Source organism: Streptomyces canus, from assembly GCF_030816965.1.
GTDB classification, from domain to species: Bacteria; Actinomycetota; Actinomycetes; order Streptomycetales; family Streptomycetaceae; genus Streptomyces; species Streptomyces canus_E.
This window is the reverse complement of sequence record NZ_JAUSYQ010000002.1, coordinates 2,104,249-2,216,577: the sequence shown is the minus strand read 5'-3', so window position 1 is coordinate 2,216,577 and position 112,329 is coordinate 2,104,249. Positions and strand designations below refer to the sequence as shown.

The following is a 112,329-nucleotide window of genomic DNA, read 5'->3' as shown; positions in this document are numbered from 1 at the left end:
TGCTCGGGTACGACCTTGTCCGGGTCCAGGTCGACGGTGTCGCCGGTGATGGACTTCACCGCGCCCCGGAGCTGTTCCTCGGTGACCTGGACGACCTGTGAGGGCAGGCAGCCGGCGTGGGCGAAGGCCAGAACGGCGGTCTCGTCGCCGATGAACAGGACGGTGCTGGTGCGCTCCTGCGTGGAGTCGCCCTGGGTGCGGCAGGAGGTGCAGTCGTAGCTGCCGGGGGCGTTCTCTCCGGCGAGCAGCCGGTCGGCTTCTTCGTCGCCGATCTCGGCGCGAACCTCGTCGCTGACGTCGAGCATGCGCGGCACGGGTGACTCCCTCGGGAAGCGGTGCCCGGGTGGGTCCCGGGCTCATGAAGAAGACAACGGGCGATCTGTGGCGGCGGTCACGCCTCAGGGCGAACGGAATCGAACCATCAATCGCGCAAGGTCACCTCGGGTGCGGAATCGGGTACTCAGTGTCAAGTCGTTGGAAGCTCAAGGAAGTTGGCTGCGTTAAGTGGGTCACAGGTCGACTGGGTGACTGGTCGACAAATCAGGAAATCAGCGAATGAAGTGGGTGGCGGAAAAGTTGCCGATACCTGTGGCACCGGGCAACCGGCCTGCAACGAGCACCGCTCGGGCTGCCGACCGCGGTCGGCAACTCCGCGGCGGCGGACGGCGGAGTGTGGGACCGCATCACCCGGTGCGAGAGCGATGGGAACTGGCAGGCCACCGAGGCGCAGCGGATCGCGGTGGTCACCAAGGTGCAGCGCGTCCGCCGCCCGGCACGGGACCACCTGGCAGAAGGTCTACGCCGCCAACCAGGCTGTCATCGGCGCCGATCCCCACCTGATCGTGCCCGGGCAGCGCCTCGAAATCTGAGAGCTCTCCCCTGTCACGGGCCCCTGGGCGCGTGGGTGCGGCCGGGGCGGTCAGCCCCGCCCCGGCCGCAGCTCCGCCGCCTCTCCGCTGAACGCGACCACACCCCGCCGCAGTTCGTACACGATCACCGTCCGGCCGTGCAGTGCGGGTGGGAGCCGTTGCTCGGCCACCACCACACACGCGTCCAGCGCGGCCAGGAGTTCGTACGTGCGGGCCGCGACCGTGGGGGACATGCCTTGCGCAGGTTCGTCGACGAGGACCACGCGTGCGCGTGCCAGGAGGGCTCGGGAGAGCGCGAGCATGCGTTGTTCGCCGCCGGAGAGGGTGCCGACGCGGCGGGGGAGCAGGCGGGCGAGCTGGGGGTAGGCGTCCAGGGCCAGGTCGTGGGTGGGGGCGGCCAGTTCGAGGTTCTCGCGGACCGTGAGGGAGCCGAACACCGACTGGCGTTCGGGGACCAGGCACAGACCGCGGCGGGCCCGCTCGTACGCCGGTACGCGGGTCACGTCGGTGCCGTCCCACACCACGCTGCCGTCGGTGAGCGGCACGGTTCCGGCCAGGGCGCGCAGAGTCGTCGTACGGCCGGAGCCGTTGCGGCCCAGCAGGACGGTGAGGCCGGGGCCCGGGGCGGTGAGGGTGATGCCGTGCAGGGCCTCCAGGGGGCCGTAGCGCACGCGCGCGTGGCGTAGCGAGATGGCCGTGACGGCTGTCATACGGCGGTCTCCCGGGCGTCGAGTGTGTCCAGCACGTGGGCCGGAGGGCCGGAGGCGATGATGCGGCCCGCGCTCATGACGTGCACGACGTGCGCGAGGTCGGCGACCAGGTCGAGGTCGTGTTCGACGACGAGGAGGGCGGTGCCGTCGGCTGCGAGGGCCCTGAGGATGCGGGCCAGGGCGGTCACCTCGGCGGTGTCGAGACCGGCGGCGGGTTCGTCGAGGAGGAGGACGCTCGGGGTGCCGGCGAGGGCTCTGGCGAGTTCCACCCGACGGAGGGTGCCGGTGGGGAGGCCGGCCGCGGGGGCGTCGCGCAGGGGGCCGTCGAGGGCGAACAGTCTCAGGGCGCGGTCCACTGCGGCCGGGTCGGTTGTCCTGCCCTGCTCGGCGCCGACTCGGACGTTCTCTGCCACGGTCAATGTGGGGAAGACCGCGAGTTGTTGGAAGGTGCGGGCGATACCCAGGCGGGTGCGGGCGTGGGCGGGGAGGCGCGTGATGTCGCGGTTCCCGTAGTGGACTCGGCCGTGGGAGGGGCGGACCGTTCCTGCCAGGCAGTGGAAGAGCGTGGTCTTTCCGGCGCCGTTGGGGCCGATGATCGCGGTGATACTGCCGGGTGGGACGGTGAGGTCGACTCCGTCGAGGGCGGTGAGGCCGTCGTAGCGGGCCTGGAGCTTGCGCGTGGTGAGGATCGGGGGCGGAGCGCCGTCGGCGGCGTGCGGCGCGGGGAGTCGGCTCCGGCGGGACCGGCCTTGTTCGGCACCGTCGGGATCCGCTCGGCGGTGCGTGCCGGGTCGGGCGCTGCCCGGATCCGCCGTCAAGGTGTTCGCCGTGGCGGCGGGGAGAGCGGTGCTCGCCTCCTGGCCGTGCATCGCGTCGGCGCCCGATGCCGCGGTCGGGGGCGCCGCGGCCCGCAGCGCCCGTTGCAGTCGTCTCCGTGTCCGGAGGCCCGTCGCCGTCAGCCTCGCCCCCCGCCGTGGCCGCAGCCTCCGCACCGCCTCGTACGGCCCCCCGGGGAACCGCCCCATCAGCACGGCCAGTACCCCGACCAGCGCCGCCGCCACCCCTCCCCGTGCCCCCGCGTCCAGGCCGACCAGGAGGGCCGCCGCGGTCAGGGCGCCCAGGGTGCTGTCGGCGCCCAGGACGACCACCGCCGCGAACCAGAGGAGGCCGCGGACGGGGTCGTAGGCGGTGGGATCGAAGGCGCGCAGGCCCATGCCGAGCATTCCGCCGCCCAGGGCGGCCAGGGCGGCGCCCGCCACGAAGGCGAGGAGCTTCAGGGCGGGGACCTGGACGCCTGCCGCCGAGGCCCCTGACTCGTGGTCGCGCATGGCGGCCAGCGCCCTGCCCGTACGCCCTCTGCGCAACGCGTGGGCCGTCAGGAGGGCGAGCGTGAGCAGGGCCAGCTCCAGGACGTAGTACGCGCGGTCGCCCTCGAAGCCCGCCGGGCGGCCCAGGGACAGACCGGACGTGGCGTACGGCTGGGCGAGGACGAAGCGGCTCACACCGACGCCGACCGCGAAGGTCGCGAGGGCCAGCGCCAGCCCCCGGCGGGTGATCGCCGGCCAGCCGGTCAGGAGGCCCAGGGGTGCCACCAGGACCACCGCCAGCGCCAGCGCCGCCAGTTCCGGCAGCCGGGGAAGTGCCGGGAAGCGGCCCGCCGCCAGCAGGGCTGTGAACAGGGCGCCCAGGCCCGCGTAGGCCGCTTGCCCGAGGGAGATCTGGCCGCCCCTGCCCGTCACGACCACCAGGGAGAGCAGGACGACGCCCAGCGCCGGGACCTGGACCGAGGTGTGCAGGTCCGAGCCCGCGAAACCCAGCGGGATCAGGAAGAGGATCACCGCGACGATCCATGCGCCCTGAGGCGTCGGCACGCGCGCGGTGGCCGTCCGGGGCAGCGCGTCCCGGGTGCCGATGCGGGGGAGCGCCAGGCACGCGACGAGGAGAGCTACGACGAACAGGTTCGCCCCCACCGCCTGGAGCAACGGTTCGCCCCGGCCCGAGGGGTGCAGTCGGGTCAGCTGGCTCTGGACCACCCCGATGCCCAGCGCCACGACCACGGCCACCGGCAGGCTGCGCATCCGCGCGGCCACCGCCACCGCCACCACCTCCATGACGAGCAGAGGCAGCCCGTACGGGTCCAGACGGACGAAGGGGGCCAGCAGAACGCCCGTCAGGCCCGCGGTGAACGCCCCGAACGCCCAGCCGGCCGCCGCCACCCGGTCGGCGTCGATCCCGCCGAGCACGGCCAACCCGCGGTCGTCCACGACGGCCCGCAGCTCCCGTCCGAAGCGCGTCCGGCGGATCACCGCGCTCACGCCCGCCGCCAGGACCAGGACGACCGCCAGCTGCCCCCAGGGATCCGCGGACACCAGCTCCGGAGCGTCGTCCCGTGCTCCCTGGCCCCACAGCAGCGCGGCCCCGCCCACCAGCAGCACGAAGACCCCGATGGAGGCCACCAGGGTCTGGGCCGGATCGCCGCCCAGGACGGACAGGGGCCGGAAGACGAAACGCTCCAGCACCACGCCCATCACCGGCGCCAGGATCAGCAGGGTCACCACCGCCCCGGCCCACAGCGGCCAGCCCCACTCCACCACGCACTGCCGCAGCGCGTACGCGCACACCATGGCGATCGCCCCGTGCGCGAAGTTCAGCACCCCGGTCGCGCGGTACGTCACGATCAGGCCGACCCCGGTGAGCGCGGCCGCGCTGCCGACCGACAACCCGGCGAGGGTGAGGTCGTAGGTCAGCGACGACATCAGTCGGTTTCCTCGACGGGCTCGCAGATCGGACAGGGGCCCAGCTCTCCGCTCGCCAGGAGCTTCGCGTCCACCGGGACCGACTCGACCTTCCCGGCGACCAACGGGCAGTCCGCGCGGTGCCAGAGCGTGCCACCGGGCACCATCAGCAGGTCCCCGCTGACCGCCAGGGGCGCGTCGGCCGCCGCGACGGACTCCTCGGCCCCGGTGGGCTCCGCGGAGACCAGGAGGCCGTACAGCTCCTCCACACGCGTGGCGGCGAGCGCGCCCCGGCCGTGGGTGAGCAGCACCGCCCCGGCGACGATCAGCGCGGCGCCGGGCACCGTGCAGGAGGCGAGGTACGGCAGCTGCCGCTCGGCGTAACGCTCGCCCGAGACGCCGTACCAGCCGAGGACGCACAGGACCGCGCCCGCGGCGAGCGCGGCCCAGCCGGCCCACAGAACGGGGTGCACGGTCCGCAGTCGGGCTGTCCGCATCTGTGGCTCCCCCATGTCGCGTGCCTGTCCATGTAAGCCAATCGCTTGCACTATGCCTTCTGGAAGCTGACCCTGAAAGCACCGGGCGCACGTGGCCCGGACCGACACCCGGTGGTGAGCCAGATGGTTCTCGGGAGCGACCGCACGTGGGGGAACGGCAGCCGGGGGCTGATGGCGGTGGGGTTCGCCCTCGCCGTGGCCCTCACGGCGTGCAGCGACGACAGCGGCGGCGGCAGCGAGAGCCCGCCGCCGACGCCTTCCGTGGAGCGGACCACACCTTCCGCGGCCCCGTCGCCGAGCGGACCCGCCGACGCGGCCGCCGCCCAGCGGGAGATCAAGGCGAACTGGGAGAAGTTCTTCGACCCGAAGACCTCCACCAGGGACAAACAGGCCGTCCTGGAGAACGGCGACGAGATGGGCCCGGTGCTCCAGGCCTTCAGCGGTGACCAGCGCGGCGGACAGGTGCAGGCGAAGGTCACGAAGGTCGGGTTCACCAAGCCGACCGCGGCCGACGTGACGTACACCCTGATGCTGAACGGCGCCACCGCCCTCCCGGACGCCTCCGGAACGGCGGTCGAACAGGACGGCACCTGGAAGGTGTCGGTCAACACCCTGTGCGCACTGGTGCAGTTGAGCGGCAATGCCACGGCGTCGGCTCTTCCGGGCTGCTGAGGCCGCCCTCGCGGTCCTGCTGCTCATGGTGGGCACGGCGTGCGGCAGTCGGCTGCCGGAGAGCGACTTCGAGCACCGGGAGCGGGCGACCCCCGCCCAGGACGGCACCCCGATCCGGGTCGGCATCGTCACCAGCGCCACCAGCCCGGTCGGCGGCGGCACCTTCACCGGCCCGCGCGACGGCGCCAAGGCGTACTTCGAGCGCCTCAACGCGCGCGGGGGCGTCGACGGCCGCCGGATCGAGGTGCGCGAGTGCGACGACGGCGGCAGCGGGGTCGGCAACAACACCTGTGTCCACCGGCTGATCGACGAGGACAAGGTGGTCGCCCTGGTCGCGACCACCGCCCTCGACTACGCCGCTGCCTCCCGCGTCTCCCACGCGCGCGTGCCCGACATCGGAGGCCAGCCCCTCGGCGCCGCCTACGACACCTGGCCGCACCTCTACGGCATCTACGGCAGCCTCGCGCCTCGGCGCGGCACGACCGGCTGGGGCGGAAAGCAGTACGGCGGCACCGAGGTCTACCGCTATTTCAAGCGCGAGCACGGGGCTCGTACGGCGGCTGTCGTGTCGTACAACCAGGCCGCGTCCGCCGCCTACGCCCGGCTCGTCGAGCAGGGGCTGAAGGCCGAGGGGTACAAGGTCGTCACCGAGCAGGTCGACTTCGCGCTGCCCAACTTCCGTGCCGTGGCGGCCGACCTGAAGGAGCAGGGCGCCGACCTGGTCTTCGACGCCGTCGACAGCCATGGCAACGCCCAGTTGTGCGAGGCGATGGACGCGGCCGGCGTCGAGGTCACCGCCAAGGTCACCAACGTGCAGAACTGGACCTCCACCGTCCCGGACGATTACAAGGACGCCCCGCGCTGCCGCAACGCCCTGTGGGCGACCGGGGCCAGCCGGAACTTCGAGGACGTCGGCAATGCGGCCGTGCGCGAGTTCAGGGACGCCACCAGGAGTCTGAAAACGCATTCCCAGTGGCAGTTGGAGGGCTGGGCGGCCGCGAAGTGGTTCACGAACGCCGCGAAGTCGTGTACGCCACAAGGCGTCACGCGCGGGTGCGTCGACGCCTACATGAACCACAGCCAGGACTACACCGCGGACGGCCTGCTTCTCCCCGTCCGCTTCGAGCGCCTGGTCGAGCCGCCGAAGTCCCGCAGAACCTGTCTCTCGGTGGCCCGCTGGCAGGACGGCCGGGGCTGGGTCTCCCAGAGCGACATGGACCATACGTGCTTCGACGTTCCGCAACTGCCGTATCAGCAGTGAGTCACCGGACGCAGGCAACCAATGGAGGTGCCCGAGGGTCTGACAGAGCACCATGAACCACGGGAGGACCATGCCCGCCGGGCAGGGCGTACAACTGCGCGCCGACTGTGTCGCCGACTCCGCGGGCGGACTGACCTTCGACGTCACCGCCGGTGGGGCGAGCAGTACGGCCCATCTGGTGCTGCGCCGGCGCGACGGCCACGAGGAAGTGGGACTGCCCCTGGCCCCGGCCGCGGCCGGGCGGCTGCGCGCCGCACTGCCCAGCACCGTCGCCCTGCCAGAGGGCCGCTGGGACGCGTACGCGTGCGTGGCCGACGACGAGCCGCTGCGCCTCGCGCCCGGCGCCACCGACCTGCGTGCGCTCGGCGCCCGCATCCCGAGCGGCACCCGCGGCCACGTCGCCGTCCGTATCCCCTATGCGACCCGGCAGGGCAACCTCACCGTCCGCAGCTGGCTGCGCGCCCCGCACGCCGAAGCGGGCGAACTGCGCGTCGACAGCGCCGGACTGACCGTGCGCGGGCGGCTGTACGGCACCGCCTTCGCCCCCGGTGCCCATGCCGAGGTGCGCGCTCGGCACTCCCCGGGCGCCGCCCGCCGCATCGACGTCGCCGTGGACGAGGCCCGGTTCGGCTTCTCGGTCGGGTACGCGGTACTCGGGCCAGGGGTCTGGGACCTGTGGCTGCGGCCGCTCGGCGAGAGCGGGCCGCGGGTGCGGATCGCGCGTTTGCTGGACGACGTCGCCGACAAGAAGCCCGTGTTCACCTATCCACGCGCACGCGTGGTGACGGCGTACGGCCCGGTGGAGGCCGGGCCGTACTACACGCGGGACAACGACCTGTCGGTGTCCGTCACCGCGTGCCCTTCACCGCAGTGAGCCGAAGAACTGCCTGACGTCACCGGCCAGCAGATCGGGGACCTCCAGGGCCGCGAAGTGGCCGCCGCGGTCGAACTCCGTCCAGCGCACGAGGGTGTTGGCCTGCTCGGCCCAGCGGCGGATCGCCACGTCCTCGCCGAAGTTGGCCACCGCGGTCGGCACGCCGGAGGTCGCCGTCGGGAACCAGTCCGGCACATGGCTGTTCTCGTAGTACATGCGGGCCGCGGAACCGGCCGTGCCGGTCAGCCAGTACAGCATCACGTTGGTGAGCAGGGTGTCCCGGTCGATCGCGTCCTCCGGCAGTGTGGCCGAGGAGTGTGTCCACGCCTGGAACTTCTCCATGATCCACGCCAGTTGACCGACGGGCGAGTCGGTGAGGGCGTAGGAGAGGGTCTGCGGACGGGTCGACTGCACGGCGTTGTAGCCGAAGCCGTCCGTGGTGAACTCGGCGATGCTCGCGAGCCTTCGCCGCTCGCGGTCGGTCAGCCCTTTCTGCGCCTCCTCGTCGACCGGGCCGAGCGGGATGAACCCGACCGAGGCGGCGTTCACATGGACGCCGACGACGGACTCCGGAGCGACCCGGGCGAGCGCGGGGGAGATCAGCGCGCCCAGGTCGCCGCCCTGGGCGCCGTAGCGCTCGTAGCCGAGCCTGCGCATCAGCTCCGCCCACGCGCGGGCGACCCGGTTGACGTTCCAGCCCTTGTCGCGCGTCGGCCCGGAGAAGCCGAAGCCGGGAATGGACGGGATCACCAGATGGAAGTCCTCGCTCAGCGAGCCGATCACACCGAGGAACTCGACGATCGAACCCGGCCAGCCGTGCGTCAGGATCAGCGGGAGCGCGTCCGGCCGGGACGAGCGGACGTGCAGGAAGTGCACCTGGGCGCCGTCGATCTCGGTGACGAACTGCGGGAGCTCGTTGAGGCCGGCCTCGTGCTTGCGCCAGTCGTAGGCACCGCGCCAGTACGCGGCGAGATCGCGGAGATACGGCAGGGAGGCGCCGTACTCCCAGCCGGCGCCCGGGAGCTCGTCCGGCCAGCGGGTGAGGTCCAGGCGGGTGGGCAGGTCATCGAGCTGCGCCTGCGGGATGTCGATCCGGAACGGGCGGATCTCACGGTTCTCTGCGGTCGCGCTGTTGTCTGCCATGAGTCCAAGGTAGAAAGGCTTGCGGACAGCCTCTGTCCGCAATGACTGGCAGATTCGGCATCATGTTGGAGACCTCGGCACGACTTCTGCGCCTGCTCTCGCTTCTCCAGGCCCACCGCGATTGGTCCGGCGCCGACCTGGCCGACCGCCTCGGCGTCACCCCGCGCACCGTGCGCCGGGACGTGGACCGGCTGCGCGAGCTGGGCTATCCCGTCAACGCCAGCCCGGGCACCGGTGGCGGCTACCAGCTGGGCGCGGGCGCCGAGCTGCCGCCGCTGCTCCTGGACGACGACGAGGCCGTCGCGGTCGCCGTCGGCCTGCGCACGGCGGCGGGGCAGGGCATCGAGGGGATCGGGGAGACCTCCGTACGGGCCCTCGCCAAGCTGGAGCAGGTCCTGCCGAGCCGGCTGCGCCGCCGGGTGGGCGCCCTGAACGCCTTCACCGTGCCGATGCTGCGCGGCCCCCAGCCCTCCGCCGTCGACCCGGGCGTCCTCACCGAGCTCGCCAACCTCTGCCGGGACGCCGAACGGCTGCGCTTCGAGTACAGCGACCACGGGGGCGCCTCCAGCCGCCGTACCGTCGAACCGCACCGCCTGGTGTGCAGCGAGCGGCGCTGGTATCTGGTGGCCTGGGACGTCGACCGCGAGGACTGGCGGACCTTCCGGGCCGACCGGATCACCCCCAGGCCGCCGCACGGTCCCCGGTTCACTCCGCGCACCCCGCCCGCCGAGGATCTCGCCGCCTACGTCTCGCGAGGCGTCTCCACGCGCGCGTACGCCTCACACGCGGTCGTGCGACTGCTGGTGCCCAAGGAACGGGCCGCCGAGCGGATCTCGCCGAGTGCCGGGGTGCTGGAGGCGGAGGGGCCCGACAGCTGCCTCCTGCGCACCGGGGCCGCGAGTCTCGACGTGATGGTGATCCACGTGATGATGACGGGCTTCGAGTTCGAGGTGCTGGAGCCAGCCGAGCTGACCGAGGCGATCAGGACGGCTCACGACCGGCTTGCTCGCTCTTTGGCTCGGGCTGCGGAGTCTGGGCCGCGTACTGCGGATGGTGCAGGTCGAACGCCGGGGACTCGGAGCGGATCCGGGGCAGTGTCGTGAAGTTGTGCCGCGGCGGCGGGCAGGAGGTGGCCCACTCCAGGGAACGCCCGTAGCCCCAGGGATCGTCGGTCTCCACCTTCACGCCGTACTTGGCGGTCTTCCAGACGTTGTAGAGGAACGGCAGCGTCGAGGCGCCCAGCAGGAACGCCCCGATCGTCGAGATCGTGTTGAGCGCGGTGAAGCCGTCCGCGGCGAGGTAGTCCGCGTACCGGCGGGGCATGCCCTCCGCGCCCAGCCAGTGCTGCACGAGGAACGTGGTGTGGAAGCCGACGAACAGCGTCCAGAACTGGATCTTGCCGAGCCGCTCGTCGAGCATCTTCCCGGTGAACTTCGGCCACCAGAAGTGCAGCCCGCCGAAGATCGCGAAGACGACCGTGCCGAACACGACGTAGTGGAAGTGCGCCACGACGAAGTAGGTGTCCGAGACATGGAAGTCCAGCGGCGGCGAGGCCAGCAGCACCCCGGTCAGGCCGCCGAACAGGAACGTCACCAGGAAGCCCGTCGCCCACAGCATCGGCGTCTCGAAGGACAGTGAGCCCTTGATCATCGTTCCGGTCCAGTTGAAGAACTTCACGCCCGTCGGGACGGCGATCAGGAAGCTCATGAAGGAGAAGAACGGCAGCAGCACCGCGCCGGTGACGAACATGTGGTGCGCCCACACCACGATCGACAGGCCGGTGATCGACATCGTCGCCGCGACCAGCGTCAGATAGCCGAACATCGGCTTGCGGCTGAAGACCGGGATGATCTCCGTGATGATGCCGAAGAACGGCAGCGCGATGATGTACACCTCGGGATGCCCGAAGAACCAGAACAGGTGCTGCCACAGCAACGCCCCGCCGTTGTCCGCCTCGAAGACCTGCGAGCCGAAGCGCCGGTCCGCCTCCAGGACCAGCAGTGCGGCCGCCAGCACCGGGAACGCCAGCAGGATCAGGATCGACGTGAACAGCGTGTTCCAGGTGAAGATCGGCATACGGAACATGGTCATGCCGGGCGCGCGCATCCCGATGATCGTGGTGATGAAGTTGACCGCGCCGAGGATCGTGCCGAAGCCGGCCAGCGCGAGGCCCATGATCCACAGGTCGGGGCCGACGCCGGGGGAGTGCGCGGAGTTGTTCAGCGGCGCGTAGGCGAACCAGCCGAAGGCGGCCGGACCGGAGGGCACGAGCAGCGAGCCCAGCACGATCAGGCCACCGAACAGGAAGAACCAGTAGGACAGCATGTTCAGCCGCGGGAACGCCACGTCCGGGGCGCCGATCTGCAGCGGCATCAGCTCGTTGGCGAAGCCCGCGAAGCTCGGCGTAGCGAACAGCAGCAGCATGATCGTGCCGTGCATCGTGAACAACTGGTTGTACTGCTGGTTGTCCATGATCTGCAGCCCCGGCCGGGCGAGTTCGGCCCGCATCAGCAGGGCCATGACGCCGCCGACCAGGAAGAACACGAACGACGTGATCAGATAGAGGTGCCCGATCTTCTTGTGGTCGGTGGTGGTCAACCAGTCGACGACCACCCGCCCGTGCCCCTTGGTCCGCACGGGTCGTGCCGTCGCGTGCACGGTCTGCGTCCCCATCGCTCGCCCCTTCGCTCGGCTCACGCCATGATGCTCGCGCGGTCGTGCGCGGCGACAGAGGGCGTAAGGGGGTTCTGTGCCGGAACCGTGTATTTCCTATGCGGTGTCAGATTCCGGGGCCCGGTCCGGAATGAGTGGGAAAAAGGGGCCCGGACCGGTTCTCGCACAAGCCTTCTCACGGCTCATTCGGAGAAGTCCTCCGACACGCGGGAATTGCGTTCGAATACCTGCGGAAGAGTGAGGGAAACGCCCGTCCGGGTGACGCAGCGCGAGGGACACGCGGGTCGTGACCCTGTGACGGAAGCGTGACAGGGGGCGTGCGGGATCCGGACTTCCGCGGCCGCCGGGCAGGGCCTAGCGTGGCGGTATGGCACCCATTCCGACACCGCCCGCCGAACCCCAGGACAGCCCGGACACCTACGTCGGCCTCGACTCCGCCTCCGCCGAGCGGATCGCGCGTGAGCGGGGCTGGTCGACGGTCAGGTCACTGCCGCCGGGGGCGATCATCACGATGGAGTACCGCGCGGGCCGGCTGAACTTCGAGGTGAAGGACGGCCGCGTGGCGCGGGCCTGGAAGGGCTGAACCGCATGACGCAGGACCCGGTTCCGTTGCGTGGAACCGGGGCCTGCGTCATGCGCGGGGTGGTCGTGCGTACCGGCCCCGCCCTGTCCGGGGTCGGATCAGCCGCCGGTCACCGGCCGGGTGGCCGGGGAGGGCGTGCCGCGCGCGATCCGGTCCGACTGCGGCGGGCGGCGGCTGCCGGCCGGGGTGACCGGTGTGCGCTCCGAGCGGGTGGTGTGCGGGCCCGGGGCCAGGTAGAGGGGTGACCTGGGGCCACGCGCCGGCGTGGTGGCCGTGCGGGCCGCCGTCTCGTTCTGTGGGGCCGTGAGCGGCTTGAGGCGGGCGGGCGCGGGCGCCGTGACGGGGGTGACCGGGGCGGGGGTCTTCGCACCGCCGCGGGCCCGCCAGCGGTCGCGCAGGTCGAACACGTAGGTCTCGGCACGGGCGATCAGCGGCTCGAACCAGGGCAGCGCGAGCAGGATCAGCAGACCGGCGACCCAGCCCAGCAGGACATCGCTCAGCCAGTGCGTACCGAGGTAGACGGTGGCCATGCCGACGCCCAGCGAGGTCACCGCGGAGATGGCGGAAAGCCAGCGGCGGGCCCTCGGGGTGGAGGCCAGATACGCCAGGATCCCCCAGGTCACCACGGCGTTGGCGGTGTGACCGCTGGGAAATATATCGCCGCCCATGCCCATCTCGTTCGAGCCGATGACGGTCGCGTAGTGCGGTCCGAGTCTTCCCATGCCGTACTTGGCGGCACCGACCGTGATGTTCAGCAGCAGCAGCGAGGCGCCCAGGGTCAGCAGCGGGCGCACGGTGTGCTGCCGCCAGGAACGCCAGCCCAGCCAGGCCGCGACCATCACCGCGGTCGGGCCGCGCTGGCCCAGCACCACGTAGTAGTCGACGAACCAGTGGATGGAGGCCCACTGCTGGTACGGCCGGAAGAACATGACCTGCCAGTCGAGGCGGACCAGCCACGAGGTGGTCACCACGAGCCACACGATCGCCAGGTAGAAGGCCAGGGCGGCGATCACCAGGACGGTCCGGTGCCGGCTCGCCCTGGGCACGCTGAGGTGGGCCGGTCGTTCCGGCTCACGGTCCAGCCTGGCGAACACCCGGTCCAGACGGGTGAGGTTTCGTTCGGTACGCACCCAATCGACGTTACAGCGAGTGAGCTCTGGTACCTGTCGAATCAGCGGCTTTGTGATGACGATGTGATGTGGGATTGCTCTCAGTCGGGGGTTTATCTCCAGGGATTCTGCAAAGGCGCGCGGCTGTGTCCTTCAATTCCTTTGATCATTCCGGGGCCGGGTTTATTGGCCCTTATGAATTAGTTCACCGAATCATGGGACGGAATTATCCGGGTGCTCATCGGTGCCCGGAGTCGATCATGGCGGGCCGGAGCCGTTCAGCCAGAAGGCGCCGTACAGGGCGGACGCGAGGGCGATCACCGTCACGACCCCGGCTGACCTGCGGCTCCTCGAGCGCGCCAGGGCCAGGGCGAGGGGGAGCAACAGGGGGAAGGCGGGCATCAGCAGGCGCGGTTTCGAGCCGAAGTAGCTGGACGCGCACAGGGCGAGCGCCGTGACGACCCCGGCGTACACCAGCAGGGGCAGCGGCTGGCCCTGCCGCACACAGATGACGTACAGCCACACGACCAGCCCCACCCCGACGATCAGCCCCACGCCGGCGAGGGCCGACGGGAACGACGTGAACTTGTCGGCGACGAAGCGGGCGAAGGCGTATCCGCCGTCGAATCCGTTGCGCCACCCCGCCTGCACGTCGAGATAGCCGAGCGGCCCGCCGCCGGTGCGGTGACCGACCCACAGGACATACGCGGCGGCACCGAGAGGGGCGAGGGCCATGCCCGCGGCCTGCGCGGCTGTGGTCGCCCCGGCCGGCGTGACCCGCTCCGACCCGGACGCGGCGCGGTCCCGTCGGGCCCGCAGGGAGGCGGCGATCCCCGCCGCCCACACCGCCGCGACCACCGCGAGGCCCACCGGACGCGTCAGGCCGGCCAGGGAGGCCAGCAGGCCCGCCGTCAGCCAGCGGCCGGTCAGGAGGGCGTACAGCGACCAGGCGGCCAGCGCGGTGAACAGGGACTCGCTGTACGCCATCGACTGGACGATCCCGACGGGCAGGACGGCCCACAGCAGGACTGCGCAGACGCCGGCCCGGCGGCCGTACACGTGATCCGTCACCGCGAAGACGCCCCAGGCCGCGAACAAGGAGGCGAGCAAGGACGTCACGAAGCCCGCGTCGGCGTACGACAGTGGCGTCACCGCGGACAGCAGCCGCTCCAGCCAGGGCAGGAGCGGGAAGAACGCCAGGTTCGAGTGCACGTCGCCGTTCGGCAGCCGTACCTCGTAGCCGTAACCGAGTTCGGCGACCCTCGTGTACCAGAGGGCGTCCCAGCGGGCCGTCAGCAGGGTGTACGCGCTCTTGTCGCGCGCCGCGCTCCACAGGGCCAGGGTGATGAGGCCCAGGGCGCGTACGGCCGCATAGCCGAGCAGCGCCGGGGCGGCTCGGCGCAGGGCCGGGGCGGTTCGGCGCAGGGCCGGTTCGGTGCGCGTTCCAAGATCGGTCACGGGCCCGATTATCGACCGCGCGCCGAACCGGCACGCCCGCCGGGGCGTGGGACCGGATGAGAACGTGGTGTACGCCACACGTGTTCCGCGTGAAGTCTGAGAGGTCCGCCACTGGGCCGACGCGCGAACTCGCGTACGCTGACGTGTCACCCGCCGTTCGCTGCGCGGGCCGGAGACACACCGCTCCTCTCCGGCCGAGATCATGGGGAGTCCCCACCCCGTGTGCCCGCCGAACGCCAGGGAACATCTGGGAGGTACGTACATGTCCGGGACGACCACGGCCGCCGCAGCGCTGCGCCGTCGGGCGGCCGGGGCCGGTGCAAACCGCTGGGTCGTCCTCGTCGTCCTCTGCGTCAGCCTGCTCCTGGTCGCCCTCGACGCGACCGTGCTGCACGTGGCGGTGCCCGCCGTCACCGAGGACCTCAAACCCGGCGCGATAGAGCTGCTCTGGATCGTCGACGTCTATCCCCTCGTCTGCGCCTCGCTGCTGATCCTCTTCGGCACGCTCGGCGACCGTGTGGGCCGCAGAAGGGTCCTCCTCCTCGGCTACGCCCTCTTCGGCGTCGCCTCCGGTGTCGCCGCCCTCGCGGACACCGCCCAGGTGCTGATCCTCGCGCGGGCGCTGCTCGGCGTCGGCGGCGCGATGATCATGCCCGCCACCCTCTCGATCCTTCGCCAGGTCTTCCCCGACCGGCGCGAGCGGGCGCTCGCGATCGGCATCTGGAGCGCGGTCGCCGCCGTCGGCGCGGCCGTCGGACCACTGCTCGGCGGCTTCCTCCTGGAGCACTTCTGGTGGGGGTCGGTCTTCCTCATCAACATCCCGCTGATGCTGGTCAGCCTGCCGGTGGGCCGCCTGCTGCTGCCCGAGTCGAAGGGCGCCGCAAACGGTCCCTGGGACGTCGTCGGCGCGCTGATGGCCGCCGCCGGGCTGTTCGGCCTCGTCCTCGGCGTGAAGCAGCTCGGCGCCGGGGAGCTCGACGTGTTCACCGCGGTACCGCTGGTCGTGGGCGCGGTCCTGCTCGTCGTGTTCGTACGGCGGCAGCGGCGGCTCACGCATCCCCTGGTGGACCTGCGGATGTTCGCGCGCCCGGCGTTCAGCACCTCGGTCGGCTGCATCGTCCTGGCGATGCTCGCCCTCGTCGGGCTCGAACTGATCGCGGCGCAGTATCTCCAACTGGTCCTGGACCTGTCCCCGCTGGAGACCGGTCTGCGGCTGCTGCCGCTGACGATCGCCGCGATGGCGGCGGGGCTGGCCGGAGCGCGTCTGCTGCGGAGATTCGGGCCGCGCCGGATGGTCTGTGCCGGGTTCTGCCTCACGGCCGTGGCCGTACTTCTGCTGACCGCGATGGACGACGCGGACAACACGGGCCTGCTGCTGTCCGGGTTCGTACTGCTCGGGTTCGGTCTGGAGACGACGCTTTTCGGGGCGTACGAGTCGATGCTCAGCGAGGCTCCCCCGGAGCAGGCGGGCGGGGCGGCGGCGATCGGCGAGACCTCGTACCAGCTCGGTGCGGGCATCGGCATAGCGCTGCTCGGCAGTGTGATGAACGCGGCGTACACGCCCGGCCTCTCCGGCGTGCCGGGCGTCCCGGACGCGGCGTCCAGGTCGGCCGGGCACTCCCTGGGCGAGGCCTACGAGGTCGCCGGACACCTGGGTGGACCCGCGGGGGTGGCCCTGCGCCGGGCCGCCCAGGACTCCTTCGTGCACGGGCTGCACGTGACCTTGCTGGTGAGCGCCGGGTTGTTGGTGCTGGGCGCGGTGATGGCGCTGCGGTTGCCGCGGGCGATGCAGTGCGGCGAGTCCCCGGCGGCGGTGGAGCTTCCGTCGCCGCGGGAGGTCGCGGAGTCCCGCGTCTCGGTCTGACGCCAGGCATCTGGACGTGCGGGACGCCGCGTCGTAACGTCAGCCGTGAAGCGTAACTAGCGCTGCTAGTTTTGAGCTGGCTCTCGGAGGATGTGCTCATGGCCCCGTTCGACCCCGCCGACCCGCTCGGTATCGACGACCTGCTGGAGCCGGAGGACCTGGCGATCCGTGGGACCGTGCGGACCTGGGCGGCCGACCGTGTCCTGCCGTATGTCGCGGACTGGTACGAGCAGGGTGAGTTGCCGGGGATCAGGGACCTCGCCCGTGAGCTGGGGGAGATCGGCGCCCTCGGGATGTCCCTGAGCGGCTACGGATGCGCGGGCGCCTCCGCCGTGCAGTACGGGCTCGCCTGTCTGGAGCTGGAGGCCGCCGACTCCGGGATCCGGTCCCTCGTCTCGGTGCAGGGCTCTCTCGCCATGTACGCCATCCACCGGTTCGGCAGCGAGGAGCAGAAGCAGACCTGGCTGCCGCGCATGGCCGCCGGTGAGGTCATCGGCTGCTTCGGGCTCACCGAACCCGATCACGGCTCCGACCCCGGATCCATGCGGACGTACGCCAAGAAGGACGGCACGGACTGGGTGCTGAACGGGCGCAAGATGTGGATCACCAACGGGTCGGTCGCCGGGGTCGCCGTCGTCTGGGCGCAGACCGACGAAGCGATCCGCGGCTTTGTGGTGCCGACCGACACACCGGGCTTCTCGGCGCCCGAGATCAAGCACAAGTGGTCGCTGCGGGCCAGTGTCACCAGTGAGCTCGTCCTCGACGACGTACGGCTGCCCGCCGACGCGGTGCTGCCTGAGGTCGCCGGGCTCAAGGGGCCGCTCAGCTGCCTGTCGCACGCCCGGTACGGGATCGTGTGGGGGGCCATGGGGGCGGCGCGGTCGTGTTTCGAGACCGCCGTCGACTATGCGAAGACGCGGGAGCAGTTCGGGCGGCCGATCGGGGGCTTCCAGCTCACTCAGGCCAAACTCGCCGACATGGCGGTGGAACTGCACAAGGGGATTCTGCTCGCCCACCATCTGGGGCGGCGCATGGACGCCGGCCGCCTGCGTCCCGAGCAGGTCAGCTTCGGCAAGCTCAACAACGTCCGCGAGGCGATCGAGATCTGCCGTACGGCGCGGACGATCCTCGGGGCCAACGGGATCTCCCTCGAATACCCCGTCATGCGGCACGCGACGAACCTCGAGTCGGTGCTGACGTACGAGGGCACCGTGGAGATGCACCAGCTGGTGCTGGGCAAGGCGCTCACCGGACTGGATGCCTTCCGGTAGACCCTGCGCGGGGCAGGGCCGGCGAGCGGCCCTGCCTCAGCTCTGGTTGAAGAAGCCGTCCGTGCGGTGCGCGGCCGGGTCGCCGTTCACGATCTCCGTGTTGGCGGGTGACAGCAGGAACACCCGGGTGGACACGCGCTCGATGGAACCGCGCAGTCCGAAGATCAGCCCGGCCGCGAAGTCGACGACGCGCTTGGCGTCGGAGGCCTCCATCGCGGTGAGGTTCATGATGACGGGGACGCCTTCGCGGAACAGTTCGCCGATCGCGCGGGCGTCCCGGAAGCTGTCCGGGGTCACCGTGCCGATCCGGCGGCCTCTCTCCTCGGCGACGTCCGAAGCCACCTTGACCCGCGGGTCGGTGACCCAGGCATCCCCGGGCTCGGTCCCTTCGGAGTATCCGTCGTCGTCGTAGTAACGCTCGTCATCGTTGTCGTCAACGAGGCCCAGCCAGGCACTCGCTTTGCGCACCGATCCCATGGACGCCTCCTCTCACAGCGGTCTCTCTTGCTTCTGTATCCCTATGGTCATCCATGATGCGGATCGCGCGCCAAGTGGATAGCCGCCGCGCGGGGGGTTTGTGACGCTACTGGTGCACAGCGAATACGTCGAGAGGCCGGGTACCCCAAGGGTCGTGTCCCATACGGCTGCTGACTGTGAGTGAAATATGATTCTTCACGGCGTACGGGTGAGAGGTGGGGCGTACGGGTGAACGGGGCCGACAGCGTGCAGCTCTGACGAAACCTCAGGTCAGAGCGTTACTTCAGTTCGGGTGGGGAGATGCGGGAGGCGGTCGTCGCCGACCCTTCGGTGCCCCATTTCTTGAGGATCCTGGCGTAGGTGCCGTTTTTGATGAGGTCATTCACCGCCGCCTGGAACGCCTTGGCCAGGGGAGTGCCCTTCCTGAAGGCGAAACCCACGTCCAGGCGGTGGTACTCGTTGAGGAACTTCACGCCCTGCTGGTGGGCCACCGCGTAACGCAGGCCGTTGATCGTGGACATCACGATGTCGCTGCGGCCCTGTTGAAGTGAGGACCAGATCGCGCCCTGCTCGTTGTAGGTCTGCACCTTGTAGGGCTTTTTGCAGAGGTGCTTGTTGTCCTCCAGCGTGGCTTCGAACGTCGTGCCCGCGCCGGTCGCCACGTTCAGGCCGCACAGCTGGGTCAGGTCGGTGATCCTGGTGAGCTTGCTGTCGCTGCGGGTGGCGAAGCCCTGGCCGTCGTTGATGTAGGTGACGAAGTCGATCGTCCTGCGGCGCTCGTCGGTCACGCCGAAGTTGCCGACGCCGAGGTCGTACCTGCCGCTGCCGAGGGCCGGCAGGATCGCCTCGAAGCTCGCCTGCTCGGTCTTCAGCCTGATGCCGAGGACCTTGGCGACCGCGTTGGCGAAGTCGACGTCCTGGCCGGCCAGTGTCTTGCCGTCCTCCAGGATCGAGGTGCCCGGCGGCTGGCCGGAGACGCTGACGGCGAGGGTCAGGCTCGTGGTGCCGGGCGGCAGCAGCTTGGCCGCTGCGTCGTTCTTCCTGATCGCGGAGACGACGTCGGTGGTGGGGATCGCCTCGGCCCGGGCCGAGGCCGTGGCGGTGTCGTCCGCTCCCGAGCCGCACGCGGTCAGGAGCAGGGTGCCCGCGGTGATGAGGGCGAAGGGGATGATCAGTCTGTTTCGGGCATGCGTGAGTGGGCGCACGGTGGGGCGGTCTCCTGGAAGCGAGGAACGCGGAGTGAGGGGAGGGCGCGTGTGAAGGCGGGGAGGATGCGCGAAGGCGAGGAAGGAGAACGCGAAAGGCGCCCTGAGGAATCAGGGCGCGCAGTGGGTCAGCTCAACAGGAAGAGGACCACACGCGACCGAAGTCGATGTGGGAGCGCTTGACCAGCCACTGCTGTGGATGCATGGGGTAAGTGGAACAGGCATCCGGTTTGCCGTCAACCGACTTGAGACGTACGGCTCACAGTGTGGACGGCCTTGACAGCGAGGGGAAACGCACCCGTAGTCTCGAAGGGCGGCCCTGCTGAGGGGCTCGGCCGCACCCGTGTGAAGGCACCCGTCCGAGTTCTACCGTCCCCCACTCTCGACTTCGCTCGAGCGGGTGGGGCCCCACTCGCCACGGAGCCCTCGCATGTCCTCCGACACCCTCGCCAAAGCCTCCTCCGCGCCCGGCATACCGGAGTACGCGGATTCCCTGCGGATCGTCCCGCGTCGCCGTCTCGGCCAGTGGGCGGCCGCCGTCGCCGTTCTCGCACTGCTCGGGCTCGCCGTCAACTCCGTCCTGCGCAACGACGCCTTCCAGTGGGACGTCGTCGCGGACTACTTCACCACCGACGCGGTGCTGCGCGGGCTGTGGCTCACGCTCTGGCTGACCGCCGTGGTGATGACGCTCGGCTTCGTGCTGGGCGCGCTGCTCGCGGCGGCCCGGCTTTCCGCCAACCCGGTGCTCAGAAGCGTGAGTTGGGGATACGTCTGGCTGTTCCGGTCGATCCCGATCCTGGTGCAGCTGCTGCTCTGGTTCAACATCGGGGCGCTGTACCCGCGGATCCTCGGGGTGCGAACGGTCGACCTGCTCGGCCCGGTCACCGTCGCGGTCATCGGCCTGACCCTGCACGAGGCCGCCTACGCCGCCGAGGTCGTGCGCGGCGGGATCCTCTCCGTCGACCGCGGGCAGATCGAGGCCGCGCAGGCGCTCGGGCTCAGTCGATGGCGGCGCTGGTGGCGGATCGTGCTGCCGCAGGCGATGCGCTCCATCGTTCCCCCGGCCGGGAACATGCTGATCGGCACCCTCAAGGGCACCTCCATCGTCAGCGTGATCGCCGTGCAGGACCTGCTCTACTCCGTGCAGCTCGTCTACCACCGCACCTACCAGGTCATCCCCCTGCTGATGGTCGCCACCGTCTGGTACACCGTCGTCACCTCGGTGCTCGGCGTCGGCCAGCACTACCTGGAGAAGCACTACGCCCGAGGCTCGGAGCGCACCCGATGAGGCGCTCGCTGGTGATCGTCGGAGCCGGGCCGCGGGGGACCGGTCTGATCGAGCGGATCGCCGCCAACGCCCCCGAGTTGTACGACGGTCGGGGCCTCGACCTGCACCTTGTGGATCCGCACCCGCCCGGCGCCGGACGCATCTGGCGCGAGGCGCAGTCGCCGCTGCTGTGGATGAACTCGCACGCCGAGGACGTCACCATGTTCACCGACGAGACCGTGGACATGGCCGGACCCGTGCGCCCCGGCCCCACGCTGCACGAGTGGGCCGGGATCGACGGCCGCACCTTCGCGGACCGGCAACTCCAGGGCGCATATCTGCGCTGGGTGCATGAGCAGGCGGTGGCCGCGCTGCCGGACGGCGTCGTCGTCCACCACCACCCGAGGCGTGCCGTGCGGATCAGCGGCCCGCGCGAGGGCCGGCAGCAGGTCTGGCTGGAGGGCCGGCCGCGTCCGCTCCTCGCCGACCTCGTCGTTCTGGCCCTCGGCCATCTGGACGCCGAGCTGGACGACGAGCAGAGCGCGTTGGCCGCGTACGCCGAGGAGCACGGCCTCGTCCACCTGCCACCGGACTTCACCGCCGACAGTGACCTGTCCGCGCTCGCGCCCGGCGAACCGGTCCTGGTCCGCGGATTCGGGCTCGCCTTCGTCGACCTGATGGCGCTGCTGACCGAGGGCCGGGGCGGGCGGTACGACGGGGACACCTACGTCCCGTCCGGGCGCGAGCCGGTCCTCTACGTCGGATCACGGCGCGGAGTGCCGTACCACTCGAAGATCGGCTACGACTGGACCGGTGAGCGGCCGCCCTTGCCCCGCTTCCTGGGGCCCGCCGAGATCGACGGGCTGCTTGCCCGCCCGGAGGGCTTCGACTTCAGGCGGGACGTGTGGCCGCTGGTCGTGAAGGAGCTCGGATTCGCGCACTACCACCGGCTGTTCACCGTGCATCCGGAGCGGACCGCGATGTCCTGGACCGACTTCGAGGAGAAGTACGCGGCCGGGAGCGAGACGGACATCCAGGCTCTCGTCGCCTCCGCGGTACCCGACCCCCGTGACCGGCTCGACCTCACCGTGCTCGACCGGCCGCTGGAGGGGGTGCGGTACGCGACGCACGAGGAGTTCCAGGACGGGTTGCGGGAGTATGTCGAGGCCGACCTGAGCCGCCGTCATGACCCCGGACACAGTCCGGACCTGGCCGTGTTCCTCGGGCTGCTCTCCGTCTACGGGCAGCTGGTCCGGCTCGGGGACATCGGTGGATGGTGGCACGGGTTCTTCAGCTATCTGGCCTCCGGGCCGCCCGGACCCCGGCTGCGGCAGCTGCTCGCGCTGTCCCGGGCCGGAGTGCTCAGGTTCATCGGGGCGGACATGGAAGTCCGCGCCGAGGACGGGGTGTTCCGGGCGTCGAGCCCCACCGTGCCGGGCTTCTCGGTCCGGGCGCGGGCGCTGGTCGAGGCGCGGCTGCCCGAGCCGACGGTCCGGCGGGCCCTCGATCCGCTGCTGCGCGAGCTGCACGCAGAGGGGGCCGCCGAGAGCCCGGACGGGCTGCTGCGCGTGGACCGTGCCGACGGGCGGGTCCTGGACCGGTCCGGACGGCCCCACCCACGGCGCTTCGCGCTCGGGCCGCACACCGACGGCCGTACCCCTGGCGCCTTCACCCGGCCGCGCACCGGCGGGCCCGCGTTCCGGCAGAACGACGCGACCGCGCGGGCCGCGCTGCTGTTCCTCGGCGAGCTCGCCGGTCGCGCGGCCGCCTAAGTCACCTGGAAAGCAGGGAAGTTCAGCGATGAGTGTCATGGTCGACATCAGGTCCGTCCACAAGAGCTTCGGGTCACTGGAGGTGCTCAAGGGCATCGACCTCGCCGTGCACACCGGCGAGGTCACCGTGATCCTCGGCCCGTCCGGCTCCGGCAAGTCGACGCTGCTGCGCACCGTCAACCACCTGGAGAAGGTGGACCGGGGCACGATCAGCGTGGACGGCGCGCTGGTCGGATACCGGCGCAGCGGCGACAAGCTGTACGAGCTGCCCGAGCGCGAGGTGCTCAGACAGCGCACGCGGATCGGCTTCGTCTTCCAGAACTTCAACCTGTTCCCGCATCTGACCGTGCTGGACAACGTCGTCGAGGCCCCGGTCTCCGCGCTGAAGCGGCCGCGCAAGGAGGCCGTCGAGGCGGCGCGGCGGCTTCTCGACCGGGTGGGGCTCGCCGACAAGGCCGACGCCCATCCCCGGCAGCTCTCCGGCGGGCAGCAGCAACGGGTCGCCATCGCGCGGGCGTTGGCGCTGGAACCCCGGCTGCTGCTGTTCGACGAACCGACCTCCGCGCTCGACCCCGAACTGGTCGGCGAAGTCCTCGACGTCATCAAGGACCTGGCCCGCCAGGGAACCACGATGATCGTCGTCACCCACGAGATCGGCTTCGCCCGCGAGGTCGCCGACACCGTGGTGTTCATGGACGACGGGCGCATCGTCGAACAGGGTCGACCGGCCGACGTGTTGGACACTCCGCACCACGAACGCACACGGTCCTTTCTCTCGAAGGTGCTGTGATGCTGCACCTGTCCGCCGCGGTCGACCAGCCGTCCGCCTACGACGCCGCCTCCTACCTCACCCTCGCCCGGCTCGCCGAGCGCGGCGGGCTCGACTTCGTGACGCTCGAGGACAACTTCGCCCGGCCCGGTCCCGACGCGCTCACCGTGCTGGCCCGCCTCGCGCCCGCCACCAGCCGGATCGGCCTGGTGCCCACCGTCACGACCACGCATACCGAGCCCTTCCACGTCCAGGCCGCCGTCGCCACCCTCGACTGGATCAGCCGGGGCCGGGCAGGCTGGCGGATCGACGTGTCGGCCACCGAGGGCGAGGCCCGTCTCTTCGGCCGGAGACGACCCCCGTCACCGGCCGACGCACTGTGGCAGGAGGCCGGTGAGGTCGCCGACGCAGCCGCGAAGTTGTGGGACAGCTGCGAGGACGACGCCGAGATCCGGGACGTGCCGACCGGCCGCTTCATCGACCGGGACAAGCTGCACCACGTCGACTTCCGCGGCACGTCCTTCTCCGTCAAGGGCCCCTCGATCGTGCCGCGGTCCCCACAGGGCCACCCGGTCCGCGTGGTCGACGCCACCGACGGTCCCGCCCGCAGGACCGCCGCCCGGTACGCCGACGTGGCGCTCGTCCGCGCCGCGAGTGCCCCGCAGGCTGCCGCTGTGCGGGACCAACTCCGTTCCATGGCAGCGGATTTCGGGCGCCGCCCCGACCAGCTGCGGGTCCTCGCCTGTCTCCTCGTCGACCTCGGCGACGGCGAGCACGCGGCCGAGCCGGGGCACGGCGGGGGCGGCCCCCGGCAGACCCCGCAGGGGCCGCTCTACCGTGGCGGCCCCGTGGACCTCGCGGAACTGGTCGCCACCTGGCACGGCGAGGGCATCGTCGACGGCTTCCACCTCACGCCCGTCGAACCACTGCGCGACCTGGAACGGCTCGTCAACGGCACGGTGGCACTGCTCCAGCACCGCGGACTGTTCCGCACCTTCTACCCGGGCAGTTCGCTCAGGGAGCACTTGGGCCTCGCCAGACCCGCCAACCAGTACGCCACAACGGAGGAGCGTCATGAGCCGTAGGCGGGGTGAAGGTCGCCCACGCCCAGGTCACCGATGCCCGCCGCGAGTTCCACCACCAGCTCTCCACGAAGCTGATCTCCGAGAACCAAGGGATCGCCGTGGAGGACCTGTCGGTGGCCGGACTGGCCCGCAGCAGGCTGGCCAAGAGTGTGCACGACGCCGGATGGTCCTCGTTCATCAGCATGCTGGAGTACAAAGCGGCCCGGTACGGCCGCACCCTGGTCACGATCGGCCGGTTCACACCGACCTCCCAGACCTGCTCCACCTGCGGCGTCAAAGACGGACCCAAACCCCTCAACGTCCGGGAATGGACCTGCACCGCCTGCGGCACCGTCCATGACCGGGACACCAACGCCGCGATCAACGTGAAGACGGCCGCCGGACCGGCGGCATCAGCCTGCGGAGCGCCGGTAAGACCAGGAGCAGTCCCGGCACAGCGCGAAGAAACAGGAAGCCACGGACTCCCGACCGAACCCCGTGCCGCGTAGCGGCACAGCAACAAGTCGAGAAGGCCAGAATCCCCGGGCTTCAGCCCGAGGAGCAAGTCAACGGTTCCGGTTCCTGTACCCCTCGGCGCCGGACGCCGAAGGCCGTACGACGGTCGACTTCAACCGGGCGCTGCTGCCGCCCTGCGCCTTCGCCGACCACTTCATCTGCCCGTTCCCGCCGTCGGGGAACAGCCTGGGTGTCGCCGTCGCCGCGGGGGAGCGCAACCCGGCCCGGTGAGCGGCCGGTTCATCCGGACGGCAAAGGTGTTTCAAAGGTTGACGGCTGAAAGGCGCCCTTGCGCCTACCGGCCGTTCGGCCGAATACTCCCCCTCAGCGCTTGTCAGGGGCACGGCGTGTTCGAAATTCGGACGGCCGGACCGCTGACTGCGCCTCACGGGCCCCGACCCCACGCGGGCCCCCGACTTCCCCTGGGAGGGAACGAAACGTGAGGATCAAGCGCACCACCCCCCGCAGTGGTATCGCGAGACGGACGCGGCTGATCGCCGGTACCACCGGCCTCGTGGCCGCGGCCGCGATCGCGGTCCCCAGCGCGAACGCGACCGCTGCGACCCCGTTCAGCACCGCCGAACTCAAGAGCGCCAGCAGCTCGGTGCTCAAGGCCGACATCCCGGGCACCGCCTGGGCCGTCGACAGCAAGACCAACCGTGTGGTCGTCACCGTCGACAGCACGGTCTCGCAGGCAGAGATCGCCAAGATCAAGGAGCAGGCGGGCAGCAACGCCGACGCGCTCACGATCAAGCGGACCCCGGGCAAGTTCAACAAGCTGATCTCCGGCGGCGACGCCATCTATGCGAGTAGCTGGCGCTGCTCCCTCGGCTTCAACGTCCGCAGCGGCAGCACCTACTACTTCCTGACCGCCGGTCACTGCACCGACGGCGCGGGCACCTGGTGGTCGAACTCCGCGCACACGACCACGCTCGGTTCGACGGCCGGGTCCAGCTTCCCGACCAACGACTACGGCCTCGTCCGCTACTCGTCCAGCTACCCGACGTCGTCGATCTCCGGCACCGTCGGCAGCGTCGACATCACCAGCGCAGCCACCCCGAGCGTGGGCACCACGGTCAACCGCCGCGGCTCCACCACCGGCATCCACAGCGGGCGGGTCACCGCGCTCAACGCGACCGTCAACTACGGCGGCGGTGACGTCGTCTACGGCATGATCCAGACCACGGTCTGCGCCGAGCCCGGCGACTCCGGCGGCCCGCTGTACGGCAGCAACGGCGTCGCCTACGGTCTGACCTCCGGCGGCAGCGGCAACTGCTCCTCCGGCGGCACGACCTTCTTCCAGCCGGTCACCGAGGCCCTGAGCGCTTACGGCGTCAGCGTCTTCTAGGCCCGCAACGACCCGCATCGCGGCCGGCACCCGGTGGACCCCCGTACGTATCTGCGTACGGGGGTTCGCTGTGATCATGACGTGGTCTGTCGCGGTGGTGCGCAGAGCCAGTCCAGTACGGCCGGCAGGGCCTCCAGCGCTCCGAAATGGCCGGTGTCCTGCTGGAGGACCGGGCGGACGCGGGGGATGCGGTCCGCCAGCCACGTGAAGTGGCCGACCGGGGAGAACCTGTCCTGGGCGCCGTGCCACAGCAGCACGGGCCGGATGACGGCCGCCGGGTCGAAGCCCCAGTCGCTGAGCAGGGCGAGGTCGTCGTCGAGCCAGCCGTACGACGAACCGCGCAGCGCCTCCCGGTAGGCGCGCAGCAGCATCTCGCCGACCGCCGGGTCGGAGACGATCCGCCGGTCGGAGTCCGTGAGCCCGTCGCGCAGGGAGACGAGCAGCTGCGCGGGATCGCGGCGGATGTCGGCGGCGCGGGCGGCGAGGTGGCCGGCGAAGGCGAGCGGGTCGGTGAGCGCCCGGGTGAAGTCCTCGACGTGGGACTCGGCCATGCCGTCGAACCAGCTCAGGTCCCGCGCGTCCGGCGGTGCGGGTGACGCCAGCACCGCCGCCCGCCGTACCCGGGAGGGCAGCAGCGCGGCACAGGCAAGGGCGTGCGGGGCGCCGCCGGAGTGGCCGAGCACCGAGAAGCGGCCGAGCCCGAGGGCGCGGGCCAGCTCCGCGACGTCCAGGGCGGCGTCGGCCACGCGGCGTCCGGGCAGACGGTCCGAATCACCGTAGCCGGGGCGGTCGTAGGCGATGAACCGGATGTGCGGGTGCGCGGCGACGACCTCCCGGCGTACGACGCCGAAGCGGCAGCCCGGGGTGTCGTGCAGTAGTACCACCGGTGTGCCGTCCGGGTCGCCGTACTCCTCGACCGTCAGCCGGCGGCCGTCCTGTGTCCTGATGCCGTGGACCACCTGTGTCCTCCGTCTCCCCTTCGTGTACACAGCGGAGTTACCGTCGAAGTACACACCTTGAGCGCCTGGTTCGGACCCTGGGGGTCGCGATGGTCGAGGAGCTGGTGGCGGCGGGCGTGACGCTCGTGTCCGCCGGAGCGGTGTACGTGATGGCGGCCGCGCGGGTCGTCAAGCAGTACGAACGGGGCGTGGTCTTCCGCCTCGGAAAGCTCCGGCCGGAAGTGCGCGGGCCGGGGTTCACGATGATCGTTCCGGGCGTGGACAAGCTCCGGAAGGTCAACATGCAGATCGTGACCATGCCGGTGCCCGGGCAGGAGGGCATCACCCGGGACAACGTCACGGTGCGGGTGGACGCCGTCGTCTACTTCAAGGTGACCTCACCGGCCGAGGCGGTCGTCCGGGTCGAGGACTACCGGTTCGCGGTCGCGCAGATGGCCCAGACCTCGCTACGGTCGATCATCGGCAAGAGCGAGCTGGACGATCTGCTGTCCAACCGCGAAAAGCTCAACCAGGGGCTGGAGTTGATGATCGACAGCCCGGCGGTGGAGTGGGGGGTCACGATCGACCGGGTCGAGATCAAGGACGTCTCGCTGCCCGAGACCATGAAGCGGTCCATGGCCCGGCAGGCCGAGGCGGACCGGGAGCGGCGGGCACGGGTCATCAACGCGGACGCGGAGCTCCAGGCGTCGAAGAAGCTGGCCGAGGCGGCCAAGGAGATGTCCGAGCAGCCTGCCGCGCTGCAACTGCGGTTGCTGCAGACGGTGGTGGCGGTGGCGGCGGAGAAGAACTCGACGCTGGTGCTGCCGTTCCCCGTCGAGCTGCTGCGGTTTCTGGAGAGGGCGCAGCAGGGGGTTGCTGCGCCGACTCCGCAGCAACCGGTGCAGCAACCGGTGGAGCAACCGGTGGAGCAATCACTGCAGGAGCAACGTGCGTCTCTTGAATCCCGGCCGGATCCGGGCTCTGCAGGGGCGAATTCAGGACAGGACTAGACCTCACGGGCTGATGAGGTGTTACTCGCTCGTAGTGTTTGCAGCGCGAACGGCCTGGGGTGACCGTGGACTGTCAAAAATAACGTGGGTGCGCAACCGCGTTCTACGCGCGTCCGGAAGTCACCCTTGTGCGCTCCCTGCGGGGTTCGGAAGAGTAAGGGCTCGTCAACCAGCCTTCCGGCCCGTGAGGTCCCCACAATCTCCCGGGCCGACCCCCCACAGGAGGACGCGAGTTGAAGCATCGACGCATACCCAGGCGCCGGATCGTCGTGGCAGGTGCGGGCATCACCGCGCTGGTCGCCGCGGGAGTCACCTTGCAGACTGCGAACGCCAGCGAGACGCCCGCCTCGCCCGAAGTCAAGACCCTCTCGGCCGTCGCGGCCGGAAAGCTCGCCTCGACGCTCGGGGCGGAACTCGGCGCGGATGCGGCGGGGACGTTCTACGACGCGAAGACCAGGAGTCTCGTGGTGAACGTGCTCGACGAGAGCGCGGCGCGGACCGTCTCGGCGGCCGGGGCCTCGGCCAGAGTCGTCTCGAACTCCCTCGCCGAGCTGAAGAGCGCGCGAACGACGCTCGCCGACGACGCGGCCGTCCCGGGGACGGCCTGGGTGACCGACCCCACGACCAACAAGGTCGTCGTCACCGCCGACCGTACGGTCTCCGCCGCCGAGTGGGCCAAGCTCACGAAGGTGGTCGACGGGCTGGGCTCGGTGGCCGAACTCCAGCGCACCAAGGGGGAGTTCAAGCCCTTCATCGCGGGTGGTGACGCGATCAGCGGTTCCGGTGGGCGGTGCTCGCTGGGGTTCAACGTGGTCAAGGGCGGGGAGCCGTACTTCCTCACCGCCGGGCACTGCACCGAGGCGATCTCGACATGGTCGGACTCGAGCGGCAACCAGATCGGCACCAACTCGCTGTCCAGCTTCCCGGACAACGACTACGGGCTGGTGAAGTACACGGCGGAGGTCGATCACCCCAGCGAGGTGGACCTCTACAACGGGTCCGCGCAGGCGATCACGGGGGCCGCGGCCGCGACCGTCGGTCAGTCGGTGACGCGCAGCGGCTCCACGACTCAGGTGCACTCCGGCAAGGTCACAGGGCTGGACGCGACGGTGAACTACGGCAACGGCGACATCGTGAACGGGCTGATACAGACCGATGTGTGCGCGGAGCCGGGGGACAGCGGAGGGTCGCTGTTCTCGGGGAGCAGCGCGATCGGGCTGACGTCCGGTGGCAGTGGTGACTGCACCTCCGGCGGGGAGACGTTCTTCCAGCCGGTGACGGAGGCGTTGTCGGCGACCGGGGCGTCGATCGGCTGACGGTTCGGTGGTGCGTGAAGTCCCGTCCCCCGTGTGGGGGGCGGGACTTTCTTGCTGCCCGCCAACCAGCTGATCTGCCTCAACACCACGTGGCTTGTGGGCTGGTGATCGGCCGCCCGGCCCGCTACATCCACTGCACCGAGCTCAACGAAGCCGGCGAGTTCCGCGCCCGGTTGCCCCTGGGCGACCCGCGGATCGGCGTCCACCGCCCCGCGAACTCACCGAGCCCGGCCGCGCCGCCCTCTACGTCGAGCGGGACGGCGTGCTCGTCCGGGGCGGGGTGATCCGGACCGTCAAGTACACCTCCGCCGGCCAGCACCTGGAGCTCGGGGCGGCCGGTTTCCTGTCCTGCTTCGACCACCGCCGGGTCCTGCCCGCCGGCTTCGACCCGGCCTTGGTCACGTCCCCTTCACCGACCACGACCTCGTCGCCATCGCCCAGGCGCACCCCGGCGGCGACATCCGGGTCCGCCCCGAGTCCCCGGCCCGCTCCGGGATCACCCGCACCCTGGTCCACCCCGGCAGCGCCAATCAAGAGCACCGGTGAGGCGCTGCGCGAACCGGCCGGCCTGGCGGATGGTCCCGACTTCCTGTTCGACATGGCGCACGGCAGCGGCGGCCGTCCGGTGCGCAGACTTCGCGTCGGCACCCCGCGCCTCGGCCGGCAGGGCACCCCGCACGTGTGCCCTCGGAGAGCAGGGCGAGAACAAAAACCTCGTCGCGGTCGCCGAGGACCCCGCCATCGGACGCCCGCTCACCGAGACCGAGGTCTCCTACGTCCATCTCGCCGACGCGGACCTCGCCGCCGTCTCCGCCCCCGTCGTCCTGCCCGAGCTGATCGTGCGCGCCGACCTGGAACCCGGACTCGGCTGCACGCCCTGGAAACCGCACAGCGCACGACGGCCGCCGGCGCCCAGTCGACCGCCGCGGCCGAGCACCTCACCGAGGAATCCACCGAGACCGGCACATCCGGGGCCGAACAGCCGTTTCCGCAGGTGAGAGGCGATCTGATCGCCGTCGTACACATGTTCGGTTTTTGGTCTATGGTGGAGGTGAGGCGATAGGGAACTGATGTTCGACAGCGGGAGGTGCGGATGCCTGGCTTCACTCATCTGCACACCGTCTCCGGGTTCTCCCTGCGCTACGGCGCCTCGCACCCGGAGCGCCTCGCCGAGCGCGCCTCCGAGCGGGGGATGGACGCCCTCGCCCTCACCGACCGCGACACCCTCGCGGGTACGGTCCGGTTCGCCAAGGCCTGCACGAAGGTGGGGGTGCGGCCGTTGTTCGGGGTGGGGCTGGCCGTGGAGGAGGCCGAGCCCGTACGGCAGGAGCGGCGCCGTGCTCCCGTGCGCGGAGGTGCCTTCGTCGACGAATCGGCCCCCCGTGTCACTTTTCTCGCCCGGGACGGCGCCCGCGGCTGGGCCGACCTGTGCCGGCTCGTCACGGTGGCGCACTCGGACAAGGGGGAGCGGGGCACGCCGCTGCTGCCCCGGGCCGAGAACCGGGGGGATGGGCTGACCGTGCTGCTCGGGCCCGCCTCCGATGTCGGCCGGGCCCTCGCCGCCGGCCGTCCCGACCGGGCCGCCCGGCTGCTCGTTCCCTGGCGGGAGAACTACGGCGACGCCCTGCGGCTCGAAGCCGTCTGGCACGGGCGGAAGGGCACGGGACCGGGCTCCCTGCGGCTGGCCGCCCGTACGGTCGGCTTTGCCGCCGAGCAGCGGGTCCGCCCCGTGCTCAGCAATGCCGTACGGTACGCCGACGCCGGCCTGGGCCCGGTCGCCGACGTCCTGGACTCCGCCCGCCGCCTCGTCCCCGTCGACGCCGTCAAGGAACTGGACTCCGGCGAGGCCTGGCTCAAGGACGCGGGGGCCATGCTGGCGGCCGCCGAACGGATCGTCGAGGCCGCGGGCTTCCGGCGCGACACCGCCCACCGGCTGCTGGAGCAGACACAGGCCACGGCCGCCGAGTGCCTGGTCGACCCCGAGGACGACCTCGGGATCGGCACCGTCCACTTCCCCGAGCCGCACCTCGTCGGCGCGGGCCGCCGCACCGCCCAGCGGGCCCTGGCCTCGCGGGCGGCGGCCGGGATGGTGCTGAAGGGGTACGCGGGCAAGCCTGCGTACTGGGAGCGGATGCACGAGGAACTGGACATCATCGCTTACCACGGCTTCGCCTCCTACTTCCTGACGGTTGCTCAAGTCGTCGATGACGTACGGGACATGGGCATCCGGGTCGCCGCACGTGGCTCCGGCGCCGGTTCCCTGGTCAATCACCTTCTCGGGATCGCCCACGCCGATCCCGTCGAGCACGGGCTGCTGATGGAGCGGTTCCTGTCCACCCGGCGGCTCGTTCTGCCCGACATCGACATCGATGTGGAGTCCGCGCGCCGCCTCGAGGTCTACCGGGCGATCATCGGGCGGTTCGGGACCGAGCGGGTCGCCACCGTCGCGATGCCGGAGACGTACCGGGTGCGGCACGCGATCCGGGACGTGGGGGCGGCCCTGTCCATGGACCCCGCCGACATCGACCGCATCGCCAAGTCCTTCCCGCACATCCGTGCGCGGGACGCCCGCGCGGCCCTGGAAGAACTGCCCGAACTCAGGACGCTGGCCGGGGAGCTTCGGCGGGACGGGGCGCGGTACGGCCGGCTGTGGGAGCTGGTCGAGGCTCTCGACGCTCTTCCCCGGGGGATCGCCATGCATCCGTGCGGTGTGCTGCTCTCCGACGCGACCCTGCTGCGCCGTACGCCGGTCATGCCGACCAGCGGCGAGGGGTTTCCCATGTCGCAGTTCGACAAGGAGGACGTCGAGGATCTCGGGCTGCTCAAGCTCGATGTGCTGGGCGTGCGGATGCAGTCGGCGATGGCGCACGCGGTCGCGGAGGTGGAGCGGGCCACGGGGGAGCGGATCGACCTGGACGCCGTACCGCCGGGTGACCCGGCGACGTATCAACTCATCCGGTCCACCGAGACGTTGGGCTGCTTCCAGATCGAGTCGCCGGGCCAGCGGGACCTGGTCGGGCGGTTGCAGCCGGCCACCTTCCACGATCTCGTCGTCGACATCTCGCTCTTCCGGCCCGGTCCGGTCGCGGCCGACATGGTGCGGCCGTTCATCGAGGCACGGCACGGGCGGGCGCCCGTCCGGTATCCGCACCGGGATCTGGAGCGGCCGCTGAAGGGGACGTACGGGGTCGTCGTCTTCCACGAGCAGATCATCGACATCGTCGACATCATGACCGGGTGCGGGCGAGGCGAGGCGGACAGGGTGCGGCGCGGGCTGTCCGACCCGGAGTCGCAGGGGCGGATCCGGTTCTGGTTCGCGCAGCACGCGGCGGCGAACGGATACAGCGCGGAAACGATTCAGCGGACCTGGGAGATCGTCGAGGCCTTCGGGTCGTACGGCTTCTGCAAGGCGCACGCGGTCGCCTTCGCCGTACCGACGTACCAGTCGGCGTGGCTCAAGGCGCACCACCCGGCGGCCTTCTATGCCGGGCTGCTCACGCACGACCCCGGGATGTATCCGAAGCGGCTGCTGCTGGCGGACGCGCGGCGGCGCGGGGTGCCGATCCTGCCGTTGGACGTGAACGAGTCGGGGGTCGCCCATCGGATCGAACTGGTGTCTGAATCCTCTGCTGTGTGGGGACTTCGGCTGGCCCTCTCCGACGTGCACGGCATCAGCGAGGCCGAGGCGGCACGGATCGCTCAGGGGCAGCCGTACGCCTCACTGCTGGACTTCTGGGAGCGGGCGCGTCCGAGTCGTCCGGTGGCGCAACGGCTGGCGCAAGTAGGGGCGTTGGACGCCTTCGGCGCCAACCGGCGTGATCTGCAACTGCACCTGACCGAGCTGCACCGGGGGGCACGCGCGGGCCGTGGGGCCCAACTCCCTTTGTCCGGTGGGCGGAAGACGGCCTCGGTCGGGCTGCCGGATCTCTCCTCCGTGGAGAAGCTCAGCGCCGAGCTGGGGGTGCTGTCGATGGATGTCTCACGCAATCTGATGGACGACCACCGGGAGTTCCTGGAGGAGTTGGGCGTGGTCAGCGCACGACGGCTGCGGGAGGCGCGGCACGGTGAGGCCGTGCTGGTCGCGGGGGCCAAGGCGGCCACCCAGACACCGCCGATCCGGTCCGGCAAGCGGGTCATCTTCACCACCCTGGACGACGGCACCGGCCTGGTCGACCTGGCCTTCTTCGACGACTCGCACGACGCCTGCGCGCACACCGTCTTCCACTCCTGGCTGCTGCTGGTGCGCGGGGTGGTGCAGCGGCGCGGCCCGCGCAGTCTCAGCGTGGTGGGCGCGGCCGCCTGGAACCTCGCCGAACTGGTCGAACTGCGGGACGGGGAAGGGCTCGACGCGGTGGCGGCACGGCTGGCGGAACCGGTGCCGGAGCGGAGCGGCGACGCGAACGGCGATCCGACCGGCGGCAGGCGAATCCAAATGCCGACGGGATACGAACTGCATCCATGGGCCGATCTGCGACCGGCGGGTCAAGAGCCTTCACAGGTACGGAAGTTGTGGCACCAGAGCCCGGGGAGTGCGGGATGACCATCCTCTGCGTACGTTTCCAGCTGCCGCCGACGCGGGAGGCGGCCCTGCCCGAACTGCTCGGCCTCCTCGAGGAGTTCACGCCGGTCGTCGAAGCGCTGCCGCCGGACCGGGCACTGGCGGATCTGCGGGGCGCCGAACGGTACTTCAAGCGGGACGCCGTCGAACTGGCCTCGGTGATCCGGGTCCGCGCCCTCGCCCTGCACGGCGTCGACTGCGCGATCGGAGCCGGGCCCGGACCGATGCTGGCCCGCATGGCGCTGAAGGACGCCCGGCCCGGGGTGACCTGTGCGGTCCCCGGGGACGCGGTGGTGGATTTCCTCGCCGGCCGGCCCGTCGCCGCGCTCCCCGGCGTCGGCGGCGCGACCGCCCGCGTCCTGTGCGAGTACGGCCTCGACACCCTAGGCCGGGTCGCCGCCGCACCCCTGTCCACGCTCCAGCGCCTGGTCGGCGCCAAGGCCGGCCGCGAACTGCACGAGAAGGCGAACGGCGTGGACCGCGGCCGGGTGGTCCCGAACGGCGTCTCCCGCTCTTTGGCTACCGAACGCCCCTTCACCCGCGACGAGTTGGACCCCGATCGGCACCGCCGCGCGCTGCTCTCCGCCGCCGAGGAACTGGGCGCCCGGCTGCGCGCCCTCGACAAGGTCTGCCGCACCCTGACGCTCACCGTGCGCTACGCCGACCGCACCGCGACCACCCGCAGCCGCACCCTCGGTGAACCCACCGCCCACTCGGTGGCCCTGACCAGGGCGGCGTACGACATGTACGAGGCCCTCGGTCTCCAGCGTGCCCGAGTCCGCTCCATCTCCCTGCGCGCCGAGGGCCTCGACCCCGCCGACCAGGCCTCCCACCAGCTCACCTTCGACCCCACCGACGACAAGCTCCGCCGTATCGAGGAGGCCGCGGACCGCGCCCGGGCCCGGTTCGGACCGCTCGCGGTGCTGCCGGGGGCGCTGGCGGCGTAGAGGTCAGTTGGCCCACGGCGGAGTGATATGGGTGCCGTCGGCCAGTTCCGCCTCCAGGCCGATGGAGGTGGTGACCCAGGTGAGGGCGGTGTGATCGGTGGGGTTCTCGACGGCGAAGGTCACGCCGGGGTTGACGATCACCGTGTCGCCCGCGGTGATCCGATGGGCGGCGTCGTCGAGAGTGATCAGAAGTTCGCCGATGAGCAGGTGGAAGATCTCCTCGCGGTTGACGGTGTGAGCCGGCGCCTTCGTCCCCGCGGGGATCTCGCCGCGCCAGGCGCACAGCTCCTTGGCGCCGCTGAGGGGAGTGGCGTACGAGACGAAGCGGGCGCCGTGGATCTCGTGGGTGACGGCATCGGACGAGCGGACTACGGGCATGCGGGACCTCCGGGTCCGTGGATGGTCAAGCAGGTTGACTATATGCCTCCATGGTCAAGCTGCTTGACCAATTCGTCAAGGGTGTTTCAATGCCTGAGTGCAGAACTCTGAAGCCCTCGCCCTGGCCGCCGCCCTGCTCGCCGCCGCCGGTGACCTGACCCAGCGCATCAACGACGGGGTCGTGGCCCGGGGGTTCGAGGGGCGGCCCGCCTGGGGCTTCGCGTTCGCGCGGCTCGCGCCGGACGGGGCCACCGTCACGGAGCTGGCCGGTCATCTCGGCGTGACCAAGCAGGCCGCGAGCCAGCTGGTCGACGAGATCGTGCGCAAGGGGTACGCCGAGCGGCGGCCGCATCCCGGGGATGCGCGGGCCCGGCTGGTCGTGCTGACCGAGCGGGGATGGGCCTGCACGCGGGCGGCGGAGGAGGCCGCCGCGGAGGCCGTGCGGTCATGGATCGACGTACTCGGTGAGAGTGATGTGCGCGCGTTGTGCGACCGATTGGGGCGCATCGCTCCCCATGGCCCCATCAGGCCCACCTGGTGACGGTTCATCAGTGGATGCATGCGGCGCGGTTAACACTGCAAGTTTTTACTGACGCGTAACTTCACAAGTGCACTACTCGTCCGTAACTTTCGAATTGAACAGCATCCTCGTGATCCGGGTCACAGGGCGTAAGGCCATCGCAACTCCCTTGAGCCGCAAGGAGATCACACGATGCTGCCCTGGAAACGAGCCCTCAGACCCCTGACCGCCCTGCTCCTGACCGCCGCGGTCGCCCTCGTCCCCGCCGCCGGAGTCGCCCAGGCGGCCGCCGCCCCCAGCAGAGGTTGGAACGACTACACCTGCAAGCCCTCCGCCGGGCACCCCCGCCCCGTCGTCCTCGTCCACGGCACCTTCGCCAACTCCGTGGACAACTGGCTGGCCCTCGCCCCCTACCTGGAGAACCGCGACTACTGCGTCTTCTCCTTCGACTACGGCCAACTGTCCGGTGTTCCCCTCTTCCACGGCCTCGGTCCCATCGACAAGTCGGCGGAGCAGCTGAAGACCTTCGTCGACAAGGTGCTCGCCGCCACCGGCGCCCCCAAGACCGACCTCGTCGGTCACTCGCAGGGCGGCCTGATGCCCCGCTACTACCTCAAGTTCCTCGGCGGAGCCGCCAAGGTAAACGCCCTCGTCGGCATCGCACCCGACAACCACGGCACCACCCTGTCGGGCCTGACCAGCCTGCTGCCGTACTTCCCGGGCATCCAGGACCTGCTCACCACCCACACCCCGGCCCTCGCCGACCAGGTCGTCGGCTCCCCCTTCCTCACCAAACTCAACGAAGGCGGCGACACCGTCCCCGGCGTCACGTACACCGTCCTCGCCACCAAGTACGACGAGGTCGTCACGCCGTACCGGAGCCAGTTCCTCAGCGGATCCGGCGTCCACAACATCCTGCTGCAGGATCTGTGTGCGCTCGATCTCTCCGAGCACGTGGCCATCGGGCTGTTCGACCGGATTGCCTTCCACGAGGTGGCCAACGCCCTCGACCCCGCCCACGCCACCCCCACCACCTGCGCGTCGGCCTTCAGTTGACCGACGCCGGGGCCTGTCCGGCCTGAGCCGCCGGTCAGGCCCCGGAGATCGTTCGGTCAACGGCCCTGCCGTCCACCGCCGTTCACCGCGCGCCGCCGCACCGAACCGAACAGGACCGCCGCGCCGGCCGCGAGCGTGGCAGCACCGCCCATCGCGAGATGCGACGTGCCGCTGTCCCCACCCGTCTCGGCGAGGTTCTGTGAAGTGCCCGCCGCCTTCACGTCGTTGGCCGGAACGCTCGCCGTCCCGGCCACCGGCTCTGCCGACGTACTGGCGTCGTCGTCACCGTGCCCGTCGTGCTCCACCATCGACTTGCCGGTGCCGTCCTCGATCTGCTCCTCGGAGGGAGCGGAGGCGCTCGGGACCGGGGTCGGACTGCTCGCCGTGCCACCCAAGTCGCTGCCGAACGTCACGTCCGAGCAGGAGTAGAACGCCTCCGGGCTGTCCGAGCGCTGCCAGACCGCATACAGAAGCTGCTTCCCGGAGCGCTCCGGGAGCGTGCCGGAGAACGTGTAGAAGCCGCCCGAGGCGACCGGGTCGGTGGCCGTCGCGACCGGGTTCGACAGGTCGAGGTCGTCCCAGCCCAGCGGCTGCGCCGGGTCGTAGCCCGGCTTGGTGAGGTACACCCTGAAGGTGCCCTTGTGCGGAGCGGTCACGCGGTACTTGAAGGTGTACGACCCCCTGCTCACGCTCGTCGCCGGCCAGTCGGCGCGGGCCAGGTCGAGCCCCTTGAACTCGTCGTTGTTCGCGCTGCACAGCCGGCCGTCCGGGATCAGTTCCTGGTGCCGTCCGTTCGCGTCGCCGATGCGGACGCCGTTCCAGTCGTAGAGCGCCTGCGTGCCGCCCGCCGCGACCGCCGCCCTGCACACGTCCGACTTCGGGCTCTCGGGGCCCTCCGCGTAGCACTGCGAGACCCGGCTGACCGGGTCGCCCATCGAGCCGTGCGCGGACGCGGACCCGGCGGCCAGTGCGGTCAGGGCGAGCGGGGTCAGGCCGACGGCGACGACGGCTGCGGCCTTGCGGCGTGCGGGCATGGGGGATCTCCTCGGAACCGGTACTGATGGGTGCCGGATCAAAGAAACCGTGAAATCCCCTGCCTGTGACGGGCGGTGGCGATCTTTATGGTCCTCTTAAGGGAGTGCTGAGGTGGAGATCAGACAGCTACCGTGCGCGCATGACGAACGACGAGATCCGACCCGCCGAGGCGGCCGACGTGCCGACTGTGAAGGCCCTGACCGACGCGGCGTACGAGCACTACATCGAGCGCATCGGACGCGTACCGCAGCCCATGGAGCGGGATCACGCGGCGAACGTGGCCGCGGGGCAGGTGTTCGTCACCGGTGACCCGGTGGTCGGACTCGTCGTGGTCGAGGAGCACTCCGACCACCTCTACCTCGACAACATCGCCGTCCGCCCCGACGCCCAGGGACAGGGCGTGGGAGGACGGCTGCTGCGGTTCGTCGAGGCACACGCGCGTGCGCTGGGGCTGCCCGAGGTCAGGCTCTACACGAACGCGATGATGTGGGAGAACCAGGAGATCTATCCGAAGTTCGGTTATGAGGTCGTGGAACGGCGAGTGGACGGGCCCTACGACCGCGTCCACTACCGCAAGCGACTGGTCTGATACGGGGCGAGCCTGCCGCCGTCAGCCGTCGGGCCACCAGGTCCGCGCGATGTCCTTGCGGACCTCGGGTCGTCCCGCGGGGCGCTCGTCGGCCTCCTCGGGGAGTCGCCGGGCATCCGTCCTCTTCAGGGGCTTCTGCACGGTGGTACGGCGCATGGCTGCCTCCTTCAGTGCCTACCGAGTTCCGCGTTCTCACGGAGGTAGACCCTTTTGGGGAGAGTTCCTCATCGGTTACCGGTCTGTCAGTGGCGGCTGTCACGATTCGAGTGTCAGTGGCGGGTGTCACTCTTGGGCGCATGACGAAGAACAGTGACGGCAGGGGTGCCGCGGCGCACGTGGACTGGGACGCCGAAGCAGGGTCCTTCGACGAGGAGGCGGATCACGGGTTGCGGGACCCCGGGGTAAGGGGCGCCTGGGCCGAGCGCATGCGGGGATGGCTGCCGGGAAGGGCGTCCGACGTCCTCGATCTCGGGTGCGGGACCGGGAGCCTGTCACTCCTCGCGGCCGAGCAGGGGCATCGGGTGACCGGGGTGGATCTTTCGCCGGCCATGGTGGAGCTGGCGCGCGCCAAGCTCGCCGGGCGTGACGCGGTGTTCCTGGTCGGTGACGCCGCGCATCCTCCGGTGGGAGAGCAGCGGTTCGATGTGGTCCTTGGCCGACATGTGCTGTGGGCGTTGCCGGATCCTGGGCGGGTGCTGCGGCGGTGGTGGGGGTTGTTGCGGCCGGGTGGGCGGTTGGTGCTGGTGGAGGGGGTGTGGGCGGCGGGCGGGATATCGGCCGAGGTGGTGAGCGGGCTGGTGGAGCCGCTCGGTGGGCGCGTGCGCGTGGAGCGGCTGTCGGAGGACTCCCTGTTGTGGGGGAAGGACGTGGATGACGAGCGGTACGCGGTGGTGGTGAGGGGCGACTAGGAGATCGGGGGCCAGTGTGGTGCGTCGGTCGACAGGTGGGCCAACGCCTCCAGCTCGTCCAGGGCCGTCGCGGCCGCTGACGCCGCCTCCGGGTCCCTCTCCGCCAGGCCGCTCTCCGCGAACTCGTCCTCGTCCAGACGCAGCACGTCCGTGCCGTCGGCCGAGACCCACAGGTCCAGGTCCAGGTCCTCCACGACCAACTCGGCGCCGTTCCGTGACGCCGGGCGGGTGATGTCGCAGTACCAACCCTTCAGGGTGCCGTCCGAGGAGCGGACCTCCTTGACGGCGTACCAGCGGTCCCGCCAGTAGTGCTCGGTGAAGACGTCGCCGGGCTCGAAGCGGACGAAGCCGAAGTCGCGGAAGCCCTCGCCCGCCCAGGGGGCCCGGACGGTGATGCGGGTGCCGTCGTCGGTGAGGAGCTCGGCCTCGTAACGGATCTTCGTGCGGCCCGCCTTGAGCAGGACGACGTCCACACGCTGCTGGGGCTCAGGGGAGTTCGCGGACATGACGTACCTCCGTGGCGCAGATCTCGTATCCGAACCACTTGTTGATCGCGAGCATGGGTTCGTTGCCGGCGTCGTTGCCGGTGAGGGCCTCCGTGTATCCCGCGGCGCGGGCGCGGTGCAGGGAGGTGTTCTTGGCGAGCTTGGCGAGGCCCCGGCCGCGGAAGGCGCGGGCGGTTCCCGTCATGGCGGTGGAATAGCGGCGGGCGCCGTCGGTGTGGGCGGCGCTGAAGGCGGCGGGGCGGCCGTCGACCAGGGCGATCGTGGTCAGGGCACGGTCGAGGAGCGGGTGTTTCCAGTTCTCCTCGATCCACGCGTCGTAGTCCGCGAACTCGGTGCCCACGTCGCTCGGTTCGTCTCCCGCCGTCTCCGCGTCCAGCTCGAAGAAGGGGCGCGGGTCGTCCGCGAAGTCGGCGGCGGTGCGCAGTTCGACGCCCGGGGGAGGGGTCTGCAGCGGGGGCAGCGTGCCGTTCGTGAGGTCCAGGCGCAGGAAGTGCGCGGAGCGGCTGGCCCGGTAGCCGTGCCGCTCGGCGAACGTGCGGTTCTGCGGCTCGTCCAGCACCCAGGAGTACAGCATGGTCGCGCCGTGTGCCGCCAGATGCTCCTCGGCGATGCGGACGAGGAGGGCGCCTGCGCCGCGCCGGGTGCGGTCCGGGCGTACGTAGATGTTGAGGTAGCCGTGGCCCGGCTCGGGGCTGTCGTGGGCGAGGCCGAGCTGGGCCGTGCCGATCACCTCGCCGTCCTCCTCCGCGACGAGGGAGCGGTAGTGGGCGTCAGGGTGGGTGTGGATCGTACGGTGAATGACGCCGGCCGGGGTCCACAGCACGTGGGGAAGGGCCAAATGGCGGGCGTGCGTGAAGTTCTCTACGTCGGCCGGGTCCTGGGGGCGCAGATCGCGCACGATCACGGTCATGAAGGCGCACGTTACGTGGGGGCGTCGCACGAGTGCCTCTCATTTTCCGGTGGGTGCGGGACAATCGGCTCGTGACCTTGAAGATCCACATCGACGACAGTGCGCCGCCGTACGAGCAGGTGCGGGTGCAGATCTCCGAACAGGCGCGGGCGGGGGTGCTGCCGGTGGGGTACCGGCTGCCGACCGTGCGCGGGCTCGCCGAGTCGCTCGGGCTCGCCGCGAACACCGTCGCCAAGGCGTATCGGGCGCTGGAGAGCGACGGGGTGATCGAGACGCGGGGGCGCAACGGCACGTTCGTGGCCGCCGCCGGCTCCGCAGCCGAACGGGAGCTGGCGTCGGCCGCCCAGGGGTATGTCGAGCGGGCCAGGCGACTCGGGCTCACGGAGAACGACGCGTTGGCGGCCGTACGGGATGCGCTGCGGGCGGCTTACGGGGAGGACTGAGCCAGCGAGGCGAACAGCTGCGCGTTCCGTACGGCGGCTCCGTTCGGGTCGTTGTTGAAGTACGCGTACACGTCCTCGTTCCCGGCCCAGGTCTTCTCGATGCGCTCGGCCCAGGTCTCCAGGGACCGTCTGCCGTAGTGCGGCCACGCCTGTGCCCGGCCCTCGTGGAAACGGACGTAGCCCCAGTCGGCGGTGCGCCAGAGCGGGGTCACCGGGCGGGCACGGACGTCGGCCCAGCACAGGGCCGCGCCGCGGGACTCCAGGACCTTTCGGGTCTCCGGTGTCCACCAGGATTCGTGGCGGGGTTCCACCGCGACCCGGGCCGACGACGGGAAACAGGCCAGGCAGGCGTCCAGCAGCTGCGGGTCGGCCCGCAGGGTCGGGGGCAGTTGGAGAAGCACCGGGCCCAGACGCGCGCCCAGCCCCTCCGCGTGGCTCATCAGGCGGTGCACCGGCTCCTGCGGGTCCTTCAGCCGCTTGATGTGGGTCAGGTACCGGCTCGCCTTCACCGCCACCACGAAGTCCCCCGGCACCCGCTCCCGCCACGCCTCGAAGGTCTCCCGGGTCGGCAGCCGGTAGAACGCGTTGTTGATCTCGACCGTCGGGAAGTGCTGCGTGTACTGCTCCAGCCAGAGCCGCACGGGGACGCCGTCGGGGTAGAGGACGCCCCGCCAGTCCTTGTACTGCCACCCCGACGTACCGACGAACAGGGTCATGCATCCATCAAAGCACTACAGGTACAGCCCCGCGTCCGCCCCCGGCCGCGGCTCCGGCACCGCCGTCGGTGACGTCCCCCGGCGCAGTGCGTACAGCTCCGCCAGGGTCGCTCCCTCACGGCCCACGCCGTCCTCGGTGCCGAGCCAGCTCACCGCCTCCCGGCGGGTCAGCGGGCCCACCTCGATGCGGGCCAGACAGCGGCCGGGGCGGACCACGGCGGGGTGCAGGCGCTCCAGGTCCTCGTTGGTCGTGACGCCCACCAGGACGTTGCGGCCCTGGCCCAGCAGGCCGTCGGTGAGATTCAGCAGACGCGACAGGGCCTGGCCCGCCGTGTGCTTCGCCTCCCCGCGGATCAGCTCGTCGCAGTCCTCCAGAAGCAGGAGCCGCCAGCGGCCCTTGCCCGTCGAGTCCTCCTCGCCGATCGCGATGTCCATCAGATAGCCGACGTCGCTGAACAGCCGCTCCGGGTCCAGGACGCAGTCCACCTGGCACCAGTCCCGCCAGGAGCGGGCCAGCGTACGCAGGGCGGAGGTCTTGCCGGTGCCGGGCGGGCCGTGGAGCAGGAGCAGACGGCCCGCGATGTCCTCCGGGGTCGTCTTCATCAGGCTGTCCATCGCGTCCGCGACCGGTGCCGTGTAGTTGTCCCGGACCTCGTCCCAGGTGCCCGCGGAGATCTGGCGGGTCGTGCGGTGCGGGCCGCGCCTGGGGGAGACGTACCAGAAGCCCATCGTCACGTTCTCCGGCTGGGGCTCGGGCTCGTCCGTCGCGCCGTCGGTGGCCTGGTCGAGGATCTTCTTGGCCAGCTCGGGGTCGGTGGCCGTGACGGTGACGTCGGCGCCGCGGTTCCAGCGGGAGATCAGCAGGGTCCAGCCGTCCCCCTCGGCGAGCGTCGCGCTGCGGTCGTCGTCGCGGGCGACGCGCAGCACCCGGGCGTCCGCCGGCAGGAGCGTGGCCCCGGTACGGACCCGGTCGATGTTGGCCGCGTGGGAGTACGGCTGCTCGCCCGTCGCGAAGCGGCCGAGGAACAGCGCGTCGACGACGTCGGACGGTGAGTCGCTGTCGTCGACGTTGAGCCGGATCGGCAGAGCGTCGTGTGGGTTGGCAGACATGCCGCCCATGATCCGGCACGGGACCCCCACACGCACCCGGTTTCCGTTCGCCGGTTGTGTCGCGGCTGTCCCGTGTTTCCGGTCTGTCCTCAACCTCCTGTTACGGAGCTGTGCATCTCCGACATCTGCCCGCACAGGTGTGTTCGCGGATACCGTTGCCCTCAATGGGACGTCATGAGTGGAATTCGGGGGCACGGCGGTGGCGGCTCACCGCTCTGCTCGGTGTGGGCGCGGCGGCTCTGGCACTGGTGGTGACCCTCCTCAACACGCTTCCGGGCAGCGGCGCGGGCACCGACGGCACCTCGCGCAACGGCGACAAGGTCCACGGCACTCCGACGAGCACGCCCGACGCGGAGACCCCGGAGGTGGGCTGGGGGTTCACCCACACCCAGTTCAGCGCCGACGAGGGCAGCTCCACCGCCACCGAGCGCGTCGAGGGACTGCTGGCCGACGCCGGCGGAGTCCCGCAGAACCAGCACATCATGGGCTGGGGCGCCGACAACCCCGAGCCCGTCAAGGGGCGTTACGACTTCGAGGACCTGGACCGGCGCATCGACTTCATCCGCGCCTCCGGCTCCACACCGATCGTGACCCTGTGCTGCGCCCCGGACTGGATGAAGGGCGGCGAGGCGGGCGTCGGCAACACCGACTGGAGCAAGGCGGCACTGGAGACCGCGCCGGATCCCGCGCACTTCGAGGACTACGCGGCGCTCGCCGCGACCGTCGCCAAGCGCTACCCGGACGTACGCCACTTCATCGTCTGGAACGAGTTCAAGGGCTTCTGGAACGACGCGAAGGCCCGCTGGGACTACGAGGGGTACACCCAGCTCTACAACCTGGTCCACAAGGCGCTGAAGAAGGTCAACCCCAAGATCATGGTGGGCGGACCGTACCTCGTGATGGACAGCGTCGACCCGCGCTCCGAGGACGCCTCCGCCACCTTCAAGGGAGCCTGGGGCGCCATGGACCAGCGGATCCTCGACGCCTTCGACTACTGGAACAGGAACAAGGCCGGCGCCGACTTCGTGGTCGTGGACGGCTCCAGCTACACCAACGACGACGAGCTGCTGCCGAACGAGTTCGCGGCCACCGACAAGTTCACCGCGGTGAGCCGGTGGGTGCGGCAGCAGACCGGGAATCTGCCGCTGTGGTGGGCCGAGTACTACGTCGAGCCCGCCGACAGCCGGGACGAACGCGAGGGCTGGTCAGAGAACCGCCGGGTCGCGGTGCAGGCCGCCGGAATGATCGCGCTGGCCAGGGGCGGCACCACGTCCGCCCTCTACTGGAACCCGGAGAACGAGAAGGGCACGGACTGCGCGGGCTGTCTCTGGACGCCGACCAGCGGCAGCGGCGGCGGTCGAAAGCTGCCGATGTTCGACCTCGTCAGCCGGTTCAGCAAGGCCTTCCCACCGGGGAGCGCGTACGAGAACGTCTCCGTTGCCGCCGACGACGTGCCCAACGTCCGGGTTCTCGCCACCGACAAGACGGTGCTGGTGGTCAACACCCTCAACCGGAAGATCAGCGCACAGATCGACGGGAAGCGGTTCGACATGCAGGCGTATGAGGTCAAGTGGCTCACCCGCTGAGCCACTTGACCTCCGAATGACGTCCGAAGGGCGTCACTTCATCGTCAGGAACCGCTGCACCAGCGCCGCCAGGAACACCGCGAGCAGCGGCAGCGCGAACCAGAAGCTGCTCTGCAGCCACCGCAGCTGCCGTACGCCCGGCCGCACCGCGACCCGCACCACCTCACGGGCCGAGAGCAACAGGATCAGCGCCAGTGCCGCCAGCGCCCCCACCACCGACCAGGGCGTCCAGGTCACCTGCGGCCCGATCGGCCCGGGATCGGCCTTCGCGACCTTCCCCGCGGGCTGGTCCCGCAGGGCGTACATGGTCACGTCGTCGTTGGTGAGGACCCGCTTGAGCTCCTTGCGGCCGTCGAGGTTGTCGAGCAGCCTCGGCTCCCACGTCCTCGAATAGCCCACGTCCAGACGCAGATACGTGACCTGGCTGACGTTGACCATCAGATACGAGTTCGGGCCCGCGTCCTTCAGCGACTTCACCAGCCCGGACACCAGCACCGGGTCGGTCGGCGCCGGCGTCGGCACGTAGGACACCTTCTCCATGTCCTTCGCGCCCCACGGCATCGCCGGTGTCACGTTGTCGAGCGTGTCGTTGGACAACCACAGCACCCGGACCGTCGGATCGTCGTGCGCGTAGACGTAGTCCATGGCGGCGACCTCGCCGGGCTGGATCCGCTCGAACGGCTCGTTGCCCCACCGGGCCACGAGGAAGCCGCCGACGAGCAGCAGACCCGCCATGAGCGCGGCCACGGGGGCGAGGCTGACCCGGTCCTTCTCGCGCTCCTTCGCGGTGACCCCGGTGCGCGGGAAGAGCGCCAGCGCGGCGAGCAGTCCGGCGCCCGGCAGGGCGAACATGAAGACCCGCAGGGCCATCTCGCCGCCGTACGACTGCATGCCGAAGCCGAGGAACGGCACGAAGGTGAGGACGAGCAGCGCGGCTTCCCGGTACTTGTGGTCGCGCCGCCGCCACCAGCCGTAACAGGCAAGGGCCATGACCCCGCCCGCCAGCAGCACGCGCACGTACAGGACCAGCTTGTGGGTCGAACTGCCGCCCTCGATACGGCCGGAGACCGACGAGGACACATTGCCGCCGACCCCGCCGACCCCGCCGAACAGGTCGTCGAAATGTCCCGACCAGTACGGCTCGGCCATCCAGCCGATCCAGGCGGCCACCATGACGGCGAACAGGATGGGCAGGCCGCGCAGTTCGCTGCGCCCGATCAGGACGAGCGCCGCCAGCACGCCGAGCATCACGAACGGGGTGAGCTGGTGGGCGGGCACGCTCGCCGCGAACAGACCGACCAACACCGTGAGCAGGACGGCCCGTTGGCGGCGGTTCGTGGGTTCGACCTCGGCCTCGCCGGGCCGCCGTTTCGTCCAGATCACGCGCGGGGCGCGGAACCAGACGAGCAGGACCGCCACGAACACCAGATACAGCAGATAGGTGAAGCCCTGCGGGGAGAAGTAGTCCTGGCCGACCCAGCCGCTGAGCACGAAGATCCAGATGCCGGTCCACTTGGCCCGCCAGCTCGCCCGCATGTGCCGTACGAGCAGGAACATCGGTACCAGGTAGAGGAGTTGGATCGCCGTCGGCCACCAGCGGATGACCTCGGTGAAGTCCGTGACCCCACAGGCCTGCGCCACGAACGCGGCCGCCGCGAAGAAGCCCGGCCAGCTCCAGCGGGCGTCCAGGTCGGGCACCGCGGAGCCGGTCCGGTCGATGTAGTCGATGAACCCGAGGTGCTGCCAGGCCGTCGCGAACCGCGGCTCGGCCTCGATCACCGCGGGCAGCGCGTGCAGCGAGAACACGGTCGCCACCAGTGTGATCAGCAGCAGCGCCTTGTGCTCACGGCCCAGCCAGAGCAGCGAGGCGAAGACCACGACCAGGAGCGCCGCGCCGACCAGCGTGGGCAGCGGCAGGATCGAGATCAGCCCGAGCCCGCCCATCCGGTCCAGGTCGGCCTCGCCCAGGCCGAGGGCCGGCACCCAGTACAGCAGCAGCGCGACGGCCAGCAGGCAGCCGAGGAACACCCCGAGCCAGGTGGGTTGCAGCCGCTCCCGCCAGGACAGGGGCCGCGGCGGCTCCGCCGACTGTGGCGCCTCCTCCGGTACGGCGGGCTCCTCCGGTACGTCGACCTCCTTGCCCGCGTCGAAGGCCACCTCGAACGGCGCGTCCACCTCCGCCTCGGACGGCCCGAGGGAGGATTCGGAGCCCGGTTCCCTCCCCCACTCTCGCATTCGCTCGAGCGGGGGGACCCCCATCTCCACCGGCAGCCCCAGGTCGGGCGGCTTCTGCAGCGCCCACGTCGGCCGGTCGCGCGTCACACCCGGCACGGGCGTGCCCGTGGGCGGGGTGCCGGGACCCGGGCGTACGTCGGGACGGCGTTCCTGGTGGTCGAAGTCGACGTGGATGCCCAGCGCGAGGGTGTCCTGGTCGAGCGCCCAGCCGGGGCGGCGGGTGCGACCGGCGGCCGGTGCCTCACGCGCCCCGAGGTCGGCGAGGTCGCCGTCGGGAGCCGCGCTCGCGGGGACCTCGGGGGCCGGTGCGTGCCGGATCGTCCGGTACAGCTTGGGCGCGGCGATCGCGACGATCACCGCGAGCGAGGAGATCTCGGCGACGCCCGCTCCGGTCAGCCCCATGCGGGGCAGGAGCAGCAGCGTCAGGCCGAGCACCATCAGACACAACAGGCCCTGCATCCAGGCGAGTCCGGAGGTGCGGCTCTGTGCGCGCAGCACCGCGAAGTACGTCTCCATGACGACCCGGAGCACCGCGCCGACGGCGAACCAGCGCAGCAGCGGGGTGGCCGCGTCCGCGTAGCCCGATCCGAACACACCGAGGATCCAGGGCGCCCCGAAGAACAGGACGCCGGCCACCGGCAGCATGATCCGCGCCATCCGCTTCAGCGCGGCACGGGTGTTGGCGGCCAGGCGTGACGGGTCGTGCGAGCCCTCGACGGTCAGCGAGGCGCCCATGTTGATGGCGAGCAGGTTGCAGGTGCCGCCGATCGTCGTGGTGATGTAGAAGTACGCGTTGTCCTGGGAGCTGACCTGGGAGGCCACGATCACCGGGACCAGGTAGACCACGGCGAGCGAGAACAGCGAGCCGGTGTAGTCGCCCGCGAGGAAACGCCCGATCTCCCTGAGGGAGGGCGGCTTCGCATGGTCCTCGGTGGCCTTCACATGGCGCGGCGCCAGGCGCCGGAACACCATCCAGCCCAGCGGCAGCACCGAGACGGCGATCGCCGTGACCCATGACACGAAGACACCGGCCGTCGGGATCGCCACCGCGAACGCGACCAGGAGTCCCAGCTTCACCGCGGAGAACACGGTGTTGCCGACCGGCACCCACAGCGCACTGCGCAGCCCGGTCAGCACCCCGTCCTGGAGGGTGAGCACGTTCCAGGCGATGACGGCGGCGATGAAGCCGAGGCCGTTCACCGTCCCGTGCAGGAAGCGGTACGACGGCCCCCACATGTCCAGGGTGAGCAGGAAGACGGCCGCGGCGATCGCCACGACCACCGAACTGCCCGCGTACGTACGGGCGATGAGGCGCCCGGTGGCGCGGCCCGCGACCGGTATGAAGCGGGCCAGCGCCCCGGTCAGTGTCACCGCGGTCAGTCCCGCGAGGAGTTTCATCGCGGCGATCGCGGCGGAGCCCTGGCCGACCGCCGACTCGGAGTAGTAGCGGGCCGCCGCCAGCCAGAAGCCGAGGCCCAGCACCGCGGAGACACCGGTGTTGAGCATCAGGGCGTAGGCGTTGCGGAACAGCTGGTTGCCGCCTCCCGCGCCCCTGCCGAGGCCGGGCAGACGGATACGGCGCCCCGACTGCTCGGGCGCCTTCGCCGCGGTCGACTCGGGCTCGGTCGTGGTCGTCGTGTCAGACACGGGAACGGGAGACCTTCCGGCGGACCTGTCGTGCTCTTCGGACCAACGCGTACCCCTTGGTGAGGGCACGGTCCCTGGCGAAGTCCCGGGCGATCGCACGGCCCTGGACGAGCCGCTCGAACTCCTCGGCCGTGGTGCTGCGGCGCACGGTGAGGCGGGTGAGCGCATACGGCCCCTGGCTCCGGCGCGCCAGGCCGTTGTTCACGGCGAGCGCCTGGCCGTACCCCGTCTCGCGTACCGCCTCGCGCACCCGGCGGCTGGAGTAGCCGTACGGGTAGGCGAGCGAGGCCGGCGCGGTGCCGAGTTCGTCGGTGACGATCTCCCTGGAGTGGATCAGCTCGTGGCGCAGCGCGCTGTCGTCGAGCTGATCGAGCTCTGGGTGCGTGTGGGTGTGGCCGCCGATCTCGACGTCCGCCGCGGCCAGTTCGCGGACCTGGTCCCAGTCCAGCATGGTGTCCAGGCCGCCGCCCGTGTCGTACGCACCCCGGATCCAGCCGGTGGAGACGAACACCGTGGCCGTGAAGCCGTGCTTGGCGAGCACGGGCAGGGCGTGGCGGTGGACGCCTTCGTAGCCGTCGTCGAAGGTGATCAGGACGGGCCGCGCGGGCAGCGGCCGGCCGTCGCGCCAACGGGCGGCGAGGTCGGCGGTCCTGACCGGCATGAGCCCCGACTCGGCGACGATCTCCATCTGCCGGGCGAAGGCCTCCGGGGACACCGACAGCGCGCGGGTGGCGGCGTTCGGGTCGGTGGCGACCGCGTGGTACATGAGGATCGGTACGGGCGGCTCAGCCATCTCTCTCCCTCTCGATGTCCGCGACCGTGAACGTGGCTCCGCCCCGCCGCGCCCGGACGGCGCCGACCACATACCCGCCGGCCGCGGTGAGCACCCCGGCGACGATCGCGCCCGCCCGCCCGGCGCCCCCCGGCCGGGACAGCGCGGCGTCCCGCAGCCCGCGCACCACCCCGGCCGGCAGCACCCGGGTGGCGTACCGGCGCTCGGACTCAAGTCCCTTGTCCGCACCGACACTTCGGGCCACGAGCGCCTTCGACAGGCCCTCCGCGTACGCGCGCGTGCGGAAGTACCCGAAGTGCTCGCGCGCCTCGGGCACCCGGTGGTGGATCACCGCCCGGTCGTCGATCAGCAGGACCGCGTCCGGTCTGGCCCGGCTCAGCCGGATGCACAGCTCCGTCTCCTCGCAGCCCAGCGGGCGTTTGTCGCCGTCCCGTCCGATGCCGGTGGCGAAGCCGCCCGCGGCGTCGAAGGCGCTGCGGCGGAAGGAGGCGTTGCCGCCCAGGACGTTACGCACCCGGACCAGACCGGACGGGATGCCCTTGTAGGTGCAGCCGACCACCCAGTCGAACTCCTCGGGGAACCAGGCGGGCCGGCGCCCCGACGCCCAGATCGGCATCGTACGGCCGCCGACTGCCATGACCCGCGGGTCCGCGTATCCCGAGGCGAAGTGGCGCAGCCAGTCCCGCTCGGCGACGGCGTCGTCGTCCAGGAAGGCGATCACCTCGCCGCGCGAGGCGGCGATCCCCGTGTTGCGGCCCGCAGACAGGCCGCGGGGGCCCGCGTTGGCGAACACGCGGACCTCCCGAACTTCCTTGTACTCCTTGGTCAGCCGGTCCAGAAGCACCGGATTGTGGTCGACGACCAGCAGCGTCTCCAGGGCCGGGTACGACTGCGTACGCACCGAGGCGACCGCCGCGAGGATGTCCTCCCAGCGGTCCTCGGTGTACACGCAGATCACGACGGAGATGTCGGGATCGCTCAAGACACCTCTCCCCGGCGCGAGTCGAGCATCGGCGAGTGATGGGCGCGGCGGCGCAGGGCACGCCGGTTCGACCGCTCACCGAGAATCACCTTGAGCACCCGGAACCCGTCCCGGACGGCCCGCAGATTGCTCGCGCCGTGGATGCGGAGGTACTCGTAGCTCGGTATCTCCTGCACTTTCAGCCCCGCCTTGACGACCCGGATGTTCATCAGGGTCTCCACCTCGAACCCTGTGCAGTCGAGGTCGATCTTGTCGAGGCAGTGCCGCCAGAAGGCGTTGTACCCGTAGCAGAGATCCGTGTAGCGGGCGCCGAACTTGCGGTTGACGATGGTGCACAGCGCCCAGTTGCCGAGTTTGCGGATGAACGTCATGTCGTCGGTGCCGCCGCCGTTGGCGAAGCGGGACCCCTTGGCGAAGTCCGCGCCCGAGACCAGGGCGGACACATAGGAGACGATCTCGTTGCCGTCGGCCGAGCCGTCCGCGTCGATCATGACGACGATGTCACCGGTACAGGCTTCGAACCCGGTGATCAGGGCGTCCCCCTTGCCCTTGCCGTGCTGCTCCACGACCTTCACCTCGGGCCACAGTTCGCGGGCCACCGCGACGGTGTCGTCCGTGGAGTTGCCGTCCACCAGAACCACTTCGTGGATCCAGTCGGGCAGCGTCTTGAAGACGTACGGAAGGTTCTCCGCCTCGTTCATGGCGGGTATGACGACACTCACCGGTGGCGTGATGGCCAGGTGAGTGGAGATGGGCCGGTACTGGCTGGCTGTCGGCACATCCTGGCCCGCAGTCGCCGGGCGCAGAACTGAACTCATGAGTCTGGTTCCCTCTCGTCCGGTGGACCGCCCGCCCCTGGGCGGTCCGGTTTGTCGCTCCGGTTCGAAAGGGGGGTTCTCACGCACGGCATGCCGGAAGGAATCTCCGTACCTGCCGGGTGAGCTGGCAAAGCTGGCCGACCGCCGTCGTGCTGTGCTTGTTCCAGAGAAACGACAGCCGGTCGCGCGGCACGACTCGGTCACCTGTGCGGTCACCGAGCACGGCACCCCCCTACCGCGCCCCGCGCCCCCGTCGCGGTCCTTGAGCCCTCCCCTAGAGCCGCTCGATGACGGGACGGTGCGGGTGTGATGTATGACGGTATTGACGATTGAACCTATATGGCAAGACCTGGAACGAGGCCTCACGTTTTTGTTGGTTTGACCGTTACAGTCGCGCCCGAGCGGATCTTTCCCACTTTCTTCAACAGCCTGTCGGCGGGTTCGAACAGCTCCGGCCGCGCCACCACGGCGTTGCGCAGTGCCCGCGCCGGAACCCGGCGGACGCGGTGTCCGACCGCGACCGGGTGCCGACGGGTCACCCACCCCTCCGACACGGTCAGTTCCCGTGTCTTCAGGGAGTCCTTGTACTCCTTCTGACCCCGGCCCAGATCGAGGTACGCGACGCCGTCGGCGGCGGCCGCCTCGGCCATCCGCAGATGCAGGACCAGGCCCGGGGAGTACTTCGCGTACTGCGGGTCGTACGCCGGGAACCAGCACGCGAGGACGCGCTCGGTGCGCAGCCCGAAGTGGGCGGCGACCGGCTTCCCGTCGGCGTACAGCACCGACAGGATCCCCGCGAACGGCTCGGACCGGGTGTGGAACAACTGCTCCACCAGCCGGGCGATCCACTCGTGCGCGAAGCGGTCGCTGCGGCCGGTCCTGCGGTACTGGGCGGACTTCCAGCCCATCAGGACGCGCAGGGCGGCCGGATCGCGTTCGTCGTGGACGTAGCGCAGCTCGCTCACGGTGCGGGCCAGCCGGCGTTCCTTGGCGAGCGTCGTGCGGGTGAACTTCGGTGAGCGTTCCCGCAGCCCGGCCAGATACGTCTCGTACCCCTGGTCGACGTCCATGACCGGAGAGGGGAACCTGCCGGAGGCTTCCGCCTCGAACGGCCCCTGGCCCTCCACCAGATGGTCGAACTCCCAGACGGCGAGACCGCACGCGCGCAGTAACTCCCGGGCCTGCCAGGTGAATCCGGGCCGGTGCACCAGGCCCTGGGCGTCCGAGATGCCGAGGCCGACGGCCCGGCCGACACCGGCGGCGGTTCTCTGGAACGGGAGGAACGCGGCGGGCTCGCCCTGCTCCCGTACGACGGCGATCCGCACGCCCCGCCTGCACCGCCCCACCGCGAGCGCGAACTCGGGGGACAGGAACGGGTTCGCGAGCCCTGGCGAGCCCTGCAGATGGGCCTTGGACTGCATGGCGCTCCACGCCGCCCGGTCGGCGGCACTCAGCTCGCCGGGGCGGTACACGCTGATGTCCACGTCAGAGGTCCTGACCCTTCGCCGTACGGCGCCGCCGCATCAGCACCAGCAGCAGGATGAGGGCACTGATCACGGCCATCGCCATGACGCCGCCGCGCGCCGACCAGCGGTGCGTGGCCAGCATGCCCTGGGCCACCAGCATGTTGAGGACGACCGAGCCGGCCAGCGAGGCCAGCAGCCGGGCGAACGGATCGAAGCCGCGCAGTGCGGCGGCGATGCCGGCGGCGGGTGCCGCGAGCAGGAAGAACAGCGTGAGCGGGGCGCGCAGCGGCGAGTCGGAGCCGGAGAACGCGAGCAGCGCGCCGAATCCCCCCACGGCGGTCGCGGCGCCCGCGAGCAGCGGCGTCAGGTCTCTCCCCGACGCCTTCGAGGATGTTCCGATACGTGTCGTGTGCATGGGCGACGTTTCCCCCCAGAAAGCGCCGGATGCCGGGCTTCAATGTCGCGCAGTGCCGTGGGGGCCGTCAAGGCCGACTGGTACGGACTTGGACACGGGTGGGCCCCCGGAGGTGTGAGACACCTCCGGGGGCCACCTGTTCAGGTACTACGGCACGATCTTCAGGAGCTTGTTGGGCGAGCCGGTGCCGGGGCTGGTGACCACGTTGGACGTGGCACCGTTGACCAGGGCCGTGGCGACCTGGGCCGGGGTGGCCGAGGTGTGGCCGGCGAGGTAGACCGCGGCCGCGCCCGCTACGTGCGGGGTCGCCATCGACGTACCGGAGATGGTGTTGGTCGCGGTGTCGCTGGTGTACCAGCCCGCCGTGATGGAGGAGCCGGGGGCGAAGACGTCCAGGACCGAGCCGTAGTTGGAGTAACTGGCCCGGGCGTCGGTGCTGGTGGTGGCGCCGACGGTGATCGCCTCGGTGACGCGGGCCGGGGAGTACGAGGAGGCGTTGGCGCTGCTGTTGCCGGCCGCGATGGCGTAGGTGACGCCGCTCGCGATGGAGTTCCTGACCGCGGTGTCCAGGGTGGTGGACGCGCCGCCGCCGAGCGACAGGTTGGCGACCGAGGGACCGGAGTGGTTGTTGGTGACCCAGTCGATGCCCGCGATCACGCCCGCGGTGGTGCCGGAGCCGGCGTTGTCGAGCACGCGCACCGCCACGATCTTCGCCTTCTTGGCGACGCCGTAGGTGGAGCCCGCGATCGTGGTGGCCACATGGGTGCCGTGGCCGTTGCCGTCGGAGGCGGTGGTGTCGCCGTCGACGGCGTCGTAGCCGTAGGAGGCGCGGCCGCTGATCTGACTGTGGGTGATGCGGACGCCGGTGTCGATGACGTACGCCGTGACACCGCTGCCCGCGGTGTCCGGGTAGGTGTACGTGCCGGAGAGCGGGAGCGCGGCCTGGTCGATGCGGTCCAGGCCCCAGGGGGCGGCGGACTGCGTGGTGTCGGCCAGGTGGACGGTCTGGTTCTGCTCCACGGAGGCCACCGACGGGTCCGCGGCGAGTCTCTTCGCCTCGGTCGCGGAGAGCGTGGCGGTGTAGCCGTTGAGCGCGGAACCGAAGGTTTTCCCGACCGTCCCGCCGTACTTCTTGATGAGCCCCTTGCCCTCGCTGGACGAGGACGTGAAGCCCGCGTGCTTCTTGAGCGTGACGATGTAGCTGTCCTTGACGGCCGTGGGGGAGCCGGAGGCGAGGACCCTGCCCTCGGCCGGAGCGGCCTCGGCGGGCAGGGCGGTGAGCCCGCCGACGAGGGCGGTGGTCGCCAGGGTGGTTATCGCGGCGAACCGGAACTTCTTGCTACGCAGTTGTGCCATTACGAGGGAGTCCTCCTCATGGACGACGCGCGCCTGGGTCGGGCGCGCGTCCGTGGGGGGTGTGCGCGTGCTCGCGCACACGACCGGGAGCGTCGCGTTCCGCTCCGGGCTGGGGTAAAGGCTGGGCCATCTACGGGGGTAGAACAAGGGAGTTGAGGAGGAGTCAACAAACCTGTCATGTCCACGAAATCATTGTCGATTTTGGCATGGACACTTCCCGTCGATTCGCGTCGTTGCTACGACAGATATGGCAGAGATCCTGCTAAAGGGAGGTTCCATGAGACGTTCCCGATTTGCCGCGTACGTCGGCTCGCTCCTCCTCGCCCTCGCCGCCGTCCTCACCGGGACAGGCACCGCCCACGCCGCCGAAGGCCCCTATGTGGCCCTGGGCGACTCCTATTCCTCGGGTGTCGGCGCGGGCAGCTACATCAGTTCAAGCGGCGACTGCAAGCGCAGCACGAAGGCCTACCCCTACCTCTGGGCGGCCGCCAACTCACCCTCGTCCTTCGCTTTCACGGCTTGCTCGGGCGCCCGAACGGGCGATGTTCTGGCGAGTCAGCTGACCCCGCTCACCTCCGCCACGGCCCTGGTCTCGATCACCGTCGGCGGCAACGACGCCGGCTTCGCCGACGTCATGACGACCTGTGTGGTCCAGTCCGACAGCTCCTGCCTCTCCCGGATCAACACCGCGAAGGCGTACGTCGACTCGACGCTCCCGGGCCAACTGGACAACGTCTACTCGGCGATCAGCAGCAGGGCCCCGAACGCCCACGTGGTCGTCATCGGCTACCCCCGCTTCTACCATCTCGGCGCCACCTGCCTCGGCCTCTCCGAGACCAAGCGGAAGGCGATCAACGACGCCGCCGACTACCTCGACACCGCGATCGCCAAACGGGCCGCGAACCACGGCTTCGCCTGGGGAGACGTCCGCCCCACCTTCACCGGCCACGAACTCTGCTCCGGCAGCGCCTGGCTGCGCAGCCTCAACCTGCTCAACATCGGCGAGTCCTACCACCCGACGGCGGCCGGCCAGTCCGGTGGCTACCTTCCGGTGCTGAACAGCGCGGCCTGATCACCCCTCACGGGGATGCGGTGGGGGAGGCCTCGTCCGTCTCGGACGGGGTCTCCGTCACGCAGGTCAGCGAGAACGGGACCGAGTTGGACGTCTCCTCGACGGGGTCGCGGACCTCCACGCTGATGGTGTCCTCGAACGTCCCGCTGTCGTCCTCGGTGGTGACGAACCGCCTGTCCTCCTGCGTCCTGCCGCCACCGGCCGGGAACGTGAGCGTCTTCCAGCTGCCGTTCACCGAGCCGTTCTTCGACACCCAGCGGTAGGTCACCGTCGCCGGGAGCCGGCCGACCGTCAAGGTGGCCGTGAAGTTGGGCGCCGCCGACTTGTCCGGCGGACAGCTGCCCGTGTAGTCGGTGTTCGAACCGGACAGCGAGACGTCCACCGACTGCGGCGGGGGCGCGCTCGTGGTGCTCTCGCTCGGGGACGGGGACGGGGTGTCGCTCGGCTGGTCCGTCTTGGTCTGCGCGGGTGAACTCACCGCCGGATCGGTGTCCTTGGCGGTCGACCCGTCCTCGTCGCCGTTGTCACGGTTCAGCAGCCCGTACGTCAGCCCCGCGATCGCCAGCGCGAGGACCACCAACCCCGCGATCAGTACGGCGGCCGCGCGGCGATTGCGGCCCGGGGGCCCGGAGGTCGTGACAGGGGTGGAGGTCGGCGTGGGCGCGGGACGGTACGGGGCCGTCGGCGGCTCCTGCGGGAAGGGCGCCGCCATGGTCGGTGCGTACGGCGCCCCCTGCATGGTGTCCGCGCGGGGCGTACCTCCCGCCCCGATGATCCGCAGCTCCTGCTCGGCCCGGTCGGCCGGCAGACGCTCCGCCGGATCCTTGCGCAGCAGCCCCTCGATCACCGGGGTGAGCGGGCCGGCCCGGTACGGCGGCGGCAGCTCCTCGTCCACGATCGCGCGCAGGGTGCTGAGCGGGGTGTTCTGCCGGAAGGGGGAGTTGCCCTCCACAGCGGCGTACAGCAGCACGCCCAGCGACCACAGGTCGGACTCCGGGCCCGGCGTGCGGCCCAGCGCCCGCTCCGGGGCGAGGAACTCGGGCGAGCCGATGACCTCGCCGGTCATCGTCAGCGCCGAACTGCCCTCGACCTGGGCGATGCCGAAGTCGGTGAGCACCACGCGGCCGTCGTTCGACAGCAGCACGTTGGCGGGCTTCACATCCCGGTGCAGCACCCCGGCCTCGTGGGCGGCCCGCAGCGCGGAGAGCACCTCGGCGCCGATGTGCGCCGTCCGCTGCGGGCTGAGGGGGCCCTCCGCGTCCAGGAGCTCGGCGAGCGAGATGCCGCGCACCAGCTCCATGACGATCCACGGGCGGCCGTCCTGGGTGGCCACGTCGTACACCGTCACCACGTTGCGGTTGGCGACCCGCGCCGCCGCCCACGCCTCGCGCTCGAGGCGGGCGTACAACCGCTCGACCTCGTGTGTCGCCAGTCCGTGCGGCGCACGCACCTCCTTGACGGCGACCTCGCGGTGCAGCACCTCGTCACGGGCCCGCCACACGGTCCCCATGCCGCCCTCGCCGAGCGGGGAGAGGAGTCGGTAGCGGCCCGCGATCAGTCGTTCACTGCCCGGTTCTTCGGACACGGGCGTCCCCCATTCGCATCCGGGCGAAATCTCCACTCCGCGTGATGTTGCACGTGAATTCTGTACAAAAGTAGCTCAGCCGAGTGCGGATGCCGCCCCCTTGAGCACCAATCCTGCCCCGAGAGCCACCACCACGAACGCCGACATCAGGGGCGCGGTCCTGCGCACCAGGGCGGTCATCGGGCTGGCGGCCAGGCGGGGGCGCCTGTCCAGCAGCCGTGTGACCCCACTGCCCAGCCTGACGACGGCGAATCCGGCCGCGGTCAGGGTCAGGGCCAGTCCGACGCCGTACGCCACGACCAGCAGCAGACCGAACCAGGCCTGGCCGAGCGCAGCGGCACCGACGAGCACGACGACGGCGGAGGGGCTGGGCACGAGACCACCGGCGAAGCCGAGGAGGATCGTGCCGCGGAGGGTGGGGGCGACGGCGTGGGTGTGGGTGAAGCCGCCGTGCGTGTGTTCGACGGCGTGGGAATGGGGGTGGGGATGGGGATGCGGGTGGTCATGGTCGTGGGTGTGGCCGTGTCCGTGCGGGTGGTCGCGGGTGTGGGCGGGCGTGTGTGCGTGCGTCCGAGTCCGGGCCCCTGTCGTCGCGGGGACGGTCTCCGTGTGGGCGGCGACCAGGACCAGGGAGCGCTCTTCGGGCTTCTCGGCCTCGTGCGAGTGGTCGTGACTGTGCCCGTGCCCGTGCTGGTGAGCGCGGGTGCGCAGGGCCCGGCGCAGGAGGGTGACGCCCGCCGCGGTCACCAGCACCCCGCTCGCGATGCCCAGCCAGGCGATCACCGAGGGGGCCGCCGCCGAGCCGGCCGTGACGAGCAGGCCCAGCGCGACCACGCCCAGGGTGTGGGTGACGGTCACGGAGGCGGCCAGCGGGAGGACGTCCTTCATCCGGGCCTTGCCACCGCGAGCCGCCGCCACCGCGGCCATCAGGGTCTTGCCGTGCCCCGGCGCCAGCGCGTGCATCGCGCCCAGGACGACCGCGATGAGCAGGGCGAGCGCCGCGAAGCCGACGGTGAGGTCGTGCCGGGCGACCAGGGAGTCCAGGGCGCGGGTCCAGCGGTCGGCGCCGCGAGGCAGCACGGAGGCGGCGGGGGCGTCCGACTGCTCTTCGGTGAGGGCGGGACCGCCGGACCGCACGCGCAGCGAGGCGGTCACGGTGTCGGCGGGGGAGGAGAGCAACTCCTGCGGGTAGGTGGTCAGTTCGTCCGAGACCGACTTCGAGGGCACGTCCGACTTCGTGAGCGTCGTCCGGTCGCCGCGCGCGGTGATCTCGCGCCAGCCGGGGCCGGAGTCGGTGCCCGCGCTGCGGAAACCGAGGGCGACGGTGGCGTCCTCGGGCAGCGGGGCGGTCAGCCGGCACTCTACGCGGAGAGTGTCGAGCCCGGCCTGACCGGGACGCACCCGCGCGTGGCTGGTCCGCACGGTCAGGGCGACCCTACGGCCGTCGACGGTGACCTTGCCGCCCTCCGCCGCCTTTTGGCAGCGCTGAGCGGCCCACTCGGTCATGCCGAGGTTCTCGATGTCCGGCTTGGCCTGGGTGGCCGGGATCTCGGCGAGGTCCTCGACGTGGTCGACGCGGAGTGCGCCGGGGCCGGCGACGAGACCGTCGTACCGATTGACGGTGAAGTTGCCGAGGGGGTGGGCGCTCGCGCTGCTGGAAGGGAGCAGCACGAGCGCGCAAGCCGCCGTCAGGACGGCCGTGACGGACGCGAACAGACGGCGGGGCTTCACTTGGACGCCTCCTTGAGAGCCTTACGGGCCTCGCGGGCGCCGAGGGGGGAGAAACCGGGGTTGAGTTCCAGGGCGGAGCCGAGACGGCTCCTGCCTTCCTTCCGGTCGCCCGCGGCGAGTTCGATGATCCCGCGGTGGTAGAGGAAGGAGGCGTTGCGGTAGCCGGTGGCGGTGGCCCGCCGGGCGTACGGCAGGGCCTCCTTGTCGCGCCCGTTCACGTGCAGGGCCCAGGCGAGGGCGTCCGCGGTGTGCACGGTGTGCCGGCGGGCCCACTCGGCGCGGGCGGCGCGCAGGGCGGCGGCCTTGTCGCCGTGGTCGGCGGCGGCCATCGCGGTGTCGAGGTCGGCGTTGACGCCGTTGGCACGGGCGAGGGCCGTCCAGGCGTCCACGAGCGCGTACTGGTCCTTGGCCTTCGCCTCGTCGCCGTCGGCGCCCCGGTCCTCGTACAGCTCTCCGAGCGCGACGAGCGGTCCGGGCAGCGGATATCGGGCTACGACGGCCTCCATGCCCTTGATCGCGGCGGCGCGGTCCCCGCTCGCGGCCTGGGCACGGGCCCGGCCCTCCAGAGCGGGAAGGTAGGCGTCGTCGGCGGCCAGGGCGCGGGCGTAGTCGGTCAGGGCCGTGTCGTAGTCGCCCTGGTTCCAGGCGAGCTGGCCCAGCGCGCTGGCCACGTAGGCGATGTCTCCCGGAGTGGTCGCGGTGGACAGGGCCCGCTCGAGGACCGTGCGGGCGGTACGGACGTCGCCGCGGAGCTCGTGGACGTACGCGTAGCGGGTGAACACCGGGATGCCGGGCCGTCGTTCGTCCGCGAGGTCGGCGGCCTTCGACGCCTCGTCGTAGCGGCCGAGTTCGACGAGGGCGTCGATGCGGGAGGACAGGGCGCGCTCGCTGTAGGGGTTCTCCTTCAGCACCCGGTCGGCGTAGGCCAGGGCGTCCTTGAAGTCGTGCCGGGCGGCGGCGAGTGCGGCGAGGCCGGCGAGCCCCTGCTCGTTGTCGGCCTTCAGCTCCAGCGACTTCCTGAGCGCCTGCTGGGCCTGCGGATACCGCGAGGGATCACCCTTGGTCCGCGCCTGCTCGACGTAGGCGAGTCCGAGGGTGGCCCAGCTGCCGAAGTCCCGTGGCTGGCTGCGGAGATGGGACTGCAGTGCCTTGATGCCCGCGTCGAGGTCTCCGCCGGCCATGAGCCCGGGGGAGAGCGCCGCGGACGTACTGGCGACGGTGGTGGTCCCGCCGTCCCGCAGCGCCCCGAAGACGATCGACCCACCGGTCAGCGCGACGGCCAACAGAGCCGCACACCCGGCGAGTTGAGCGGCCCGCCAGCGCCGCCCGGCTTCCGAGACCCGCCGCACGGCGGCGACCTTCTCCTCGGCGGCCTGAGCAGAGGGCTCCACGGTCTCCGGCGATCCGTTGTGCTCGTTCTCGGGTGCGCTGTCGGTCGTAGACCCGGACATGCCCTCTCCTGATCGGCTCGTGATCGTGTGGTGCGGCGCGGCCTGCACCGTGGGGGATGAGTACGTGCAGGCCGCGCCAGTAAAAGGGAGTGGAGGCTTCAGGCAGGCCTAGTAGGCCCGCCGCCGCATCCGGCGCCACCACATCAGCGCGGCCCCGATGAGCACGATCCCGGCAGCACCCGCGCCCGCGGACCCGGCGATCAGGGACATGTTGTCGCCGGAACCGGAGGCACCCGCCGGGGACAGCGCGTCCCCGAGCTGGTTGCGGACGTCGTTGCCCGAGGTCGTCCCCTTGGCGAGCGGCCCCCGGGACCCCTCGGTCGGCAGCGCCACGTACGGGAACGACTTCTCGAAGTCCTTGTCGTTCTTGTCGACGGCGTCACCGAGGTCGTTCTTGGACCCGACCAGCTCACCCTCGACGACCTGGAGCGACGCGTCGATCACGTCGTCCGTCAGCCGCCGTCCGTTCGGGAATCCGGCGTTGTCGCCATCAAGCACACCGAGCCGCTTCGGAGAATCGGTGGGCTTGATGGACGTGTTGAGGCGCAGTTCCTCCGCGGGGCGCACGTAGGGCGGCTGGTTCAGCCCCTTCACACCCTTGAGGAACACGTCCACGAGATCGTTGCGAGGCTCCTTCGGGGCGGGGATCTTGTAGATCGCCTCGATGAGCTTCGGCAGTTCGGGGTTGGTCACGTTCGTGAGGAACTGGGCGTCGTCCCACGGCGCGGACGCGTTGAACTTGTCCTTGTCCTTCAGCGGGTTGACGACCTCGTTGACGAGCGGGTTGCCCAGACGCGAGACCTGGGAGTAGTACCCCTGCGCGTTCTTGCGCTGGGTCGTCGACCAGATGCCCACGACCGGCTGGTGCGAGGACTCGGTGATCATGTCCGTCGGGACCTGCAGGGCGATCGAGTTGACGTTGTAGCCCTTGAGGGTGTCGTTGCCGACCTCGGTGAGGTTCCCGCCGTACAGCAGGTCGAAGACGCGCAGGTCGGCGAAGAACGGGTCGTCGGCCTGGCCGGCGAACGACGTCGAGTCGTTGGGGAGCTTGTAGACCGCCTGGTCGCGCAGCTTCTCGTAGTTCGGCATGGAGGCCTTGCCGACGTTCGACGGCGCCACCGGGATGTCGTCGGCGAGCTTCGTCTTGTACTTGACCTTCTGGTTCTTCAGCTGGAACAGCTCGATGTCGTACGTCTGCGTGACGTTCAGGTCGGGGTCGTCGAGGCTCTCGACCGCGCCCGTGTTGTACAGGAACGACTTCTTGTTCTTGACGTGCGTCTTGAACGTGAAGCGGTACAGCAGATCGCCCTGACCGTCACCGTTGTTGTCGATGTGGAGGTCGTACTGCGCGTCCTCGGCGAACTGGTAGAAGTTCGGGCCGCCGCCGGGCTCCTCGAAGGGGATCCAGTTGGCGACGATCGTCGTCGAGTCGGGCTTGTCGGGGCTGACGAACGCGTACAAGTCCGTGTTGTCGTGCTGGGGGTCGCCCGAGATCAGCGGGGCCTCCCGGTGGCTGGAGGCGGAGGCCGCCCCAGGTTCCAGCGTGGCCACACCGGCGGCTGCGAGCCCTCCGGCGGCCAGCGCACCACATACGAGGGTCGCGAGACTCCTGCGTCCCGAGCCGCTCCTGGAGATAGGTGTCATGCCGTCCGTCCTCAGTCCAACTTGCCTGACGCCCGGTGATTCGGAGCGGTGGGCGGGCCGGATTGGTCGAATCTCAAAACTTCTTTTCTGCTGCTCGACCCGCGTTTTCGGTCTTCTGATCCGTAACCCCATACGGAGGTGTGTTCGTTGCGAGTACCTCGTGGGACGGGACGGCCCAGGTGCGGCTTTGTGGGAGGGGGCGGCGAGTTGGAAGCGGACGAGCTTCTGATGCTCGTGGCGGGCGGGGACCAGAGGGCATTCGAGGAGCTCTACGGGCTCGTGGCCGGGCCGGTGTTCGGGCTGGTACGACGTGTGGTGCGTGATCCCGCCCAGTCGGAGGAGGTGTCGCAAGAGGTGCTGCTCGAACTCTGGCGGTCCGCCGCACGCTTCGACCCGCGCCGGGGCAGCGCGCTGTCCTGGGTCCTCACCCTCGCGCACCGCCGGGCCGTCGACCGGGTGCGCAGCGCCCGGGCCGCCGGTGAGCGCGAGCAGCGCGAGGCACTCCGGGCCCACCACCCCGCCTTCGACCAGGTGACCGAGGAGGTCGAGGCGGGCCTCGAACGCGAGTGGGTGCGCCGGTGCCTGGAGCGTCTGACCGAACTTCAGCGCCAGTCCGTCACCCTCGCCTACTACGACGGCTACACGTACCGTGAAGTGGCCGAGCGGCTGTCTCTGCCGCTGGGAACGGTGAAGACGCGGATGCGTGACGGACTGACCCGCTTGCGGGAGTGCCTGGGAGGTGTGGCATGAGCCTCTTCCGCCGGGAAGATCTTCACTCCCTCGCGGCCCCGTACGCCCTCGACGCGCTGGAGCCCGCCGAGCGGGCCCGCTTCGAGAGGCACCTCAAGGACTGCGACAGCTGTGCGGCGGAAGTGCGTGCGCTGTCCGAGGACGCGGTACGGCTCGCCTGGTCGGCCGCCGCTCCGCCGCCGATCGCGATGCGCGACCGGGTGCTGTCCGCCGTCCGCACCATCCCGCAGGAGCCCGCCGTACGGCCGGAGCCGGCCCGAGCACGGCCGGAGCCGGTACGGGCGCGCAAGTCGCAGCTGCCGCCTCACGTCTGGGGGGCCCAGCCGCCGCCCAGGCAGCGTCAGAGGCGTCCCCTGTTCGTACCGTTCGCGACGGCCACCGCGGCCGCGGCTCTCGTCGTCGCCTCGCTGTTCGCCGTCCAGGCCAACCGGACACAGGACGAACTGGACGCGCAGAAGGCCCAGGCCAGTGAGATCGCCCACGTTCTCCAAGCCGCGGACGCACGGGCCACCCGGGGGCAGGACGCGCAGGGCCGAACCATCGGAGTGATCGCTTCCGCATCTGAGGGGCGCGCGGTCGTCACCCTGAGCGGGTACAGCCCGCCCCCGAGCGGCCGCGTGCGCCAGCTGTGGCTCATGCGCCCCAACGAGCAACCGCGCTCCCTGGGGCTCTTCGCCACCGACACGCCCTTGGTCGCGACCGGACTCGACAAGTCCGCGACATCACTCGCTGTGACCGTCGAGCCCGATGGCGGCTCTCTGCAGCCCACTACCCAGCCAGTTGTCCAACTCGCCCTGAAATCGGTCGGATTCGGAGAGTAATCATGGAGGGGTCGTCAACACCCTTACGGGGAAGGTGAATCCTGTGACGCCGATACACGTGTGCCCCGAGGGGGCGATAGGGTTACCCTGCCCGGGCCGGGTGGACTCGTACGGGTGGGGAGTGACATGGAACAGATAACAGTGCGCAGGGCGAGGGTCCCTGCGATCACCTGCGGGAGCAGCGCGACCAGTTCGCGCCTCGACCGCCATCTCTCGGTGCTGTCGGGACCTGCCGTCCCGCAGCGCGAGGCGGCTGAGGCGACGTCACTGATGCGCGAGCTGACCGCGCGTGACACCGCCAAGCAGGAGCGCAGCGACAGGGGTGCGCGGGTACGCCGCGTCTCGCTGTTCGCGCCTCTGCGCCGACTGCGCCGTTCGCTGTTCGGCGGGCGCTGAGCCGTACGGCTCGCCGGGCCCCCTGGGCTCGGACGTCCCGACCCGCGCTCGGCCGGTCCCACCACCCCGGCGTCGTGCTGCCCTCCCGTCCGTCATCCCCACGGCATGCAGCACGATCCAGGTGAGTCGGTCGAGCGCGGGGTACGTCCCCACCTCAGTCCACAAGCACTCCAGACTTGTCATGCACTCCGAGGTCGGCCCGGGCCCCGGCAGGGCCCGAACTTCCCTCCGGCAAGAGGCGTTCAGCCCTCGCCGTGTGCGTACCGCCGTACGGCGAGCGGCGCGAAGACCGCGAGCAGGACCGCACACCACATCAGTGACCCGGCGATCGGATGGGCCACCGGCCAGGCGGCCCCCTCCGGCACCGGGGCGTTGCCGAACAGGTCCCGCAGGGCCGTGGTCACCGCGCTGATCGGGTTCCACTCGGCGAGGGTGCGCAGCCAGCCGGGCAGCCCCTCGGTCGGGATGTACGCGTTGGACAGCAGCGGCAGGATGAACGTCGCACCGCCCAGTTGACCGGCGGCCTCCTCGTTGCGGGTGAGCAGGCCGAGGAAGATGCCGATCCAGGTGGTGGCGAACCGGAACAGCAGCAACAGCCCCATGGCGCCCACCGCCTGCAGTGCGGACCTCTCGACGCGCCAGCCCACCGCGAGTCCCACCAGCAGGAACGGCACCATGCCGACGGCGGTGACCACCACGTCCGCGACCGACTGCCCCAGCGGCACGGCCGCCCTGCTGATCGGCAGGGTGCGCAACCGGTCCGTCACGCCCCGGTGGACGTCCTGGGCCGCCTGGAACATCCCGGTCATGATCCCGTTCGCCGCCGTCGCCACCAGCAGGCCCGGCACCAGGAAGGACCGGTACGCCTCGCCCGGCATCGCCAGCGCGCTGCCGAAGACGTAGCCGAAGAACAGCAGCATGGTGATCGGCATGGTCTGGGTCAGGATCAGCAGCCCCGGGGTGTTCCGGATCCGCTGCAGCTGACGGCCCAGCATCGCGGTGCCGTCGTGGGCCAACGTGCTCATGCCGCAACCTCCTTGGTGAGTCGCAGGAAGACGTCGTCGAGGGTCGGCGGCCGGATGCTCGCGTCGAGCAACGGCACCCCCGCCGCGTCCAGTTCACGCACCAGCCGGGGCAGCGTGAGCGTGGTGTCCCGGGTGACCGCGCCGACCGAGTTCCGGACGTGGTCGAACGACGGTTCCCCGCCGGTGAGTTGGTCCAGCACGCCGGCCGCCTTCGCCAGGACGTCCGCGTCCGCGACGACGATCTCGACGTGCGCCCCGATCAACGCCTTGAGCTGGGACGGCGAACCCGTGTGCGCGACCCGCCCCTTGTCCACCAGGGCGATGTCATGGGCGAGTTGGTCGGCCTCCTCCAGGTACTGCGTGGTCAGCAGCACGGTGGTGCCGTCCGCCGTGAGGTCGCGCACGGCGTCCCAGATGAGATTGCGGCTGGCCGGGTCGAGGCCGGTCGTCGGCTCGTCGAGGAACAGGATCTCGGGGCGGCGGATCAGGCTCGCCGCCAGGTCCAGGCGGCGGCGCATACCCCCCGAGTAGGTGGACGCGGCCCGGTCGGCGGACTCGGCCAGCCCGAAGCGGTCGAGCAGGTCGGCGGCCCGCTCGGCCGGCCCCCGCACCCGGTGCAGCCGGGCGAACAGCCTGAGGTTCTGCCGCCCGGTGAGGTCCCCGTCGACCGAGGCGTACTGCCCGGTGACGGCGATGGCGCGCCGTACGGCCTCCGGTTCCCGGACGAGATCGTGTCCGGCGACCCGTGCGGAGCCGGCGTCCGGCCGCAGCAGCGTGGTCAGCAGCCGTACGGCCGTGGTTTTGCCCGCGCCGTTGCTGCCGAGGATGCCGCAGACCGCGCCCGGAGCGACCGCGAGATCGAGACCGCGCAGGGCATGGACCTCCCCGAACCGCTTTTCCAGACCTTCACTAAGTACAGCGTACGTAGAAGTCATGGCCTGACCATAGCGCACTACGTACGCTGTACGTAACTAGGATGGTGGCCGAGGTGATGATCGATGGCGGGCCGAGCGGCCGTACCCGAAGTGATCTGGGCACGTCCCGAGCGGACGGGGCGTGGGCCCAAACCCGCGTTCACCAGGGCGGACATCGCTGCCGCGGCGGTGCGGCTCGCGGATGCCGGGGGTCTGGACGCGGTGTCCATGCGGCATGTCGCGGCCGAACTGGGCTGCGGGACGATGTCCCTGTACAACTACGTCCCCCGTAAGGAGGACCTGTACGAGCTGATGGTGGACGCGGTCAGCGGGGAGCACGAGCTGTTCGAGCCGACCGGCGACTGGCGGGCCGACATGCTCCGCAACGCGCGCCAGACCAAGGCGCTCATGCACCGGCACGCCTGGATGGTGCGGCTGATGTCAGGGGTGTACGGCTTCAGCCCCAACGCCCTGCGTTACCTGGAGCACTGCCTCGCCTGTCTCGACCCGCTGGACGCCCCCAGCGGCACGAAGATCGAGCTGGTCGCGATGCTCAACGGGTGCGTGACGACGTACGTCTCGAACGAGCTGTCCACGGCGGAGCGGGTGCGGTCGCTGCCGTGGTCGCAGGAGCAGGAGAACGCGGTGCGGATCGCGTATCTCGGCAGTCAGGTGGCGTCGGGGGCGTATCCGCGGCTGGCGGCCTCGTTCATGGAGGACGCGGGGCCGATCGATCTGGACGCGGTGTTCGAGCGGATGCTGGAGCGGGTCCTGGACGGCTTCGAGCCCAGAAGCTAGAGCAGGGCGAGCTGCCCCTCCGGCCCCTCCTCGTGCCCGTCCAGGACCGAGGCCGGCCTGCGTGACGAGTCCGGGACGGGCAGGACCCCCGCCTGGCGCAGCTCGCTCGCCGTGATCCGGGGCGTCGACTCGTCCTGGAGGGGCTGGAGATCCGCCAGCAGGGCCAGCACGGTGATCAGTTCGAGGAGCTCCGAGGTCCACGGCTGCGGCCATGTCGCGGGCCGGATCGCGGACAACGTGCCCGGCTCCGGTTCCGTGACGCGGGCCGTGAACCACTGCTCCAGGACCCGCACTCCGCCGGCCTCGAAGTCCCAGGCCTTCGGCGGTACGGGGGAGATGCGGCCCTCGTCCAGCAGCAGGGCCTCCTCGTCGCGGTCGTAGTCCAGGGTCAGGGGACGGGACGGCAGGGGTGCGCGGACGTAGGGGCGGCGGCCTCCGGGCAGCTTGGGGCGGTCGCCGTCGCGGCGCATCAGCCAGAGGACGCGGTGGCCCGACTCGACGCCGCGGGACCACAGTTCGGGGTCGTCGGTGAGCGGGACGGTGAGGTCCGGGCGGATCGCCGCCAGGATCCAGGCGAGGGCGTCCAGGGGTTCCACCGTGGTCCCGAGGCGCGTCCGCAGGTGCTTCAGGAGCCCCGGGGCCAGGTTCGGCTCCGTGCCGCCCGGGCGGCGGTACAGGGGGCGTACCCGGCCGGGGCGGAGCAGGGGGAGGAGGGAGGTGGCCAGGAGCTGGGGGCCGTGGCTGTCCGTGGGTGTCTCCACCACGAACACCTGGTGCTCGTCCGCCACCCGCCAGAGCTCGGGCCGGGCCGCGTCGATCAGCCGGTGGTCCGGGATCAGCCACTGCTCGTCGAAGGGCGCGCGCAGGACCCGTACCGGCTCCGGGCAGGGGCCGGTGGCGCGCGCGAGCCTCTCGGTGCCGCCCGTCCGCCCCGGCAGCTGCCCGACCGCCGAGCGCAGGGTGCGGGAGCGGGTGGGCTCGAACAGGGCTTCCCGGTCGGGTCCCTCGGCCTTCAGCAGGGCGTCCCAGCGGGCTTTCAGGGAGGCGGCGTCGGGGCCCGTCGGCCACCCCCGGCCGAGCCGCGGCGGTGCGACGGACCACGGCATGAGGTCCGCCAGCGCCGGAGCGTCGTCGTGCGTCACGCTGGGCATCGTACGACCTTCCGCCGACAGGCAGTCGGGGCCGGTGAGCTCATGTGGCGTCCAGGGTCACCGTGAAGGAGAAGCGGTCGCCCCGGTAGTGGATCACCGCCACGTCCAGCACCCGGCCGTCCGTGTCGTAGGTGACCCCCGTGTAGTGCAGGATCGGGCTGAGCAACGGGACTTGGAGCAGCCGGGCGGTCTCCGGGTCCGCGAGACGCGCCTCCACGGTGTCCGTGATGCGGCCGATGTCCGCCCCGACGACGTCCCGCAGCACCTTGGTCATCGGCCATCGCGCCAGATCCGACGGGTCGATGCGCGCGGCCAGTCCGGGGCGGACGTAGTTGCGGGCGTGGTTGGTCGGCTCGCCTGTCTTCTCGTCGCTGCGCAGTCGGTGGTACGCGGCCACCTCGTCCAATTCCGGGAAGTGCTCGGCCAGTTCGGGCGGCACGGGCGACTTGCCGTGCTCCAGCAGCTCGGTCGTCATGCCGGACTGCTGGGCCACGATCGCGTCCACCGAGCCGAGCAGCCGGACGGGGGTGCCCCGGCGGGCGTCCGGCTCGATGAAGGTGCCCCGGCGGCGGTGGCGGGAGATCAGCCCCTCGTCCTCCAGCTCCTTCAGCGCCTGCCGCATGGTCAGCACGCTCACGCCGTAGTGGCCGGCCAGCTGTTCCTCGGTGGGCAGGCGGAGCGGGTCCTGGGGTGAGCGGCCGAGTATCGAGGCACGCAGGGACTGCGACACCTGGTACCAGAGCGGCAGCTTGCGGTTCAGGACGATCGAGTCCGGGGCGAAGGAGGTCACGGGCTATCCGTACCTTCCGCGGATCGGTCAGTGCAACGGGCGGAAGTGACGTTCGAGGCCGCGCCACACGTCGTCGTAGTGCGGCTGGAGGTGGTCCGCCCGGGCCGCGTGCGCGGTGAGCGTCACCGGCCAGCGCGTCTCGAACATGAACGCGAGCCCGTCGTCGACCTTCTGCGGCTTCAGCTCGGCCGCGCTCGCCCGGTCGAACGTCTCCCGGTCCGGCCCGTGCGCCGACATCATGTTGTGCAGGGAGCCGCCGCCGGGCACGAAGCCCCCTTCGCCGGAGGCCTTCGCGTCGTAGGCGCCCTGGATCAGTCCCATGTACTCGCTCATCACGTTCCGGTGGAAGTACGGCGGCCGGAAGGTGTCCTCGCCGACCAGCCAGCGCGGTGCGAACACGACGAAGTCGACGCCGGCCAGCCCGGGGGTGTCCGACGGGGACGTCAGCACGGTGAAGATCGACGGGTCGGGATGGTCGTAGGAGATGCTGCCGATGACGTTGAAGCGGCGCAGGTCGTAGACGTACGGCACATGGTTGCCGTGCCAGGCGACCACGTCGAGCGGGGAGTGGTCGTAGGTCGCGGTCCAGAGGTTGCCGCAGAACTTGTTGACCACCTCCACCGGCCCCTCGACGTCCTCGTAGGCGGCGACGGGAGCCCGGAAGTCGCGGGGGTTGGCGAGGCCGTTGGCGCCGATCGGGCCGAGGTCAGGGAGTTGGAAGGGGGCACCGTAGTTCTCGCACACATAACCGCGCGCGGACTCGTCCAGCAGCTCCACACGGAAGCGCACCCCACGAGGGATCAGCGCCACCTGGCCCGGCTCCACATGAAGCAGCCCGAACTCCGTGCGCAGCAACAGCCCGCCGCGCTCCGGGACGATCAGCAGTTCGCCGTCGGCGTCGCTGAAGACGCGGTCCATGGAATCGGTGGCGTGGTAGAGGTGCACGGCCATACCGGTGCGCTGGGTGACGTCGCCGTTGCCGCCGAGGGTCCACAGGCCGGCGAGGAAGTCGGTGCCCTCGGTGGGCTCCGGCAGGGGGTTCCAGCGCAGCCGGTTCGGGTCCGGGACCGACTCGGTGAAGGGGGCCGTACGGATCCGGCCGTTGTGGGTGTGGGTGAACGCCGGGTGCGCGGCGGAGGGGCGGATCCGGTACAGCCAGGAGCGGCGGTTGTGGGCGCGGGGCTCGGTGAACGCCGTACCGCTGAGCTGCTCCGCGTACAGGCCGAGGGGGGCGCGCTGCGGGGCGTTGCGGCCCTCGGGCAGGGCGCCCGGGACAGCCTCCGAGGCGTGCTCGTTGCCGAATCCGGAGAGATGGGCCAAGCCCTCGGCGGCCTTGCGTGCGCCGCCGCGCGTGATCGCTGTGTCCCCGCTCATGATCGCTCCCTTGCGGTCTGATTCCTATGGAACACCGTAGGATTGCGGTTTCGTCGGCGCAAGAGGCCGTTCCCTGGAACCGATTTCCCCGCCGTGACCTCCTCAGGGAGGAGAGCGAGAACCAGACCCCAGGGGGATTCGCGGTGTCGGACCTGTGTTCTACGCTCCCGGGCATGTCGTGGATGCGGGGACTCATTGCCCTGCTCGCGGTCTGTGTCGTGCTGGTGACCGGATCCGTGAGCTGTGGCGCCAGTGGGGCGCAGGAGCGTAAGGACGGACAGTCGGTCTCACCGGTGGGCAAGGTCCTCGACGACACCGATGAGGAGGGGCGGCACTACCGCGAAGTGGACAAGGACAACGCCCCCGACGTGGGCATACAGGTGCAGCCGAACTCCGACGACAGCTGGTCGGTGCGCCTGACCATCGAGAACTTCACCTTCTCGCCCGCCGGGACGAAGGCGAAGGCGGTCTCCGGCCGCGGCGTCGCCGTCGTCTTCGTGGACGACCGTCCCGTCACCACCCTCCGCGCCCCGTCCTGCCGCCTCGCGGCCGCGTACGTCCCCCAGGGCACCCACAAGGTCACCGCCCGGCTGTACGCCGACGACGGCACCGTGTGGGCCGTGGACGGCGACCCGGTGGAGAGCACGGCGGACGTCACGGCCTCGGAACCACAGCCGGCGGGGAGCGGCGGCGGTGCCGCGAAGCCGGGCTCCCTGGAACCGCAGGACGGCTCTACGTCCTCGCGGGTCACCACGGGGGCGGGCGGCGAACTCCCGGACGCGCGGGTCGCGGGCGCGGGAGCCGGCGAGGCGTGGACCCTCCGGGCGGCGACGGACACGGGGGGCGGGGTCTCGGTTCTGCAGGCCGGTACGCGCGCGGGTGGCGGGGTGTCGGTGCTGTGGGCCGGTGCGGGCTCGGGTGGCGGTGCCGGTGTGAGCTCGGGTGGCGGTGTTACGGAACTGCGGGTCGGTGCCGGTGTGAGCGACGGTGTCTCGGAGGCGCGGGTCGCGACGAGTGTCGGCGGTGGCCGATGAGTGCCGCAGGCCCCCGGCTCCGTACCAGGTGGCAGGGTTCACCTGACCACGGCGGAAAGGCATCATGAAGCCCGTGCCCCAAGCGACCTCGCTTCGCCGCGCCCCCGTGCAGCGGCGCAGCGCCGAACGGCTGACCAGAATCCTCGACGCCTGTGCCGACCTGCTCGACGAGGTCGGATACGACGCCCTGAGCACGCGTGCCGTCGCCCAGCGCGCCGGCGTGCCCATCGGCTCCGTCTACCGCTTCTTCGGCAACAAGCGGCAGATGGCCGACGCGCTGGCCCAGCGCAACCTGGAGCGTTTCGCAGAGGGCGTCACCCACCGCCTCAAGGAGTCGGGCGAGGAAGGAGGCTGGCGTACGGCGATGGACGTCGTCCTCGACGAGTACCTCGCCATGAAACGCACCGCCCCCGGCTTCTCCCTCGTCGACTTCGGCAACCAGATCCCCGTCGGCGCCCGCCACGCGGAACCCAACCACCGGGTCGCCGACCGCCTCACCGACCTCCTCTCCGGCTACCTCGCCCGGGAACCGGACGACGACCTGCGCCGCGCCTTCCTCGTCGCCGTGGAGACCGCCGACACCCTGGTCCATCTGGCCTTCCGGATGGCCCCGGAGGGCGACGAGCGGATCATCCAGGAGGCCCGGGAGATGCTGCGCGCCTATCTGGCGAGGGTTCTGGACTGACCGTCCACAACCCCTCCCCTCCATCCATACCGGTCGGTATGCTCACCCCGACAGGCACCGCTGCCCCGGGAGGACCCGTGTCCCGCACCGCTCTGCGTATCTGCCCCCTGTGCGAGGCCACCTGTGGTCTGACGCTCACTGTCGAGGGGACCCGGGTCACCGGCGCCCGCGGCGACCGTGACGACGTGTTCAGCAAGGGGTTCATCTGCCCGAAGGGGGCGTCCTTCGGGGCCGTCGACGCGGACCCGGACCGGCTGCGCACGCCCCTTGTACGACGGGACGGGGAGCTGCGCGAGGCCACCTGGCAGGAGGCCTTCGACGCGGTCGCCGCCGGAATCCGGGGCGCCGTCGACCGGTACGGGGCGAAATCCGTCGGGGTCGTCCTCGGCAACCCCAACGTGCACACCATGGCCGGTGCCCTCTACCCGCCGGTGCTGCTCGCCGGGCTCGGCACCCGGAGCGTCTTCACCGCGTCCACGGTCGACCAGATGCCCAAGCACGTCTCCAGCGGGCTGCTGTACGGCGACGCCAACGCCATCCCCGTGCCCGACCTCGACCACACCGACCATCTGCTGCTGATCGGCGCCAATCCCCTGGAGTCCAACGGGAGTCTGTGCACCGCCCCCGACTTCCCCGGCAAGCTCAAGGCGCTCAAGGCCCGCGGCGGCACCCTCACCGTCCTCGACCCCCGCCGCACCCGCACGGCAAAGCTCGCCGACCGGCACATCGCCATCCGGCCCGGCGCGGACGCGTTGCTCCTCGCCGCCATGGCGCACGTGCTCTTCGAGGAAGACCTCGTGGACACGGGGGAGTTGACCTCGCACCTCCAGGGGCTCGACGAACTACGGGAAGCCGTACAGGACTTCACCCCCGAAGCCGTCGCCGACGCCTGTGACGTGGACGCCGGCGTGACGCGTGCCCTCGCCCGCGAACTGGCCGCAGCGCCAACGGCCGCCGTATACGGCCGTATCGGCAGCTGCACCGTCCCGCACGGCACCCTGGCCAGCTGGCTCGTCGACGTGCTCAACATCCTCACCGGCAACCTCGACCGGCCAGGCGGCGCGCTCTTCCCGCAGGCGGCCACCGACCGGACGCCCCGGCCCGCGGGGCCCAGCCACGGATTCGCGCTCGGCCGCTGGCACTCCCGGGTGAGCCGACACCCGGAGGCCAAGGGCGAGTTGCCGCTCTCCGCGCTCGCCGAGGAGATCGACACCGCGACCGCGGAGGGCGAGCCGGTCCGCGCGCTGATCGCCGTCGCCGCCAACCCCGTGCTGTCCGCCCCCGACGGCGACCGGCTCGACAAGGCCCTCGGCTCGCTCGACTTCATGGTCAGCGTGGACCCGTACCTGAACGAGACCTCGCGCCACGCCCACGTCGTGCTGCCGCCGCCCCCGCCCTCCCAGAGCCCGCACCACGACTTCGCCTTCAACACCCTCGCCGTGCGCAACCAGGTCCGCTACACCCGCCCCGCCGTCCCGCTGGAGCCCGGCCGGATGGCGGAGACGGAGATCCTCGCCCGGCTGACCCTGGCCGCGACCGGCATGCACGGCGCCGACCCGTCCGCCGTGGACGACCTGGTCATCGGTCAGACCCTCGGCAAGGCCGTCAAGGACGCCCACTCGCCCGTGCACGGCCGCGAGCCGGGCGAACTCACCGCCGCACTCGTCGGCGACACCGGCCCCGAGCGGCGGCTCGACATGATGCTGCGCCTGGGCCCCTACGGCGACGGTTTCGGCGTACGACCGGACGGGCTGAGCCTCACCAAGCTGCTCGCGCATCCGCACGGCATCGACCTCGGACCGCTGCGGTCCCGGCTGCCGCAGCCGCTGAAGACCAGGAGCGGCAAGGTCGAACTGCTGCCGCGGCCCCTCGCGGACGACCTGCCCAGGCTGCGCGAGGCCCTGCGGCACCGGGCCGACGGGCTCGTCCTCGTCGGCCGCCGGCACCTGCGCTCCAACAACAGCTGGATGCACAACGTCCCCGCCCTCACCGGCGGCACCAACCGCTGCACCCTGCACATCCACCCCGAGGACGCCGAGCGGCTCGGGTTGAAGGACGGTGCCGCGGTGCGGGTCAAGGGCGCCGGGGGAGAGGTGGTCACCGAGGCCGAGGTCACCGACGGGGTGCGTCCCGGCGTGGTCAGCCTGCCGCACGGCTGGGGTCACGACCGGCCCGGCACCCGGCTCAGCCACGCCCTCAAGGACCCCGGCGTCAACGTCAACCAGCTCCTCGACGGCAGCCTGCTCGACCCGCTCTCGGGCAACGCGGTCCTCAACGGCGTACCGGTAAAACTGGCCGCCGTAACGGCCCTGTGAGCAGCGCAAAGCTGTGACCAGCAGTTTTGCGCTTATTGCTCGCATGTCAACGTCTTGTTAACGCCGCTTGACGAGTCCTAACGTCATCGCACTGCCGACTCCGGTGGGAGTTCAAGGGCGAACGTTAGGTATCCACTCATGCTGACCATCCTCGGCTTCGCCATGATCGCGACCTTCCTGGTCCTGATCATGCTGAAGAAGATGTCGCCGATCGCGGCGCTCGTACTGATCCCGGCACTGTTCTGCGTCTTCGTCGGGAAGGGCGCCAAGCTCGGTGACTACGTCATCGACGGCGTCACCAGCCTCGCCCCCACCGCGGCGATGCTCATGTTCGCGATCGTCTACTTCGGCGTGATGATCGACGTCGGCCTCTTCGACCCGGTCGTCCGCGGAATCCTGAAGTTCGCGAAGGCCGACCCGATGCGGATCGTCGTCGGTACGGCGATCCTCGCCGCGATCGTCTCCCTCGACGGCGACGGCTCGACCACCTTCATGATCACCGTGTCGGCGATGTACCCGCTGTACAAGCGCCTGAAGATGAGCCTGGTCGTCATGACCGGTGTCGCCGCCATGGCCAACGGCGTGATGAACACCCTGCCCTGGGGCGGCCCGACGGCCCGCGCCGCCACCGCGCTGAAGCTCGACGCCAGCGACATCTTCGTCCCGATGATCCCGGCCCTGGCCGTCGGACTGCTGGGCGTCTTCGTCCTCTCGTACGTGCTCGGCAAGCGCGAGCGCAAGCGGCTGGGCGTGCTCACCCTGAGCGACGTCCTGGTCGAGGAGAAGGTCGAGGAGACCGAGACGGTCCTGGTCGGCGCCGGTTCCGGTGCCTCTGGTTCCGGTGCCTCCGCCACGGACAAGGTCACCGGCGGCTCCGGCTCCGGCACCGACGCCGAGGACGAGGACGAGGCCGGCGACGCGGAGCGCTTCCAGGTCCTCGACCCGAACCGGGCCACCCTGCGTCCCAAGCTCTACTGGTTCAACGCCCTGCTCACGCTCACCCTGCTCACCGCGATGATCATGGAGTGGCTGCCGATCCCGGTGCTGTTCCTGATCGGCGCCGCGCTCGCGCTCACCGTGAACTTCCCGCACATCCCGGACCAGAAGGCCCGCCTGGCCGCCCACGCCGACAACGTCCTCAACGTCTCCGGCATGGTCTTCGCCGCCGCCGTCTTCACCGGCGTCCTCCAGGGCACCGGCATGGTCGACCACATGGCCCGCTGGATGGTGGACGTCATCCCCGACGGCATGGGCCCGCACATGGCCCTCGTCACCGGCATCCTGAGCCTCCCGCTCACCTACTTCATGTCGAACGACGGTTTCTACTTCGGCGTCCTCCCGGTCCTCGCCGAGGCCGGCGCGGCGCACGGTGTCACCCCGCTGGAAATGGCCCGCGCCTCCCTCGTCGGCCAGCCGCTGCACATGTCGAGCCCGCTCGTCCCGGCCGTGTACGTCCTGGTCGGCATGGCCAAGGTGGAGTTCGGCGACCACACCAGGTTCGTGGTCAAGTGGGCGGCGCTCACCTGCCTGATCATCCTCGGGGCGGGCATCCTCTTCGGAATCATCTGACCTGCTTCCACGGAGGACTCGAACCATGGCGCCCGGTGGGAACCGCGGCTGGCTGCTCCGCCTCGTCATCGCCTTCAGCTTCGCGCAGGGGGCGGTGTCGATGGCCCGGCCCGCCGTCTCCTACCGGGCCCTCGCATTGGGCGCGGACGAGCGGGCGATCGGTGTCATCGCCGGTGTCTACGCGCTGCTCCCGCTGTTCGCGGCGGTCCCGCTGGGCCGCCGTACGGATCACGGGCGTTGTGCGCCGCTGCTGCCCGTCGGTGTGGTCCTGATCTCCGGCGGCTGCGCGCTCAGCGGCCTCGCCGACTCGCTCTGGACGATGGCGGTCTGGAGCGGGGTGATGGGCCTCGGCCACCTCAGCTTCGTCATCGGTGCCCAGTCACTCGTCGCCCGCCAGTCCGCCCCGCACGAACAGGACCGCAACTTCGGCCACTTCACCATCGGCGCCTCCCTCGGCCAGCTGATCGGCCCGATCGCGGCAGGCGCGCTGATCGGCGGCTCCGACATGGCGGGCACGAGTGCGCTGGCGCTGCTCGTCGCGGGCGCCGGGGCGGCGGTGGCGTGCACGTCGTTGTGGCGCATCGAGCACCGCGACACGGCGGCCAAGTCCCGTACCGGACAGGCCGACCGGGTTCCCGTCGGGCACATCCTGCGGTCCCGGGGTGTACCCGGGGGGATCTTCGTGAGCCTGTCCGTGCTGTCCGCCACGGACATCCTCACCGCGTACCTTCCGGTGGTCGGCGAACACCGGGGCATCGCCCCCTCGGTGATCGGCCTGCTGCTGAGCCTGCGCGCGGCCGCCACCATCGCCTGCCGCCTGGTGCTGACTCCTCTGCTACGGCTGCTGGGGCGCGCGTTGCTCCTGACCGTGACGTGTCTGCTGGCGGCCCTGCTGTGCGCGGGCATCGCGCTGCCGGTCCCGGTGTGGGCGCTGGCCGCCATGCTCGCCGTGCTCGGCTTCTGCCTCGGCGTCGGACAGCCGCTGTCCATGACGACGGTCGTCCAGGCCGCCCCCGACGGCGCCCGCTCCACCGCGCTCGCCCTGCGGCTGACCGGCAACCGTCTCGGCCAGGTCGCCGCACCGGCCACCGCGGGCCTGGTCGCGGGGGTCGCGGGCGCGGCGGCGCCGTTCGTGATGCTCGGGACGTTGCTGCTGGTCTCGGCGGGGGTGGCGCTGCGGTCGCCGGGGCCGCCCGAAAGGACCGGGCCGGACGCTGGAAAGCGGTCGAAACGCCCGGGATTGCGCCGCACGAGCGATATCTGACGGCGCGCCGGGCGTCGATGCGTCCGACCGTTGCGCGCATAAAGGAGAGTGCTGCCGAAAGAGCGATTTGTATGGAAATCGTCTGAATCGGAGGAGCGCGCATGCCCACCCTGACACTCCCACGTACCTTCCGCGTTCGCGCGGGCGCAACTGTCGTCCTCACCGCCCTCGCCGCGGCCGGCGCGTCGTGGGTGGCGGCGCCGACCGCGTCGGCCGCGGGCGAGAACGGCGACATCCGGATCCACCGCGTGGGCGTGCTTCCCGGCGCCTCGGACGATGATCCCAAGGTCTGCAAGTTCTACCTGGATGCCGTCAACTTCGACGGCCTCACCACCATCGCCTACACCATCACGCCACAGCCTCCGCTGCCCAGCGCCGCCACCGTCGCCGGCGCCGTCCAGCTCGCGGGGGGCGCCGGTCACACCGACCCGCTGGGGATGGCGGACGGGCAGTACAAGATCACCTGGATCGTGGCGGGCGCCCCCAAGGAGAAGGTGTTCCGCGTCCACTGTCACGACGGCAAGCGCGGCGGGGAGCACCGGCCGGGCGACCAGATCGAGGACCGGCAGAGCGACGGCGCGGGCTGGGGCAAGAACGACCCCAACGGCCCGAAGGGCGGTGTGCACGCGGGCGGCGGCGGTCTCGTCGACACCGCGGCCGCGTTCACGCCGGTGACCGCCGCGGGAGTCGTCGGCCTGGTGGCGGTCGGCGGTGTTGCGTACTTCCGGCTGAACCGCCGTCGGCCCAATGGCGCCGCGTAGGCGCAGACGCAGGCCCTGGTACCGGACCCGCGCCTACCGCCTCACCAGGACGGCCCTGTTCACGGTCGTCCTGGTGACGGTGGGGGTCCGGTGCACCGGTGACCACAAGTCGACCGCGCCGTACGGGCCCGGCGGCCAGGGCACCGTGGCGGCCGCCGGTCCGGACGCCGGGGTGGCCGATGGTTCGGAGACCGGGGTGGCCGATGGTTCGGAGACCGGGGTGGCCGATGGTCCGGAGACCGAGGTGGCCCGTGGGCCGGCCCCCTCCGCCCTCGCCACGCCCACCCGCACGCCCCCTCCCCGCACGCTGCCCAGGTCCCGGCCGACGGCCTTCCGCATCCCGTCCCTGGGTATCGACGCCCCCATCACGGGCCTCGGGCTCATCAAGGGACGGGAGTTGGCGACACCACCGGTGGACAAACCGAAACTCGTGGGCTGGTACCAGGGCGGCCCCACGCCCGGCGAGCCCGGCACGGCGATCGCCGTCGGCCACCGCGACACCAGGACCGGCCCCGCCGTCTTCGCCGCGCTCGCCCAGGTGAAGCCCGGCAGAGTGATCGAGGCGGGGCGCGCGGACGGCCGTACCGCCGTCTACACCGTGGACCGGGTGAAGGTCTTCGACAAGGAGGGCTTCCCCGACAAGGAGGTCTACGGTCCGGCCCGGCGCCCGGAGCTCCGCGTGATCACCTGCGGTGGACTCTTCAAGTGGCGGACGGGCTACACCAGCAACGTCGTCGTGTTCGCCCACCTCACCAAGATCCGTGAGCCGCGGCCACCGAAGAGCACGACGGCCCGCTGAATCCGGCCGTCCGTTTTCTCACTGGCTGGACTGGAGCGTCTGATACCGCCCAGTCCCTTCCCCCGACCGGGCGCATTCCGTTAACTTCCGTGACTCACAGCCCCGTACGACCCGCCCGGGGCCTCTCGACCGCGGAGCACCAGCGCCTGATTCAGCCCTCGGGGGCACCATCATGACACGCGCCATCTCCTTGCACGACGTGAGCAAGACCTACACGCGAGGAATCCGGGTGGTGGACCGGCTCTCGCTGGACATCGCGCCCGGCGAGTTCCTCGTCCTGCTCGGCCCCTCCGGCTGCGGAAAATCCACCGTGCTCAGGATGATCGCCGGTCTGGAGGAGATCACCGAGGGCGAGCTCCGACTCGACGGCGAGTACGGCAACGACCTGCTGCCCGCCGAGCGGCGGATGGCGATGGTGTTCCAGAACTTCGCCCTCTACCCCAACATGACCAGCCGGGGGAACATCGGCTTCCCGCTGCGCATCGAGGCCCCCAATGAGGATCCACGCGCACGCGTGGACGCCACCGCCCGCATGTTGGGCATCGAGGACCTCCTCGACCGCTACCCGGGCCAGCTCTCCGGCGGCGAACGCCAGCGGGTGGCGATGGGCCGGGCCATCTCCCGCCACCCCTCCGCCTTCCTGATGGACGAGCCGCTGTCCAACCTGGACGCCAAGCTCCGCAACCACCTGCGCGCCGAAATAGCCGGGCTCACGCGGGAGTTGGGCGTCACCACGGTCTACGTCACGCACGACCAGGCCGAGGCCATGTCGCTCGGCGACCGGGTCGCCGTGCTGCGCGTCGGAGTTCTCCAGCAGGTCGGCACCCCGCGCTCGGTGTACGCGCTGCCGCGCAACGTCTTCGTCGCCGCCTTCATCGGGACCCCGCGCATCAACCTCCTGCGCGGCCTGGTCCGGGCTCCGCTGGACGGCGCGATGACCATCAGCCTCGGCAAGCAGTACCTGCGGCTGCCCGAACCCCTCTCCCTGGACCACCAGTTGCTCCGCGTCCAGCAGGGCCGCGAGGTGATCGTGGGCCTGCGGTCGGAGGCGATCCGCATCGCCAAACGGACCTCCGCGCGTCCGGGCGAGATGCCGATCACCGGCCTGGTGGAGCACGTGGAGTTCCAGGGCCACGAGGTCCTCGTCCACTTCAACACCGGCTCCCGCCCGGCTCTCGTCCCCGACCTGGAGGCCCCGCGGCCCGCTCCACGGCCGACCCGGCGGCGCCGCCGCGACGGCACGGTGCTGGAGCGTCTGCGGGATCGCGCGGGCTCCCTGCGGGCGGGCCCGGTGGTGGTCCTGGAGGACCCGCCGGACTCGGGCCCCGAGCCCGCCCCCTCCGACGCCCGCCTCCCCGGTGACCTCGTCGTCCGCACCACCCCGGACCTCGACCTCCGCCGCGGCATGCAGGTCCCCCTCCTCGTCGACATCTCCCACCTCTTCGTCTTCGACCAGCACGGAGAACGCATCTGCCCGTCCCCGGACCACCTTCCGGACCTGGACGAGTGACGGTCCGGGTGGGTGAGGGTACGGCTCGGCGTGGGGCCCGCCATCGCTCCGCCGGCCGGCCACCTCCTTCGGCCCCGCCCGCCGTCGTTCTGCCGCGTCGCTTGCGGGTGCCTGGGCGCCGGCTGCTGTCGTTCTGCCGTGCTGTCTCTGTTCGTCCCGGCCCCGCCCGTCGTCGTTCTGCCGTGCCGTCTCTGTCCGTCCCGCACCCCGGCCCGCCGTCGCGCTGTCTCTGTTCGTCCCGGCCCCCCACCCGCCGCCGATCCGCCGTGCCGCCTCCGCTCGCCCCGGCCCCCCGCCCAACCCCTGCACCGCCCTCCCGGCCGTCCCTCCCGGCACGCCTTCGGCCTGGTGGAGTGAACCGAGGGCGCGGCAGCCGGGCCCGGTGGCGGTGTCCCGCTAGGCAGAGGTGCATGAACGTGCACCTCACCAGCACCAGGGCGCTCCTCACCGGCGCCGCCCTCCTGCTCGCCGCCGCGCCCACCGCCTACGCCACCCTCGCCGAGGCCGACTCCTCGGTGCCGGAGCACGGGGTGCCGTACGTCGAGACCCAGCTGTTCTTCGGCACCGAGCGGCCCGGTGGGGGACCGGCGGTCACCGACCGGCAGTTCATGGCCTTCGTCGACAAGGAGGTCACGCCCGGCTTCCCGGACGGCCTGACCGTGCAGTCCGGGCGCGGGCGGTGGCGGGACGTGAGCGGGAGGATCTGGAAGGAGCGGTCGTACGAGCTGATCCTGCTGTATCCGGTGGAGCGGGCCTTCGCGAGCGACCGGAGGACAGAGGAGGTCCGGCGGGCGTACGAGAAGACGTTCGGGCAGGAATCCGTGGGTCGGGTGGACGACCGGGCCCGCGCCGACTTCTGATGTCCGTGGACGGTCCGGTCCCGCTCTGGCGCGAAAAAACTATCGTCGCTAGTTTATGAGCCGGACGACACCACGCACGGCCCAGCCCGGGAGGACGCACCATGAAGGCGCACGACGGCATGTACATCGACGGCGAGTGGCGCCCGGCCACCGGCCCGGACCTGATCGAGGTCGTGAACCCGGCCGACGAACAGGTCATCGGCCGGGTCCCGGCCGGCACCGCCGAGGACGTGGACATCGCCGTACGAGCCGCCCGCGCCGCCCTCCCGGCCTGGGCCGCGACCGCACCCGCCGAACGGGCCGCCCGCCTGGCCGCCCTCCGGGACGTCCTGGCCGCACGCAAGGACGAGATCGCCGAGACCGTCACCGCCGAGCTCGGCTCGCCCCTGAAGTTCTCGCAGAACGTCCACGCCGCCCTCCCCGTCGCGGTCGCCGCCTCCTACGCGGAGCTAGCGGTCACGCATTCCTTCGAGGAGAAGGTCGGCAACTCCACCGTCCACCAGGAGCCGATCGGCGTGGTCGGCGCGATCACGCCCTGGAACTACCCGCTCCACCAGATCGTCGCCAAGGTCGCCCCGGCCCTCGCCGCGGGCTGCACGGTCGTGCTCAAGCCCGCCGAGGACACCCCGCTGGTCGCCCAGCTCTTCGCCGAGGCGGTCCACGAGGCCGGCGTCCCGGCCGGCGTCTTCAACTTGGTCACCGGCCTCGGCCCGGTCGCGGGGCAGGCGCTCGCCGAGCACCCGGACGTGGACCTGGTCTCCTTCACCGGCTCCGCCGCGGTCGGACGGCGGATCGGCGCGACCGCCGGCGCCGCCCTGAAGAAGGTCGCCCTGGAACTCGGCGGCAAGTCCGCCAACGTCATCCTGCCGAGCGCCGACCTCGCCAAGGCGGTCAACGTCGGCGTCGCCAACGTGATGTCCAACTCCGGCCAGACCTGCAGTGCCTGGACCCGGATGCTGGTGCACACCGAGCAGTACGACGAGGCCGTCGAACTCGCCGCCGCGGCTGCCGCGAAGTACGGCGAGCGCATCGGTCCCGTCGTCAGCGCCAAGCAGCAGGCACGGGTGCGCGGTTACATCGAGAAAGGCGTGGCCGAGGGAGCCCGGCTGGTCGCCGGTGGCCCCGAATCCCCCCGTGACCAGGGCTACTTCGTCGCCCCGACCGTCTTCGCCGACGTCACCCCCGATATGACCATCGCGCAGGAGGAGATCTTCGGCCCGGTCCTGTCCGTCCTGCGCTACGAGGACGAGGAGGACGCCCTGCGCATCGCCAACGGCACGGTCTACGGCCTCGCCGGCGCCGTCTGGGCCGGCGACGAGTCGGAGGCGGTGGCCTTCGCCCGGCGGATGGACACCGGCCAGGTCGACATCAACGGCGGCCGCTTCAACCCCCTTGCCCCCTTCGGCGGTTACAAGCAGTCCGGGGTGGGCCGCGAGCTCGGCTCGCACGGTCTCGCCGAGTACCTCCAGACCAAGTCCCTCCAGTTCTGAGGAGCCTTCCCGTGGTTCGTGCCGCTGTTCTTCCCGCCGTGGGCGCTCCTTTGGAGGTCACCGACATCGACCTCCCCGACCCCGGTCCCGGCCAGGTCAGGGTCCGTCTCGCCGCCGCCGGGGTCTGCCACTCCGACCTGTCCCTGTCCAACGGCACCATGCGCGTCCCCGTCCCGGCCGTCCTCGGTCACGAGGGCGCGGGCACGGTCGTCGCCGTGGGGGAGGGGGTCACCGGGGTGGCGCCCGGCGCCGGTGTCGTCCTCAACTGGGCGCCTTCCTGCGGCAGTTGCCATGCCTGCTCGCTCGGTGAGGTCTGGCTGTGCGCCAACGCGCTCAACGGCGCCGCGGACGTCTACGCCCGCACCGCCGACGGCACCGACCTCCACCCCGGCCTGAACGTCGCCGCGTTCGCCGAGGAGACGGTCGTCTCCCAGTCCTGCCTCCTGCCCCTTCCCGAGGGCATCCCGCTCACCGACGCGGCCCTGCTGGGCTGCGCGGTCCTCACCGGCTACGGAGCCGTCCACCACGCGGCCCGGGTCCAGGAGGGCGAGACCGTTGCGGTGTACGGCGTCGGGGGAGTGGGCCTGGCCGCGCTCCAGGCGGCCCGGATCGCGGGCGCCTCGCGGATCGTCGCGGTCGATGTCTCCCCGGAGAAGGAGGAGTTGGCGCGCGCGGCCGGAGCCACCGACTACGTGACCGCCTCCGATGACACGGCCCGCGAGATCAGGGGCCTCACCGGCAAACAGGGCGTCGACGTCGCCGTGGAGTGTGTGGGCCGCGCGGCGACCATCCGCACGGCCTGGGACTCCACCCGCCGCGGCGGCCGTACGACGGTCGTCGGCATCGGCGGCAAGGACCAGCAGGTCACCTTCAACGCCCTGGAGCTCTTCCACTGGGGCCGCACCCTCGCGGGCTGTGTCTACGGCAACTCGAACCCGGCCGAGGACCTCCCGGTGCTCGCCGAGCACGTACGGGCGGGCCGCCTGGACCTCGGCGCCCTGGTGACGGAACGGATCGCGCTGGACGGGATTCCGGCGGCGTTCGACAACATGCTGGCGGGCAAGGGCGGCCGGGCGCTGGTGGTGTTCTGATCGACGGTTGCCCGGACCCCCACCTCGGGTGCTCCGGGCAACCTTCCCGCACAACCGTTGACCCCATACCGTCCGGTCAGTATGTTCAGCCGCCAACGTCCCCACGCACCCACCGGAGTGTGCACCGCATGGACACGGCCCCTTCCGCTCACCGTTCCTGAAGACTGAGCAGGAGTGAGCCCATTCAGCCGCACGCCCCGAACGGTCTTGGGCGCTCCCCCACTGCCTTAAGGGCGTGGGAGGTACCCCCAGGTCCCCGGCGTACTCGACCCCGGACGGCGACACGCATCCTGTGCGTGGTCCGGTCCCGGGAGGCCAGTTCCCTGCGCGACCTGGCCATGTGGCTACGGCCAGAGGCGACGGGGAGGCCCCGGACCATCTCTCTGGTAGAACGGGGGCCCCGCACACTGGCGCCGTACCCGGCGTCCCAGATCGCACGATCACGATAACGCGATCGGCCCAGGGCCCCACAAGCCCGGAAACCGACCATCACCCGATCGAGCTAACTCGACCTCGTGCACACACTCCGGCGAGCAGCTACCACCCCACTTCCGTAGCACCTCCGCGTCGTCCAAGGCGTCGCGGTCGGCGCGCAGTGGGGCGGCGCGATGCTGCTGGCCACCGAGTACGCCCCCGAGGGCAAGCGCGGACTCTACGGCAGCGTCGTCCAACTCGGCGTCCCCATCGGCGTGGTGACCGCCAACACGGTGTTCCTGCTGGCCGGGGCGTTCACCACGGACGCCGGGTTCGCGGCCTGGGGCTGGCGGGTCCCGTTCCTCATCGGCCTGTTCGTCCTCGCGCTCGCCTGGTACATCCACGCCAAGGTCGAGGAGACCCCCGAATTCCGGAAGGCGGAACAGGAGTTGGCCGCCAAGGAGAAGAGCGCGCAGAACTCCCCGCTGCGCACGATCCTGCGCCACCACCTCGGCACGGTGCTGCTCGCGGGCGGCTCCTTCGCCGTGAACACCGCGACCTTCTACATCATGATCACGGGGGTCCTCGACTACACCACCCGCGAACTCGGCATGCGACGCAGTGCCGTTCTCACCGTCTCGCTCTGCATCAGTCTCACCCAGCTGGTGCTGATCCCGGCCGCCGCCGCGCTCTCCGACCGCCTCGGCCGGATCCGGATCTACGCCCTCGGCGCGGTCGGCATCGCCCTGTGGGCGGTCCCGATGTTCCTGCTCATCGACACCGGGTCGCTGCTGTGGCTGGCGGTGTCCACCTTCGTCGCCGGTAGTTTCCTCAGCATCATGTACGGCCCTCAAGCCGCCCTGTTCGCCGAGCTGTTCACGCCGGAGATGCGGTACACCGGCGCCTCCCTCGGCTACCAGATCGCCGCCGTGTTCGGCGGTGGGCTCGCGCCCTTCCTGATGGTGCTGCTGCTGGAGACGACGGGCACGTCGATGGCGGTGTCCGGGTACATCATCGGGCTCTCGGTGATCGCGCTGCTCTGCATCAAGGTGCTTGCGGGCAGGGCGCGTTCACGCGGGGTCTGAGGCGCTCTCGGACTGCGACTCCGGCACCGTCACCGGGGCCGGGACCGTCCGCCGCGCTCGGGAGCGGGACACCGCCACACCTGCGAGGCACAGCGTCCCGCCCGCGAGCGTGAGCAGACCCGGGACCTCGCCCAGGGCCAGCCAGGACATCAGGACGACCAGGGCGGGCACCGCGTAGGTGGTGGCGCCCATGCGGCTGGCGGTCGTACGGGCGAGCGCGTAGGCCCAGGTCGTGAAGGCCAGGGCGGTCGGGAACACGCCCAGGTAGACCATGTTGAGGGTCGCCGAGGCCGGGGCGTCGGCCGCCTCCGACACCAGTTGGCCGGCGAACGGGAGGCAGACGACGGCGCCGGTGAAGCAGCCGAACGTCGTCACCTGCAGCGGGGTCGCGGAGCCCAGGGCCGGCTTCTGTGCGACGACTCCGCCGGCGTAGGCGATCGCCGCGAGCAGGCAGAGGATCACGCCGAGTACCGAGGCGCCGCCGTCGTCCGACATCGACAGGCCCACGGTGACCGCGCCGGCGAAGGAGACCGCCATTCCGGCCAGCAGCCGGGGCGGCATCGCGTCTCCGAGCAGCCGGGCGCCGAGCAGGGCGATCAGGATGGGGCCGATGTTCACGACCAGGGCCGCCGTACCCGCGTCCACCTGCTGCTCGCCCCAGTTCAGGACCACCATGTAGAAGCCGAACCACAGGACGCCGGAGACGGCGATGCCGCGCCAGGCGGAGCGTGGCGGGAGTCCTTCCCGGCGGATCAGGCAGATCACGCCCAGAGCGAGTGCGCCGGACAGGAGCCGGCCGAGGGCCAGGGCGCCGGGGGAGTAGGCGGCGCCCGCGCTGCGTATGGAGACGAAGGCGGAGGCCCACAGGACGACGGTGACGGTGGCTGCGCCGGCTGCGAGGAGTTCGGTGCGGCGGTGGTTCATCATGCTCCTGAGGGTAGGAAGGGAAGAGCGCGGAAGCTCGCGGGTTTCGGACGGGTCGGCCCTGGCAGCCTCAGCGCAGCGTCTGAGCGTCGATTCCCAGGAGTTCGGTCAACGCCCGTTCTCCTGTCGCTGTCACCTTCACCGCTCGCTCCGAGCCGATGCGTACGCACCAGCCTTCGGCCAGGGCGTGCCGGCACAGGGCCGCGCCCGCGACCCCTGCCAGGTGCGGGCGTCGTTCGGTCCAGTCCAGGCAGGCCCGGGCCAGGGGGCGCCGGCCCTTGCGGTCGAGAGAGATGCCCGTGGCCTCGAACCACGCCAGACCCGCGCCCGTGAGGGCGAAACCCGTGTCCTGCCGCAGGAGTCGGCGGGACGTCAGCGCGTCCGTCACCGCGATGCCCAGTCGCCCCGCCAAGTGGTCGTAGCACGTGCGGCCCCGGGCCATCGCCGAGCCCGCGCTCGACTCCCGCAGGTTGCGCGGGCGTGGGACCGCGTCCGGGGAGACCTGTGCCGCCAGGTCCTCCACCAGGTGGGCCACCCTCGCGTCGGCCAGCCGCACATACCGGTGGCGCCCCTGCCGCTCCTCCGTCAGCAGCCCGCCCGCGACCAGCTTGCCCAGGTGTTCACTCAGGGTGGATGCGGCCACACCCGCGTGGCGGGCCAGCTCGCCCGCGGTCCAGGCCCGGCCGTCGAGGAGGGCCAGGAGGCAGGCCGCCCGGGTCTCGTCGGCGATCAGTGCGGCGAGCCTCGCCAACTGAGGTGCCTGCGGGTCCTTGGTCATGTGTTCCAGCATCGCGGAGAGATACTTCGGCGCCCACCGAAATATGCCTACGCGGTGGGTCCGACCTGCTCGTACTGCTGGGCAAGGCCGTCCAGCAGAGCCCTGAGCCCCGTCTCGAAGGCCCGCTCGTCGATCTTCTCCTGCTGCTCGGCGAGAAGGTGCGCCTGGCCGAGATGGGGGTAGTCCGCGGGGTCGTAGGCGCTCTTGTCGTCGACGAATCCGCCCGCGAAGGAGCCGAGCGCCGAGCCCATGATGAAGTACCGCATCAGCGCGCCGATGGACGTGGCCTGCGCCGGTGGCCAGCCCGCGTCGACCATCGCGCCGTAGACCGCGTCGGCGAGCCGGAGGCCCGCGGGGCGGCGGCCGGGGCCGCGGGCCAGGACCGGGACGATGTTGGGGTGGTCGCGCAGGGCGGTGCGGTAGGAGACGGCCCAGTCGTGCAACGCGGTCCGCCACGCGCGGCCGTCCTCGAACATCGACAGGTCGACCTGGGCGCTCACCGAGTCGGCGACCGCCTCCAGGATCTCGTCCTTGGTGCGGAAGTGGTTGTAGAGCGACGGTCCGCTGACGCCGAGTTCCGCCGCCAGTCGGCGCGTGGACAGCGCCGCGAGACCTTCCGCGTCCACGAGCGCGCGGGCCGTCTCGACGATCCGGTCGGTGCTGAGGAGGGGCTTGCGCGGTCGGGCCATGGCGCACATAGTAGGGCTGCGGAGTGGAAACTAGCAGTGCTAATTTAAGGGCGCGGCTCTCAAGTGAGGTGATCTCGTGGTCGACCTGGGGTTGAGTGAGGAGCAGGCCGCTGTCCGGCGGCTGGCGCGGGAGTTCGTGGACCGTGAGATCGCCCCCCACGTCATCGCCTGGGATCGCGCCGAGGAGGTCGACCGGGCCATCGTCAAGAAGCTCGGCGAGGTCGGGTTCCTGGGGCTGACGATCGACGAGGAGTACGGCGGCTCGGGCGGCGACCATCTCGCGTACTGCCTGGTCACCGAGGAGCTCGGGCGCGGTGATTCGTCGGTGCGTGGCATCGTCTCCGTCTCGCTGGGGCTGGTGGCCAAGACGCTCGCCGCCTGGGGGAGCGAGGAGCAGAAGCGGCGGTGGCTGCCGGGGCTCACCTCCGGTGAGTACGTCGGCTGCTTCGGCCTCACCGAGCCCGGCACCGGGTCCGACGCGGGAAACCTCGCCACGCGCGCGGTGCGGGACGGCGACGACTACGTCATCGACGGCACCAAGATGTTCATCACGAACGGGACGTGGGCCGACGTGGTGCTGCTGTTCGCCCGGTCGACCGAGGCTCCGGGCCACAAGGGCGTCTCCGCCTTCCTCGTGCCCACCGACACGCCCGGTCTGACCCGCCGCACCATCCACGGCAAGCTCGGCCTGCGTGGACAGGCCACCGCCGAACTGGCGCTTGAGGGCGTGCGCGTGCCCGCCTCCGCGATGGTCGGTGAGGAGGGCAAGGGGTTCTCCGTCGCCATGTCCGCGCTGGCCAAGGGGCGGATGTCGGTGGCGGCCGGCTGTGTGGGGATCGCCCAGGCCGCGCTGGACGCGGCCGTCCGGTACGCCGGTGAACGCGAGCAGTTCGGCAAGCCGATCGCCGGGCACCAGCTCGTCCAGGAGCTGATCAGTGACATCGCCGTCGACGTGGACGCGGCCCGGCTGCTGACCTGGCGGGTGGCCGATCTGATAGACCGCGGGCTGCCCTTCGCCGTCGAGTCCTCCAAGGCCAAGCTGTTCGCCTCGGAGGCTGCGGTGCGCGCCGCGAACAACGCGTTGCAGGTGTTCGGCGGTTACGGCTACATCGACGAGTACCCGGCGGGCAAACTGCTGCGCGATGCCCGGGTGATGACGCTGTACGAGGGCACGAGTCAGATCCAGAAGCTGGTGATCGGGCGGGCTTTGACGGGGGTCTCGGCGTTCTGAGTACCGTCTGAGTACCTGAGCGGATGTGGCCGGGGTCACGGACGGCCGAGACTCTGGCCATGAGTGACACACCGGTCAAGCAGCAGAACACGGCCGCCTTCTACGGCCAGGCCGTCGCCTCCTTCGGCGTGGCCATGGCCGCCACGGCCGTCGGCATCTTCCGCCTGAACGCCGACGCCTGGGTGCGCGGCTTCCTCGCGATCGCCGTCCTGTACCTCGTCACCTCGGCCTTCACCCTGGCCAAGGTGATCCGCGACCGCCAGGAGGCCGGCCAGATCGTCAGCCGAGTCGACCAGGCCCGCCTCGAAAAACTGCTCGCCGAACACGACCCCTTCGAGAAGCTGTGACGGGGGCGGGTCGGGGAGGGGTTTGACCCGGGGGTTGGCTTCGAGTGGTCGGGTGACGGCTGGGCTGGTGGGGTCTGGTCCGGGGTTGGCTATGCGGGGGGTCAGGCCTGGGGTCGGTTTTGAGTGGTCGGACAGCGTCCGGCTTCGAGGGGGCGTGGCCCGGGGTCGGCTTGGCGAGGCTCCGACCCCGGCCGGCCTGGCCGGACGCACGGCGTGGACCGCAGCAGCGGGGGCGCGGGGCGAGGCTTTACGAGGCCTCGGCACCGTCGGCTTCGAACGCCCCGACCGCACCCGCCTCGAGCGGTCTCGACTGTGCCCGCACTTCGAGTGACTCGCCCTGCTACCCGCGTCCGGTGGAGCTGCGGCCCGCACGTCGCTGCTCCGGCTCGCGGCTTGCGCCCCGCTGTGCCGGCCCCGCTCCGCACCCCGCTGCTCCAGCCGCGCAGCGCGGGGTGGCTAAGCGCTCGCTCAGGTTCGGCGGTATGGTGGGGGTCTGACAGTGGAGAGGGGCGTGCGATGAGTACGGCGGAGGAGACGGCCGGCGGCGAGACGTCGGCGTGGGGCGAGGTCACGCCCGACGCGGCGCGGCGGCTGCTCGTTGCCGCGGTGGAGGCGTTCGCCGAGCGCGGCTATCACGCCACCACGACCCGGGACATCGCGGGCCGGGCCGGCATGAGCCCGGCCGCGCTCTACATCCACTACAAGACCAAGGAAGAGCTGCTCCACCGCATCAGCAGGATCGGCCACGCGAAGGCGCTGGAAATCCTCCAGGTCGCGGCCCGCCGCGAAGGCACCGCCACCGAGCGGCTCACGGACGCCGTGAGCTCCTTCGTCCGCTGGCACGCCGGCGGCCGTACCACGGCCCGCGTCGTCCAGTACGAACTGGACTCGCTGGGCCCCGACGCCCGTGCCGAGATCCTCGCGCTGCGCCGGCAGTGCGACGCCGAGATCCGCGGGATCATCGAGGACGGCGTGGCCTCCGGCGAGTTCGACGTGCTCGACGTGAAGGGCACCACCCTCGCCGTCATGTCGCTCTGCATCGACGTGGCCCGCTGGTTCAACGTCGACGGTCCCTGGACGCCCGACGAGGTCGGCGCGCTCGACGCCGACCTCGTACTGCGGATGGTGCGGGCCAAGTAGCCGCCTACAGGTAGTACCGCGACACCGACTCCGCGACGCACACCGGCTTGTCGCCGCCCTCGCGCTCCACGCTGAAGGCGACGGTGACCTGGACACCGCCCGCCACGTCGTCGACGCCGGTGATCTGCGCGGTGGCACGCAGGCGGGAGCCCACGGGTACCGGCGCGGGGAAACGCACCTTGTTCGTCCCGTAGTTGACCCCCATCTTCACGCCCTCGACCTTGATCAGCTGCGGCCCGAACAGCGGCAGCAGGGAGAGGGTGAGATAGCCGTGCGCGATCGTGGTGCCGAAGGGACCCGCGGCGGCCTTCTCCGGGTCGACATGGATCCACTGGTGGTCGCCGGTGGCCTCCGCGAACAGATCGATGCGCTTCTGGTCGACCTCCAGCCAGTCGGTGTACCCCAACCGCTCGCCCACCGCCGCCTTCAGGTCGTCCGCACCCGTGAAGATCCTCGGCTCTGCCATGTCCCGGCCTCCTCGCCACATCGTGTCTAAGCGACTGCTTAGCATGGTCGGCCGGGGTCCCCATGTCAACGGACCGCGAGGGTGACGGCATGGGTAGGGTTCGAGGGGTGCCCCAGATTCCCGAGAAGATCCATGAGCTCACGGTCGGCCAGCTCGCCGCCCGCAGCGGTGCCGCCGTCTCCGCCCTGCACTTCTACGAGTCCAAGGGCCTGATCCGCAGCCGCCGTACCTCGGGCAACCAGCGCCGCTACTCCCGCGACGCGCTGCGCCGGGTCGCGTTCGTCCGGGCCGCCCAACGCGTCGGCATCCCGCTGGCCACGATCCGCGACGCCCTCTCCGAACTGCCCGAGGAACGGACCCCCACCCGCGAGGACTGGGCCCGCCTCTCCGAGGCCTGGCGCTCCGAACTCGACGAACGCATCAAGCAGTTGAACCGTCTGCGTGACCATCTGACCGACTGCATCGGTTGCGGCTGTCTCTCCCTCGACACGTGTGTGCTGTCCAACCCGGACGATGTGTTCGGCGACCGGCTGACGGGGTCACGGCTGATGGTGGAGCAGAGCGGGGGCCGGCGGACGAACGGGCGCCGGGAGCGGGAGCCGCAGGAGACGACGGACGAACGCTGCTGAGTCGTCGTACGGGCAGTGGGCCACCCGCCCGGCACGCGACACCCGGCTCTGCCGAAAGGCCGCCGTACCGAACAATATGCGCCGAACTCCTCGGTCTGCCCTACGACGAGCGCTGGGCCCGCCCGTACTGGGCCAGTGCCGCGGCCACCAACTGAGCGTTGGACAGGGCCCGTCGGCCGTCCGGCAGGACCAGCGTGTCCTCCAGGCCCACTCGGGTCGCGAGGCCCAGGCGGCCGGCCAGCCGCAGCACCGGCCAGGCGCCGACGTCCTCGCCGTGCAGCAGCACGGGGCGGCCGTGCGCCGGACCCAGCGCGGCGAGGAGCGTGCGCGCGGAGGTCTTTGCCTCGTCGGTGTCCGTCACCTCCGCGAGGACCCGCAGCACCTTCGGCCCGAGCGGCGACACCGCGAACCTCGCCGCCGCGTCCGTCCCGGACCAGATACCGGCCTCCACACCGACTCCGAGGTCGATCAGTGCGGCGGCGATCTCCTCGGCACCCGGCTCGTGCCAGTTCACCGAAGCGTGGTCGGGAAGCACGGTCCAGCCCCGGACACGGGCGAGCCGGGCCGCGGGGTCCGGTTCCGCCCAGGCGCCGGTGGTCACTCCGACCGGGACCGACACCCGCGCACGGATCGCCTCAAGTGTCGCCGCGACCACCCGCGGCGACAGACTGTCCCGCCCACAAGGTGTCTTGGGGTGGACATGGATGTCCGTGGCGCCCGCCGCGACGGCCTCGGCCGCCGCCTGCGCCATGGAGTCGGGCGTGAGCGGCACCGCCGTTCCGTCGGCGGCCCCGCGCGGGCCGTTGAGACACACCTGCACCATTCCTCGATGGTGCCAGGCGGCACCGACGGTTCAAGCCCGTCAAAACAGGGGGTGCGGCATCCCCGGCGCACCCCCGGTGCGCCCACACGCTCTAGGCCGACATCAGCAACCGTCCGCGCCTGGCGTCCGCCAGGGCCTCGGGTGTGAGCACGGGCCGCGGCACCAGGATCCCGCAGTCCGTGCAGACCGGTCCGGTCGAGGGTTCGTGGTCCAGTTCGTACTTCCAGACGAGCCGCTCTCCGTCGCACACCGGGCACACCGCGCCCGGTTCGCGCTCCAGCGCGGAGATCAGCCTGCGCAGCACCTGGGCCAGCGAGTCATCGGGATGCACCCGGGGATCGTCGCACCATGCGACTCCGAAACCGCCCCAGGTCAGCCGGTGCCAGTCGTCCACACTGCCCGGCCTGCGCAACCCGTCGTGCTTCTCCTTCTTGCGTCGCTCGGCGAACTCGACCTCGTAGGCCAGCCAGACCGAACGTGCCTCCTCCAACTCCTCCAGTGCGGCCACGAGCCGCGCTGGGTCGGGGGAGCGGTCCTCGGGACCAAATCCCGCCCGGGAGCACAAGTGGTCCCAGGTCGCCCTGTGCCCGTAAGGAGCGAACCGCTCAAGGCACTTGCGCAGCGAGTAGCGCCGAAGCGCCAGATCGCACCGCGGATCCCGCACCTGTCTCGCCAGACTCCGGAAACCGGCCATCGCCCTGCACCTCCGTCACACCTGCACCTGTACTTCGGTCACTTCGGCGTCGTCGTGCGGACTTCGCACGACGTTGCCGAATAGACGTATCGACAAGCGATTTGGCTCCATCCGATTTCCGATGCCCCCCATAAGCTCGAGAACCCCTGCCAAAACTTGACGCATGCTCATCTTCAATCCCGGGGATACCGGCGGTAACGTCCGGCCACACCCCCCCGTCGGTTGGAGCTGCCATGCCACGGCGCACCTCACGCACCACCCTCGACAGACTGAGAACTCCCGGCAGACTCACCGGGTTCCTGAAGTCCGCATCCATATGCGTCCTGATTGCCGGTCTTTTGTCCCCGCTGGCCCAGACGGCGTCGGCCGCCGAGGCCACGGCGGCGAACGACTACTGCGGCGGCCAGTGTTCCGACATCCTGCCGCCCGGCGAGAACGGCAACGCGACCCTCGCCCAAGTCCTCCTCAACCAGGCCTTCGGCACCCAGCCCGACCACGCCGAGGACCAGCTCGGCCCGTACGCCAACCTGGCCAAGGGCTACTCGGCGCTCACCAACTCCACGATCAACACCTTCTTCAACGACGCGTCGTTCGGGGTCCCGTCCGATCAAGTCGCCTCCACCCTGAGTCCCGCGGGCCGCACCGACGTGACGATCGTCCGTGACAAGAAGACGGGCGTGCCGCACATCACCGGTACCACCAGATACGGCACCGAGTTCGGCGCAGGCTATGCGGCCGCCCAGGACCGGCTGTGGCTCATGGACGTCTTCCGGCACGTCGGTCGCGGCCAGCTCACCGCCTTCGCGGGCGGCGCCGCCTCCAACCAGGGCCTGGAACAGCAGTTCTGGCGCAACGCGCCCTACAGCGAGACCGACCTCCAGGCGCAGATCGACAACGCGGTCGCGAACAACGGCGCCCGCGGCCGGCAGGCACTCGCCGACGCCAACGCCTACCTTGCGGGCATCAACTCCTACATCGACGCCTCCGACAGCGGCCGCTACTTCCCCGGCGAGTACGTCCTGACCGGCCACAAGGACTCGGTCACCAACGCCGGCACCATCGACCACTTCAAGATCACCGACCTGGTCGCGCTGGCCTCCGTCATCGGCGCCCTGTTCGGTTCCGGGGGCGGCGGCGAGGTCAACAACGCGATCTCGCTGATGGCCGCCCAGGAGCGGTACGGCGTGACGAAGGGCACCGAGGTCTGGGAGTCCTTCCGCGAGCGCAACGACCCCGAGGCGGTCCTCACCGTCCACAACGGCGAGAGCTTTCCGTACGCCGCCAAGCCCGCGAACGCGCAGGGCCAGGCGCTGCCCGACGCCGGTTCGGTGACCACGGAGCCCCTGGTCCACGACGCCACGGGCACCGGCTCCGACCAGAGCGCGAGCGCGGCCTCCGCCACGGCGACCGCGAACGCCCTCACCTCGGCCAAGCGCGGCATGTCCAACGCCCTGGTCGTCAGCGGCAAGTACACGGCCAGCGGCCACCCGGTCGCCGTCTTCGGACCGCAGACCGGCTACTTCGCGCCCCAGCTCCTCATGCTCCAGGAGATCCAGGGCCCCGGCATCAGCGCCCGCGGCGCCTCCTTCGCGGGCCTGAGCATGTACGTGGAACTGGGCCGCGGCCAGGACTACTCCTGGTCCGCCACGACCTCCGGCCAGGACATCATCGACACCTACGCCGTCGAGCTGTGCCAGGACGACTACCACTACCTCTACCACGGCACCTGCACGGCCATGGAGAAGATCGAGCAGAAGAACTCCTGGGCCCCGACCACGGCCGACGGCACCGCCGCGGGGTCGTACACCATGAGGGTCTGGCGCACGAAATACGGTCCTGTCGAGTACCGGGCGACCGTCGGCGGCAAGAAGGTCGCCTACACCACCCTGCGCTCCTCCTACCTGCACGAGGCCGACTCGATCATCGGTTTCCAGATGCTGAACGACCCGGACTACGTCAAGAGCCCGCAGACCTTCCAGAGCGCGGTGCAGCACATCAACTACACCTTCAACTGGTTCTACGCCGACTCCACGCACACCGCGTACTACAACAGCGGGAACAACCCGGAGCGCGCGTCCGGCGTCGACGCCGAGTTCCCGGTGTGGGCACAGGCGGCGTACGAGTGGAAGAACTGGAACCCGACGACGAACACCGCCGACTACACGCCGGCCTCCGCGCACCCCAACTCGATCGACCAGGACTATTACGTCTCCTGGAACAACAAACAGGCGCTCGACTATGCGACGGCCTCCTGGGGCGACGGGTCCGTGCATCGCGGCAATCTGCTGGAAGACCGCGTGAAGAAGCTGGTGGCCGCGGGCGGGGTCACCCGGGCCTCGCTGGTGAAGGCCATGGCGGACGCGTCCCTCGCCGACCTGCGCGCGGAGGACGTCCTCCCGGACCTGCTCAAGGTGATCAACAGCTCGACGGTCACCGACTCCACGGCCGCGGCCGCGGTGAGCAAGCTCCAGACGTGGCTGACGGCCGGCGGCAAGCGCACCGAGACGTCGGCGGGTTCGAAGAAGTACGCCGACGCCGACGCGATCCGCCTCCTGGACGCGTGGTGGCCGCTGCTGGCGCAGGGCATCTTCGAACCAGGCCTCGGCACCGGCCTGTACACCGCCTTCCAGGCCAACCTGCCCGTCGACGAGTCTCCTTCAGCCGCGCACGGACCCACCGGCGCGCACGCGGGCAGCTCCTTCCAGTACGGCTGGTGGAGCTACGTCGACAAGGACGTCCGCGCGGTGCTCGGTGAGAACGTGCGGGGTCCGCTGGCCGACAAGTACTGCGGCGGCGGCAGCCTCAGCGCCTGCCGGGACATCCTGATCAGCACCCTGAAGACCGCGGCCGGCAAGACCGCGGCGCAGGTCTACCCCGGCGACGACCTGTGCTCGGCGGGCGACCAGTGGTGCGCCGACTCGATCGTGCAGCGCACCCTGGGAGGCATCAAGCACTACAACATCAGCTGGCAGAACCGTCCGACCTTCCAGCAGGTGGTGGAGTTCACTTCGCACCGGTAGACCGACGGCCGGCGGCGGGTCAGCGGATACGGCCCGCCGCCAGCACCAGGTGGGCCAGTTCGCGGTGGCAGATGTCGCTGTGCGCGCCCGAGGGCGGTCCGCCGCGCCTGACGACGACCGCCGCGTCGACGTTCACGCAGCCCTTCGCGGGCAGCTTCCTGACGGCGTCGGCCAGCTTGCAGGACGGCGTGTCCGGCACCGCCTGCACGCCGTCGTGGCCCATCGCCCCCCACTTGGCGCCCAGGGTCCGGCCGAGGTCGAAGGCCGCCACGCCCTGGGCGTCACCCGCCATGCGCGAGGCCAGCGGATACAGGGTGCCGAGCGCCGAGTCATGCCTGGAGAAGCAGCACACGAGCGGCCCGTCGACGCGGTTCTGCTGTCCTTGGAGCACACCTCCCGCGCGCGTGTCGTGCGGCAGCCGGGTCGCGAACGCGTAGTGCGAGAAGGCCCCTTGGAGCAGCGTGACGGACTTGACCGTTCGCACCCCCTCCGGCAGCCCGCGCAGTGCGAACGACACCAGCCGCCCCCCGAAGCTGTGCCCCACGAGGTGCACCCGCACCCCGGGCGCCGCCTTCGCGAGCTGCCCGATCACCCGGCCGAGCCCGCGCTCGCCCACCGTGCCCGCGCGCCGCTTCATCGCGTAGTACGTCCCCTGCCGCAGCAGCTCGTGCGCACCGTCCCACGGGTTGGGAATCGTGAACTCCTGTACCCCGTCCGGGGATTCGAGATGGGCGAGGGCCCGCGCGAACTCCCCGCACACCGTCGCCGCGGACCCGGCGAACATCTCCGGCTCGTCCTGCGGCACCCCCTCCGCCAGCGTGTCCGCCCCGAACAACGCCTGAGGCCCGGGCGGCACGACCTCCACGAGCATCCGCACCAGCCGCCCGAACTCCTCCAGCTCCGCCTCTTCAGGAGGTTGCTGATCGAGCAATCGGGACAACTGGTCGATCACGGTGGCCCGGCCCGGGAAGGTCTCGAGCAGTGCGTGCCGGGTGTCCTTGTCGAGCACCGGACGCGGCGGCATCTCGGCGGCCACGGACCTCGGGAAGTCCGGGATCGGCTCGTCGGAGAACCGCATCGACGGCCATACGACCCCCACGTACCCGAGTCTCGCCGTCGGCGCGAGTTGCGGGAACGGGGCGAAGAAGCGGCTGTAGAGCCGGGTCGCCCCAGAGCGGTCGCTGTTCCAGCCGTGCGAGAAGACGACCAGGTCGTTGACGCCCCGGTCCACCACCTCCGCGAGCAGCCGGTCCCGCCGGCCGGGGTCCGGGTCGCCGTCCGCGTCGAACGTCAGCTCCCAGTACGGTGTCACGCTCATCGCCGGATCCGCCATCACCGACCCCCTCGTCCCCCGTAGTGGTGCGCATCGTCCTACTGCCGGGCGAAGTTGGCCATACTCTACGGCTCATCCGTAGAGGAGGTAATTCTTTCGAATCCGCCGGAAAGCCGTCAGCTCCTCCCGCCAGCCCGCCACGACCTCGTCGGCACCGGCGCCGGCGTCGATCATCGTGCGGACCCGGGTGGAGCCGGTGAGCTTGTCGATCCAGTTGTCCGCGCGCCAACCGAAGCCGGACCAGGCCTTCTTGGCGGTCACGAGCAGGGCGATACCGGTGCGGACGGGGTCGTAGGCGAGCCGGTCGTGGACGTGGATCTGTACGCCGCCGACCGTCTTGCCCTGGAACTTGGAGAAGGTGGGGGCGAAGTAGGCCTCCCTGAAGTGCACGCCGGACAGACCGAGTTCGTTGGCGGCGGCGGCCCAGCGGCCGTCCATGCCCTCCGCGCCCAGCAGTTCGAAGGGGCGGGTGGTGCCGCGGCCTTCCGAGAGGTTCGTGCCCTCGAAGAGACAGGTGCCGGAGTACACCAGGGCGGTGTCGGGGGTCGGCATGTTCGGGCTCGGGGGGACCCAGGGGAGGTTCCAGGCGTCGTAGAACTCCGAGCGCTTCCAGCCCGTCATCAGGACCGTGTCCAGGGGGACGGGCGAGGTGAGGAACTCACCGTTGAAGAGACGGGCCAGCTCCGCGACGGTCATCCCGTGTGCCTGGGAGATGGGCGCTCTGCCCACGAAGGTCGCGAACTCCTTGTGCAGGACCGGGCCCTGGGCCGCACGGCCGGTGACCGGATTCGGGCGGTCCAGGACGACGAAGCGTTTGCCCGCGAGCCGGGCCGCCTCCATGCAGTCGTACAGGGTCCAGATGTACGTGTAGAAGCGCGCGCCCACGTCCTGGATGTCGAAGACGATCGTGTCCACGCCGGAGGCGGTGAAGATGTCGGCGAGGGGCCCGCCGCTCTTGAGGTACGTGTCGTAGACGGGGAGGCCGGTCGCGGGGTCGTCGTAGCGGCCTTCGGAGCCGCCCGCCTGCGCGGTGCCCCGGAAGCCGTGTTCGGGGCCGAAGACGGCCGTCAGGTCGACGCGGGGGTCGGTGTGCATCACGTCGACGATGTGCCGGACGTCTCGGGTGACGCCGGTGGGGTTGGTGACGATGCCGATACGCTCGCCGCGGAGTTGTTCGTAGCCGGATGCGGCGAGGTTCTCGAAGCCGGTTCGCCTGCGGGGCTTGGCCGCGGAGGCGGGTGGAGCGGCGGTGAGTGAGGCTGCTGCCGTTGTCGCTGCGAGGAGAGCTCGTCTGGATAGGCGCATGAGGTGCACGGTAGGCGCCGGCGCGGGTTGTGGGGAGGTTTCTCTCACCCTTTCCTTCAACATACCGACCGGTTAGTCTGGGCCGGCAGTCGAGCCGCAGTCGAAGGAGACCGATGGTGGAAGCCCTGCAGGGTGCCGGAGTGGTTGTGACCGGAGCGGGAGGTGGCATCGGGGCCGCGCTGGCCCGGCGGTTTGCTGCGGAAGGGGCCCGGGTCGTCGTCAATGACCTCGATGCCGGCCGCGCGAAGGCCGTGGCCGAGGAGATCGGGGGCATCGCCGTCGCCGGGGACGCCTCCGCCGTCGTCTCCGACGCCCGCGACGCGCTCGGCGGCGACGTCGACGTCTACTGCGCCAACGCCGGTGTCGCCTTCGGCGGAGGGAACGCCGACGAGCCGCTCGACGAGACCGGCTGGGCCACCTCCTGGGACGTGAACGTCATGGCGCACGTGCGGGCCGCCCACGCGCTGCTTCCGGGGTGGCTGGAGCGGGGGAGCGGGCGGTTCGTGTCGACCGTTTCCGCCGCAGGGCTGCTGACCATGATCGGGGCCGCTCCTTACGCCGTCACCAAGCACGGCGCGTACGCCTTCGCCGAGTATCTGTCGCTGACCTACCGGCACCGGGGGATCAAGGTGCACGCGATCTGTCCGCAGGGCGTGCGGACCGACATGCTCGCGGCCACCGGGACCGCGGGGGACCTGGTGCTCCAGCCGACCGCCGTCGAACCGGAGGATGTGGCCGAGGCGCTGTTCCGCGGGATCGAGGAGGACCGGTTCCTGATCCTGCCGCACCCGGAGGTCGCCGAGTACTACCAGGCGCGGGCCGCCGACCCCGACCGCTGGCTGGCCGGCATGAACCACCTCCAGCGCAAGTGGGAGGAGGTCCGATGAGCGAGTCCTCTTACGCCGCCAAGCCCTGGCTGGCGCTGCTCAGCGAGGCCCAGCGCGGGCCGGTCGAACCCGAAGACTCGCTGGTGCACGTCCTGCGGCGGGCCGTCGCCGAGGCGCCGGAGCGGCCCTTCCTCGCCTACTTCGACGGGCGGCTCAGCTATCGCGAGGTCGACGAGCTGAGCGACTCCGTCGCCGGGCACCTCGCCGCTCGCGGTCTGGAGCGCGGGGACCGGGTGGCGGTCCTGCTCCAGAACTCCCCGCTCTTCGTGCTCGCGCTGCTCGGTGCCTGGAAGGCGGGCGCGGTCGTCGTGCCCGTCAACCCCATGTACAAGTCGGGGGAGGTCGGCCATGTCCTGCGGGACGGTGAGGTGGCCGCGCTGATCTGCTCCGACCGGGCCTGGGAGTCGTATCTGCGCGAGACGGCGGCCGGTTCGCCGGTGCGGATCGTGCTGACCGGGTGCGAGTTGCATTTCCAGACCCGCGGGGACGCGCGCGTGCTCACCTTCGAGCGGCTGCCGCAGGCCGAGGACGCCGACGACCTGGTCGCCGTCGCCCGGGCCGGGCATAAGGCGCCCGAAGGGCGGGACGTCACACCCTCCGACATCGCGTTGATCAGCTACACCTCGGGGACGAGCGGCACACCCAAGGGCGCCACCAACACGCACGGCAACATCATGTACAACGCCGAGCGGCAGCGCACCGGACTCGGGTTGCCCGAGGCGCCCGTCTACTTCGCGCTGGCGCCCCTGTTCCACATCACCGGGATGGTCTGCCAGCTCGGGGCGTGTCTGAACAGCGTGGGCACGCTCGTGCTGGCGTACCGCTTCGAGGCGGGTGTCGTCCTGGAGGCCTTCGCCGAGCATCGGCCGCACTACACGGTCGGCCCGTCGACCGCCTTCATGGCCCTGGCCGCCCACCCGGACGTCACCCGCGAGCACTTCTCGTCGTTCGTCAACATCTCCTCGGGCGGAGCCCCGCTGCCGCCCGCCCTGGTGGAGAAGTTCCGGGCCGGCTTCGGGCCGTACATCCGCAACGGCTACGGGCTGACCGAGTGCTCCGCGCCCTGCGCCTCCGTGCCGCCGGAGCGGGAGGCGCCCGTCGACCCGGTGTCCGGGACGCTCGCCGTGGGTGTGCCGGGGCCAGAGACGGTCGTACGGATCGTCGACGACAGCGGTGCCGAGGTGCCCTTCGGCGAGCAGGGCGAGATCGTCGTGCGCGGGCCGCAGGTGGTGCCCGGCTACTGGCGACGGCCGGAGGCGACCGCTGAGACCTTCCCGGACGGTGAGCTGCGCACGGGTGACATCGGTTTCATGGACCCGCAGGGCTGGCTGTACGTCGTGGACCGCAAGAAGGACATGATCAACGCGTCCGGCTTCAAGGTGTGGCCGCGCGAGGTCGAGGACGTGCTGTACACGCATCCGGCGGTGCGCGAGGCGGCCGTCGTCGGAGTGCCCGACGGGTACCGCGGGGAGACCGTCAAGGCGTACATCAGCCTCCGTCCGGGTGCGGAAACCGACCCCGATGCGCTCGCCGCGTACTGCAAGGAGAGACTGGCGGCCTACAAATACCCGCGGCAGGTGGAGATCCTGCCCGACTTGCCGAAGACGGCCAGTGGGAAGATCCTCCGGCGGGAACTCCGTTCCCCACCGCACAACAGCGAATGACCTCTCGAAAGGCAGGTGGCGGCACAGTGCCCAGGACGACGGACGGAGACGGTACGCCCGTCCCGCAGCGGCTGCTGGCCGCCGCCACCCGGCTCTTCGCCGAGCAGGGCTACGACCGCACCTCCGTGCAGGAGATCGTCGAGGCGGCCGGCGTCACCAAGGGGGCGCTGTACCACTACTTCGGCTCCAAGGACGACCTCCTGCACGAGGTGTACGCGCGCGTGCTGCGCGTGCAGCAGGAGCGCCTCGACGCGCTCGCGAACGCCGACGAGCCGATCGAGAAGCGGCTTCGGGCGGCGGCGGCCGACGTCGTCGTCACCACGATCGAGAACCTCGACGACGCGATGATCTTCTTCCGCTCGATGCACCACCTGAGCCCCGAGAAGAACAAGCAGGTGCGCGCCGAGCGGCGGAAGTACCACGAGCGGTTCCGCGCGCTCATCGAGGAGGGCCAGGAAGCGGGCGTCTTCTCGAAGGCGACCCCGGCCGATCTCGTCGTGGACTACCACTTCGGGTCCGTCCACCACCTGTCGACCTGGTACCGCCCGGACGGCCCGATGGGCCCGCAGGAGGTGGCCGACCACCTGGCCGACCTCCTCCTGCGGGCCCTGCGGCCGTAGAGCGCCTCCTAGAGGTACTTCTTCAGCTCCCGTCGCGCGAGTGAGCGCTGGTGGACCTCGTCCGGGCCGTCCGCGATCATCAGGGTGCGGGCGCCGGCGTACAGCTCGGCCAGCGGGAAGTCCTGGCTGACGCCGCCCGCACCGTGCAGCTGGATCGCCCGGTCGATGATGTCGACGACCGCGCGGGGCGTGGCGATCTTGATGGACTGGATCTCGGTGTGGGCACCCCGGTTGCCGACGGTGTCCATCAGCCAGGCCGTCTTCAGGACCAGCAGGCGGAGCTGCTCGACGGTCACGCGTGCGTCGGCGATCCAGTTGTGGACCACGCCCTGCTGGGCCAGCGCCTTGCCGAAGGCGTCGCGGGAGACCGCGCGGCGGCACATCAGCTCGATCGCCCGCTCGGCCATGCCGATCAGCCGCATGCAGTGGTGGATCCGGCCGGGGCCGAGGCGGGCCTGGGCGATGGCGAAGCCGCCGCCCTCCTCGCCGATGAGGTTCGAGGCCGGTACGCGCGCGTGGTCGAAGATCACCTCGGCGTGGCCGCCGTGGGAGTGGTCCTCGTAGCCGAAGACCCGCATCGCCCGCCTGACCGTGACGCCGGGGGTGTCCCGGGGGACCAGGATCATGGACTGCTGGCGGCGGATGTCCTCACCGTCCGGGTCGGTCTTGCCCATCACGATGAAGATCTTGCAGTCCGGGTTCATCGCCCCGGAGATGTACCACTTGCGGCCGGTGACGACGTACTCGTCGCCGTCGCGCTCGATGTACGTGGTGATGTTCGTGGCATCGGAGGACGCGACCTCCGGCTCGGTCATCGCGAACGCCGAGCGGATCTCACCGGCCAGCAGCGGCTCCAGCCACTGCTTCTTCTGCTGCTCGTCACCGAACTGCGAGAGCACCTCCATGTTGCCGGTGTCGGGCGCCGCGCAGTTCAGCGCGGTGGGCGCGAGCTGCGGGGAGCGGCCGGTGATCTCGGCGAGCGGGGCGTACTGGAGGTTGGTGAGGCCGGCGCCGTACTCGGCGTCGGGCAGGAAGAGGTTCCACAGGCCCTGCCTGCGCGCCTCGGCCTTGAGTTCCTCGACGACGGCCGGGGTGTCCCACGGCGAGGCCAGCAGGGCGCGCTGCTCCTCCGCGACGGCCTCGGCGGGGTAGACGTACTCGTCCATGAAGGCGAGCAGCTTGGCGCGCAGCTCCTCGGTGCGCGCGTCGAACGCGAAGTCCATGCGGATCAGCCTTCCTGGATGCCGTCGTGAAGCGTGGTCAGACCGTGCTGGATGAAGACCGGAACGAGGTCGCCGATGCGGTCGAAACCGCGGCCGACCGTCTGGCCCAGGGTGTAGCGGTAGTGGATGCCCTCCAGGATCACGGCGAGCTTGAACCAGGCGAACGCCGTGTACCAGGACACCGCGGAGACGTCCCGCCCGGAGCGCTCGGCGTACCGGGCGACCAGTTCGGCCGGGTCCGGGTGGCCCGGGGCCTCGGCGGTCGTGGAGACGGGGGAGTCGGGCATGCCCAGCGGCATGCTGTACATGACCAGCAGGCCGAGATCGGTGAGCGGGTCGCCGAGGGTCGACATCTCCCAGTCGAGGATCGCCTTGATCTCGTCGTCGTCGCCCATCAGGACGTTGTCGAGGCGGTAGTCGCCGTGGACGACCGTGGCCGCGGGGGACTGCGGGAGACGGCGGCCGAGAGTCGCGTGCAGCTCGTCGATGCCGGCCAGGTCGCGATTGCGGGAAGCGTCCAGCTGCTTGCCCCAGCGGCGCAGCTGGCGGTCCAGGAAGCCCTCCGGGCGGCCGAAGTCCGCGAGGCCCACCCCGGCGGGGTCCACCGCGTGCAGCTCGACCAGGGTGTCGACGAGGGACAGCACGGCGTCGCGGGTGCGCTCGGGCCCGAGGGGGGCGAGCTCGTCGGCGGTGCGGTACGGGGTGCCCTCGACGAACTCCATGACGTAGAAGGGCGAGCCGGGCACCGCCCCGTTCTCGGGGTTCTCGCACAGCAGGACCGCGTTCGGCACCGGCACGTTCGTGGGATGCAGGGCGCTGATGACCCGGTGTTCGCGCTTCATGTCGTGCGCGGTGGCCAGGACATGGCCCAGCGGGGGCCGCCGTACGACCCACTTCGACGTGCCGTCCGACACCGCGTAGGTGAGATTCGACCGTCCGCCCTCGATCAGCCGGCCGGTCAGAGGGCCGTGCACCAGGCCGGGCCGCTCGCGGTCGAGCAGGCCGCGCAGCCGGTCGAGATCGAGTCCTGGTGGATGATCGGGGCTCATCTGTGCTCCTTACGCGCGCGTGAACGGTCCCGACCATCATGCCGACTGGTCGGTATGTCGTCCAGGGGGGGAGGGGAACGTGATCCGGGCCACGATAGGCCGACAGCTCCCCGCGCGGTGCGTCGGGGAGCCGTCGGCGGTGCTTTCCGGTCGGGTCAGTGGTCGTCCCAGTGGCCGTCGTGGGCGGCGTGCCGGTGGCCGTCGTGGACGTAGTCGACATGGTCGCCGTGCAGGACGCTCTCGTGTCCGCAGTCCTGGCCGTGCCGGTGCTCGTGACCGTCGTGCGAGACATGTCCACCGGGTTCGCACTCGTCCCAGTGGCCCTCGTGCTCGCGGTGCAGATGACCGTCGTGCGCGTAGTCGACGTGGTCCTCGTGCGGCACCTCGGCGTGTCCGCAGTCCGGGCCGTGGGTGTGCGCGTGCGAGGCGTGTTCGTGGTGGAGGGTGGTCATGGTGCTCACCTTCGAAGCGACGGGCGATGACGTCGGACAGGCTGTCACGCGAAAGGTGCGTATGCGGATATTCAGGTCTGCGTGGCGTACGGGTACCCCGTAGGGGCGAGGGTGGGCGGGGCCGGGCTCGGGTGGGGGGCGCCGAGCCGCTCAGAACACCAGTGCCGCCCCGCACACCGCCGTCGCCACCGTGCACACGACCGCCGCCGTGGCTTGTCCCGGGGTGAGGGCCCCCGGTGTGTCCGACGAGGTCAGGGTGCGGATGCGGTGGTGGGCGAGGGAGAGGAAGCCCAGCCAGAGGGCGCAGCACAGGGCGCAGGCGACGAGTGTGGCGGGGGACGGGCCGCCGTGCAGGGCCGTCTTCATGGCGAGTACCGCGGAGACGGTGCCCGAGAGGGTCGTACGGCGCCAGGCGAGCCTGGTGCGTTCGGGCTGGAGCCCCGGGTCGCGCTCCGCGGCGGCGGCCTCGCTCATCCCTCCCACCCGACGAGCACCACGACGACCATGGCCACGGCCACCACCGCGACCACCAGGCTCAGCAGCGCCGGGAACCGGGACACCGGCAGATCCTCGCCCCGCCGCATCGCCCGCTCGCACCGCACCCAGTGGTTGACCGCCCGCAACGAGCACAGCACGCCCGCCGCGAGCAGCACGAGTGCCAGGCCCACCCGCCAGCCCCAGCGCAGATCCGGCAGGAACTGGTCCACGGCGAAGCCGCCGCCGATCAGTGCGAGCGCGGTGCGCAGCCAGGCCAGGAAGGTGCGTTCATTGGCCAGCGAGAACCGGTAGTCGGGGGTACGGCCCTCCTGCCGGACCTCGTCGGGGGCGAACCAGACGCGGACGTTCCGTGCGAAATCGATCACGCGCACGAGCCTATCGGCCGGGTTACCGAACGACGTGGTGCGGGCCCCGCTCAGCCCATCGACCGGTACGCCTTGAGCCGCTCGTAGGCGGCCAGCCCGTCCGGCACCCACTCCCAGTCCCGCAGGCGCAGCTCCACCTCGTCCTCCGGCAGGAAGTCGTACCAGGCGACCTCCTCGACCTGGGGGCTGACCGGGAGCTCGCAGCGGACCTCGTAGACCGCGGACCACCAGGTCCGGCCGGCCCCGTCGTCGTACAGGAACTTGAAGAGGAACTCCGGGCGGGGCAGCCCGCTCACGCCGAGTTCCTCTTCGGCCTCGCGCAGGGCCGCGTCGTCGTAGGACTCGCCCGCGCCGACCACTCCGCCGACGAACATGTCGTAGAGCGACGGGAAGACGAGTTTCGTCGGAGTGCGGCGGTGGACGAAGAGGCGGCCCTCGGCGTCTGTGGCCCGGATGAAGACGCAGCGGTGGCGCAGCCCCTCGGCGTAGGCCTCGCCGCGTGGGGACTGGGCGACGACGTTGTCGTTCTCGTCGACGATGTCGAGGATCTCGTCAGCAGCGCTCATGCCCCTATCCAAGCAGCAGCGCTCATGCCCCATCCAAGCAACAGCGCTCATGCCCCTATCCAAGCAGCAGCGCCCGTGCCGTCCGTCCCGGCGGGCGCGCGTCAGCTCGGCTGGAGGTCGCGCGCAGGTTCCGACCGGGCGGCCCCGCGCGGCATCGCGGGGTGCATCCCCAGCAGCACGATGCCCGCGACGACGGCCGCGAGCCCCACCGCCTCCCAGGTCAGCGCAGCGGTGTCGGTGCGCAGCCGGTCGCCCAGGAAGCCCACCCCGCACACGATCCCGGCGAGCGGCTGGGCCGCGGTCAGCGCGGGCAGCGACATCCGCAGGGGCGCGGTTTCGAACGCGCTCTGCACCAGGACGAGGCCGGTGACCCCGAGCACCAGCACGGCGTACGGCTGCCAGCCGGTCAGCAGCTCGGCGAGGCCGCCCTCGGAGAAGCGCTGGCCGCTGACCCGGGTGAGGGCGTCCTGGACGCCGTACAGCAGACCGGCGGCCAGGGCCAGCAGGACCGGGCCCGAGCTGAGGCGGGAGCGTTTGGCGTAGGTCGTGAGCAACAGGGCGAGGCCGATCATGGCGCCGATGATCAGCCAGTGGCGGAAGGGATCGGTGACCGCCGTACCGCCGCGTGGCTCACCCGCCACGATGAACGCGGTCACCCCGCCCGCGAGCAGTGCGAGCCCCGCCCAGCCCTGGCGGCCCAGCGGCTGCTTCGTCTGCTTGCGGGAGAGGGCCAGGGCGAAGAGGAGGTTCGTGGCGAGGAGGGGTTCGACCAGGGAGACCTCGCCCTGGCCCAGCGCGATCGCGCCGAGGACCATGCCGGCCACCATCAGGCCGATACCGCCGAGCCAGCGCGGCACCTTCACCAGGTCGAGGAGCAGCCGGGGCGAGAGGAAGTCGCTCAGCGGGGCCTGACGGGCCGCGTTCTGCTGGAGCACGAAGCCGAAGCCCAGGCAACAGGCAGCACTCACGGCGAGAATCAGAACCAGAACCGACACGCTGCGTACCTCGATCGTCCGGCCGGGCGGCGGGGTGGTTGTCGCCGACTGTAGCGTCCCAGTGTCCGGCTTGCCCCTGGGAGTACCCGTATTCGGGCTGTCGACTCGGCCGCCGCCGCCGTTCTCGGCAGCGGGGGTTCCTGTCATGGTGCGGTGCGAGGAAGCGCGGCGCCATGGCGTACGCCACAGACGCGGGCGCTTGACCCGGTCCCACCAGCACCGCTTCGCCACAACTTCCTCTCAAGTATGGAGAGTTGACGCGTGTAACGCGCCTTCGGCCCTTGACGCAAACCATTGGCGGGCGGTTGGCTGTCCGTGATCAGTCGATGGCGGTGCGAATCGGCCCGCCGACCTGCCCACATCGACGGTCGGCCTGCGCGTGTCCGCCCAGGCGCCCCTTCCGCCCCACCACTTCCGTCTCGCCCTTTCGCCCCACCCGTCACGCGCCATGTTCCGTGAGGAAAACCCACACGGTGTCCCCGCCACCGCCACCCTTCGGCCGCAGTCGAAAACGCGCCGCCCAGGCCTTCGACGCGGCCCTCGACGACGCCGAACTCATCGACGCGCGTGCCGCTTTGGTGCAGGGCAGATGGCAGGCGGCCCGTGCGCTGCTCGCCCGGACGGGTGACGAGTGGGACCGGCGGGGCCACCGGATCACGGTTCTCGCCGCCGAGCCGTACAGCGACGCCTGGGCCAGGGACTGGCTGGTGGCCGAGCCGGACTCCGGCGACGCCGCCGTACTGCTCGCCCTCGCCCTGGTCCAGCGGGTGCTGCGGGGCAAGGGAAAGCCCGCCCCAGCCCGCGACGCCTGCCGGACCGCGGCCCACCGCCTGCCCGCCGACCCCACCCCCTGGCTCGGCCTGCTCCTGCTGGAGCGTGACCTCGGGGCGGCGGACGAGGTGGCCGAGGTCTTCGGCGAGATCCGGCAGCGGCACGCCGACCACCACCACGCCCACCATCTGATGGTCGCCCGGCTCGCCGAGCGCCGGGCCGAGGCGGGCCCCGATCCGCTGCACGAGGTCTATGACTTCGCCAACTGGGCCGCCGAGCAGGCCCCTGCCGACTCACCGCTCGCGATCCTGCCCGTCATCGCGCACGCCGAGCGCTACCGGGCCCTGGCCGCCGCCGGGCACGAGCCGCGCGACCCCGCCGCCTCCGGCCACTGGACCGGACGACGGGCCCGGCAGGTGATGAAGGCGGCTTTCGACTGGTGGCTGGAATGGGAGCACGAGGGCCACCCCCGCCGCCTGGTCGACCTCAACTTCCTCGCCCACGCGAAGGTCTGCGAAGGCCGCGGCGCGGAGGCCGCCGCCCTCTTCCACCGCATCGGCGAACGCCCCACCCCGGCTCCCTGGTCCTATCCGGACCACGAGCCGTACTCCGCCTTCCGTGCCGCCCGCGACCGCGCGCTCGGCACGGTGTAGCACCCCCGAACCCCAGAAGGACGGTCCCCATGGCCACCGAGAGTTCCAGCAAGAGCAGACCAGACATCAGTACGTTCAAGGGGCAGGAGCGCGCGCTGCGCGCCGGCCGCCTCGGCACCGGAGGCCTGCTGCTCTCCGTCCTCGCCGCGACCGCCCCCCTCATGGTCGTCGCGGGTGTCATGCCCACCACATTCGCGGTGATGGGGATCGTCGGCCAGCCCCTGCTCTACGTCGTCCTCGGCCTGGTCCTCGTCCTGTTCAGCGTGGGCTACGCCGAGATGAGCCGGCACGTCCACAACGCCGGCGCCTTCTACGCCTACATCTCCCGCGGCCTCGGCGGCACGGCAGGTGCGGCCGCGGCCCTCGTCGCCCTGGTCGCCTACAACGCCCTCCAGGTCGGCATCTACGGCATCTTCGGCTTCGAGGTCTCCGGGCTGTTCGCCACCTACGCCGACCTGTCGGTGGCCTGGTGGATACCGGCGCTGGTGGCCGCCCTGGTCGTCGGCGCGCTGGGCTGGCTGAAGATCGACGTCAACGCGCGTGTGCTCGGCGTCCTGCTCATCGTCGAGGTCGCCCTGGTCGTCATCTTCGACGTCGCCGCGGTCGCCGACCCCGCGGCCCAGGGCCTGTCCCTGCACGCCTTCAACCCGGACACCCTCAGCGGCGCCGGCGTCGGCACCGCCCTGTGCTTCTGCATCGCCGCCTTCCTCGGCTTCGAGCAGGCGCCCGTGTACGCCGAGGAGACCAGCCGCCCGCACATCCTGGTGCCGCGCGTGATGTTCCTGGCGGTCGGTGGCGTCGCCGTCTTCTTCGCGCTCAGCAGCTGGGCCCTCACCGTCGCCACCGGGCCCTCGGCGGTCGTCGCCGAATCGCAGAAGCAGAGCGCCGGACTGCTCTTCGGGCTCACCGAGTCCCGCCTCGGCGGCACGTTCACGGACGTCCTGCACGTGCTGTTCGTGACCGGCATGTTCGCGGCCATGCTCAGCTTCCACAACGTGGTCGCCCGCTACGCCTTCGCGATGGGCCGCGAGGGCCTGCTGCCCGCCGCCTTCGGCCGCACGAACAGTGCCAGCGGCGCGCCCGGCACCGGCTCGCTGCTCCAGACCGCCGTGTCCGTGGTGGTCGTGGTCGTCTTCGCGATCGCCGACGACAAGCCCACCGGCGACCCGACCGTGCCGGTCCTGCACCTGTTCACCTGGTTCGGCAACATCGGCTCCCTCGGCGTGATCCTGCTGATGGCGGCCGCTTCCGCCTCCGTGATCGCCTTCTTCGTCCGGCGCGGCGCGGCCGGCGCCCAGGCCTGGCGGCTGGTCACCTCGGCCCTCGCGGGGATCGCCCTGCTGGTGATCGCCGTCTACACGGTGAAGGACTTCGACGTCCTGGTCGGCGCGGGCCCGGGTTCCTCGCTGAGCTGGGTGCTGCCCGGCATCATCGGGCTCGCCGTGCTGGTGGGCCTGGCGCAGGGACTGCTCCTGCGGGCCCGCAGGCCCGAGGCGCACGCCCGGATCGGCCTCGGCAACGAGGCGTTCCAGCTGGAGAAGGCGGCGGGGGAGGTGTCCTAGCCCTCCGCGAACCGGATGCTCGCTGAGATCCGGGTGAGAAGTGGTTACAGAAGTCTGACGAGCACCCGTGATTCCTGGTCCCGCAGGCCTCGCGGGTGTTCGAATGAGTACGTGAACTCCGAACAGCCCGAGGAGCAGCGCGGTGCGCCGATCGGCCGCCGTGTCCTCCTCGGCACCCTCGGCCTGGGCGCGCTCGGCGTGGTCGCCGCGCCCACCCTGCAACGCGGCCTGGAGGCCTTCCTCGGCAGTGCCGCCGACAAGGACCCCACCGGGCTGACGGGACTGCTCCCCAACGGCGGCGGCTTCCGCTACTACTCGGTGACCTCGTCCGTGCCGCACAAGAACGCCGAGAACTACCAGCTCAAGATCGACGGACTGGTCTCGCGCCCGCGCACCTACACCCTGGCCGACCTGCGGGCGATGCCCCAGACCCGGATGGTCAAGGACGTGCAGTGCGTGACGGGCTGGCGGGTCCCGGACACGCCGTTCGAAGGCGTACGGCTGTCCCGGCTGCTGGACGCCGCCGGGGTGACCGCGAAGGCGGGCGCCGTCCGCTTCACCTGTTTCGACGGGGCGTACTCCGAGAGCCTCACCCTCGACCAGGCCCGCCGCTCGGACGTCCTGGTGGCCCTGCGCATGCAGGACAAGGACATCGGCCACTCCCACGGCGGCCCGGTCCGCCTCTATGTGGCCCCCATGTACTTCTACAAGTCGGCCAAGTGGCTGTCCGGCATCACCGTCACCGAGGACGTGGAGCCGGGTTACTGGGAGGACCGGGGCTACGACGTGGACGCCTGGGTGGGCCGATCGAACGGGCGGGACGATGCGCCTACGAGTTGACGCCCCACCGCAGGCACCTGTCCGGCGCTTCGGGCGCAGCCAGAAGTGGGTCCACCGCGTGACCGCCGCACTGATGGGCGTCTGCGTGGTGACGGCGGCCTGCCTCTACGTCCCCCAGTTCGCCGAACTCGTCGGCCGCCGTGAGCTGGTGGTCCGCGTCCACGAGTGGGCGGGTCTGGCCCTGCCGGTACCGGTCCTGGTGGGCCTGGTCTCCCGCGCCTTCCGCGCCGACCTGGGCTTCCTGAACCGCTTCGGCCCGCACGACCGGGTCTGGCTGCGTGCCGCGCTGCGCCGCGACAAGCGCCGGGCGGCCCGTCCCGCGGGCAAGTTCAACGCGGGTCAGAAGGTCTACGCCGCCTGGATCGCGGGCGCGAGCCTGGTCATGCTCGGCACGGGCCTGCTGATGTGGTTCACCCACCTCACTCCGATCCAGTGGCGCACCAGCGCGACCTTCGTCCACGACTGGCTGGCCCTCTCGATCGGCATCGTCCTCGCGGGCCACATCGGCATGGCCCTCGGGGACCCGGAGGCACGGCGCGGCTTGCGGACGGGGTCAGTGAGCCGGGAGTGGGCGGAACGCAAACACCCCCTGTGGCGGCCGTGAACGGCGGCCGGTGGCGGCGCGGTGAGCGCCTTCCGTGATATGTCGCGTGACTTCTGCGAAAAGAGGAAAGTCGTTGCACGCAGGGTGATCCATTGGATACATTCTGCGTCCTGAGCGACTCGCTCGATGACCCCGCGTTGTGCGGAACGGCTCCTCGGCCGGAGGCAGTTGACCAATCCGAGCAGCCGAGCCGCTTGCCGTACGGAAGGCACGACCACGTTGTCCTGCCTCCCCCCAGACGGTCGGCGTGCGGCTCGAACGGCACCGGACGTCCCGGACGCGAGAGATCCGCGGACAGACACGGGTGGAGGTCGGAGGCCAGCATGTCCGCGCTCTCGCTCGGTCGGACTTCGCAGTCCGGCAGGCAGACGCAGATGTGCCGATGCTCGTCATCGGCCCCGGCTTTCTGGAGTGCCGTTCCATGCCCGTACACCGACCCGAGACCGTCCCGATCACGCTCGCGGAGCGTGAGATCCGTCTGATCACGGACGTGCTGCGGCACGCCGCGGCGGAATGCTCCGCCGTCACGACACCCTCCGAACCGTCCGATGCCGCACTGGACGGCGGAGTCACGCTGGGCCGGCTGACGGTTCAGTGGCAGGGCATCGTCGGCGAACAGATGCGCCATGAGGGCACCGGATTGCTGAGCGTCTCGCAGAATCGGGAAGCGTGGTACCAGGTCCGCGCGGCACTGAGCGACCACGCCGCACAGGCCTCCCGTGACGTGGAACTGGCGGGACTGGACGCCGACGCCCCCGCCAGACGGCGCGCGCACGACGCACTGCTCCTGGCTGACCGCATCGCGGAGGCGTCACATGGCTGGTGAGACGCACGTTGCCGGCTCCTCCGGGCTCTCCCGTGCCGATGTCGGTGCCGGTGTCGACGCCGAGACGCTTTCCGGCGCCGACAGGGAGACCGGCTGGCAGCCCGCCCAGTGGCCCCTGCCCAGGGTCGCGGCGGTCGACAACCTGGCCGACGCCCTCACCGGAAAGAGCTTCACCGCGGGCGCCGTCCGTGTCCTCTCCCAGGCCGCCGTGCGCCCGGACGAACTGCGGCGCAAGCTGGCCGAACCCGCCGAACTGCGCGTCCAGGGCGGCACGTTGCTGATCGCCGAGACCCGGTTGTGGTCGGCCGCGGTGGTGCCCCACCCGGCCAACCCGCGGGAGTACGGCCGCCGCAGCTACGCGCTCGGCGGGGCCGCCGCGAACCTGCGGGTACTGCCCGAGCCCACGTCGGGCCCGGGACACCTCGCCGAGCTGGAGATCCTGGTCGAGAGTCCGCACACGCTCGCGCAGCGGCTCGAGGACGCCCAGAGTCGGCTGGCCAGAGAGAACCCCCTCGGCGAGGACGTGGCGGTGGACGGAGTGCTCCAGCCCCTCACCGTCGTCCCGATGACGGTCCGGCACCGGGACGGGCACCGCTCGGCCCCCCTGCTGATCGCCGCCGA

General features: G+C 70.9%; 102 protein-coding genes and 5 pseudogenes (2 of these 107 cut by a window edge). 57 read left to right on the top strand and 50 right to left on the bottom strand.

The window, feature by feature from the left end; translation table 11 throughout:
- Positions 1-314, bottom strand: the beginning of a protein-coding gene (locus QF027_RS11175; RefSeq protein WP_306983600.1) for a hypothetical protein. Its footprint begins 469 nt before the window's first position; the window shows 314 of its 783 coding nt (coding positions 1-314); its start codon is at positions 312-314; the stop codon falls past the left edge of the window.
- Positions 315-616: 302 nt separating this feature from the next.
- Between QF027_RS11175 and QF027_RS11170 the strand changes: the two are divergent.
- A pseudogene (locus tag QF027_RS11170) lies at positions 617-869 on the top strand (hypothetical protein); the annotation flags it as partial.
- Positions 870-919: 50 nt separating this feature from the next.
- Here the strand turns inward: QF027_RS11170 and QF027_RS11165 are convergent.
- The 3 genes from QF027_RS11165 to QF027_RS11155 are packed head-to-tail and all read right to left on the bottom strand — an operon-like array spanning position 920 to position 4,811.
- Entirely contained in the window at positions 920-1,579 is a 660-nt protein-coding gene (locus QF027_RS11165; RefSeq protein WP_307074254.1) for an ABC transporter ATP-binding protein, read from the bottom strand.
- Positions 1,576-4,335 (bottom strand): ABC transporter permease subunit, encoded by a 2,760-nt coding sequence (locus tag QF027_RS11160; RefSeq protein WP_307074252.1) that lies wholly within the window; start codon positions 4,333-4,335, stop codon positions 1,576-1,578. Before QF027_RS11160 ends, QF027_RS11165 begins: the two co-directional genes overlap by 4 nt.
- On the bottom strand, positions 4,335-4,811 hold the full coding sequence (locus QF027_RS11155; protein WP_306983606.1) for a hypothetical protein: 477 nt from the start codon (positions 4,809-4,811) through the stop codon (positions 4,335-4,337). Before QF027_RS11155 ends, QF027_RS11160 begins: the two co-directional genes overlap by 1 nt.
- A gap of 123 nt (positions 4,812-4,934) precedes the next feature.
- On the opposite strand from QF027_RS11155, the gene QF027_RS11150 reads away from it, so the two are divergent.
- From QF027_RS11150 to QF027_RS11140, 3 genes are all read left to right on the top strand, one after another.
- On the top strand, positions 4,935-5,483 hold the full coding sequence (locus QF027_RS11150) for a hypothetical protein (RefSeq protein WP_307074251.1): 549 nt from the start codon (positions 4,935-4,937) through the stop codon (positions 5,481-5,483).
- Positions 5,452-6,744, top strand: coding sequence for an ABC transporter substrate-binding protein (locus QF027_RS11145; RefSeq protein WP_307074249.1), 1,293 nt, complete (start codon positions 5,452-5,454; stop codon positions 6,742-6,744). The genes QF027_RS11150 and QF027_RS11145 overlap by 32 nt, the downstream gene beginning before the upstream one ends.
- Before the next feature lie 70 nt (positions 6,745-6,814).
- Complete coding sequence (locus QF027_RS11140; RefSeq protein ID WP_307074247.1) at positions 6,815-7,618, top strand: hypothetical protein; 804 nt, start codon at positions 6,815-6,817, stop codon at positions 7,616-7,618.
- Here the strand turns inward: QF027_RS11140 and QF027_RS11135 are convergent.
- On the bottom strand, positions 7,607-8,761 hold the full coding sequence (locus tag QF027_RS11135; protein WP_307074245.1) for an epoxide hydrolase family protein: 1,155 nt from the start codon (positions 8,759-8,761) through the stop codon (positions 7,607-7,609). The two genes, QF027_RS11140 and QF027_RS11135, sit on opposite strands and share 12 nt — an antisense overlap.
- Before the next feature lie 62 nt (positions 8,762-8,823).
- Here QF027_RS11135 and QF027_RS11130 point away from each other — a divergent pair, with 62 nt between their 5' ends.
- A complete protein-coding gene (locus QF027_RS11130) occupies positions 8,824-9,864 on the top strand; it encodes a helix-turn-helix transcriptional regulator (RefSeq protein WP_307074243.1) in 1,041 nt (346 codons plus the stop codon).
- On the opposite strand, the pseudogene ctaD reads toward QF027_RS11130, so the two are convergent.
- Positions 9,863-11,434, bottom strand: a pseudogene (gene ctaD / locus QF027_RS11125) (aa3-type cytochrome oxidase subunit I); the annotation flags it as partial. The gene QF027_RS11130 and the pseudogene ctaD sit on opposite strands and share 2 nt — an antisense overlap.
- 367 nt (positions 11,435-11,801) lie before the next feature.
- Between ctaD and QF027_RS11120 the strand changes: the two are divergent.
- Positions 11,802-12,017, top strand: coding sequence for an I78 family peptidase inhibitor (locus QF027_RS11120; RefSeq protein WP_057614479.1), 216 nt, complete (start codon positions 11,802-11,804; stop codon positions 12,015-12,017).
- A 98-nt stretch (positions 12,018-12,115) separates the two neighbouring features.
- On the opposite strand, the gene QF027_RS11115 is transcribed toward QF027_RS11120, so the two are convergent.
- A complete protein-coding gene (locus QF027_RS11115; RefSeq protein WP_306983620.1) occupies positions 12,116-13,147 on the bottom strand; it encodes a phosphatase PAP2 family protein in 1,032 nt (343 codons plus the stop codon).
- A gap of 237 nt (positions 13,148-13,384) precedes the next feature.
- The gene (locus tag QF027_RS11110) at positions 13,385-14,584 is read right to left on the bottom strand and encodes a mannosyltransferase family protein (RefSeq protein ID WP_307074241.1); all 1,200 of its coding nucleotides are present in this window, start codon (positions 14,582-14,584) and stop codon (positions 13,385-13,387) included.
- A 262-nt stretch (positions 14,585-14,846) separates the two neighbouring features.
- Here QF027_RS11110 and QF027_RS11105 point away from each other — a divergent pair, with 262 nt between their 5' ends.
- Both QF027_RS11105 and QF027_RS11100 read left to right on the top strand, forming a co-directional pair.
- Entirely contained in the window at positions 14,847-16,448 is a 1,602-nt protein-coding gene (locus tag QF027_RS11105) for an MFS transporter (protein WP_307074240.1), read from the top strand.
- A 98-nt stretch (positions 16,449-16,546) separates the two neighbouring features.
- Positions 16,547-17,719 carry an acyl-CoA dehydrogenase family protein gene (locus tag QF027_RS11100; RefSeq protein ID WP_306983625.1) on the top strand — a complete coding sequence of 391 codons (1,173 nt, stop codon included), beginning with the start codon at positions 16,547-16,549 and terminating at the stop codon, positions 17,717-17,719.
- 36 nt (positions 17,720-17,755) lie between these two features.
- Here QF027_RS11100 and QF027_RS11095 read toward each other — a convergent pair whose 3' ends face one another.
- Together QF027_RS11095 and QF027_RS11090 are read right to left on the bottom strand one after the other, a co-directional pair.
- Positions 17,756-18,196 (bottom strand): cell division protein SepF, encoded by a 441-nt coding sequence (locus QF027_RS11095; protein WP_306983628.1) that lies wholly within the window; start codon positions 18,194-18,196, stop codon positions 17,756-17,758.
- A gap of 278 nt (positions 18,197-18,474) precedes the next feature.
- Complete coding sequence (locus QF027_RS11090) at positions 18,475-19,401, bottom strand: ABC transporter substrate-binding protein (RefSeq protein ID WP_307074238.1); 927 nt, start codon at positions 19,399-19,401, stop codon at positions 18,475-18,477.
- 430 nt (positions 19,402-19,831) lie between these two features.
- On the opposite strand from QF027_RS11090, the gene QF027_RS11085 reads away from it, so the two are divergent.
- The 7 genes and pseudogenes from QF027_RS11085 to QF027_RS11055 all read left to right on the top strand — a co-directional run bounded on the left by QF027_RS11085 (position 19,832) and on the right by QF027_RS11055 (position 26,137).
- On the top strand, positions 19,832-20,689 hold the full coding sequence (locus QF027_RS11085; RefSeq protein WP_306983632.1) for an amino acid ABC transporter permease: 858 nt from the start codon (positions 19,832-19,834) through the stop codon (positions 20,687-20,689).
- Positions 20,686-22,440, top strand: coding sequence for an FAD/NAD(P)-binding protein (locus tag QF027_RS11080; RefSeq protein ID WP_307074236.1), 1,755 nt, complete (start codon positions 20,686-20,688; stop codon positions 22,438-22,440). The genes QF027_RS11085 and QF027_RS11080 overlap by 4 nt, the downstream gene beginning before the upstream one ends.
- Before the next feature lie 28 nt (positions 22,441-22,468).
- A complete protein-coding gene (locus tag QF027_RS11075; protein WP_306983637.1) occupies positions 22,469-23,230 on the top strand; it encodes an amino acid ABC transporter ATP-binding protein in 762 nt (253 codons plus the stop codon).
- Complete coding sequence (locus QF027_RS11070) at positions 23,230-24,294, top strand: LLM class flavin-dependent oxidoreductase (RefSeq protein WP_307074234.1); 1,065 nt, start codon at positions 23,230-23,232, stop codon at positions 24,292-24,294. Before QF027_RS11075 ends, QF027_RS11070 begins: the two co-directional genes overlap by 1 nt.
- A gap of 14 nt (positions 24,295-24,308) precedes the next feature.
- A pseudogene (locus QF027_RS11065) lies at positions 24,309-24,782 on the top strand (RNA-guided endonuclease TnpB family protein); the annotation flags it as partial.
- 55 nt (positions 24,783-24,837) lie between these two features.
- Positions 24,838-25,020: pseudogene (locus tag QF027_RS11060) on the top strand (DUF1684 domain-containing protein); the annotation flags it as partial.
- A 208-nt stretch (positions 25,021-25,228) separates the two neighbouring features.
- A complete protein-coding gene (locus QF027_RS11055; RefSeq protein WP_307074232.1) occupies positions 25,229-26,137 on the top strand; it encodes a S1 family peptidase in 909 nt (302 codons plus the stop codon).
- A 74-nt stretch (positions 26,138-26,211) separates the two neighbouring features.
- Here the strand turns inward: QF027_RS11055 and QF027_RS11050 are convergent, their stop codons facing one another.
- Entirely contained in the window at positions 26,212-27,096 is an 885-nt protein-coding gene (locus QF027_RS11050) for an alpha/beta fold hydrolase (RefSeq protein WP_307074229.1), read from the bottom strand.
- 89 nt (positions 27,097-27,185) lie between these two features.
- Here QF027_RS11050 and QF027_RS11045 point away from each other — a divergent pair, with 89 nt between their 5' ends.
- Both QF027_RS11045 and QF027_RS11040 read left to right on the top strand, forming a co-directional pair.
- Positions 27,186-28,085: a slipin family protein gene (locus QF027_RS11045; protein ID WP_306983645.1), complete on the top strand. Its 900-nt coding sequence runs from the start codon at positions 27,186-27,188 to the stop codon at positions 28,083-28,085.
- Positions 28,086-28,318: 233 nt separating this feature from the next.
- A complete protein-coding gene (locus tag QF027_RS11040) occupies positions 28,319-29,401 on the top strand; it encodes a S1 family peptidase (RefSeq protein WP_307074227.1) in 1,083 nt (360 codons plus the stop codon).
- Positions 29,402-29,525: 124 nt separating this feature from the next.
- Here QF027_RS11040 and QF027_RS11035 read toward each other — a convergent pair whose 3' ends face one another.
- A complete protein-coding gene (locus QF027_RS11035) occupies positions 29,526-29,762 on the bottom strand; it encodes a hypothetical protein (protein WP_307074225.1) in 237 nt (78 codons plus the stop codon).
- Positions 29,763-29,943: 181 nt separating this feature from the next.
- On the opposite strand from QF027_RS11035, the gene QF027_RS11030 reads away from it, so the two are divergent.
- From QF027_RS11030 to QF027_RS11020, 3 genes are all read left to right on the top strand, one after another.
- Entirely contained in the window at positions 29,944-30,399 is a 456-nt protein-coding gene (locus QF027_RS11030) for a hypothetical protein (protein ID WP_307074223.1), read from the top strand.
- 95 nt (positions 30,400-30,494) lie between these two features.
- Positions 30,495-33,941 carry a DNA polymerase III subunit alpha gene (locus tag QF027_RS11025; protein WP_307074221.1) on the top strand — a complete coding sequence of 1,149 codons (3,447 nt, stop codon included), beginning with the start codon at positions 30,495-30,497 and terminating at the stop codon, positions 33,939-33,941.
- Entirely contained in the window at positions 33,938-34,906 is a 969-nt protein-coding gene (locus QF027_RS11020; RefSeq protein ID WP_307074218.1) for a DNA polymerase Y family protein, read from the top strand. Before QF027_RS11025 ends, QF027_RS11020 begins: the two co-directional genes overlap by 4 nt.
- A gap of 3 nt (positions 34,907-34,909) precedes the next feature.
- On the opposite strand, the gene QF027_RS11015 is transcribed toward QF027_RS11020, so the two are convergent.
- A complete protein-coding gene (locus QF027_RS11015) occupies positions 34,910-35,284 on the bottom strand; it encodes a cupin domain-containing protein (protein WP_307074216.1) in 375 nt (124 codons plus the stop codon).
- A 97-nt stretch (positions 35,285-35,381) separates the two neighbouring features.
- Between QF027_RS11015 and QF027_RS11010 the strand changes: the two genes are divergently transcribed.
- Positions 35,382-35,825: a MarR family winged helix-turn-helix transcriptional regulator gene (locus QF027_RS11010; RefSeq protein WP_306983659.1), complete on the top strand. Its 444-nt coding sequence runs from the start codon at positions 35,382-35,384 to the stop codon at positions 35,823-35,825.
- A 171-nt stretch (positions 35,826-35,996) separates the two neighbouring features.
- Positions 35,997-36,860: an esterase/lipase family protein gene (locus QF027_RS11005; protein ID WP_307074215.1), complete on the top strand. Its 864-nt coding sequence runs from the start codon at positions 35,997-35,999 to the stop codon at positions 36,858-36,860.
- A 56-nt stretch (positions 36,861-36,916) separates the two neighbouring features.
- Here QF027_RS11005 and QF027_RS11000 read toward each other — a convergent pair whose 3' ends face one another.
- Positions 36,917-37,894: a lytic polysaccharide monooxygenase auxiliary activity family 9 protein gene (locus QF027_RS11000; RefSeq protein WP_307074213.1), complete on the bottom strand. Its 978-nt coding sequence runs from the start codon at positions 37,892-37,894 to the stop codon at positions 36,917-36,919.
- Between the two features lie 140 nt (positions 37,895-38,034).
- Between QF027_RS11000 and QF027_RS10995 the strand changes: the two genes are divergently transcribed.
- A complete protein-coding gene (locus QF027_RS10995) occupies positions 38,035-38,484 on the top strand; it encodes a GNAT family N-acetyltransferase (protein ID WP_307074211.1) in 450 nt (149 codons plus the stop codon).
- A 21-nt stretch (positions 38,485-38,505) separates the two neighbouring features.
- Here QF027_RS10995 and QF027_RS10990 read toward each other — a convergent pair whose 3' ends face one another.
- A complete protein-coding gene (locus tag QF027_RS10990; protein WP_020117828.1) occupies positions 38,506-38,640 on the bottom strand; it encodes a hypothetical protein in 135 nt (44 codons plus the stop codon).
- A 140-nt stretch (positions 38,641-38,780) separates the two neighbouring features.
- On the opposite strand from QF027_RS10990, the gene QF027_RS10985 reads away from it, so the two are divergent.
- Positions 38,781-39,392, top strand: a complete 612-nt coding sequence (locus QF027_RS10985; RefSeq protein WP_307074209.1) for a class I SAM-dependent methyltransferase — start codon at positions 38,781-38,783, stop codon at positions 39,390-39,392.
- Here QF027_RS10985 and QF027_RS10980 read toward each other — a convergent pair.
- Together QF027_RS10980 and QF027_RS10975 are read right to left on the bottom strand one after the other, a co-directional pair.
- Positions 39,389-39,898: a DUF402 domain-containing protein gene (locus QF027_RS10980; protein ID WP_307074207.1), complete on the bottom strand. Its 510-nt coding sequence runs from the start codon at positions 39,896-39,898 to the stop codon at positions 39,389-39,391. The genes QF027_RS10985 and QF027_RS10980 overlap by 4 nt on opposite strands.
- Complete coding sequence (locus QF027_RS10975) at positions 39,879-40,808, bottom strand: GNAT family N-acetyltransferase (RefSeq protein ID WP_307074205.1); 930 nt, start codon at positions 40,806-40,808, stop codon at positions 39,879-39,881. The genes QF027_RS10980 and QF027_RS10975 overlap by 20 nt, the downstream gene beginning before the upstream one ends.
- A 71-nt stretch (positions 40,809-40,879) precedes the next feature.
- Between QF027_RS10975 and QF027_RS10970 the strand changes: the two genes are divergently transcribed.
- Positions 40,880-41,251: a GntR family transcriptional regulator gene (locus QF027_RS10970; RefSeq protein ID WP_306983672.1), complete on the top strand. Its 372-nt coding sequence runs from the start codon at positions 40,880-40,882 to the stop codon at positions 41,249-41,251.
- Here QF027_RS10970 and QF027_RS10965 read toward each other — a convergent pair.
- Positions 41,236-41,967 carry a DUF72 domain-containing protein gene (locus QF027_RS10965; protein ID WP_307074203.1) on the bottom strand — a complete coding sequence of 244 codons (732 nt, stop codon included), beginning with the start codon at positions 41,965-41,967 and terminating at the stop codon, positions 41,236-41,238. The two genes, QF027_RS10970 and QF027_RS10965, sit on opposite strands and share 16 nt — an antisense overlap.
- A 15-nt stretch (positions 41,968-41,982) precedes the next feature.
- Entirely contained in the window at positions 41,983-43,077 is a 1,095-nt protein-coding gene (locus QF027_RS10960; protein WP_307074201.1) for a DUF5925 domain-containing protein, read from the bottom strand.
- Between the two features lie 164 nt (positions 43,078-43,241).
- Here QF027_RS10960 and QF027_RS10955 point away from each other — a divergent pair, with 164 nt between their 5' ends.
- The gene (locus QF027_RS10955) at positions 43,242-44,663 is read left to right on the top strand and encodes a GH39 family glycosyl hydrolase (RefSeq protein ID WP_307074199.1); all 1,422 of its coding nucleotides are present in this window, start codon (positions 43,242-43,244) and stop codon (positions 44,661-44,663) included.
- Between the two features lie 33 nt (positions 44,664-44,696).
- Here QF027_RS10955 and QF027_RS10950 read toward each other — a convergent pair whose 3' ends face one another.
- From QF027_RS10950 to QF027_RS10920, 7 genes are all read right to left on the bottom strand, one after another.
- The gene (locus QF027_RS10950; RefSeq protein WP_307074197.1) at positions 44,697-48,545 is read right to left on the bottom strand and encodes a lipopolysaccharide biosynthesis protein; all 3,849 of its coding nucleotides are present in this window, start codon (positions 48,543-48,545) and stop codon (positions 44,697-44,699) included.
- Positions 48,538-49,338, bottom strand: a complete 801-nt coding sequence (locus tag QF027_RS10945; protein WP_307074195.1) for a polysaccharide deacetylase family protein — start codon at positions 49,336-49,338, stop codon at positions 48,538-48,540. Before QF027_RS10945 ends, QF027_RS10950 begins: the two co-directional genes overlap by 8 nt.
- Positions 49,331-50,320, bottom strand: coding sequence for a glycosyltransferase (locus QF027_RS10940; protein ID WP_307074194.1), 990 nt, complete (start codon positions 50,318-50,320; stop codon positions 49,331-49,333). Before QF027_RS10940 ends, QF027_RS10945 begins: the two co-directional genes overlap by 8 nt.
- Complete coding sequence (locus QF027_RS10935) at positions 50,317-51,138, bottom strand: glycosyltransferase family 2 protein (RefSeq protein ID WP_306983686.1); 822 nt, start codon at positions 51,136-51,138, stop codon at positions 50,317-50,319. The genes QF027_RS10940 and QF027_RS10935 overlap by 4 nt, the downstream gene beginning before the upstream one ends.
- Positions 51,139-51,500: 362 nt before the next feature.
- A complete protein-coding gene (locus QF027_RS10930; RefSeq protein WP_306983688.1) occupies positions 51,501-52,622 on the bottom strand; it encodes a GNAT family N-acetyltransferase in 1,122 nt (373 codons plus the stop codon).
- A gap of 1 nt (position 52,623) precedes the next feature.
- Entirely contained in the window at positions 52,624-53,019 is a 396-nt protein-coding gene (locus QF027_RS10925) for a hypothetical protein (RefSeq protein WP_306983690.1), read from the bottom strand.
- 147 nt (positions 53,020-53,166) lie between these two features.
- The gene (locus QF027_RS10920; protein ID WP_306983692.1) at positions 53,167-54,375 is read right to left on the bottom strand and encodes a S8 family peptidase; all 1,209 of its coding nucleotides are present in this window, start codon (positions 54,373-54,375) and stop codon (positions 53,167-53,169) included.
- Between the two features lie 277 nt (positions 54,376-54,652).
- On the opposite strand from QF027_RS10920, the gene QF027_RS10915 reads away from it, so the two are divergent.
- Positions 54,653-55,447: an SGNH/GDSL hydrolase family protein gene (locus QF027_RS10915; protein ID WP_307074192.1), complete on the top strand. Its 795-nt coding sequence runs from the start codon at positions 54,653-54,655 to the stop codon at positions 55,445-55,447.
- Between the two features lie 7 nt (positions 55,448-55,454).
- Here QF027_RS10915 and QF027_RS10910 read toward each other — a convergent pair whose 3' ends face one another.
- The 4 genes from QF027_RS10910 to QF027_RS10895 form a co-directional block, all read right to left on the bottom strand.
- Positions 55,455-57,032: a serine/threonine-protein kinase gene (locus QF027_RS10910; RefSeq protein ID WP_307074191.1), complete on the bottom strand. Its 1,578-nt coding sequence runs from the start codon at positions 57,030-57,032 to the stop codon at positions 55,455-55,457.
- Between the two features lie 75 nt (positions 57,033-57,107).
- Positions 57,108-58,763 (bottom strand): urease accessory protein UreH domain-containing protein, encoded by a 1,656-nt coding sequence (locus QF027_RS10905; protein ID WP_307074189.1) that lies wholly within the window; start codon positions 58,761-58,763, stop codon positions 57,108-57,110.
- Positions 58,760-60,214, bottom strand: coding sequence for a tetratricopeptide repeat protein (locus QF027_RS10900; RefSeq protein ID WP_307074188.1), 1,455 nt, complete (start codon positions 60,212-60,214; stop codon positions 58,760-58,762). Before QF027_RS10900 ends, QF027_RS10905 begins: the two co-directional genes overlap by 4 nt.
- Before the next feature lie 108 nt (positions 60,215-60,322).
- Positions 60,323-61,858: a DUF4331 domain-containing protein gene (locus QF027_RS10895; protein WP_306983703.1), complete on the bottom strand. Its 1,536-nt coding sequence runs from the start codon at positions 61,856-61,858 to the stop codon at positions 60,323-60,325.
- Between the two features lie 207 nt (positions 61,859-62,065).
- On the opposite strand from QF027_RS10895, the gene QF027_RS10890 reads away from it, so the two are divergent.
- The 3 genes from QF027_RS10890 to QF027_RS10880 all read left to right on the top strand — a co-directional run bounded on the left by QF027_RS10890 (position 62,066) and on the right by QF027_RS10880 (position 63,825).
- Positions 62,066-62,608, top strand: a complete 543-nt coding sequence (locus tag QF027_RS10890; RefSeq protein ID WP_306986752.1) for a sigma-70 family RNA polymerase sigma factor — start codon at positions 62,066-62,068, stop codon at positions 62,606-62,608.
- Positions 62,605-63,429 carry an anti-sigma factor gene (locus QF027_RS10885; protein ID WP_307074186.1) on the top strand — a complete coding sequence of 275 codons (825 nt, stop codon included), beginning with the start codon at positions 62,605-62,607 and terminating at the stop codon, positions 63,427-63,429. Before QF027_RS10890 ends, QF027_RS10885 begins: the two co-directional genes overlap by 4 nt.
- Positions 63,430-63,555: 126 nt before the next feature.
- Positions 63,556-63,825: a hypothetical protein gene (locus QF027_RS10880; protein WP_280856603.1), complete on the top strand. Its 270-nt coding sequence runs from the start codon at positions 63,556-63,558 to the stop codon at positions 63,823-63,825.
- 242 nt (positions 63,826-64,067) lie between these two features.
- On the opposite strand, the gene QF027_RS10875 is transcribed toward QF027_RS10880, so the two are convergent.
- Together QF027_RS10875 and QF027_RS10870 are read right to left on the bottom strand one after the other, a co-directional pair.
- The gene (locus QF027_RS10875; RefSeq protein WP_307074184.1) at positions 64,068-64,850 is read right to left on the bottom strand and encodes an ABC transporter permease; all 783 of its coding nucleotides are present in this window, start codon (positions 64,848-64,850) and stop codon (positions 64,068-64,070) included.
- Positions 64,847-65,785: an ATP-binding cassette domain-containing protein gene (locus QF027_RS10870; protein ID WP_306983711.1), complete on the bottom strand. Its 939-nt coding sequence runs from the start codon at positions 65,783-65,785 to the stop codon at positions 64,847-64,849. The genes QF027_RS10875 and QF027_RS10870 overlap by 4 nt, the downstream gene beginning before the upstream one ends.
- Positions 65,786-65,848: 63 nt before the next feature.
- On the opposite strand from QF027_RS10870, the gene QF027_RS10865 reads away from it, so the two are divergent.
- Entirely contained in the window at positions 65,849-66,562 is a 714-nt protein-coding gene (locus QF027_RS10865) for a TetR/AcrR family transcriptional regulator (RefSeq protein ID WP_306983712.1), read from the top strand.
- Here the strand turns inward: QF027_RS10865 and QF027_RS10860 are convergent.
- Genes QF027_RS10860 through hmgA form a run of 3 tightly spaced genes read right to left on the bottom strand, consistent with a single transcriptional unit; the run spans position 66,559 to position 69,877 of the window.
- On the bottom strand, positions 66,559-67,713 hold the full coding sequence (locus tag QF027_RS10860; protein WP_307074182.1) for a type ISP restriction/modification enzyme: 1,155 nt from the start codon (positions 67,711-67,713) through the stop codon (positions 66,559-66,561). The two genes, QF027_RS10865 and QF027_RS10860, sit on opposite strands and share 4 nt — an antisense overlap.
- Before the next feature lie 40 nt (positions 67,714-67,753).
- On the bottom strand, positions 67,754-68,503 hold the full coding sequence (locus QF027_RS10855) for a GntR family transcriptional regulator (RefSeq protein ID WP_307074180.1): 750 nt from the start codon (positions 68,501-68,503) through the stop codon (positions 67,754-67,756).
- 27 nt (positions 68,504-68,530) lie between these two features.
- Positions 68,531-69,877: a homogentisate 1,2-dioxygenase gene (gene hmgA, locus QF027_RS10850; RefSeq protein WP_307074178.1), complete on the bottom strand. Its 1,347-nt coding sequence runs from the start codon at positions 69,875-69,877 to the stop codon at positions 68,531-68,533.
- A gap of 173 nt (positions 69,878-70,050) precedes the next feature.
- Between hmgA and QF027_RS10845 the strand changes: the two genes are divergently transcribed.
- The 12 genes and pseudogenes from QF027_RS10845 to QF027_RS10790 form a co-directional block, all read left to right on the top strand.
- On the top strand, positions 70,051-70,911 hold the full coding sequence (locus QF027_RS10845; protein ID WP_307074176.1) for a hypothetical protein: 861 nt from the start codon (positions 70,051-70,053) through the stop codon (positions 70,909-70,911).
- A gap of 64 nt (positions 70,912-70,975) precedes the next feature.
- Complete coding sequence (locus tag QF027_RS10840; RefSeq protein WP_307074174.1) at positions 70,976-71,596, top strand: TetR/AcrR family transcriptional regulator; 621 nt, start codon at positions 70,976-70,978, stop codon at positions 71,594-71,596.
- 77 nt (positions 71,597-71,673) lie between these two features.
- The gene (locus tag QF027_RS10835; RefSeq protein ID WP_307074172.1) at positions 71,674-73,911 is read left to right on the top strand and encodes a molybdopterin oxidoreductase family protein; all 2,238 of its coding nucleotides are present in this window, start codon (positions 71,674-71,676) and stop codon (positions 73,909-73,911) included.
- Positions 73,912-74,049: 138 nt separating this feature from the next.
- Positions 74,050-75,480, top strand: a complete 1,431-nt coding sequence (locus QF027_RS10830; protein WP_307074170.1) for a CitMHS family transporter — start codon at positions 74,050-74,052, stop codon at positions 75,478-75,480.
- Between the two features lie 25 nt (positions 75,481-75,505).
- On the top strand, positions 75,506-76,744 hold the full coding sequence (locus QF027_RS10825; protein WP_307074168.1) for an MFS transporter: 1,239 nt from the start codon (positions 75,506-75,508) through the stop codon (positions 76,742-76,744).
- A 101-nt stretch (positions 76,745-76,845) separates the two neighbouring features.
- Positions 76,846-77,505, top strand: coding sequence for a hypothetical protein (locus QF027_RS10820; RefSeq protein WP_307074166.1), 660 nt, complete (start codon positions 76,846-76,848; stop codon positions 77,503-77,505).
- On the top strand, positions 77,492-78,304 hold the full coding sequence (locus QF027_RS10815) for a class F sortase (protein WP_307074164.1): 813 nt from the start codon (positions 77,492-77,494) through the stop codon (positions 78,302-78,304). Before QF027_RS10820 ends, QF027_RS10815 begins: the two co-directional genes overlap by 14 nt.
- A gap of 172 nt (positions 78,305-78,476) precedes the next feature.
- Positions 78,477-79,814 (top strand): ABC transporter ATP-binding protein, encoded by a 1,338-nt coding sequence (locus QF027_RS10810; protein WP_307074162.1) that lies wholly within the window; start codon positions 78,477-78,479, stop codon positions 79,812-79,814.
- Between the two features lie 410 nt (positions 79,815-80,224).
- Positions 80,225-80,674 carry a DUF3574 domain-containing protein gene (locus QF027_RS10805; protein ID WP_307074160.1) on the top strand — a complete coding sequence of 150 codons (450 nt, stop codon included), beginning with the start codon at positions 80,225-80,227 and terminating at the stop codon, positions 80,672-80,674.
- A gap of 101 nt (positions 80,675-80,775) precedes the next feature.
- Positions 80,776-82,164 (top strand): aldehyde dehydrogenase family protein, encoded by a 1,389-nt coding sequence (locus QF027_RS10800; protein ID WP_307074159.1) that lies wholly within the window; start codon positions 80,776-80,778, stop codon positions 82,162-82,164.
- Between the two features lie 11 nt (positions 82,165-82,175).
- Positions 82,176-83,255 (top strand): Zn-dependent alcohol dehydrogenase, encoded by a 1,080-nt coding sequence (locus QF027_RS10795; protein WP_307074157.1) that lies wholly within the window; start codon positions 82,176-82,178, stop codon positions 83,253-83,255.
- Between the two features lie 560 nt (positions 83,256-83,815).
- A pseudogene (locus tag QF027_RS10790) lies at positions 83,816-84,754 on the top strand (MFS transporter); the annotation flags it as partial.
- On the opposite strand, the gene QF027_RS10785 reads toward QF027_RS10790, so the two are convergent.
- The 3 genes from QF027_RS10785 to QF027_RS10775 all read right to left on the bottom strand — a co-directional run bounded on the left by QF027_RS10785 (position 84,740) and on the right by QF027_RS10775 (position 87,145).
- Positions 84,740-85,678 carry a DMT family transporter gene (locus QF027_RS10785; protein ID WP_307082341.1) on the bottom strand — a complete coding sequence of 313 codons (939 nt, stop codon included), beginning with the start codon at positions 85,676-85,678 and terminating at the stop codon, positions 84,740-84,742. The pseudogene QF027_RS10790 and the gene QF027_RS10785 overlap by 15 nt on opposite strands.
- 70 nt (positions 85,679-85,748) lie before the next feature.
- On the bottom strand, positions 85,749-86,468 hold the full coding sequence (locus tag QF027_RS10780) for an ArsR/SmtB family transcription factor (RefSeq protein ID WP_307074155.1): 720 nt from the start codon (positions 86,466-86,468) through the stop codon (positions 85,749-85,751).
- Between the two features lie 35 nt (positions 86,469-86,503).
- The gene (locus QF027_RS10775) at positions 86,504-87,145 is read right to left on the bottom strand and encodes a TetR/AcrR family transcriptional regulator (RefSeq protein ID WP_266566870.1); all 642 of its coding nucleotides are present in this window, start codon (positions 87,143-87,145) and stop codon (positions 86,504-86,506) included.
- Between the two features lie 76 nt (positions 87,146-87,221).
- Between QF027_RS10775 and QF027_RS10770 the strand changes: the two genes are divergently transcribed.
- From QF027_RS10770 to QF027_RS10760, 3 genes are all read left to right on the top strand, one after another.
- Entirely contained in the window at positions 87,222-88,376 is a 1,155-nt protein-coding gene (locus QF027_RS10770) for an acyl-CoA dehydrogenase family protein (RefSeq protein ID WP_307074153.1), read from the top strand.
- Between the two features lie 59 nt (positions 88,377-88,435).
- Positions 88,436-88,723: a YiaA/YiaB family inner membrane protein gene (locus QF027_RS10765; protein WP_307074151.1), complete on the top strand. Its 288-nt coding sequence runs from the start codon at positions 88,436-88,438 to the stop codon at positions 88,721-88,723.
- A 516-nt stretch (positions 88,724-89,239) separates the two neighbouring features.
- Positions 89,240-89,863: a TetR/AcrR family transcriptional regulator gene (locus tag QF027_RS10760; protein ID WP_306983752.1), complete on the top strand. Its 624-nt coding sequence runs from the start codon at positions 89,240-89,242 to the stop codon at positions 89,861-89,863.
- A 4-nt stretch (positions 89,864-89,867) separates the two neighbouring features.
- On the opposite strand, the gene QF027_RS10755 is transcribed toward QF027_RS10760, so the two are convergent.
- Positions 89,868-90,329 (bottom strand): MaoC family dehydratase, encoded by a 462-nt coding sequence (locus QF027_RS10755; protein WP_306983754.1) that lies wholly within the window; start codon positions 90,327-90,329, stop codon positions 89,868-89,870.
- A 107-nt stretch (positions 90,330-90,436) separates the two neighbouring features.
- On the opposite strand from QF027_RS10755, the gene soxR reads away from it, so the two are divergent.
- Positions 90,437-90,958 carry a redox-sensitive transcriptional activator SoxR gene (gene soxR, locus QF027_RS10750; protein ID WP_306983756.1) on the top strand — a complete coding sequence of 174 codons (522 nt, stop codon included), beginning with the start codon at positions 90,437-90,439 and terminating at the stop codon, positions 90,956-90,958.
- 100 nt (positions 90,959-91,058) lie between these two features.
- Here the strand turns inward: soxR and QF027_RS10745 are convergent, their stop codons facing one another.
- Positions 91,059-91,781, bottom strand: a complete 723-nt coding sequence (locus tag QF027_RS10745) for a 3-keto-5-aminohexanoate cleavage protein (RefSeq protein WP_307074149.1) — start codon at positions 91,779-91,781, stop codon at positions 91,059-91,061.
- 91 nt (positions 91,782-91,872) lie between these two features.
- Positions 91,873-92,475 carry a hypothetical protein gene (locus QF027_RS10740; protein ID WP_306983761.1) on the bottom strand — a complete coding sequence of 201 codons (603 nt, stop codon included), beginning with the start codon at positions 92,473-92,475 and terminating at the stop codon, positions 91,873-91,875.
- 233 nt (positions 92,476-92,708) lie between these two features.
- On the opposite strand from QF027_RS10740, the gene QF027_RS10735 reads away from it, so the two are divergent.
- Positions 92,709-95,495, top strand: coding sequence for a penicillin acylase family protein (locus QF027_RS10735; protein WP_307074147.1), 2,787 nt, complete (start codon positions 92,709-92,711; stop codon positions 95,493-95,495).
- Between the two features lie 19 nt (positions 95,496-95,514).
- Here QF027_RS10735 and QF027_RS10730 read toward each other — a convergent pair whose 3' ends face one another.
- Both QF027_RS10730 and QF027_RS10725 read right to left on the bottom strand, forming a co-directional pair.
- Positions 95,515-96,828, bottom strand: a complete 1,314-nt coding sequence (locus QF027_RS10730) for a serine-threonine protein kinase (RefSeq protein ID WP_307074145.1) — start codon at positions 96,826-96,828, stop codon at positions 95,515-95,517.
- A 72-nt stretch (positions 96,829-96,900) separates the two neighbouring features.
- A complete protein-coding gene (locus QF027_RS10725; protein ID WP_307074143.1) occupies positions 96,901-98,133 on the bottom strand; it encodes an exo-beta-N-acetylmuramidase NamZ family protein in 1,233 nt (410 codons plus the stop codon).
- Between the two features lie 113 nt (positions 98,134-98,246).
- Here QF027_RS10725 and QF027_RS10720 point away from each other — a divergent pair, with 113 nt between their 5' ends.
- The 3 genes from QF027_RS10720 to QF027_RS10710 are packed head-to-tail and all read left to right on the top strand — an operon-like array spanning position 98,247 to position 101,304.
- Entirely contained in the window at positions 98,247-99,020 is a 774-nt protein-coding gene (locus tag QF027_RS10720) for an SDR family oxidoreductase (protein WP_306983769.1), read from the top strand.
- Positions 99,017-100,684, top strand: coding sequence for a class I adenylate-forming enzyme family protein (locus tag QF027_RS10715; RefSeq protein WP_307074141.1), 1,668 nt, complete (start codon positions 99,017-99,019; stop codon positions 100,682-100,684). The genes QF027_RS10720 and QF027_RS10715 overlap by 4 nt, the downstream gene beginning before the upstream one ends.
- A gap of 26 nt (positions 100,685-100,710) precedes the next feature.
- Complete coding sequence (locus QF027_RS10710) at positions 100,711-101,304, top strand: TetR/AcrR family transcriptional regulator (RefSeq protein ID WP_007380924.1); 594 nt, start codon at positions 100,711-100,713, stop codon at positions 101,302-101,304.
- 8 nt (positions 101,305-101,312) lie between these two features.
- On the opposite strand, the gene QF027_RS10705 is transcribed toward QF027_RS10710, so the two are convergent.
- The 7 genes from QF027_RS10705 to QF027_RS10675 all read right to left on the bottom strand — a co-directional run bounded on the left by QF027_RS10705 (position 101,313) and on the right by QF027_RS10675 (position 106,452).
- Complete coding sequence (locus tag QF027_RS10705) at positions 101,313-102,527, bottom strand: acyl-CoA dehydrogenase family protein (RefSeq protein WP_306983775.1); 1,215 nt, start codon at positions 102,525-102,527, stop codon at positions 101,313-101,315.
- 5 nt (positions 102,528-102,532) lie between these two features.
- Entirely contained in the window at positions 102,533-103,576 is a 1,044-nt protein-coding gene (locus QF027_RS10700; RefSeq protein WP_306983776.1) for a phosphotransferase family protein, read from the bottom strand.
- Between the two features lie 155 nt (positions 103,577-103,731).
- Positions 103,732-104,028, bottom strand: a complete 297-nt coding sequence (locus QF027_RS10695; RefSeq protein ID WP_307074139.1) for a hypothetical protein — start codon at positions 104,026-104,028, stop codon at positions 103,732-103,734.
- Positions 104,029-104,178: 150 nt separating this feature from the next.
- Entirely contained in the window at positions 104,179-104,502 is a 324-nt protein-coding gene (locus QF027_RS10690; protein WP_306983781.1) for a DUF202 domain-containing protein, read from the bottom strand.
- The gene (locus QF027_RS10685) at positions 104,499-104,891 is read right to left on the bottom strand and encodes a YidH family protein (protein ID WP_306983783.1); all 393 of its coding nucleotides are present in this window, start codon (positions 104,889-104,891) and stop codon (positions 104,499-104,501) included. The genes QF027_RS10690 and QF027_RS10685 overlap by 4 nt, the downstream gene beginning before the upstream one ends.
- 50 nt (positions 104,892-104,941) lie before the next feature.
- The gene (locus QF027_RS10680) at positions 104,942-105,457 is read right to left on the bottom strand and encodes an NUDIX hydrolase (protein WP_306983785.1); all 516 of its coding nucleotides are present in this window, start codon (positions 105,455-105,457) and stop codon (positions 104,942-104,944) included.
- Between the two features lie 101 nt (positions 105,458-105,558).
- Entirely contained in the window at positions 105,559-106,452 is an 894-nt protein-coding gene (locus tag QF027_RS10675; RefSeq protein ID WP_306983788.1) for a DMT family transporter, read from the bottom strand.
- A gap of 473 nt (positions 106,453-106,925) precedes the next feature.
- On the opposite strand from QF027_RS10675, the gene QF027_RS10670 reads away from it, so the two are divergent.
- The 6 genes from QF027_RS10670 to QF027_RS10645 all read left to right on the top strand — a co-directional run.
- Positions 106,926-107,876: a hypothetical protein gene (locus QF027_RS10670; protein ID WP_307074137.1), complete on the top strand. Its 951-nt coding sequence runs from the start codon at positions 106,926-106,928 to the stop codon at positions 107,874-107,876.
- A gap of 29 nt (positions 107,877-107,905) precedes the next feature.
- On the top strand, positions 107,906-109,438 hold the full coding sequence (locus QF027_RS10665) for an APC family permease (protein WP_307074135.1): 1,533 nt from the start codon (positions 107,906-107,908) through the stop codon (positions 109,436-109,438).
- A 111-nt stretch (positions 109,439-109,549) separates the two neighbouring features.
- Positions 109,550-110,278, top strand: coding sequence for a molybdopterin-dependent oxidoreductase (locus QF027_RS10660; RefSeq protein WP_306983794.1), 729 nt, complete (start codon positions 109,550-109,552; stop codon positions 110,276-110,278).
- Positions 110,262-110,882, top strand: coding sequence for a cytochrome b/b6 domain-containing protein (locus QF027_RS10655; protein ID WP_307074132.1), 621 nt, complete (start codon positions 110,262-110,264; stop codon positions 110,880-110,882). Before QF027_RS10660 ends, QF027_RS10655 begins: the two co-directional genes overlap by 17 nt.
- A gap of 421 nt (positions 110,883-111,303) precedes the next feature.
- Positions 111,304-111,708: a hypothetical protein gene (locus tag QF027_RS10650; protein ID WP_306983799.1), complete on the top strand. Its 405-nt coding sequence runs from the start codon at positions 111,304-111,306 to the stop codon at positions 111,706-111,708.
- Positions 111,698-112,329, top strand: partial view of a hypothetical protein gene (locus QF027_RS10645; RefSeq protein WP_307074129.1) — the 5' portion only. 1,408 nt of this gene lie beyond the right edge of the window; only the first 632 of its 2,040 coding nucleotides appear in the window; it begins with the start codon at positions 111,698-111,700; the stop codon falls past the right edge of the window. The genes QF027_RS10650 and QF027_RS10645 overlap by 11 nt, the downstream gene beginning before the upstream one ends.

What these genes read in the sequence shown, in the direction of transcription:
- QF027_RS11155 (WP_306983606.1), bottom strand. Translation starts at nt 4,811, where the DNA reads ATGCGGACAGCCCGACTGCGGACCGTGCACCCCGTTCTGTGGGCCGGC.
- QF027_RS10960 (WP_307074201.1), bottom strand. Translation starts at nt 43,077, where the DNA reads ATGTCTGCCAACCCACACGACGCTCTGCCGATCCGGCTCAACGTCGAC.
- QF027_RS10955 (WP_307074199.1), top strand. Translation starts at nt 43,242, where the DNA reads ATGGGACGTCATGAGTGGAATTCGGGGGCACGGCGGTGGCGGCTCACC.
- QF027_RS10945 (WP_307074195.1), bottom strand. Translation starts at nt 49,338, where the DNA reads ATGGCTGAGCCGCCCGTACCGATCCTCATGTACCACGCGGTCGCCACC.
- QF027_RS10780 (WP_307074155.1), bottom strand. Translation starts at nt 86,468, where the DNA reads ATGCTGGAACACATGACCAAGGACCCGCAGGCACCTCAGTTGGCGAGG.
- QF027_RS10880 (WP_280856603.1), top strand. Translation starts at nt 63,556, where the DNA reads ATGGAACAGATAACAGTGCGCAGGGCGAGGGTCCCTGCGATCACCTGC.
- QF027_RS10650 (WP_306983799.1), top strand. Translation starts at nt 111,304, where the DNA reads ATGCCCGTACACCGACCCGAGACCGTCCCGATCACGCTCGCGGAGCGT.
- QF027_RS10695 (WP_307074139.1), bottom strand. Translation starts at nt 104,028, where the DNA reads ATGACCACCCTCCACCACGAACACGCCTCGCACGCGCACACCCACGGC.
- QF027_RS10885 (WP_307074186.1), top strand. Translation starts at nt 62,605, where the DNA reads ATGAGCCTCTTCCGCCGGGAAGATCTTCACTCCCTCGCGGCCCCGTAC.
- QF027_RS10725 (WP_307074143.1), bottom strand. Translation starts at nt 98,133, where the DNA reads ATGCGCCTATCCAGACGAGCTCTCCTCGCAGCGACAACGGCAGCAGCC.
- QF027_RS11150 (WP_307074251.1), top strand. Translation starts at nt 4,935, where the DNA reads ATGGTTCTCGGGAGCGACCGCACGTGGGGGAACGGCAGCCGGGGGCTG.
- QF027_RS11015 (WP_307074216.1), bottom strand. Translation starts at nt 35,284, where the DNA reads ATGCCCGTAGTCCGCTCGTCCGATGCCGTCACCCACGAGATCCACGGC.
- QF027_RS10840 (WP_307074174.1), top strand. Translation starts at nt 70,976, where the DNA reads ATGAAGCCCGTGCCCCAAGCGACCTCGCTTCGCCGCGCCCCCGTGCAG.
- QF027_RS10805 (WP_307074160.1), top strand. Translation starts at nt 80,225, where the DNA reads ATGAACGTGCACCTCACCAGCACCAGGGCGCTCCTCACCGGCGCCGCC.
- QF027_RS10965 (WP_307074203.1), bottom strand. Translation starts at nt 41,967, where the DNA reads ATGACCCTGTTCGTCGGTACGTCGGGGTGGCAGTACAAGGACTGGCGG.
- QF027_RS11080 (WP_307074236.1), top strand. Translation starts at nt 20,686, where the DNA reads ATGAGGCGCTCGCTGGTGATCGTCGGAGCCGGGCCGCGGGGGACCGGT.
- QF027_RS10760 (WP_306983752.1), top strand. Translation starts at nt 89,240, where the DNA reads ATGAGTACGGCGGAGGAGACGGCCGGCGGCGAGACGTCGGCGTGGGGC.
- QF027_RS10875 (WP_307074184.1), bottom strand. Translation starts at nt 64,850, where the DNA reads ATGAGCACGTTGGCCCACGACGGCACCGCGATGCTGGGCCGTCAGCTG.
- QF027_RS10895 (WP_306983703.1), bottom strand. Translation starts at nt 61,858, where the DNA reads ATGACACCTATCTCCAGGAGCGGCTCGGGACGCAGGAGTCTCGCGACC.
- hmgA (WP_307074178.1), bottom strand. Translation starts at nt 69,877, where the DNA reads ATGAGCGGGGACACAGCGATCACGCGCGGCGGCGCACGCAAGGCCGCC.
- QF027_RS10845 (WP_307074176.1), top strand. Translation starts at nt 70,051, where the DNA reads ATGTCGTGGATGCGGGGACTCATTGCCCTGCTCGCGGTCTGTGTCGTG.
- QF027_RS11075 (WP_306983637.1), top strand. Translation starts at nt 22,469, where the DNA reads ATGAGTGTCATGGTCGACATCAGGTCCGTCCACAAGAGCTTCGGGTCA.
- QF027_RS11020 (WP_307074218.1), top strand. Translation starts at nt 33,938, where the DNA reads ATGACCATCCTCTGCGTACGTTTCCAGCTGCCGCCGACGCGGGAGGCG.
- QF027_RS11145 (WP_307074249.1), top strand. Translation starts at nt 5,452, where the DNA reads ATGCCACGGCGTCGGCTCTTCCGGGCTGCTGAGGCCGCCCTCGCGGTC.
- QF027_RS10655 (WP_307074132.1), top strand. Translation starts at nt 110,262, where the DNA reads ATGCGCCTACGAGTTGACGCCCCACCGCAGGCACCTGTCCGGCGCTTC.
- QF027_RS10720 (WP_306983769.1), top strand. Translation starts at nt 98,247, where the DNA reads ATGGTGGAAGCCCTGCAGGGTGCCGGAGTGGTTGTGACCGGAGCGGGA.
- QF027_RS10925 (WP_306983690.1), bottom strand. Translation starts at nt 53,019, where the DNA reads ATGCACACGACACGTATCGGAACATCCTCGAAGGCGTCGGGGAGAGAC.
- QF027_RS11105 (WP_307074240.1), top strand. Translation starts at nt 14,847, where the DNA reads ATGTCCGGGACGACCACGGCCGCCGCAGCGCTGCGCCGTCGGGCGGCC.
- QF027_RS10815 (WP_307074164.1), top strand. Translation starts at nt 77,492, where the DNA reads ATGGCGCCGCGTAGGCGCAGACGCAGGCCCTGGTACCGGACCCGCGCC.
- QF027_RS10745 (WP_307074149.1), bottom strand. Translation starts at nt 91,781, where the DNA reads ATGGTGCAGGTGTGTCTCAACGGCCCGCGCGGGGCCGCCGACGGAACG.
- QF027_RS11005 (WP_307074215.1), top strand. Translation starts at nt 35,997, where the DNA reads ATGCTGCCCTGGAAACGAGCCCTCAGACCCCTGACCGCCCTGCTCCTG.
- QF027_RS10860 (WP_307074182.1), bottom strand. Translation starts at nt 67,713, where the DNA reads ATGCCCAGCGTGACGCACGACGACGCTCCGGCGCTGGCGGACCTCATG.
- QF027_RS11000 (WP_307074213.1), bottom strand. Translation starts at nt 37,894, where the DNA reads ATGCCCGCACGCCGCAAGGCCGCAGCCGTCGTCGCCGTCGGCCTGACC.
- QF027_RS11165 (WP_307074254.1), bottom strand. Translation starts at nt 1,579, where the DNA reads ATGACAGCCGTCACGGCCATCTCGCTACGCCACGCGCGCGTGCGCTAC.
- QF027_RS10775 (WP_266566870.1), bottom strand. Translation starts at nt 87,145, where the DNA reads ATGGCCCGACCGCGCAAGCCCCTCCTCAGCACCGACCGGATCGTCGAG.
- QF027_RS10735 (WP_307074147.1), top strand. Translation starts at nt 92,709, where the DNA reads ATGCCACGGCGCACCTCACGCACCACCCTCGACAGACTGAGAACTCCC.
- QF027_RS10705 (WP_306983775.1), bottom strand. Translation starts at nt 102,527, where the DNA reads ATGGACTTCGCGTTCGACGCGCGCACCGAGGAGCTGCGCGCCAAGCTG.
- QF027_RS10690 (WP_306983781.1), bottom strand. Translation starts at nt 104,502, where the DNA reads ATGAGCGAGGCCGCCGCCGCGGAGCGCGACCCGGGGCTCCAGCCCGAA.
- QF027_RS10810 (WP_307074162.1), top strand. Translation starts at nt 78,477, where the DNA reads ATGACACGCGCCATCTCCTTGCACGACGTGAGCAAGACCTACACGCGA.
- QF027_RS10975 (WP_307074205.1), bottom strand. Translation starts at nt 40,808, where the DNA reads ATGACCGTGATCGTGCGCGATCTGCGCCCCCAGGACCCGGCCGACGTA.
- QF027_RS10995 (WP_307074211.1), top strand. Translation starts at nt 38,035, where the DNA reads ATGACGAACGACGAGATCCGACCCGCCGAGGCGGCCGACGTGCCGACT.
- QF027_RS10920 (WP_306983692.1), bottom strand. Translation starts at nt 54,375, where the DNA reads ATGGCACAACTGCGTAGCAAGAAGTTCCGGTTCGCCGCGATAACCACC.
- QF027_RS10870 (WP_306983711.1), bottom strand. Translation starts at nt 65,785, where the DNA reads ATGACTTCTACGTACGCTGTACTTAGTGAAGGTCTGGAAAAGCGGTTC.
- QF027_RS10700 (WP_306983776.1), bottom strand. Translation starts at nt 103,576, where the DNA reads ATGAGCCCCGATCATCCACCAGGACTCGATCTCGACCGGCTGCGCGGC.
- QF027_RS10825 (WP_307074168.1), top strand. Translation starts at nt 75,506, where the DNA reads ATGGCGCCCGGTGGGAACCGCGGCTGGCTGCTCCGCCTCGTCATCGCC.
- QF027_RS10900 (WP_307074188.1), bottom strand. Translation starts at nt 60,214, where the DNA reads ATGTCCGGGTCTACGACCGACAGCGCACCCGAGAACGAGCACAACGGA.
- QF027_RS10990 (WP_020117828.1), bottom strand. Translation starts at nt 38,640, where the DNA reads ATGCGCCGTACCACCGTGCAGAAGCCCCTGAAGAGGACGGATGCCCGG.
- QF027_RS10865 (WP_306983712.1), top strand. Translation starts at nt 65,849, where the DNA reads ATGGCGGGCCGAGCGGCCGTACCCGAAGTGATCTGGGCACGTCCCGAG.
- QF027_RS10730 (WP_307074145.1), bottom strand. Translation starts at nt 96,828, where the DNA reads ATGGCGGATCCGGCGATGAGCGTGACACCGTACTGGGAGCTGACGTTC.
- QF027_RS11095 (WP_306983628.1), bottom strand. Translation starts at nt 18,196, where the DNA reads ATGGGATCGGTGCGCAAAGCGAGTGCCTGGCTGGGCCTCGTTGACGAC.
- QF027_RS10915 (WP_307074192.1), top strand. Translation starts at nt 54,653, where the DNA reads ATGAGACGTTCCCGATTTGCCGCGTACGTCGGCTCGCTCCTCCTCGCC.
- QF027_RS10740 (WP_306983761.1), bottom strand. Translation starts at nt 92,475, where the DNA reads ATGGCCGGTTTCCGGAGTCTGGCGAGACAGGTGCGGGATCCGCGGTGC.
- QF027_RS11070 (WP_307074234.1), top strand. Translation starts at nt 23,230, where the DNA reads ATGCTGCACCTGTCCGCCGCGGTCGACCAGCCGTCCGCCTACGACGCC.
- QF027_RS11045 (WP_306983645.1), top strand. Translation starts at nt 27,186, where the DNA reads ATGGTCGAGGAGCTGGTGGCGGCGGGCGTGACGCTCGTGTCCGCCGGA.
- QF027_RS10820 (WP_307074166.1), top strand. Translation starts at nt 76,846, where the DNA reads ATGCCCACCCTGACACTCCCACGTACCTTCCGCGTTCGCGCGGGCGCA.
- QF027_RS10680 (WP_306983785.1), bottom strand. Translation starts at nt 105,457, where the DNA reads ATGAGCGCTGCTGACGAGATCCTCGACATCGTCGACGAGAACGACAAC.
- QF027_RS10800 (WP_307074159.1), top strand. Translation starts at nt 80,776, where the DNA reads ATGAAGGCGCACGACGGCATGTACATCGACGGCGAGTGGCGCCCGGCC.
- QF027_RS11135 (WP_307074245.1), bottom strand. Translation starts at nt 8,761, where the DNA reads ATGGCAGACAACAGCGCGACCGCAGAGAACCGTGAGATCCGCCCGTTC.
- QF027_RS11120 (WP_057614479.1), top strand. Translation starts at nt 11,802, where the DNA reads ATGGCACCCATTCCGACACCGCCCGCCGAACCCCAGGACAGCCCGGAC.
- QF027_RS10715 (WP_307074141.1), top strand. Translation starts at nt 99,017, where the DNA reads ATGAGCGAGTCCTCTTACGCCGCCAAGCCCTGGCTGGCGCTGCTCAGC.
- QF027_RS11140 (WP_307074247.1), top strand. Translation starts at nt 6,815, where the DNA reads ATGCCCGCCGGGCAGGGCGTACAACTGCGCGCCGACTGTGTCGCCGAC.
- QF027_RS11025 (WP_307074221.1), top strand. Translation starts at nt 30,495, where the DNA reads ATGCCTGGCTTCACTCATCTGCACACCGTCTCCGGGTTCTCCCTGCGC.
- QF027_RS11130 (WP_307074243.1), top strand. Translation starts at nt 8,824, where the DNA reads ATGTTGGAGACCTCGGCACGACTTCTGCGCCTGCTCTCGCTTCTCCAG.
- QF027_RS11085 (WP_306983632.1), top strand. Translation starts at nt 19,832, where the DNA reads ATGTCCTCCGACACCCTCGCCAAAGCCTCCTCCGCGCCCGGCATACCG.
- QF027_RS11100 (WP_306983625.1), top strand. Translation starts at nt 16,547, where the DNA reads ATGGCCCCGTTCGACCCCGCCGACCCGCTCGGTATCGACGACCTGCTG.
- QF027_RS10665 (WP_307074135.1), top strand. Translation starts at nt 107,906, where the DNA reads ATGGCCACCGAGAGTTCCAGCAAGAGCAGACCAGACATCAGTACGTTC.
- QF027_RS10980 (WP_307074207.1), bottom strand. Translation starts at nt 39,898, where the DNA reads ATGTCCGCGAACTCCCCTGAGCCCCAGCAGCGTGTGGACGTCGTCCTG.
- QF027_RS10755 (WP_306983754.1), bottom strand. Translation starts at nt 90,329, where the DNA reads ATGGCAGAGCCGAGGATCTTCACGGGTGCGGACGACCTGAAGGCGGCG.
- QF027_RS11160 (WP_307074252.1), bottom strand. Translation starts at nt 4,335, where the DNA reads ATGTCGTCGCTGACCTACGACCTCACCCTCGCCGGGTTGTCGGTCGGC.
- QF027_RS10985 (WP_307074209.1), top strand. Translation starts at nt 38,781, where the DNA reads ATGACGAAGAACAGTGACGGCAGGGGTGCCGCGGCGCACGTGGACTGG.
- QF027_RS10935 (WP_306983686.1), bottom strand. Translation starts at nt 51,138, where the DNA reads ATGAGTTCAGTTCTGCGCCCGGCGACTGCGGGCCAGGATGTGCCGACA.
- QF027_RS10765 (WP_307074151.1), top strand. Translation starts at nt 88,436, where the DNA reads ATGAGTGACACACCGGTCAAGCAGCAGAACACGGCCGCCTTCTACGGC.
- QF027_RS10785 (WP_307082341.1), bottom strand. Translation starts at nt 85,678, where the DNA reads ATGAACCACCGCCGCACCGAACTCCTCGCAGCCGGCGCAGCCACCGTC.
- QF027_RS10830 (WP_307074170.1), top strand. Translation starts at nt 74,050, where the DNA reads ATGCTGACCATCCTCGGCTTCGCCATGATCGCGACCTTCCTGGTCCTG.